Genomic DNA, 111,487 nt, shown 5'->3' with positions numbered 1-111,487 from the left:
TCTGAAGCCGATTCCATCACGCTGTTCTCTTCCTTCAGCGCCCTGGTGTATGGCCTGGTCGCTATCGGCGGCTGGTTAGGCGATAAAGTCCTCGGTACTAAACGAGTCATTATGCTGGGCGCCGTTGTTCTGGCGATTGGCTATGGGCTGGTTGCCTGGTCCGGGCACGATGCAGGTGTGGTTTACATGGGCATGGCTACCATCGCGGTAGGTAACGGCCTCTTCAAGGCGAACCCGTCTTCCCTGCTCTCTACCTGCTACAGCAAAGATGACCCACGTCTGGACGGTGCATTTACCATGTACTACATGTCCATCAACATCGGTTCCTTCTTCTCTATGCTGGCAACCCCATGGCTGGCCGCAAAATTCGGCTGGAGCGTAGCGTTTGCGCTGAGCTTCGTAGGTATGCTGATCACCGTTGTGAACTTCCTGTTCTGCCGTAGCTGGGTTAAAGACTATGGTTCAAAACCAGACTTCGAACCCGTGCACATGGGCAAACTGCTGGCAACCATCGTCGGCATCGTGATCCTGGCCGCTGTCGCCACCTGGCTGCTGCACAACCAGGGCGTTGCACGTGCCGTACTGGGCGTGGTTGCGCTGGGTATCGTGATTATCTTCGCGAAAGAAGCCTTTGCGATGCAGGGTGCGGCACGTCGTAAGATGATTGTGGCGTTCATCCTGATGCTGGAAGCGATCATCTTCTTCGTTCTGTACAGCCAGATGCCAACGTCTCTGAACTTCTTCGCTATCCGCAACGTTGAGCACTCCATCCTTGGTATCGCGTTCGAGCCGGAGCAGTATCAGGCCCTGAACCCGTTCTGGATCATGATTGGTAGCCCGATTCTGGCCGCTATCTATAACAAGATGGGCGACCGTCTGCCTATGCCGCACAAGTTCGCTATCGGTATGGTGCTGTGCTCTGGCGCATTCCTGGTGCTGCCGCTGGGGACGAAATTCGCGACCGACGCGGGTATCGTGTCTGTTAACTGGCTGATCCTGAGCTATGCGCTGCAATCCATCGGTGAACTGATGATCTCCGGTCTGGGCCTGGCGATGGTTGCGCAGCTGGTCCCTCAGCGTCTGATGGGCTTCATCATGGGCAGCTGGTTCCTGACCACCGCTGGCGCGGCTATCATCGCAGGTAAGATTGCGAACCTGATGGCGGTACCAGACAACGTTACCGACCCGCTGGTTTCCCTGAATGTCTACGGCACCGTGTTCATGCAAATTGGTATCGCGACCGCCGTGATTGCCGTGCTGATGCTGCTGACCGCACCTAAACTGAATCGTATGACGCAGGACGACGACAAATCCGCTAAAGCGATCAAAACCGCGAACGCGTAATGTCATCGGGAAACGACTGAACAGAAGCCGCTAATTGATTAGCGGCTTTTTTTTTATCCGAACGCGCACTAACATAGCTGGAACCTCAGCAAAAAGGAGTTACCGATGAAACTGTTCTATAAACCGGGCGCCTGCTCTCTTGCTTCCCATATTACGCTTCGCGAGAGCGGTAAAGATTTCACGCTGGACGGCGTTGACCTGATGAAAAAGCGTCTGGAAAACGGGGATGACTTTTTTGCGATTAACCCAAAAGGCCAGGTTCCGGCCCTGCTGCTGGATGATGGCACCCTGCTGACCGAAGGGGTGGCGATTATGCAATTCCTGGCGGACAACGTACCGGATCGTCAGCTCCTTGCCCCCACCGGCAGCATTGCGCGTTATAAAACGCTGGAGTGGCTGAACTATATTGCCACCGAACTGCACAAAGGCTTTACGCCCCTGTTCCGCCCGGACACGCCGGAAGAGTACAAACCTACCGTGCGCGCGCTGCTGGAGAAAAAGTTGCAGTACGTTAACGACGCGCTGAAAGACGACCAGTGGATCTGTGGCTCGCGTTTCACCATCGCCGATGCCTATCTGTTTACCGTTCTGCGCTGGGCGCGCGCGGTTAAGCTGAACATGGAAGGATTAGACCATGTCGCATCGTATATGACGCGCGTGGCGGAGCGTCCTGCGGTGGCAGCGGCGCTGAAAGCGGAAGGGTTGAATTAACCGAGCGGCCTGGATTGCCGGGTGGCGCTGACGCTTACCCGGCCTATAAATTCCGTAGGCCCGTGCAAGCGCAGCGCCGCCGGGCGTTTTCTAAAGCTGCGTTGCGCTAAAATAGTGCTCCGGCTTCGCGATGCGATCCTGCGCCGCGACGACCTGGAGCTCATATTCCTGCATCGTCTTCGTCGCAATCATGATTTCATAAACGGCTGCGGTGACGTGCTCCAGCGCATCGCGCAGGCTCGCGCCCTGCAATAGCTTCACCAGCAGCAAACCGCTGGTCACATCCCCGACCCCGACAGGCTGACGTGCACCGAAATCCACCAGCGGTCGACTGATATGCCAGGCTTCATCCTTCGTCACCAGCAGCATTTCAAAACGCTCCTGGCTCAACCCTGCGCGTGCCAGGTGCTTAACCAGCACAATCTCTGGCCCCTGGGCGATCAGCTCGCGAGAGGCGCTTACAGCCTCTTCTACGCTGTTGACCGGATGCTCGCACAGGATCTCAAGTTCAATCATGTTGGGGGCAATAATATCGCTGGCGGGCAATGCATGACGGACATGAAACTCCGCAACGCCCGGCGCTACGATGCAGCCTTTTTCCGGATGTCCCATCACCGGATCGCAGAAATATCTCGCCGCGGGGTTTGCCGCTTTCACCTGGCGCACAATGCCGAGGATATGTTCCCCCTGCTCCGCCGAACCCAGATAGCCGCTCAGTACGGCATCGCAGCGTTTAAGCTGGTCGATATCCGCAATCCCCTGAACGATTTCCGTCAGATGCGACGGCGGCATTACGCAGCCGGTCCATTTACCGTACTGGGTGTGATTCGAGAACTGGACGGTATTGAGGGGCCAGACGTTAACGCCGAGGCGGCGCATCGGGAATTCCGCAGCGCTGTTGCCAGCATGTCCAAACACAACGTGGGACTGAATGGCGAGGATGTTCTTCATGTTGTACTTACCAAACCCTGTCAAAACAAAAGGGGCGTGGTTTCCCACGCCCCTGCATACTTTTAATTACTTCCAGCAGACCAGGCAGTAATTTTTCTTACCGCGACGCAGCAGCGTGTAGCGACCATAGAGACGGTCGTTCTCGGTAAAGGTGTATTCCGGATCGGCCTGTTTTTCGCCATTAATGGTGATCGCGTTAGAGGCGATGGTTTTACGCGCCTGACCGCGAGACGGCTGGAGCTCGGAGTCCACCAGCGCCTGCATCAGATCGGCGCCTTTTTCCATCTCAACCATCGGCACGCCATCCTGCGCCAGCTGTTCGAAATCCGCTTCGCTTAAATCGCTCAGGGTCCCGTTGAACAGGCTCGCCGTAATGCGCTTCGCCGCCGCCAGACCTTCTTCGCCGTGAACCAGTTTGGTCACTTCGTCCGCCAGCACGTACTGGGCGCGTGGTGCTTTACCGCTGTTCTTGTCTTCTTCTTCCAGCGCATTGATTTCTTCGATATCCATAAAGGTGAAGAACTTCAGGAAGCGATAAACGTCGGCATCCGCCGTGTTGATCCAGAACTGGTAGAACTTGTACGGGCTGGTTTTCTTCGGATCCAGCCATACCGCGCCGCCTTCGGTCTTACCGAACTTGGTACCGTCGGCTTTGGTGATCAACGGCACGGTCAGACCAAACACCTGGTTCTGGTGGAGGCGACGGGTCAGATCGATACCGGAGGTGATGTTACCCCACTGGTCGGAACCGCCAATTTGCAGAGAGACGCCGTGCAGCTTGTTCAGGCAGGCGAAGTCATACCCCTGCAACAGGTTGTAGGAGAACTCGGTGAAAGAGATACCCTGATCGTCACGGTTAAGACGCTGCTTCACTGCTTCTTTGTTAATCATCTGGTTAACAGAGAAGTGTTTGCCGATGTCACGCAGGAACGTCAGCACGTTCATGCCACCAAACCAGTCGTAGTTGTTCGCCGCAATCGCAGAGTTGTCACCGCAGTCGAAATCCAGGAACGGTGCAACCTGTTTACGGATCTTATCCACCCACTCCTGCACGGTGTCTTCGGTATTCAGCTTACGCTCAGCGGCTTTGAAACTTGGGTCGCCAATCAGACCGGTCGCGCCGCCAACCAGTGCGACAGGCTTATGGCCGGCCATCTGGAAGCGTTTCAGGCATAACAATGGAACAAGATGCCCCAAATGCAAGCTGTCAGCGGTGGGATCGAAGCCGCAATAGAGCGCGATCGGGCCTTGCGCCAGTCGCTCTGCTAACGCTTCCTCGTCCGTCACCTGGGCCACGAGGCCCCGCTCTTGCAATTGTTTAATCAAGTTACTGCTTGCCATCAAATTCTCCATGTATAAACGACTGCACCTTTGCCGGTACACGACTTTTCGCCTGATGCGAAAGGACCATAGAATAAAGCGCCAGCGCGGTGTGCGCTAGCGCTTAAATCAACAAATTTTGGGGATTACGGGGCCAGTCTGTCGATTTTCCAGCCACCGTTGTCGCGCTGGTATAAAAAGCGGTCGTGCAGGCGGTGTTCACCGCCCTGCCAGAATTCCATCTGCTCAATGGGGATGCGGAACCCGCCCCAGAAACTCGGCAGCGGTACTTCACCCTGCTGAAACTTCTGTTTGAGTTCGAGGAATTTACTTTCCAGCACGCCGCGGGCTGAGATTCGGCTGGACTGTTTAGACACCCAGGCGCCGATCTGACTGTCGCGCGGGCGGCTGTGGAAATATTTTACCACTTCGAGCGTAGAGAGGCGCTCCGCCTTGCCGGTGACCATCACCTGGCGCTCCAGCATATGCCACGGGAAGAGCAGGCTAATACGCGGATTATTTTCAAGGTGATGCGCTTTACGACTGCCAAGGTTGGTGTAGAACACCAGCCCTTTCTCGTCATAATGCTTGAGAAGAACGATGCGTTGATACGGCTGACCATTTTCATCAACCGTGGCAACGACCATTGCCGTCGGGTCAGCCAGTTTCGCTTCGCAGGCCTGCTTCAGCCAGCGTTCAAAAAGCACCAGCGGTTCGGCGGGAAGATCCTGGCGGCGCAGACCGCCTTTGGTGTATTCACGGCGCAGATGCGCAATTTGCTGTAGTTCGTCGTTATCTGACATGGCGTTAGCTGAAAGTGAGATTGGGTTGCGCTATTGTGCGCGCCCCCTTCAAAAATCTCAACGCTTCGGATTTTCAAGCTGACAATTGTTCAGCACAATGCGGTCACGCTTGTAGACGGTGGCGCTGTCGCCTTTCGACCAGAAGACGTAGATCCCGTCTGAGTAGCGCGCACCGGTGGCCGACATTCCCTGCTTCAGCGTCAACAACTTATTGTCATAAACGAAGCTGGCTTCCTGACGCGGGTTGTTCAGCTTCACCGTCAGCGGTTTTTCATCACAACGATATTCCAGCGTATCGGTTTGCATACGCTCAACGAACTGGTTATAGACGCTGCATCCGGTCATAAGAAAAGGTACAGCAATGAGAAGAAGTTTTTTCATGGGCAGATTCCGAAGACTATCCTGGTCCTGGAGGGCCTAACCGCCCTCCTGTTTTTCCCTATTTTACGGGTTACGCCTCCCGCTGAATTTCAGTTAACTCTGATTATGGCGCGGGTTTGCAGGGAAAATGGCCCCGAGGACGCTCGCCTCCCGCGCACCGGTTACGGAGGGTAAATTCCCGGGCAGACCGGCAACCGTACGCCAGGCAAGCCAGGCGAAGGCCAGCGCTTCCATATCGTCTCCGCTGATCCCGGCTTCGTCAGTGGTCGTGACTTCGGTGCCCGGCAGCAAGGCGGCGAGGCGTGCCATCACCAGCGGGTTGCGGCTTCCGCCTCCGCATACCAGCAAGCGCTCACACCCGCCGCTCAGCAACACCTGTTCAGAAATCGACACCGCGGTGAGCTCCGTCAGCGTAGCCTGCACATCCTGAGGCGCAAGGCCGGGGAAGCGCGCCAGCTGACGTTCAAGCCAGCCGTAGTTGAAATATTCCCGCCCCGTGCTTTTCGGCGCGGGCAGAGCAAAGAAAGGATCGCTTAACAGGGTTTGCAGCAAGGGAAGGATCACTTTCCCCTGGCTGGCCCACTGCGCGTCTTTGTCGTAGGCTTTACCGCTCTGGCGCCAAATCCAGGCATCCATCAGCATATTACCGGGTCCGGTATCGTACCCCCGCACGGGCTGCCCGGGAATAAGCATCGACAGGTTGGCGATCCCGCCGATGTTCAGGACCATCCTGCGCTCTACCGGGTGCGCCAGCAGCGCCTGATGAAATGCCGGAACCAGCGGCGCCCCCTGCCCGCCGAGGGCCATATCGCGACGACGGAAATCACCCACCACCGTCACGCCGGTTTTTGCCACAATCTGGTTGTTATCGCCAATTTGCATCGTGTGCGGCGCCTCGCCGACAGGTTCATGCCAGACGGTCTGCCCATGGCAACCTATTGCCACGATATCCTGCGGGTGGAGTCTTTCCTGCTGCATCAGGGCCAGTACCGCCTCAGCAAACAGCGCCCCCAGACGCACATCCAGTTGGCCCAGTTGGGAAAGCGTCAGCTGTTGTCCCTGGCAGATGTTCAGGATCTCTTCTTTTAACGAGACAGGAATAGGCCAGGTCAGGCTTGCCTGCTGCGCCACCATATTTTCATCAATGGCGGCCAGAACGACATCCACACCGTCAAGACTGGTACCAGACATCACACCGATATAGCGACCCGATTTCATGCGCTTTCCTTACGTTACATGGGCTAAGTGCAAACACTCCATCATAAATAACGCGGCTTTGCTATGCGGTGATAATATTTTTTAACAATCTCAGACCTGTAGCACAGACGGTTTTTGTTTATGTCCCGTTAAGCCCTGTTGAAGTAAAATTTATCTATTCGGCATGCAAAGATATGAACTGTGGTCAGGAATGCCATATAATTTAGCCATAACGGATGCCCCAACCGGGCGTTTTTTGGTGAACAGGAGAGTCAAATGATTTTACGTGTACTGGGCGTTTCGCTGATTGGTTTAACACTGGCGGGTTGTGTGAATGACAGTTCACTCTCCGGCGACGTATATAGTGCTTCTGAAGCTAAACAGGTACAGAACGTGACATACGGTACTATCGTTAATGCCCGTCCTGTTCAGATTCAAGGTGGCGATGACACGAACGTGGTGGGCGCAATCGGTGGTGCTGTGCTGGGTGGTTTCCTGGGTAATACCATTGGCGGCGGCACCGGACGTTCTCTGGCTACCGCAGCGGGCGCAGTTGCAGGCGGCGTAGCGGGTCAGGGCGTTCAGGGTGCGATGAACAAAACTCAGGGCGTTGAGCTGGAAATCCGTAAAGACGATGGCAGCACCATTATGGTTGTGCAGAAACAGGGTAACACCCGCTTCTCTGCTGGCCAGCGTGTTGTACTGGCAAGCAACGGCAGCCAGGTTACCGTCTCCCCGCGCTAATATCCTGATGGATGTGGTCTGTTCAGACCGCATCCATTTAACAAAATCATCGTTTCCAACAATATATTTGCACAATACATTCACACGGTGAATTATTCATTTCATCTATTTTTGTCCGTGCGCAAAGTATTTTTTATTTCCCTCACTTAGACTCTTCGCAATCTCTTTTCTTTTTTAATTTTTAAATTCTCTATGCTTGCGATCTGTCGATTTGTAAAGAACCGCTTTGTGGCCTTCGCGCTTGGATGCATTGTTATCATTGCCGTATTACAAGCTTTTTTTATAAAACTTGTTGAATGGGTTCCTTCGTTTTCACCTTTGTTTTTCCCTACGCTGACGATATTTCTTCTGGTGTTTCATCTGTTTATTGCCTGTTTTATGGCAATGAAATACTGGTGCGACAGAAGGCGATTATATCTTGTTCCCATTGCCCTGGCCTTTGCCGGCTCAGCGTTATTGATGGTGGGGACTCTGTCCAGCTTCCCGGCCTGGCTTGATCTCTATCAGTTCAACGTGGCGAACTATAATGACGCCATGATTTTCTATATGTTCCGCCACTTTTTAATGGCGGTGCTGATAATCATCTCGGCATTGCTGTATACCCTGCGTACGTCCGCTCTCTCACGAAGCACCCACATCGGTATCGTTGTCGGCGCCTCGCTCTTTACGGGCAGTATGCTTGGGCTGGCATTGTTCTATTCCAGCCATTCAACCCTGCTCACACTGGACCTGGTAGACAATGAAACCCGACAGTTTATGGTTCTCTGGAGCCAGGCGATTAATATTATTTTGATCGTCCTGTGGGTAGTAACGTTAATCACCCTGATGGCCATTACCCGCGTGAGGAATTTGTTTTGGGTCGGCGGCAATTTTTTATGCGTCTGTTATATCGTCACCCTGCTCATGCTATTGTTAGGCGGACACGCTGAAGATATTTCATGGTACCGGGCACGGTTATTCGAAACTGTCGCTACATTAATCATTATCTTCATCTTACTTTCCGATGTATTTAATTTGTATCGTGACTCGCATGTAAAATATCAGGAGTCTTATCAAAACTCGATCCGCGATCCCCTCACCCGTCTGTATAATCGTAGCTATTTCTATGATTCATTAAACCACGCGCTGAGTACAGCAACCCTGGCGCACCCGGTATCGGTGATCGTGAGCGATCTTGACCGTTTCAAACGCATTAACGACTGCTACGGCCATTTGCAGGGGGATAAGGTTTTACAGTTTGTCTCAAACCTGTTGACCGATTCAGTGCGACCGCAGGATATCGCAGCGCGGATCGGCGGCGAAGAATTTGTGCTCATGCTGACAAATACCCCTTCCGATCTTGCGCAACAGGTTGCCGAACGCATACGTCTCAAATTGAGCGGTTTCGACAACGTCAGCAGCGGCGGTTATCTCCCGGAACCGATAACTATCAGTATGGGGGTATTCACCGCCACCTCGCCGGAGACCAGCGCTGAAACCTGTGTGGAAAGCGCGGATAAAGCCATGTACGAGGCAAAAGAGACGGGCCGCAACCGGGTGGTGGTGTTCAGAACATGACAGAGGCCTTGCACCAGCAAGGCCTGTAAACAACGTCAGTCGCGCGACTGTAAATCGTGGATGTTTTGCTCAAGACGGGCGATGAGTCCGATCAGCATTTCCAGCTCAGCGGGGGAAATACCGGCCAGGATCTCCCCTCGCGTTTTACTGATGACGGTCTCCATCTCAGTAATAATCGGGGCCGCTTTTTCCGTCAATTTAATCCGCTTGGCGCGACGATCGCTGGCGCAGGTTTGTCGGGAGATGAGTCCCTTCTCTTCCAGCTGGTCAAGGGTACGCACCAGAGAAGGCTGCTCAATTCCAATCGCTTTTGCCAGTTGGATCTGTGACTGATCGGGCGGGAGCTGATGAATGTTATGCAGCGTAACCCAGTGCGTCTGCGTAAGTTCCAGAGGTTTCAGGCGATGGTCAATCAGAGCACGCCAGATGCGTACCAACCTTGCCAGATCAGAACCTAATGGCGATTCCAATTTCATCTCCTTATAATTAGCTTGCTAAGTGATTATAGTGATTTTAGAATAGTTTGCAGTATTTGTATTGCCAAAACAAATGCAATCACGGTATTCATCATTCCTTAAAGGATGATTTACACTGAATGGTAATGCGCCATCGCATTGAAATCTGCCAATGTGGCCCTCATTCCACCGCAAAGGATCGCTGCTTGTGACGTTGTTTTCCTTCTCCGCAGGGTTGCCCCTCCAGGATTTGATTGTTGGCGCATCGGTCTACTTTCCGCCACTGTTTAAAGCCGTGATGGTCGGTTTTGTAATCTGGCTCATTGCGCATCGTCTGCTGCGCGACTGGATGTATTCTGGTGAAATCTGGCACCCGATGTTAATGGATCTCTCCCTGTTTACCCTCTCCGTCTGTCTTGGCCTTGCCGTGTTAACCGTGTGGTGAGAATAGCATTGAAAACGTTAAAATATTTTTCCACTCTTTTCGTTTTAGCGCTGGCGGTGATGGCCGGCTGGTGGCTCTGGAATTATTACATGCAGTCGCCCTGGACGCGTGACGGCAAGATCCGCGCGGAACAGGTCAGCATCACGCCACAGGTGTCCGGCAGTATCAGCGCGCTGCTGGTGAAGGACAACCAGTACGTTCATGCGGGCGATGTGCTATTCCGCATCGACGAGACCCCTTTCCACATTGCGGTGCTTAATGCCCAGGCGCAGCTCGCAAAAGCTCAATCAGATCTGGCAAAAGCCAATAACGAAGCCGAACGCCGCCGCCATCTGTCGAGAAATTACATCTCTGCGGAGGATCTCGATACCGCCAATATCAATGTAAAAGCCATGCAGGCCAGCCTGAAGGTTGCAGAGGCAACGCTGAAACAGGCCGAGTGGCAACTGACCCAGACCGTGGTCAAAGCCCCGGTGGATGGATGGATCACGAGCCTGTCTACCCGTGTGGGTGATTACGCCACCACAGGCCAGCCGGTCTTCGCCCTGGTCGATAGCCACTCTTTCTATGTTGTAGGTTATTTTGAAGAGACCAAGCTGCGCCATATCCGCGAGGGAGCGCCTGCCCGGATCACGCTTTACAGCGGCGCAGAAACGTTACAGGGTCACGTTAGCAGCATAGGTCGGGCAATATACGATCAGAGCGTGGAAACCGATTCTGGCCTGGTGCCTGACATCAAACCCAACGTCCCGTGGGTGCGCCTGGCTCAGCGGGTGCCTGTTCGCGTCGAGTTTGATCAACTGCCGAAAGACATTACCCTGGTCTCTGGCACAACCTGCACCGTCGCCATCGGATCGCGATGATGAACCTGGGGGCTTTCTCCTGGCGCAATACGCCGTGGATAAAAGCGACACGGCCGCAGTGGCGTTACGCGCTGCGCAACGGCATCGCCATGTGCCTTGCGCTTACGGTTGCCTATTATCTGAATCTGGATGAGCCTTACTGGGCGATGACCTCTGCGGCGGTCGTCAGCTTCCCTACCGTCGGGGGCGTTATCAGCAAAAGCCTCGGGCGCGTGGCGGGTAGCCTGCTGGGGGCAACCGCCGCACTGCTTCTTGCCGGCCATACCCTGAACGATCCCTGGCTCTTTCTGTTAAGCATGTCGGCATGGCTGGGGCTGTGTACCTGGGCCTGCGCCCATTTTACCAATAACGTTGCCTATGCGTTTCAGCTGGCGGGTTACACCGCGGCCATTATCGCCTTTCCGGTCGTCAACGTGCTGGACACCACCGAGCTGTGGGATATCGCCCAGGCACGCGTGTGTGAAGTGATGGTCGGCATTCTGTGCGGGGGCGTCATGATGATGATCCTGCCCAGTACCTCAGATGGCACTACGCTTATCACCGCCCTTAAAACGATGCACGCACGTTTGCTGGAACATGCCAGCCTGCTCTGGCAGCCTGACAGCAGCGATGACATCCGCCTCGCGCACGAAAAGGTCATCGGCCAGATCCTGACCATGAACCTGTTGCGCATCCAGGCTTTCTGGAGCCACTACCGTTTTCGTCGCCAGAACACGCTTCTGAACTATTTACTGCACCAGCAATTGCGGATGACGAGCGCGATCTCAAGCCTTCGCCGGATGTTGCTGAACTGGCCTGCACCGCCAGCCCATACCCGGGAGATTATCGAGGCGCTGCTCGCCGCTCTTGCGCGTCCGGATTCCGATATCTATACCGTGGCCCGCATTATCGCGCCGCTCGCCCCAACGGATGAATATGACTACCGGCACCGCGCCTTCTGGCAGCGTCTGAACTATTTCTGCCGCCTGTATCTGCGCAGCAGCCGCTGGTTAAAAGCCGTCGAAAATGCCACGCCCGTCACCGAATTTTCCGTTCCCGGTAGTCCTGCTCTGGCACGCCATACCGACGCAATGGAGGCGCTGTGGAGCGGTTTTCGTACGTTTTGCGCGTTAACGGCCGTGGGCGCATGGGCCATCACCACGCAATGGGATGCGGGCAGTGCGGCCCTGACGCTTGCGGCAATCAGCTGCGTGCTCTATTCCGTTGCCGCTTCCCCCTTTAATTCCCTGACGCTTCTGCTGCGTACGCTGGTACTGCTGTCACTGTTCAGCTTCGTGGTGAAATTTGGTTTTATGGTGCAGATAACCGACCTCTGGCAATTTCTGCTGTTTCTCTTCCCGCTATTAACCACCATGCAGTTGCTCAAATTGCAAATGCCTAAACTGGCCGGTCTGTGGGGTCAGTTGATTGTTTTTATGGGCTCATTTATCTCTGTAACGAATCCACCGGTTTACGATTACGCTGATTTTCTCAACGACAACCTGGCGAAGATCCTCGGCGTGGGGCTGGCGTGGCTGGCTTTCGCTGTGCTACGCCCGGGCTCGGACGCGCGTAAAAGCCGCAGGCATATTCGGGAGTTGCGCAGGGGTTTTGTCGATCAGCTGAGCCGCAGGCCGCATCTGCGCGAAAGCGAGTATGAATCGCTGGTTTACCATCATGTCAGCCAGCTGAACAACAGCCAGGATTCACTCTCCCGTCGCTGGCTGCTGCGCTGGGGCGTGGTGCTGTTAAACTGTTCGCACGTGGTGTGGCAACTGCGCGCCTGGGAGACGCGTTCCGATCCGCTGTCGCAGGTCCGTGATAACTGTATTTCCATGCTCCGAGATGTGATGAGCGAGCGCGGGGTGCAGCAGCGCCCCCTGAGCGTCACGCTCGCCGAGCTTCAGCGTATTTGCGACGCGCTGGCGCACCATCATCAGCCTGCGGCCCGCGATCTGGCGTCCATTATCTGGCGGCTGCACTGCTCCCTGTCACAGCTTGAACAGGCGCCGCCACCCGGAACGATTGGCGATCAGATCACCCCGCAGGCATAGCGCGCCCCGCCGCCGCCAAGCGGTTTAGGCTGATCGGACATGTTATCGCCGCCCACGTGGACCATCAGCGCCTTGCCTTTGACCTCGTCAAGCTTTTTGAGTCGTGGCGCCACAACCGGATCGGTGGCTTTACCATCGTTATTTACCACCAGCACCGGCAAATCGCCGAGGTGCCCCATCCCTTCCGGGCCTTCATGCTTACCGGAGTTGTGCGGGTCGAGATGCCCCCCTGCGGCTTCCGCAGCTGTTGGTTTCCCCTCTTTCATCGCGGGTTGACAGCTGCCTTTGGCATGAACGTGAAAACCATGTTCGCCGGGTGGAAGAGCCTTGAGATCGGGAGCAAATTCCAGCCCTTTATCGGTTTCGGTGATTTTCACCGTCCCGATGGACTGGCCTACCCCCTGAGAAGTGACGAGATTCATTTCAACGTCCTCGCTGGCTGCATGCGCACCTGCGCAAACAACCAGCGTGACCATTGCCAGAGCAAAACGCTTCATAAGACCTCCACGGGTTATTTTTTGCACCTTAAGTCTATACCAGCGGCGCAGATTTCACCGGAAAGTCAGGTTCAGGCGTGCTCAGGGTACGTCGTAGCCCAGCGCCGCCTTGCGGATGCGGAACCATTGCTGACGCGTCATATCCAGCTCCTCAGCCACAAGCGCAGCGCGGACGCGCTCAATTTTGCCGGAGCCAATAATTGGCAGCGGTTTAGACGGCAGGCACAGGATCCAGGCGTAAACCACCTGCTCGATACTCTCCGCATTCAGTTCGCGCGCCACCGTTTCAAGCTCGTTACGCAGCGGCTGGAATGCCTCATCGTTAAACAGGCGGCCGCCTCCCAGACAGGACCATGCCATTGGACGGATGCGCAGCTGTTGCAGTTGGTCGAGCGTGCCATCCAGCAGCAGCGGCTGATGAACAGGCGAGATCTCCACCTGATTCGTCGCCAGCGTAAACGGCAGGCGAGACTGCAATAGCGCAAACTGTGCCGGGGTGAAGTTAGACACGCCAAAATGGCGCACTTTGCCGCTCTGGTGCAGCGTCAGGAAGGCTTCCGCGACCTCATCCGCATCCATCAACGGATCGGGTCGGTGGATCAGCAGCAGGTCGATACGATCGGTGGCCAGGTTAATCAGTGACTGCTCGGCGCTTTTAACGATATGCGCGCTGTCAGTGATGTAATGCCCAAGCGCATGCTCCGGTTTTGCTGTGGTGGCAATACCGCATTTGGTCACAATCTCCATACGTTCACGCAGCGCCGGCGCACGCTTCAGCGCTTCGCCAAAGGCAGCCTCGCACTGATAGCCGCCATAAATATCAGCGTGATCGACGGTGGTGATCCCGAGATCGAGATGCTCTTCTATAAAGTCCGCCAGCTGGACCGGAGACATATTCCAGTCCATAAGGCGCCAGTAGCCCATAACAAATCGGGAGAACTCCGGGCCCTGCGGGGCAAGGGTAATACGCTGAACCATAACATTTTCCTCAAGGAAGTCATGTCACCAGTATACGCAATTACCCTGCTAAAACAGTGAAGGTTGCTGAGGTTCTTCGCTTTCAACCGCTTTGTTTGCACGAATTTTACGCAGCAGACGCTGTCGACAGAGCCGTAAGACCTCCTGCTTTTGCGCGTCGCTGAAATTTTGCCAGTTAAAACGTTCATCGCGCGTGCGCATGCAGCCACGACAGTATCCTCGTTCATCTACCTGGCAAATACCCCGGCACGGGCTCTGGACAGGGAAAAACTCCAGTTGCTCTGCCACACCTACCTCCAGAACGTCATTATTCCCTACAGTGAAGACCCTAAATGGCTTGCATGCAAGGATGTCCGCCACAAACAGTGCATTAAGGTTTCGCTAATCTTCCCTTCTTATACTCGCCGCATTGATATAACGAATGGTCTGTTCATCATGTGGTTCACTAAAAATTTACACTGTAACGATATAAAATTTACTCTGGGCTGTGCACTTTTCTTCACCGTACTGAATGCACTGTTTATCCAGCGCAGCTGGTCAATCATTGCGCCTGCGCATCTGCACGATGTCCTGTTTGCTGCCAGCGTGCCGCTGGTACTGTTCTGCGGCTGGGTGATTGTCTTCAGCCTGCTGAATATTCCCTTTGTTCGCAAGCCGCTCATGATTGTCCTGACCCTGGGATGCGCCGCCGCAACCTGGTTTATGTATACCTATGGCACGGTTATCGATCAGAACATGATTGTGAACGTGTTCGAAACTAATTCCCAGGAAGCGACTGCCCTGGTGACGCCGCAGATGATCCTGTGGCTGGTCGTTGCGGGTCTGGTTCCATCGATTATTTTAGCCCTGACGCGCATTCGCACCGGAAAATGGTGGTATGCCCTCCTGACGCGTGTCGCCGCTATGCTGGGCGCGCTGCTGGTGATCATCCTGGTCGCGGCGGTGTTTTATAAAGACTATGCTTCTCTGTTCCGCAATAACAAAAGCATCGTCAAAATGGTTACCCCGGCGAATTACGTGAGCGCCGTGGTGAAATACAGCAAAATGCGCTGGTTTGCCGGCGACCAGACGCTGGTCCGCATTGGCGAGGATGCTCATAAAGGCGCGCTGATTTCCAGCCAACGCAAGAAAACCGTGCTGATTGTGGTGGTGGGCGAAGCCTCCCGCGCCGCAAACTACTCGTTAAATGGTTACCCGCGTGAAACCAACCCCGAGCTGAAAAAGCAGGATGTCATCAACTTCCCCCAGGCCTCCTCCTGTGGCACGGAAACCGCCGTTTCCGTCCCCTGCATGTTCTCCGGCATGACGCGGAAAAAATATGACGCGGACCTCGCCCATCACCAGGAAGGTCTGCTCGATGTACTTAACCATGCCGGTTTCAACCTGCTGTGGCGCGACAACGACGGCGGGTGTAAAGGCGCCTGCGACCGCGTGCCGCACACGGACATGACCCAGTGGAAACTGGATCAGTTCTGTAAGGACAAATCCTGTATCGACGACGTCAACCTCTACCGTCTGGACAACGTACTGGATGGAATAAAGCAGGATACGGTTCTGGTTATTCATCTGATGGGCAGCCACGGTCCGGCCTACTACAACCGTTATCCGGACAGCTTTCGCAAGTTCACCCCAACCTGCGATACCAATGAAATTCAGGATTGCGATCATCAGTCGCTGATCAATACCTATGACAACTCGATTTTGTATACCGACAGCGTGGTCAGCCGAACCATCGACGCGCTGAAAGCCCGGCAGGCCAACATGAACACGGCGCTCATTTACCTCTCCGATCACGGTGAATCGCTGGGCGAAAGCGGAATTTACCTGCACGGTACGCCGTATATGCTGGCCCCAGAGCAGCAAACGCATATTCCGTTTATGTTCTGGCTCTCCCCGGATTATGCGAAAAACTTCGGCGTAAACACGGATTGCCTGCGTGACCATGCCGCAAAAGAGGCGGTTTCACAGGACAATTTATTCGCCACCGTTCTGGGCATGATGGACGTGAAATCAGCGGTTTATCAACCGCAGCTGGATATTCTGTCGCAATGTCGTCGCTAAGCGGGCTTGCATTAGACCGAACGGTCTATTAGAGTAAGGGCATGAGCAGACACACTGAACACGATACACGAGAACATTTGCTGGCTACCGGCGAGCGCCTTTGCATGCATCGCGGGTTTACCGGTATGGGGCTGAGCGAGTTGTTAAAAACCGCTGAAGTACCTAAGGGATCGTTTTATCACTATTTTCGATCCAAAGAGGCGTTCGGCGTTGCCATGCTGGAGCGGCACTACGCCAGCTACCATCAGCGCCTGGCAACCCACTTCGCCAGCGGTGAAGGTGACTACCGGGATCGTGTTCTGAACTACTATCAGGAAACGCTGACGCAGTTCTGTCAGCAGGGCATCATCAGCGGCTGCCTGACGGTAAAACTGTCTGCCGAAGTGTGCGATCTCTCCGAAGATATGCGCACCGCCATGGATAAAGGAGCCAGCGGCGTGATTGCCCTGCTGGCTCAGGCGCTGGAGAGCGGGCGCAATGAAAAAACGCTCTCCTTCTCCGGCGATCCGCTCACGCAGGCACAGGTGCTCTATTCCCTCTGGTTAGGCGCCAACCTGCAAGCAAAAATGTCTCGCAGCGCCGTGCCGCTCGAAAGCGCGCTGGCGCATGTGAAAAACTGTATTACCGCGCCTGGCGTGTAGCCGGCGTTTTTATTTCCCCTTTTACTAGTCGACTGGTCTACTCAGGAGCCGTTATGTCCGCTGAAAAGCTGTTTACCCCACTGAAAGTGGGTGCCGTTACTGCCCCAAACCGCGTGTTTATGGCCCCACTTACCCGTCTGCGCAGCATCGAGCCGGGCGATATCCCAACGCCATTGATGGGTGAGTATTACCGTCAGCGCGCCAGCGCGGGCCTGATTATTTCCGAAGCCACGCAGATTTCTGCCCAAGCAAAAGGCTACGCCGGTGCGCCGGGTCTGCACAGCCCGGAACAGATCGCCGCGTGGAAAAAAATCACCGCAGGCGTGCATGCTGAAGATGGTCGTATTGCCGTTCAGCTGTGGCACACCGGTCGTATCTCACACAGCAGCATCCAGCCTGGCGGTCAGGCGCCGGTTTCGGCCTCTGCCCTGAACGCCAATACCCGCACTTCCCTGCGCGATGAAAACGGTAATGCGATCCGCGTCGACACCACCACGCCACGCGCGCTGGAGCTGGACGAGCTCCCGGGTATTGTGAATGATTTCCGTCAGGCCGTCGCCAACGCCCGTGAAGCGGGCTTCGACCTGGTTGAGCTTCACTCTGCGCACGGTTACCTGCTGCATCAGTTCCTGTCCCCGTCTTCCAACCAGCGTACCGACCAGTACGGCGGCAGCGTTGAAAACCGCGCGCGTCTGGTGCTTGAAGTGGTGGATGCTGTCTGTAATGAGTGGAGCGCAGACCGCATTGGTATTCGTGTCTCCCCGATCGGTACTTTCCAGAACGTCGACAACGGTCCGAACGAAGAAGCAGACGCGCTGTATCTGATTGAAGAGCTGGCGAAACGCGGTATCGCCTATCTGCACATGTCCGAGCCGGACTGGGCAGGTGGCAAGCCTTACAGTGAAGCCTTCCGTCAGAAAGTGCGCGAGCGCTTCCACGGCGTGATTATCGGGGCGGGTGCGTATACGGCAGAGAAAGCCGAGGATTTGATAGGTAAAGGCCTGATCGACGCCGTGGCCTTTGGCCGTGACTACATTGCTAACCCGGATCTGGTTGCCCGTTTGCAGAAAAAAGCCGAACTGAACCCGCAGCGTCCTGAAAGCTTCTATGGCGGCGGCGCGGAAGGTTATACCGACTACCCTTCACTGTAATCCCGCTTTGTACATTGATAGCGGCGACCTTTCGCCGCTATACTAAAACATCGTTTCTGTTCAAAAAGATAATCCATTCCACTGGTTAATGAGGAAATTATGCGCCTACTTCACACCATGCTGCGCGTTGGCGACCTGCAACGTTCCATCGATTTCTACACTAACGTTCTGGGCATGAAGCTGCTGCGCACCAGCGAAAATCCGGAATATAAATACTCCCTGGCGTTTGTCGGTTACGGCCCGGAATCTGATGAAGCGGTCATCGAGCTGACCTACAACTGGGGCGTGGACAGCTACGAGCTGGGTACGGCTTACGGCCACATCGCGCTGGAAGTGGATAACGCCGCCGAAGCCTGCGAACGTATCCGCAGCAATGGCGGTAACGTCACCCGTGAAGCCGGTCCGGTTAAAGGCGGTACCACCGTAATTGCGTTTGTGGAAGATCCGGACGGTTATAAAATCGAACTGATCGAAGCCAAAGACGCTGGTCGCGGTCTGGGCAATTGATCCCGCAGGGCGCACTATGCGCCCGTTGTTTTGCTGCATCCCCTCTCAAAATTTGCCATAATGCGCACTGCTTTTTCCCCCTTGTAAGAGACCCTGATGTCCGATAACGCTCAATTTACCGGTCTGTGCGACCGTTTTCGTGGTTTTTATCCCGTTGTCATTGATGTAGAAACAGCCGGATTTAACGCTAAAACCGATGCGCTGCTTGAGATTGCCGCCATCACGCTGAAGATGGATGAACAGGGCTGGCTTGTACCGGACACCACGCTGCATTTCCACGTTGAACCCTTTGAAGGGGCAAACTTACAGCCAGAGGCGCTGGCCTTTAACGGTATCGATCCGACAAACCCGCTGCGCGGGGCGGTAAGCGAATACGAGGCGCTGCACGCCATTTTCAAAATGGTGCGCAAAGGCATGAAAGAGAATGACTGTAGCCGCGCCATCATGGTGGCCCACAATGCCACCTTTGATCACAGCTTCACTATGGCTGCCGCCGAGCGTGCCTCGCTCAAGCGTAATCCATTCCATCCGTTTGTGACCTTCGACACCGCCGCGCTGAGCGGCCTGGCGCTGGGGCAAACCGTGCTCTCTAAAGCCTGCATCACGGCGGGTATTGCGTTTGACGGCACCCAGGCGCATTCCGCGTTATACGACACCGAGCGTACGGCGGAGCTGTTCTGTGAGATCGTCAACCGCTGGAAACGTCTCGGCGGCTGGCCGCTGCCGATGGGCGACGAGGCCGATCTTCAATCGTAGGTTGGGTAATCAACAGCCCCACAGGCAAAAAAAAGCGACCAACATAATGTGGTCGCTTTTTTATATCCGCAGAAAACTTACTCTGCGTCCGGCTCTTCGGTTTTATACTTCGCCGCAGTCTCTTTGATCAGCTGTTGCAGTTCGCCGCGCTGATACATTTCAATCAGGATGTCGCATCCGCCGACCAGTTCACCATCAACCCACAGCTGTGGGAAGGTCGGCCAGTTGGCGTATTTTGGCAGTTCAGCGCGAATGTCCGGGTTTTGCAGGATATCAACGTAAGCAAAACGCTCACCACAGGCGGACAGCGCCTGAACCGCTTGCGCGGAGAAGCCGCAGCTTGGCAGCTTCGGAGAACCTTTCATGTACAGGAGAATCGGGTTTTCAGCGATCTGGCGCTGAATTTTTTCAATAGTGGTGCTCATGTCTTGCTTCCTTTAACTTCTGTTACGGCATCAGTCTGACATTGTAGCGGGTCAGGCCGACATCGGAAAATAACATTTTTGTCACGTCTAATTATTTTATCGCTTATCGCATAAAGTTGCATTGCTAATGTCGTTTATCCCCAGACGCGATGCGGTTTTGCTTAAGGAACGAACAGGAGTGCGTCAGAATGGTGAATTTTTTTGCACTTGCTAACGAAACATAATTTTTGAATGAAAAATGCTATTAACTTCTTCTGATTTTATGGATTAGAATCGACAGGTTTTGTAAATCTCACGCGGGTATGCATTGTGGCCTGCATTTATCAGGGGACTGCCCAGTGGCGCGGATAACTAAAATCTCGATGACGCTCTGTGCTTTACTGTTTACCACACTCTCATTTACGCCAGCGGCGAACGCCTCTGAACAGGCGCGGCATTCTGCTGTACAAAAATCGCATCTGGCAAAAACCACAGAACGTAAGAAAAAAACCACCAGTAAAACAGTAAAGAAGAAAACCACCGCTCAGACCAAAAAGACCGCCTCCAGTAAACCCAAAACTCTCCGTTCCGGCACGCACAAAACCACCCGCACGACCGCCAGCCTGGTGAATGAAAAATGCACCGTGCGCAAAGGCCATAAAACGAAATGCGCAAAAGTGACGAAGCTGGCTGACGTGCATAAAGCGCGTATGCAGAAAGCGCAAAAAACGGCGATGAACAAACTGATGGGGCAAATAGGTAAACCGTATCGCTGGGGTGGCACCTCTCCGCGCACCGGTTTTGACTGTAGTGGGCTGGTTTATTATGCCTATAAAGATCTGGTGAAGTTTCGCATTCCACGCACCGCCAATGAGATGTACCATCTGCGCGACGCCGCGCCTGTAAACCGTGGCGAACTGCAAAATGGCGACCTGGTGTTCTTCCGCACCCAGGGACGCGGTACGGCCGATCACGTTGGGGTGTATGTGGGTAACGGTAAATTTATCCAGTCACCGCGCAGCGGTCAGGACATTCAGATCACCTCTCTCAGCGAAGATTATTGGGTGCGCCACTATGTGGGTGCGCGCCGCGTGATGACGCCAAAAACCATTCGCTAAACCCTGCCCTGCCGCCTCCATGGCAGGGTAAGTTCCTCTTTTGCATACCCTTTCAATTTGCTATTCTGTCCTTGTTGTCTGTAGGGTTATTGGCAACGTATAAAACTATAAGGAGAGAAGCAATGTCGTTCGAATTACCTGCACTACCGTATGCAAAAGACGCCCTGGCCCCGCACATTTCCGCGGAAACCCTGGAGTACCATTACGGCAAGCATCACCAGACCTATGTCACCAACCTGAACAATCTGATCAAGGGCACCGATTTTGAAGGCAAAACGCTGGAAGAGATCGTGCGCAGTTCAGACGGCGGCGTATTCAACAACGCCGCACAGGTGTGGAACCACACCTTCTACTGGCACTGCCTGGCCCCCAATGCAGGCGGAGAACCTACCGGTGAGCTGGCGGCAGCGATTAACGCCGCGTTCGGCAGTTTCGCGGATTTTAAAACGAAGTTTACTGACGCAGCCGTTAAAAACTTTGGCTCCGGCTGGACCTGGCTGGTAAAAGAGGCTGATGGCAAACTGGCTATCGTTTCCACTTCTAATGCGGGTACCCCTCTGACCACCAGCGCCACGCCGCTGATGACCGTGGACGTATGGGAACACGCCTATTACATTGATTACCGTAATGCGCGCCCGAACTACCTGGAACACTTCTGGGCACTGGTTAACTGGGAATTTGTTGCGAAGAACTTCGCCGCGTAAGAGACACGCAGAAGGGGCAGCCCTTCTGCGTTTTTGTTTATTCCGCCGTACACACCGCTTCAGGCTGTTTACGACCAGACATAATCACCAGCAGCAGGCCGAGTGCAGCAATGATCGCCCCCATCACCGGCACAAAGCTGTAACCCAAACCACCTGAGATCACCGCCCCGCCCGCTGCGGCCCCCAGCGCATTGCCCAGGTTAAACGCACCGATATTCACCGACGAAGAGAGCCCCGGCGCTTCGTGCGCAACGCGCATTACGCGCATCTGCAACGGTGGCACCACGGCAAAGGTTGCGGCGCCCCACACCACCATGGCAATCGCGGCACCCACTTCGTTACGCGCCAGCCACGGAATCGCCACCATGATGACAATCAGCAGCGTTAAAAAACCTTTCAGTGTTCCACTGACGGAGCGGTCGGCAAATTTCCCACCAAGATAGTTGCCAATCGAGAACCCGACACCAATCAGCACCAGCATCGCGGTAACAAAGAGTGGCGTTGCGTGGGTAATGTCGTGCAGCACCGGGGAGATATAGGTGTAGAGCGTAAACATCGCCCCGGCCCCCAGTACCGTGGTAAGCAGCGCGGACAACACCTGAGGACGCATCAGCACCGCCAGCTCTTTACGTACTTCCGGACGTTCTCCCGCACTTCCTTTCGGCAGTGAGAAGAACAGCGCAACCATCGCGACCACGCCCAGTCCGGCGGTTGCGAGGAAAGACATACGCCAGCCGATGGCCTCTCCCAGCCAGGTGGCAGCGGGAACGCCGCCGATATTAGCGATGGTGAGGCCCATGAACATAGTGGCTACCGCGCTGGCCTGCTTATGTTTTGGCACCACGCTGGCGGCAACAACCGAGCCCAGTCCGAAGAAGGCGCCATGGTTGAGGCTGGTCAGAATGCGCGAAAGCATCAGAGTGGTGTAATCGGGCGAAATCGCGGAAAGCACATTTCCGAGAGTGAAAATCGCCATCAGGAAAATCAGCGCATTGCGGCGAGCGCGGTGGGAAAGCAGCAGCGTCATCAGCGGCGCGCCCACCATCACGCCAATCGCGTAGGCGCTAATTAACATACCGGCCGCAGGAATTGAGACGTCCACACCCCGGGCGATAACAGGCAATAACCCCATCGGGGAGAATTCAGTGGTGCCAATCCCAAAGGCGCCAATCGCCAGGGCCAGCAGGGGAAAATTGATTTTCATGAAGAGACTCCGGATACCGTGCCATAACCCGGCACAGAACTAAGAAGTCAAAAGCATGACATCAATCACAAAAAATGAGAAGTTAACATTTTGGCAAAAGATTTTTGCCGGAGAGGTAACAATAGCGGCAAGAGAGGGAGAAGGTTCTCCCCCCTCCTGAATCAGTGCAGCGCAGCGGTTAAACCACCCGCAACAATCAGGGCAAGAACAACAATGGTGGTAAACAGCGAAAACTTCAGATCGGTACTCATCAATTTTTCTCCTTTTATTCACCCTACGAAAAGTGAGCTTGCTCATTTTTACACAGTTCAGGTCAAAAATCTTCCAGGATTTAAGCGGATATCCACTTTACCTCTTCCCCTTTTCATCAAGATAGGACAAAATTCCACGCTAAATTTATTAGCGTACCGGCCACTGACCCCCTCCTGACGTCCTGTGTCGTTTTCCCGGCGTGTCGCAACTCATGTTTGCGTGATAAGGGTGAGAGAAGGCAAACGTTTACCTTCAATTTTTTCAGGAGCTTAGGATATGGTCTGGAGTGACATTTAATGGCAACAATTAAAGACGTAGCAAAACGCGCAAACGTTTCCACTACAACCGTATCACATGTTATTAACAAAACGCGTTTCGTCGCTGAAGAGACGCGTAATGCCGTCTGGGCGGCAATCAAAGAGCTGCACTACTCGCCAAGTGCGGTCGCCCGCAGCTTGAAGGTTAATCACACCAAATCGATTGGTCTGCTGGCCACCAGCAGTGAAGCGGCCTACTTTGCTGAAATCATCGAAGCCGTTGAAAAAAACTGCTTCCAGAAAGGCTATACCCTGATTCTGGGCAACGCGTGGAACAACATTGAAAAACAGCGCGCTTACCTGTCAATGATGGCGCAAAAGCGCGTCGACGGCCTGCTGGTAATGTGTTCTGAATACCCCGAGTCGGTCCTTTCTATGCTGGAAGAGTATCGCCACATTCCGATGGTGGTCATGGACTGGGGCGAAGCGCGCGCAGACTTTACCGACTCCGTTATTGATAACGCCTTTGAAGGCGGCTACATGGCGGGGCGTTATCTGGTAGAACGCGGTCATCGTGAAATTGGCGTGATCCCGGGTCCGCTGGAGCGTAACACCGGAGCTGGCCGTCTGGCCGGTTTCATGAAAGCGATGGAAGAGGCGCTGATCACCGTGCCGGAAAACTGGATTGTTCAGGGCGACTTCGAGCCGGAGTCGGGCTATCGCGCCATGCAGCAGATCGTCTCCCAGCCGCATCGCCCTACCGCGGTGTTCTGCGGCGGCGACATCATGGCGATGGGCGCGCTCTGCGCGGCGGATGAACTCGGCCTGCGCGTCCCGCAGGATATCTCGGTGATCGGCTATGACAACGTGCGCAACGCCCGCTTCTTTACCCCGGCGCTGACCACCATTCACCAGCCGAAAGATTCGCTGGGTGAAACGGCCTTCAACATGCTGCTGGACAGGATCGTCAACAAGCGTGAACAGTCCCAGTCCATTGAAGTTCACCCGCGCCTGATTGAACGCCGTTCCGTTGCGGACGGTCCGTTCCGCGACTACCGTCGTTAATCTCATTACGGGGCCAGCTATGCTGGTTCCCGCAACCACTCCCGGTTCAGCGTTTCGCTGTCGCCCAGATAATCCAGCAGCCAGGCCATGGCGGGCGAGACGTCGTTTTGCTGCCACGTCAGACAGCACGCGGCATCCGGGAAGGGGTTTTCCAGCGTCAAGGCCACCCACTCTCCCGCGTCGATGCGCGGGCGCGCAAAATGCACCGGCACCATGCCAACGCACAGCCCCGCGCTCAGACAGGTGGCTGACGACTCCCAGTCCGGTGCGACCACGCGGCGCTGATTATCCAGCAGCCAGGTAATGCGCTTGGGCAGCGAGCGGGAGGTATCTTCCAGCACCAGCGAGGGCCAGTTGCGTAAGGTGTCATCGCTCAGCGGACCTTCCAGCGCCGCCAGCGGGTGATCGCGCGCGACCACGCAGGTCCAGCTCAGCATGCCCATGTCGCGAAACGCGTAGCGCCCCCCAACCGGGATCGCCTGGGTTGCACCAATCGCCATCTCCGCCCTGCCGTCCGCCAGCGCATCCCAGACGCCGTTGAACACTTCCTGCGAAACACGCAGTTCGACGTCGGAAAAATGACGATAGAAATCGACGATCATCTGCCGGGTCCGCTCCGGCTTAACGATGTTATCCACCGCGATAGCGAGATGCCCGCGCCAGCCGTTGGCGATCTGCTGGCACTGCTCACGGGTGATCTGCATTTTTTTGATAACAGACCGCCCTTCCTTCAAAAACCACGCTCCGGCAGGCGTGAGCTCCACGTCGCGATGACGCCGCTCGAACAGCGGCACCGCCAGCCACGCTTCCAGCTGGCGCACCGTATAGCTGATAGCCGAGGGAACGCGATGCAGCTCCTGGGCGGCACCGGTAAAGCTGCCGTTACGCGCCACGGCATCAACCACTTCAAGGGAATAATCTGACCACATATTTAGCCTGCAAAATTTTTGAATGCACCCGCCAAATATTAGCGTTTCACAAGCCGCTTTACACTCCCTACACTCTGCGCCAACGTACACCTGCCTCCTCAGGAGAAAAAACAGTGCAACCCAGGAAAGGATTTTTAGTCTGGCTCGGCGGCTTAAGCGTGCTGGGCTTTTTGGCGACCGATATGTATCTGCCCGCGTTCGCCGCGATGCAGGAAGATTTGCAAACCCCTGCCGCCGCCATCAGCGCCAGTTTAAGTTTGTTCCTCGCCGGCTTTGCTTTTGCGCAATTGCTGTGGGGGCCGCTCTCGGATCGTTTCGGCCGTAAGCCCGTCCTGTTGTTGGGTCTGGCGATTTTTGCCGTAGGCTGTCTGGGCATGCTGTGGGTCCGCGATGCCGCCTGGCTGCTGGCGCTGCGCTTTATTCAGGCGGTCGGTGTCTGCGCCGCAGCGGTGACCTGGCAGGCGCTGGTGACCGATTACTACCCCGCCTCGCGCACTAACCGCATATTCGCCACTATTATGCCGCTGGTCGGCCTGTCGCCGGCGCTTGCCCCGTTACTGGGCAGCTGGATCCTGGCGCATTTCGACTGGCAGGCCATTTTCGCCACGCTCTTTGCTATTACGCTGGTCCTGATGCTGCCTGCTTTCGGGCTTAAACCTGCGCATAAAAAAGAGACGCATCCGGACGCAAAGCCCATCACCTTTACCTCTTTACTGCGGTCGAAAGCCTATCGCGGTAACGTGCTGATTTATGCTGCCTGCTCTGCCAGCTTCTTTGCCTGGCTAACCGGTTCGCCGTTCATTCTGCATGACATGGGCTACAGCCCGGCGGCTATCGGCCTGAGCTATGTACCACAGACCATCGCCTTCCTGGTGGGTGGCTATGGCTGTCGCGCCGCGCTGCAAAAATGGGGAGGCCAACAGATGCTGCCCTGGCTGCTGGTTTTGTATGCGCTAAGCGTGATTGCGACCTGGGCTGTCGGCTTTATTCCCGGCGCCGGGCTTGCAGAAATTTTGATTCCGTTCTGCGTCATGGCGATCGCTAACGGGGCCATCTACCCTATTGTTGTAGCCCAGGCGTTGCGTCCATTTCCGCAGGCGACAGGCCGCGCTGCCGCGCTGCAAAATACCCTGCAACTTGGCCTGTGCTTCCTGGCAAGTCTCGTGGTCTCTGCGTTGATTGCAACCCCGCTGCTCACCACTACCAGCGTGATGCTGGTCACCGTTGCGCTGTCGGGTTTGGGCTATCGCATGCAGTCCTCAGCCCATCGCGAGCAGAGTGAAAACGCGCAGACAGAAACGTCGCACGCCTGATTGCGCGGGAAACTATGTTAAATACCAGTGATTAGGTTGCTAACAATTTTCTGTTGAATCACCAAATTTTGCGGCCTATACTAAATTTGGTTCGATTAAATACGATAAATATTAAGTGTTAACGGGAGCCGGAGCGCTCCCGTTTTACCATGGAAGGCATTTCGGCAAGGGTTATCTCCCTTCCTCTGTTCTACGTCGGATATTAGCCTCGCGGGCATTTACCGTGAGATTTCTCACAAACCAAAAAAGCGTCTACGCTGTTTTAAGGTTCTGATCACAGCAAGGTGATGGAGAAGCTATGAGTTCATCGTGTATAGAAGAAGTCAGCGTTCCGGACGATAACTGGTCCCGGATCGTCAGCGAACTATTGGGACGTGCGGGCATTACGATTAATGGCTCATCCCCCTCCGATCCCCAGATAAAGCATCCCGATTTTTTCAAACGCGTGTTACAGGAGGGGTCGTTAGGGCTGGGTGAAAGCTATATGGACGGCTGGTGGGAGTGTGAGCGGCTGGATATGTTCTTCTCCAGCGTATTACGCGCCGGTCTTGAAAAACAGCTCCCTCGTCATTTCAAAGATACCTTACGCATTGCCTCCGCCCGCCTGTTCAATCTGCAAAGTAAAAAACGGGCGTGGATCGTCGGTAAAGAGCATTACGACCTGGGCAACGATCTGTTCAGCCGTATGCTCGATCCTTTAATGCAGTACTCCTGCGGATACTGGAAAAAAGCGACGACCCTGGAAGAGGCGCAGCAGGACAAGCTGCAACTGATCTGCGATAAATTGCAGTTACAGCCCGGTATGCGTGTGCTGGACATCGGCTGTGGCTGGGGTGGTCTTGCCTGGTTTATGGCGAAAAATTACGGCGTCAGCGTAGTCGGCGTCACGATTTCCGCTGAACAGCAGAAGATGGCGCAGGAACGCTGTCTGGGTCTGGATGTTGATATTCGGCTTCAGGACTACCGCGACCTGAACGAGCAGTTCGATCGCATTGTTTCCGTAGGTATGTTCGAGCACGTGGGGCCGAAGAACTACAAGACTTACTTCGAGGTCGCCGATCGTAACCTGAAGCCTGAGGGAATTTTCCTGCTACACACCATCGGCTCTAAACGCACCGATAACAATGTGGATCCCTGGATCAACAAATATATCTTCCCGAATGGCTGTTTACCCTCTGTTCGCCAGATTGCGAACGCCAGCGAACCGCATTTTATTGTGGAAGACTGGCATAACTTCGGCGCAGATTACGACACCACCCTGATGGCCTGGCATGAACGTTTCCAGGCTGCATGGCCTGAAATCGCCGACAACTATTCGGAACGATTCAAACGGATGTTTAGCTATTATCTGAATGCCTGTGCGGGCGCGTTCCGTGCGCGGGATATACAGCTTTGGCAGGTGGTGTTTAGTCGTGGGATTGAGCACGGTCTGCGTGTGGCTCGCTGAAAAAATAACCCCGGTTAACCGGGGTTATTTTTTATTCTTCTTCCATGGTTTTAATTATCGCCGCCTCTTTCGCCGCCAGTACGCGCTCAACGGTATCCACGACCGCCTGGGTCTGGGGATCAATTTCGATATTTACGCGCTGCCCCAGTTTTTTTGCGCCAAGCGTAGTACGTTGCAGCGTTTCAGGAATTAAATGCACGCAAAAACGCGTTGGCGTCACTTCACCGACGGTCAGACTAATCCCATCGATGCCAATAAATCCTTTATAAAGGATGTATTTCATTAATGACGGATCCTGCACCTTAAACCAGATTTGACGGTTATTTTCCGAGGTCACGATTTTCGCCACTTCTGCGGTGGTCATAATATGGCCCGACATCAGATGCCCGCCAATCTCATCGCTGAATTTCGCCGCGCGTTCAACGTTGACGATATCTCCCACCACCAGTTCACCCAGGTTAGTGATACGCAGCGTCTCTTTCATTAAATCAAAGCTAATCTGGTTACCGTTAATTTCGGTCACCGTCAGGCAGCAGCCGTTATGCGCTATCGACGCCCCGGTTTCAATGCCGTCGAGCATATATTCAGGCAGCTCAACCACGTGAGTGCGGAAATTCGGTTTTTCATCAATGGACACCACTTTGGCAGTGCCCTGCACAATACCAGTAAACATGCTTACAGCTCCTGTTCATTCCGAACGGCGATGACACCGTATAATCCCACCACAATAACAGTTGAAAAAACAGGTTGCCAGTGATGCGCAATTTCTGGCGATTTTTTCACTAGATAATTAGTTAAACCCCGCTACAATAGCTGGCATCCCTCTGTTTTTTCTTCTTGCTGCCAGTAACGGCGGCCTTTTTAGTCTCTCAAATAACTACAATACAAAGGTGTTCACGTGCAGAAGTATATGATCGAAGCGCGTCAGTTATTGGCACTGGCCATACCGGTGATCGTCGCGCAGGTAGCCCAAACCGCAATGGGATTTGTGGATACGGTAATGGCCGGTGGTTACAGCGCCACCGATATGGCCGCCGTGGCGATCGGAACCTCAATCTGGCTTCCGGCCATTCTTTTTGGTCACGGCCTGCTGCTGGCGCTGACGCCGGTTATCGCGCAGCTTAACGGCTCCGGTCGACGCGACCGCGTGGCCCATCAGGTGCGCCAGGGCTTCTGGCTGGCCGGGGGTGTCTCCGTCCTGATTATGATCGTCCTGTGGAACGCCGGGTATATTATTCGCGCCATGCATAATATCGACCCGGCGCTGGCGGATAAGGCGGTCGGTTATCTGCGTGCCCTGCTCTGGGGCGCGCCCGGCTATCTGTTCTTCCAGGTGGCACGTAACCAGTGTGAAGGGCTGGCAAAAACCAAGCCGGGCATGGTGATGGGCTTTATCGGCTTGCTGGTGAACATTCCCGTGAACTATATCTTCATTTACGGTCATTTTGGCATGCCGGAACTCGGCGGCGTGGGCTGCGGCGTGGCAACGGCTGCGGTGTACTGGGTGATGTTCGGCTGTATGCTCACCTACATTAAACATGCGCGATCCATGCGTGACATTCGTAACGACACCTCGTTCAGCGCACCTGACTGGACGCTCATGACCCGTCTCATTCAGCTGGGGTTACCCATTGCGCTGGCGCTGTTCTTCGAAGTGACGCTGTTTGCCGTCGTCGCCCTGCTGGTCTCGCCGTTAGGGATTATTGATGTCGCAGGACACCAGATCGCCCTGAACTTCAGCTCTTTGATGTTCGTCCTGCCGATGTCCCTGGCTGCCGCGGTGACGATTCGCGTGGGCTTCCGTCTGGGGCAAGGCTCGACGCTGGACGCGCAAACGGCAGCCCGCACCGGCCTCGGCGTCGGCGTCTGCATGGCAGTCTGTACCGCGCTCTTTACCGTGCTGTTGCGTGAGCAAATTGCCCTGCTCTATAACGACAACCCGGAGGTAGTGACCCTGGCCTCGCATCTGATGCTGCTGGCGGCCATTTATCAGATCTCTGACTCCATCCAGGTGATTGGCAGCGGCGTGCTGCGTGGGTATAAAGATACGCGTTCCATCTTCTTCATCACCTTTATCGCTTACTGGGTGCTGGGTCTGCCGTGCGGGTACATTCTGGCGCTCACGGATCTGGTGGTGGATCGCATGGGGCCAGCCGGATTCTGGATGGGCTTTATCATCGGCTTAACGTCTGCGGCCATTATGATGATGCTGCGTATGCGCTTCCTGCAACGTCAGCCGTCTGCGGTAATTTTGCAGCGCGCTGCACGTTAATGACACAGTAGCCGCCGGCTGGCGGCTACTTTCTCTTCACTTTGCGCGGTAATGAAGCAATCGCGTGAAATCAGAGAGAAAAATGTATTTTCCCTCTTGCCACCTTGGGGCTGTGCCGCTAATATTCGTCCCCGTTGTCACCGACAACACAATGCGTTCATAGCTCAGTTGGTTAGAGCACCACCTTGACATGGTGGGGGTCGTTGGTTCGAGTCCAATTGAACGCACCATTCTGCGTCTGTAGCTCAGTTGGTTAGAGCACCACCTTGACATGGTGGGGGTCGATGGTTCGAGTCCATTCAGACGCACCAATCTGTTTTCTCGCACATTTCATTCCCGTTCAGCCTCATGCAGAGGCAGCAAACCTTTTAAGCACATCGAAAGTGACCTCCAGCCCGTGCGTGCCGCGAAAGAGCGGAATGGCATAAGCCCCATCAGGTTAGCAAAACGCCCGGCGTTTGCCGGGCGTGAAAACAACGTCAATCAATGATTACGGCTTATGTTCAATCGCCGGGTTGTTGTTGATGGCGATGCGCTGCGGTTTCTCTTCTTCCGGGATATCCTGGTGTAATTCAATCGCCAGCAAGCCGTTTTCCAGCGAAGCGCCGGTTACTTTCACATGCTCCGGCAGACTATAGCTGGCCCGGAAATCGCTGCGGCTGATACCCCGATGGATCCACCCTTCTTCGCCGTTTTCGGTTTTCTCTTCTTCACGTTTACCGCTGATATTCAGCTGACCGCCAACGGTTTCAATTTCCAGTTCGCTCTCTTTCCAGCCCGGCACGCTCAGCGTCAGTTCATAGCGGTTATCACCCACCCGCCGGATATTGTAAGAAGGCGTGGAGGGCAACGGCGTACTGCCGGTTAGCTGGCTAAAAAGGCGATCGATACGGTTAAAACGGTCCGCAAACAGAGAGTCGGAGAGATCGTTCAACATGGGAAAAGCTCTCAGAGTCATCATGTACCTCCTGAACAGTAAAAAAGAATATTCAAAAAGTTCATGTCTTACGGGCAGGTATTCCTTACCCGCTTTCTATATGAGGTTACCGCACAATATTTCAACCTCAGGAGCCTGCAAAATGTAGCTGGAACCTAAAAAACGCAACGGGCCGTTAAGCCCGTTATTCGTTACATCATCGCAGTTCTATCACTCTCGCCCGCTCAGCCTGCTTTCGGTAGTGGTCATATCGCTCCCGGAACCATGCCTGCTGTTCATTACTCATATTGCCGGTCACGGCATCGATATCAACTGGCTGGCCCAGGGCGTACATACGGGCAAAACTGCGTGCCAGAAAATCAAAATTCTTTAATGCGTTAATATCTTGTCGCTTCATTAGCATATCCCTCCAGTCATTGTGATTACTGTTCAAGGTCATATGCTTTTCTGATCTCAGTATCCGCCTGAAAAAGATCGTTTTTTGAGCGATGCGTGCGCATCCATCTGCCAGTGTTCACATTTCAGGAACGACAAAACTCTTCTGCCCTGGTCATAATTTTCCCTCCCTTTTATCAATCATGCAGAAAACATAAACGCCAGCCATGCAGTAAGTTCGCCATGTAGCCGGAAGGTGCGAACGGCATGCTTTAATGCCAGACGCTGTAACAGGTCGCCCAGCGCGTTCAGGTGGGTTTCCACCTGCAAGCGTCTTATCAGTTCGAATAACAGACAAAGAACGTTTACACTGGCGGATTAATACTGATTTCCTGAACAAACGGGTAAATGGGTGAATCCGGGCTTGTTGGCCATATAGAGAAGGGCGCATGTAGGTTGCCGCGGTTGTGTATCGAACTGCGCATTGTTTTCTACAACACGCTGCTCCTGGCCTTTCACGGCTGTTTTCTTTTTCGTCTGCGCTTGCCTGGCGGAGGGGGAGGGTTTTACCTGCCGGGGCAGTTCGGAGGCACCATAACCTGAACAGAATCGCTTCGACTGGCTCAGACTTCCGTCATTGCAGACAAAACGACCATCCGATGTACAGTGTGCTATGCCATCTTTTGAGCCCGAGCAGGGCTGTCTTCCACGGGCGGCATCAGCCTGCATGTTAAAAAGTACACTGACCGTAAGATGGAGAATTCTCCTGATAAAATCAGCTGGTTCTCCTCACTGACGCTGTGCAGGTCAAGCCCGCCGGCGAAGTTACCGTACTTTTTAACCCCCATCACATACAGATAATCGTTAAACCTGGGACCAAACAGTCTTTCCTTTCAGAAATCAGGCAGAATCATATCTAATCAGCCAGGGTCAATTGAATTGACCTTCCCATAAGTTCAGGAAGGGGCGCAACATCCCCTCTTCAAAACGTCTTAATTTTTTCCTTCATTGAATGATTTAACCTTTCTCCTGCTACGCTTATTTTATGGTTCAGAAATGCAGGAACGCTTTCGATGAAAAAAATCGCCATTATCGGCTCAGGTCCAACAGGGATTTATACCTTTTACTCACTTCTTAACAACGCAGCACCGCTTTCGATCACCGTGTTCGAAAAGGCAGACCAACCCGGTGTCGGGATGCCCTACAGCGACGAGGATAATTCCCGGCTGATGCTGGCGAACATCGCCAGTATCGAAATTCCGCCCATTTTTATTACCTATCTCGACTGGCTCAAACAGCAGAGTGCGGCCCATCTTGCCCGCTATAACGTCGATAGTGAGAAACTGCACGACCGGCAATTCCTGCCGCGTATTCTGTTGGGTGAATATTTTCACGATCGGTTTCTTGCCGTCGTTGCTGAGGCGAAAAAGTCTGGCTTTCATGTCGAGGTGCACCCCAACGCAGAAGTCACGGATATTAAGGCTGATGCAGACGGCGTGGCCCTTTCAGTGAACGATGCCCCTTTCTCAAGGCGGTTTGATCTTGCGGTTGTTGCCACCGGCCACGTCTGGCCTGATGAAGATGAAACCACCCGCGCATATTTCCCAAGCCCATGGTCAGGGCTGATGGACGCGGAGATCCGAGCCTGTGAGGTGGGGATCATGGGTACTTCCCTCAGCGGGCTGGACGCTGCAATGGCGGTTGTGATGCAGCATGGCCGGTTTAGCGGGGAGCAGTTCGTTGTCAATAAAGGCAGCGAAGGGCTAAAAATCACGCTGATGTCCCGCACGGGCGTTCTGCCGGAGGCCGACTTTTACTGCCCTATCCCTTATGAACCGCTGTCCGTGTTAACGGAGTCTGTGGCGGAAAGTGAAATCGCCAAAGGCCCGGACGGGCTGCTTGACCGCATCTTTGCGCTGATGGTGAAAGAGCTCGAGCTGGCCGATCCGCGCTGGTGCCAGGCGATATCGCTCGGTACGCTGAATGCCGACACGCTTCGTGATGTCTGGTTTGAGGATCGTAAAAAGCATGGCCCTTTCACCTGGGCCGAAGCGAATCTGAAAGAAGTGGAGCGCAACAAGCGCGAAAAACGCACCGTTGCCTGGCGCTATACCGTGCTTCGTCTGCATGAAGTGGTTCAGGCCATCGTCCCTTCACTCAGTGAGCGTGACAGAGAGCGGTTTAAATCCGGGCTGGAGCGTGTGTTTATCGATAATTATGCCGCCATTCCACCGCAGTCTATCCGCCGTTTACTGGCGCTGCGCGAGGCAGGGATCATTAGCGTGGTCGCACTCGGTGATAATTACGACCTGGATATCGGCAGCGATCAGACCGTCATCACCACGGCAGAAAAGCGTTACCGCTTCGACGTGTTTATTGATGCGCGCGGGCAAAAGCCACTCAGAAACAAGGACATTCCCTTCCCCACCCTGCGTAAACAGCTTGCGGAAACCGGCGATGACGTCCCGGACGTGGGGGAAGACTATACGTTGCTGGCGCCTGCATCACTGCGGGGGCGCATCGCTTTTGGGGCGATCCCCTGGCTGATGCACGATCATCCCTTTGTTCAGGGTTTGTCAGAGTGCGCTGAAATTGGTAAAGCGATGGCGAAAGCGGCTGGAAAACCTGCGACAGGCGTGCGAAGGAAGTTACCATTCATGGAATTTTAACAGAGCTTCCCTGCCCTGCGGGGTCGGGTTACTCGAAGAAGACGTCCGGGTTTTCCGACAGCGACACGAACGATTTAGTGTTCTTGTCCAGGGCAAGGATTTTGCCGCTTTCAATGTCATATACCCAGCCGTGCAGGCGAATGGCGTTGTTGCGCAGGCCTACCGCCACCGACGGATGGGTCTTTATATTGCTCAGCTGCGCAAAGACGTTCTCCTGCACCATCGCATTCACCTTATCGATTGGCTTATCCCAGGTTTTCTTCTCAACCACCGCTTTTGCCGCATCAGAATAGCGCAGCCAGTGGGAAACGGCCGGCATCGGCTCCAGATCGGCGTTGTCAGCAATCGCCTTCATTGCGCCGCAGTTGGAGTGGCCGCAAATAACGATATCGGTCACGCCCAGGGCAACAACAGCATATTCGATGGTCGCAGAGACACCGCCAGGCTCCGGCCCGAACGGTGGCACAATGTTGCCCGCGTTTCGAATGACAAAGAGCTGTCCTGGCTCCTGTTGCGTAACCAGTTCCGGAACCAGACGGCTGTCGGAGCAGGAGATGAACAGCGCTTTGGGATTCTGACTGGACGCTAAACTACGAAAAAGCTCTTTACGTTGCGGGAAAATCTCTTTTTGAAAGCTGAGAAAACCTTCAATGATATGTTGCATAGCCATTTCTCTTTTATCTGTTTTAGTTTAGGTATGATCGCGATCACACTCGTAAAATTTAACCACCGCACCTTAGCGGAGACAAGCAATATATTTCTGGCCCGACCGCTGCACGATCTCATCCGCGTTCGCCGGGATGTTCTGCCCTTCAAAGGCCCCGTACAGGCGCTGGTACGTTTTCCCTGTCAGTCGACCGATCATCGACTCAACGGTGCGGGCAGGCAGCGGCAGCATATTCGGATAACTCCACATAAACGACACGGCGTCCTGACCGGGCGTAACCTGCAAAATATCACCGGCCAGCAGCACGCCGTCGCCTGACTGCCAGTGCAGCACCGTGCCGCCGGCAAAATGCCCGCCCAGCCGCAGAAGAGTCACCAAAGGCATAATCTCCAGGGCGTCCTCCTCCCAGAAGCGTATCGCCGGGCTGTCACGCATCACCCACTGCCGATCGCTGGCGTGCAGGTAGATCGGTGCGTTAAACGCCGCGGCCCACTCCTGCATGGTGGTGTAGTAATGCGGGTGCGAAATCGCGATCGCGCTGATTCCCCCGAGCGCGTCAACTAACGCTCTGGTCGCGGGATCAAGATTGGCGATGCAGTCCCACAGAACATTGCCCTGTGGCGTACGCAGCAGGAGCGCCCGCTGGTTGATGGCAAAAGCGGGAACGGTTTTGATGCTGAACAGCTGCGGCTCCAGCTGTTGCCATTTGTTGGTGTGCGTGGTCGTAAGGCTGTCGAAGTCCGTCCATGCCTGGCCCGTCACCGGGACATACTGGCGCTCATCGTCGCAAATCGGGCAGTTTTTGGGCTGTTCATCGTAAGCGGTACCGCAGGTTTTACAGAGTGTAATCATCGGCTTTCCTCAGCAATAAAGCACTGAGTATGGCAGGGATTATCCATATGTGCTGAGGGGTGCCTGGCCCGCTTTTTTTGACTTATACTGTGCGAGTATCAAAAACTGAATAACGCAGGTGGCACATGGAAATTGATCTCGATAACTTAGTCTTTAACGGGCTGGATGAAGCAGAAGAGCGCAACGCGGAACGTCTCGACGATGCGGATAAAAAAGCCCAGGCGATTGTCGCCGATGACGACTGCGGCGATGCCTGCAAGATCTGAAGAAAAAGCACCGGGCTCCCCGGTGCTTTTTTTTATGAATGCCTTTTGCTACCCGCTATCAGATCTCCGGCGTTTTGCTAAACCCGGTCAGCATCAGGATCAGGCTTTGGGTAGATGACCCCGTCTCAAACTGATAGTGATTTCCCTGACGATCGCCGCCGATATACCACGAAATGTCGGTTTTCCCTTCTGCCAGCGCCTTGCGCACCGCTTTATCCACGTCCACCATCCGGTATTCGCGGGAGTGGTTCAGGTACAGCACCGCATCCGAGCGATAGTTGCAGGACGGTCGTGACTGCCAGCTCACGGTGGCCGGTTCCCAGTCGTTACTCGCCGGATAGAAGAAGATTTGATCCGCGCCGTCAGTTTCCACTTTCCCGCCATAAATTCTCACGCGGTATTTAAACTGGGCAGGATCCTGTCCGGCAGGCAGCGGAGGGATGTTGAACTTCACCAGCGACAATGTTTCGCTGTTTTTCGTGCGTCCACCGTTCTTCCAGTTATCCTGCACCAGTAAGACCTGGGGATCGGGCTGTGAAAGTGCCGGTTCCATGCTGCTGAGCCAGACGTTAGCCTTCGCTTTTGAATAACCATACGGCACGGTGGTGCCGCAATCCATTCCCCGGTTCATGCACAGGTCGGTCATAAATCGCGCGGCATCTTCCGTCCAGCCGTTCATGAAGTCAGCATGCGCCGTATACAGGCTCCCCCACCGCTCTTCACGCTCACTGCCATGCATGATGGGGTCGAGGGAAAGCTGGACTTTACTGGTATCCAGAGAGCTAATTGTCGGGAGCACGTACGCAATATTCATGTTCACCGTCGGGATCTTCACCGGGAAGGCGGACGGACACTGTCCTTTCGTATCGTAGGTGGCGTTAGCCAGGCCGTGGGCGGGCTTCAGGTTGACCCCGTCCCAGCAGTTCGGGAACTGAATGCCGATATTAAACTGCACGGCATCCTTCGCCTTGCGTAAGCCGCAGACTTCACCCGTTCTGGTGGTGTAGCCCTTGCCATTGGCGCATAAAAAGGTGATATGCGGATTTGGCGCGGTGCCATGATGATCGCCCGCCAGCAGCGACAGCCCCGGCGGAAACGGATGAAGCGGCCAGGCGTCAACATTCGATGCCTGATAATAGGTTTTTTGATAGGCGGGTTTGACCACCGTTCCGTCCGGCAATTTTAGCGACGGAGCCCAGTAGGCCGAGCTGTCTGCTTTGTTATCGCAGGTGGTCTTTTCCTGGGTACGCAGAGATTCACGGCTGGAGTAAGCATCCGCGTGCACGTTACCAAAAAAATCGTGCAGCATAGCCTCATTGGGCATGCCGAACATCATAATGGCATCATCGCCGAGGGTGTGGGAATAACTGCATACAACATGCGCCTGTGGACCAGCGTGTACCGCCTGCATGGTAAGCAGAAGTGCGGAGGCAGAAAGCGCGGGGGTTAATACTGTCCGTTTCATTATTATCTCCATTTGTGAAAGGAGATAGTGGTAACAAAACGGCCATCATTTACCGAGGATTAGCCTGGGTATTTTTCCCTTCATCCTCGCTTTACAGACACCACGCACAGCTCATTCCAGTACATTTCGCGCGTCCGGCGCAGTTCAGCGTGACGTTTTATCATGGAACCACTCCGGGTCGATGTTGGCTACGTCCACGCCATACAGGCTGGCGACAGGTAGTATTGACTCAAGAACACGTTGCGCGCTGTTCTCCGCATTCATTGGTCGGGGCGCAAATAACCGCCGTAACGTGCTTATCCATTTTTTCATCGTCATTACCCTTCTCGCTTAACCTGTCCTCAGTTAAACACCCAAATTGCGCCCGGGGGAAATATCAAAATCCACTGTCGATGTGCAGGATCTGCAAATAGCGCCCCGCCGTCTGCTCTCTTCTTTAACACCTTGTTCACTCATGCTTTTTTTCTCATAGCAAAGAACGATTTCTTATTTGGCGATAGCTTTCCCTTATGGGAGCGTAACGGGGTAAAACAAAAACAACGGGATGGCATATGACTATGGCTGCAAAAATGAAAGAGTTTAAAAAACGGGCGCAGGTTCTGGGATTAGTGGCAGCCTGGGGCCTGGTTTCAGCGCAGGCGCAGGCCGATCGGCTGGTGGATATCAAGGCAGCAGGCGTGGTGAAAGTGGCCACGTTTGATGCCAATCCACCCTTTGGCTCGATTGATGCCAAAACGCATGAGATCGTGGGTTACGACGTGGACTTCGCCAAAGCGCTGGCGAAATCGCTCGGCGTCAAGCTTGAACTGGTCGCCACTAATCCGGCTAACCGTATACCGCTGCTACAGTCCGGAAAAGCGGATCTCATCGTGGCGGATATCACCATCACTCCGGAACGCGCACAGGTCATTGATTTCTCGACGCCTTACTTCGTCACCGGCCAGCAGTTTCTGGTTCCGGCAAAATCACCGGACAAGCTTGATGACTATAGCCGGGCACGCATTGGCGCCGTAAAAGGTACGACGGGCGAACAGGCGCTGCACCAGCGTTTTCCGCAGTCCCGCGTCCTCTCTTACGATGACATCCCGCTGGCGCTTACGGCACTGCGCAATGGCAACGTGCAGGCCATTACCCAGGACAGCACCATTCTGGCCGGTCTGCTGGCGCAGGCGCCGGATAAAGCCGACTTCAAAATCCTGCCCGACCTGCTCAGTAAAGAAGAGATTGGCGTGGGGGTGAAAAAGGGTGAAACGGCGCTGCTGAAAGCCGTTAACGATGAGCTGGTAACCCTGGAGAAAAACGGCCAGGCGGCAAAAATCTATGACGTCTGGTTCGGTCCAGGCACCCCAGCTCCACAGCCTCGTAACTTTAAAATAGAAGCCCGGTAATATGCTCTCAGGTTTATTTTCACGCTCCGCGGCCAATGCCGCGGATTTTTCACTTCTGGAACAGGCCAGCGTTGAGTTTCGCCATGTGGACAAACGCTACGGCGATCATCCGGTTTTAACCGACATTAACCTCACCATCATGCCGGGTGAAGTGGTTGCCATTCTCGGCCCTTCGGGTTCCGGAAAATCGACCCTGATTCGGCTTATCAACCAGCTTGAGAGCCTGAGCGGCGGGGAGATTCTGATCGATCACAAGCCGACCGGACAGCTTTCCGGCAGCAGGCTACGTCAGTTACGCAGCCGCGTCGGGTTTGTGTTCCAGCAGTTCAATCTCTATGCCCACCTTACCGCCAGTCAGAACATCACCCTGGCACTGGAGCACGTTCACGGCTGGAAACCCCTGCCCGCCCAGGAGCGCGCGCTGGCGCTGCTGGAGAAGGTCGGCATGCTGGAGAAGGCGCACCGCTTCCCCGCTGAACTTTCCGGCGGACAGCAGCAGCGCGTGGCGATTGCCCGTGCTCTGGCCTCGTCGCCGCAAATCATTCTCTTTGACGAGCCGACGTCGGCACTCGACCCGGAAATGATTGGCGAAGTGCTGTTTGTGATGAAAACCCTCGCCCACAGCGGGATCACTATGATTGTCGTTACCCATGAGATGCAGTTCGCCCGGGAAATTGCCGATCGAATCGTCTTTATCGACGGCGGAAAAATTCTGGAAACCGCGCCCCCGGCGCAATTTTTCAATCAACCGTCGCATCCCCGTGCGAGGCGTTTCCTGCAAAAAGTGCTGGATCCGCTGCATCAGGAGCAACTGTAATGCCCGCTCTGGACTGGCAGGGGGTGCTGGCCGGACAGCCCCTGCACTGGATCCTCTCCGGATTTCTCACCACTCTGTGGGTGACGCTGGCGGGGATTATGCTGGCCAGCCTGCTCGCCTTGTTCTTTATGCTTTTGCGGCTTTCCGGGGGACGTTTCGGGACATTGATCGTCAGCTGCTGGGTATCGCTGTTTCGCAATACGCCGCTGCTGGTACAGCTGCTGTTCTGGTATTTCGCCGCCTGGAACGGGTTGCCGCAGGGGCTGCGTGACGCGGTGAACGCAGACCACAGCTGGTCCATTTTACCCGGTGACGTCTGGTGGTTTACGCCAGAGTTTTTATGCTCCGCCTGGGGGTTAGGCGTCTTTACCTCGGCGTTTTTAATTGAAGAAGTGGAATCGGGGCTGCGTTCCGTACCTGCCGGGCAACGGGAGGCGGCGCTCGCTCAGGGATTTTCCTCATGGCGTCTGTTTCGCTACATTCTTCTGCCACAGGGGCTCGCTAACGCGTGGCAGCCCGTCGTTGGCCAGTACCTTAACCTGATGAAGCTCTCCTCGCTCGCGAGCGGGATTGGCTTCGCCGAACTGACCTACCAGGTCCGCCAGATAGAAAGTTACAACGCCCATGCACTGGAAGCCTTCACCTTCGGTACGGTGCTCTACTTGCTTACCGGGATGGTGACGGGAAGCGTGCTGGTGCGCCTCGGCCCCCATTCAGGGAGGAAAAATCATGATCCCCGGATTTAACGTTATTGTCGAAAACCTGGATTATCTGCTTTGGGGACGTGCGGCTGCGGGAGAACCCGGCGGCGTACTGCTCTCACTGCTGATGGCCGCAGGCGCCGCCGCGCTTGCCCTGCCCGGCGGGATTGTGCTGGCTTGCGTCGCCTGGCGCTATCCCGGCGTGGTGCGCAGTGCGCTGTTTGCATGGGCAGAGTTGATTCGCGGGATCCCCCTGATCTTCGTGATATTCTGGATGTGGTATCTGCTGCCACTGATAACCGGCAGGGATCTCCCGGGCGCGACGACCGTCACGCTGGCGCTGGCCTGGTTTACCGCGGCTGCGGTGATGCATTCGGTGTTAGCCGGACTGAGAGCCCTGCCGTCGGGCCAGAATGAGGCCGCGCTTTCTCAAGGGTTCAGTACGCAGCAAACGCTGTGGCGCGTGCTGCTGCCGCAGGCGCTGAGAAATATTCTGCCGTCGCTGGTGGGGATTTTTATCAGCCTGCTGAAGGATACGTCGCTGGCGTTTATCGTGAACGTTCCTGAACTGACCACGGTGGCGGGACAGATCAACAACCGGGTGCAAATTTACCCGGCGGCCATTTTTATCTTCACGGGTGTGATCTATTACCTGCTCTGCTGCTCGCTTGAGCTGCTCGCGAAGCGCTGGCGAGTTAGCCGGCCAGCGCTTTAACCACCGTTTCCATCGCTTTGGTGGTCAACTCACTGCGCTTAACGCGCTGGTTCGCCAGCGCGGTACGCAGAACGCCCGCAATGACAATATGTTTCGGCTCCTGCCCTAAATCACGCATTTCGAGAACGACCTTGCCTACCACCCGACACATCTCCTGGTAAAGCGCTTCGTCTTTGGTCACATTGCCCATTGCCATCACTCCGTTGCCCTAAACCGTCAGCTTAAATCATTCGTCGGCTGGATACAAAAAAGAAGCCCGGCGTGTAGTTCGCCGGGCTTCGTCTGGAAAATCAGGAGATTAGTTGTTTACCGGGATGACTGCGCCTTTGTATTTGGTGCGGATCCAGTCCTGAATCTCTTTGGAGTGCAGCACGTTCACCAGCGCGACGATATCCTTCTTCTTCTCGTCACCGCGATGAACGGTAATGATGTTGGCGTACGGGTTATTCTCACCGCTTTCAACCGCAATTGGATCGTGCACCGGATCCAGACCGGCATCAATTGCGTAGTTGGCGTTGATCACCACCGCAGCACCTTCGTCGTTGTTGTACATCTGCGGCAGCAGAGATGCCTCAACGTTAGGGGTGAATTGCAGCTTTTTCGGGTTCTCCACGATATCGCTGATGCGCGCGGTCACTTTATCGATGCCTGGCTTCAGCTTGATCACGCCCTCTTTTTCGAAAATGGAGAGAATACGCCCTTCCTCGGAAACCGCATCACGCATGATGATTTTGCCGCCTTCCGGCAGATCCTTCAGCGATTTGTATTTTTTCGAATAGATACCGATCGGCTCAATGTGGATTGCGCCCGCACTGACAAAATCATAATCCTTATCGCCCGCGTGATCTTTCAGGACGCTGTTCAGGTAAGGGATGTGCTGGAAATAGTTGGCGTCAATGTCATGCCCCGCCAGCGCCGTGTTTGGCAGAATGTAGTCCTGGAATGGTTTAATCTCCAGATCGATCCCCTGCTTCGCCAGAATCGGCTTAGCCTGCTCCAGAATTTCCGCGTGCGGGGTGTTGGACGCCCCCACGGTGAGCGTGTCCGCCCAGGAGGCAAAGCTCAGGGCACTCAGGGTTGCGGCGGCGATCAGTGTCAGTGTCTTTTTCATGATGTGGTTCCTGTGTGTATTTATTAGCGTTTATCTAACAGTGAAGTAATGGCATCGCCGCAGAACTGGATAATGAACACGATGATCAGAATGGTCACCGTTGCCACCAGCGTGACGTCACCATGGTTGCGCTGGAATCCTTCCAGATAAGCCAGATTTCCCAAACCGCCGGCACCTATCACCCCTGCCATTGCGCTGTAGCTCACCAGCGCAATCAGCGTCACCGTCATACCTGAAACCAGTGCGGGTGAAGATTCCGGCAATAAAACCCGAAACACTAACGTGCTCAGCCGCGCGCCCATCGAACGCGTGGCCTCAATGACTCCTTTGTCTACTTCTCGCAAGGCAATCTCGACCAGACGGGCGTAGAACGGCGCCGCGCCCACAATCAGGGCGGGCAGCGCAGCGTTAGCGCCGAGAATGGTCCCCACAACGGTCTTGGTGAACGGGATCAGCAGAACGATGAGAATGATGAACGGAATCGAGCGGAACACGTTCACCACAATCGACATCACGCTGTAGACCGTGCGGTTGTGGAATAACCCGCCGCGGGCGGTTAAAAACAGCGCCAGACCGAGCGCGATCCCCAGGACAAACGTCGCCACGCCGGAAAGCGCGGTCATGTAAAGCGTCTCCTGGGTTGCAGCCCAAAGCTGATCCCACTTCAGGTGCGGAAAGAGTTCTTCAGCCATGCTTGATTACCTCGCCTTCAATATCGCTTTGCTTCAGGTCGGCGAGGATATTGTTCAGTTGTTCGTCCGATGCCACCACGTGCACCCAGAGCTGCCCGAAAACACCGTGGGCGGTTTGCGTCATTTTGCCGTGCAGGATGTTAAACGGCAGGCCGTAGCGCAGGGTCAGTTCACCGACGATCGGCCTGTGCGTGCTGTGCCCGGTGAAGGTCAGCCTGATCACCGTGCCTTCCAGATCGTTTGCCAGTTCGGTATTGAAGGTCTCTTCCTCCGCGTACTGGCTCACCTGGCGGACAAACTGCCGGGTGATCGGCTGCTGCGGATGCGTAAACACGCTCAGCACGTCCCCCTCTTCCACCACCTTGCCGTTTTCCATCACCGCCACGCGGTCGCAGATTTTGCGCACCACGTGCATCTCATGCGTAATGAGTACGATGGTCAGGTTAAAGCGACGGTTAATGTCCAGGAGCAGATCGAGGATCTGATCGGTGGTCTGCGGATCCAGCGCCGAGGTGGCTTCGTCACACAGCAGTACGTCCGGATGATTGGCCAGCGCGCGGGCAATGCCCACACGTTGTTTTTGCCCGCCGCTCAGCTGGGATGGGTAGGCATTCTCGCGCCCCTTCAGGCCGACCAGCTCCACCAGCTCGGCAACGCGAGCCTGAATTTGCGCTTTTGGCACACCGGCAATTTGCATTGAAAAGGCGATGTTTTCCTTCACCGTGCGCGACCAAAGCAGATTAAAGTGCTGGAACACCATGCTGATTTTCAGGCGTGCCTGACGCAGCGCTTCTCCCTTCGCGGCGGAGATATCCTGACCGTTAATGGTGACGCTGCCGGCGCTGGGCTTTTCCAGACCGTTCAGCAGACGGATCAGCGTACTTTTCCCGGCCCCGCTGTAACCGATGATCCCGTAAATCTGTCCCTGCTCTATCGTCAGGTTGACGTTATCTACGGCTGTCAGCGCCTGTTTCCCGTTGTCAAAAACCTTCGAAATATTGCTGAGTACAATCATTCTTATTCGTTATCCGTTTCGCATATAGCGGTTTAGCAGTATGGATGTCCAAAAGATAGTAAACAGCCGTTATCAGCTTTTAAATGACCAAAAAAGAATTTCTTATAATGCTCAGGAATAAGCAGCGAACTGGCGGGTGAAAAGCATTTAGATGAATATCAGCAATAATTATCTGCCATTTGCATATCAGGTCTTACTCACCCGACGAAATCGGCTAATTTTGCAGCACTTTATGCGAATATAGCCATCCTCACATCCGGACAACTTTACGTCTTGCTGTCTTTCCATCTGAAAACACAAGGATTATTCCTTTCCGTTCTAAAACTCAGTGAAAGGTTCTTTATTGAGAAAATTTCATGGTTCTATCATCCGGTCATCACCTCTTCACAGGACATGACCATGACGCTTTACCACTCCGTCACCGAACTGATTGGCCGTACGCCGCTCATCCAGCTGCACAAGCTGGACACCGGCCCCTGCTCGCTGTTTCTGAAGCTGGAAAACCAGAATCCCGGCGGCTCGATTAAAGACCGCGTCGCGTTGTCGATGATTAATGAAGCCGAGCGTACGGGCCAGCTACGGCCCGGCGGCACCATTATTGAAGCCACGGCGGGGAACACCGGCCTGGGGCTGGCGTTGATTGCGGCGCAGAAGGGCTACTCGCTGATCCTGGTGGTGCCGGACAAAATGAGCCGCGAGAAGATTTTCCACCTGCGCGCGTTAGGGGCGCAGGTCGTGCTGACCCGTTCAGATGTGAATAAAGGGCATCCGGCCTACTACCAGGATTATGCCCGGCGGCTGGCGAACGAACTGCCAGGCGCGTTTTATATTGATCAGTTCAATAACGCGGCCAATCCGCTGGCGCACCGCACCACTACCGCACCGGAACTGTTTGAACAGCTTGACGGCCAGATCGATGCCATCGTCGTCGGCGTGGGGTCCGGCGGTACGCTGGGTGGCTTACAGGCGTGGTTTGCAGAACATTCGCCGCAGACGGAATTTGTGCTTGCCGATCCGGCCGGGTCGGTGCTGGCGGACCAGGTTGAAAACGGACGCCATCACGATGCCGGATCGTGGCTGGTTGAAGGGATTGGCGAAGACTTTATCCCTCCGCTGGCGCACATCGAAGGGGTTAACCGCGCCTGGCGCATTACCGATCGCGAGGCGTTCACCACCGCCCGCGATCTGCTAAAAACGGAAGGGATCCTGGCAGGCTCCTCCACCGGCACGCTGCTGGCGGCGGCGCTGAAATATTGCCAGGCGCAGACTACGCCAAAACGTGTGGTCACCTTCGCCTGCGACAGCGGCAATAAATACCTCTCGAAGATGTTCAACGACGACTGGATGCGCCAGCAGGGGCTGATTTCGCGTCCGCAGGCAGGCGATCTCTCGGACTATATTGCCCTGCGCCACGATGAAGGCGCGACGGTGACTGCCGCCCCGGACGACACGCTTTCCACCGTGCTGGCCCGCATGCGCCTGTACGACATCTCCCAGCTGCCGGTGCTCGATAACGACAAGGTCGTCGGCATCATTGACGAGTGGGACCTGCTGCGACACATCGGGGGAGATGCCGATCGCTTCTCACTCCCCGTGACGGCAGCCATGACGCGTCAGGTCGAATATCTGGATAAGCAGGCCCCGGAGAGCGCCCTGTACGCCATCTTTGACCGTGGCCTGGTGGCGATTATTTATGACGAAGATCGCTTTCTGGGTCTGATCACACGCAGTGACGTACTCACCGCCTGGCGTAACCGCCTGACAAAATAAAAGGAGCAAAAGATGAAAAACCTGGCCACCCTCAGCGTTCACAGCGGTGAGTATCACGACCCGCACGGCGCCGTGATGCCGCCAATTTACGCCACGTCGACGTTTGCGCAACCGGCACCGGGTGAACATACCGGCTACGAATACTCCCGGAGCGGCAACCCCACCCGCCACGCGCTGGAGACCGCCATCGCCGAACTGGAAGGCGGCACGCGCGGGTACGCTTTCGCGTCAGGGCTGGCAGCCATTTCCACCGTGCTCGAACTGCTGGATAAAGACAGCCATATCGTCGCCATTGACGACGTGTATGGCGGTACGTATCGCCTGATCGAAAACGTGCGCAAGCGCAGCACCGGGTTACAGGTGAGCTGGGTTAAGCCGGACGATGTAGCCGGGCTTGAGGCCGCCATTCGCCCGGACACGCGCATGATCTGGGTGGAAACGCCAACGAACCCGCTGCTGAAACTGGCCGACCTGGAGGCCATCGCGGACATTGCCCGGCGCAATAATGCGATCAGCGTGGCAGATAATACCTTCGCCTCCCCGGTCATTCACCGGCCGCTGGAGGCGGGGTTCGATATAGTGGTCCACTCCGCCACTAAATATCTAAACGGTCATTCAGACGTGGTTGCCGGGCTGGCTGTTGTCGGGGCAAATAAGGATCTCGCGGAGCGTCTGGGCTATCTGCAAAACGCGGTTGGCGGCGTTCTGGATCCGTTCAGCAGTTTCCTGACGCTGCGGGGGATTCGCACCCTCTCACTGCGCGTTGAGAAGCACAGCGCCAACGCACTGGCAATTGCGCAATGGCTGGAGCAGCATCCGCAGGTAGACCGCGTGTTCTATCCCGGGCTGGCGTCACATCCCCAGTATGCGCTGGCCCGCAGACAAATGGCGCTGGCGGGCGGCATGATCTCCGTTGTGATTAAAGGCGATGCGCAACGCGCGACAGAGGTGATCCGTCATCTTACGCTCTTTACCCTGGCGGAAAGTCTGGGCGGTGTGGAGAGTCTGGTGAGCCAGCCCTACAGCATGACCCACGCCTCCATACCACTGGCGCAGCGTCTTGCAAACGGCATTGTGCCGCAGCTTATCCGCCTGTCGGTGGGGATTGAGGATGCGAAGGATCTGATCGCCGACCTTCAGCAGGCGCTGGAAAAGTGAGCAAAAAACGGCGGGCGTTGCGCCTGCCGTCATAAGATGACATTAGACCTTAACGCCTTGATAACAAACTTATGTGAATCTGCACAGATTGTTTTGAAACGCTGTTTCCATTTTCCTTTTTACTGTAAATCAGCGTATAATGCGCGCCAAATCCCTGGTGAATGGTTTCAGCGCTTGGAATACAAAAAACAACGTACAACTTCTCCTCTCCTTCGTTGGGCTGGCACTCAGGCACACTTTCTTCTGCACGCTCATTTGATGTCACCTATTCTTAGTGCGTGTCATATACTCTTTCGCAACACAGGTTTGACTCCGCGGCGGTGCGCCCCCGGAGCGAGATTTCCATATCCTTCCCAACTTAAAGACTAAGACTGTCATGAAAAAGACGAAAATTGTTTGTACTATCGGCCCGAAAACCGAATCCGAAGAGATGCTGAGCAAAATGCTGGATGCCGGCATGAACGTGATGCGTCTGAACTTCTCCCACGGCGACTATGCTGAACACGGTCAGCGTATCCAGAACTTGCGCAACGTGATGAGCAAGACCGGGAAAAAAGCGGCGATCCTGCTCGACACCAAAGGTCCTGAAATCCGCACCATCAAACTGGAAGGCGGTAACGACGTTTCCCTGAAAGCGGGCCAGACCTTCACCTTCACCACCGACAAATCCGTTGTAGGTAACAACGAAATTGTTGCCGTGACCTACGAAGGCTTCACCAGCGACCTGTCCGTTGGCAACACCGTGCTGGTGGATGACGGCCTGATCGGCATGGAAGTGACCGCGATCGAAGGTAACAAGGTTATCTGTAAAGTACTGAACAACGGCGATCTGGGCGAAAACAAAGGCGTTAACCTGCCGGGTGTGTCCATTGCGCTGCCAGCGCTGGCTGAAAAAGACAAACAAGACCTGATCTTCGGCTGCGAACAAGGCGTGGACTTCGTTGCTGCCTCCTTTATCCGTAAACGTTCTGACGTGGTTGAGATCCGTGAGCACCTGAAAGCGCACGGCGGCGAGAACATTCAGATCATCTCCAAGATCGAAAACCAGGAAGGCCTGAACAACTTCGACGAAATCCTCGAAGCGTCTGACGGTATCATGGTAGCGCGTGGCGACCTGGGCGTTGAAATCCCGGTTGAAGAAGTGATCTTCGCGCAGAAGATGATGATCGAGAAATGTGTTCGCGCGCGTAAAGTGGTTATCACCGCAACGCAGATGCTGGACTCCATGATCAAAAACCCACGCCCTACCCGCGCTGAAGCAGGCGACGTAGCAAACGCCATCCTCGACGGTACCGATGCCGTTATGCTGTCTGGCGAATCTGCAAAAGGGAAATACCCTCTGGAAGCGGTCGGCATCATGGCGACCATCTGTGAGCGTACCGACCGCGTGATGAAAAGCCGTCTGGATTACAACAACGACAGCCGTAAACTGCGCATCACCGAAGCCGTGTGCCGTGGTGCGGTAGAAACCGCCGAGAAACTGGAAGCCCCACTGATTGTCGTGGCGACCCAGGGCGGTAAATCTGCGCGTGCCGTGCGTAAATACTTCCCGGATGCGACCATTCTGGCGCTGACCACCAACGAAACCACCGCACGTCAGCTGGTGCTGAGCAAAGGCGTGATCCCACACCTGGTGAAAGAGATTGCCTCTACCGATGATTTCTATCGTCTGGGTAAAGAAGTGGCGCTGGAACTGGTTGATTGTGGCCTGGCCCAGAAAGGCGACGTGGTGGTTATGGTTTCTGGCGCGCTGGTTCCAAGCGGCACCACCAACACGGCATCTGTCCACGTGCTGTAATATTTCACGAACAAATTATTGTTTTGTTAAAAAGCGTCCTTCGGGGCGCTTTTTTTATTCCCGCCTTTAACCAGAACTATTCAAAAAGCAAATCGGGTTTTTCTATTTAATCGCGATTTATCTAAGATGAATCCGATGAAAAATGCCTTTTTTAACATAGCTTTTTCGTCAAAATTGCCGATTTCGTTGCTTCTTTGAGCGAACGATCAAAAATAGGCGTAATCCCATCAAAAAAATATTCTCAACCCAAAAAACTTTGTGTAATACTTGTAACGCTACATGGAGATTAACTCAATCTAGAGGGTATTAATAATGAATCGTACTAAACTGGTACTGGGCGCGGTAATCCTGGGTTCTACTCTGCTGGCAGGTTGCTCCAGCAACGCTAAAATCGATCAGCTGTCTTCTGACGTTCAGACTCTGAACGCTAAAGTTGACCAGCTGAGCAACGACGTGAACGCAATGCGTTCCGACGTTCAGGCTGCTAAAGACGACGCAGCTCGCGCTAACCAGCGTCTGGACAACCAGGCTACTAAATACCGTAAGTAATAGTACCTGTTAATAAAATGGCGCACATTGTGCGCCATTTTTTTTGCCTTCGTCAAACCTCTACTGAAGCGCTTTCTCTCCCTCGCCTTCCGCCACCGCCGCTGAGACACGACTGTTCTGTACCGACAGGACAGAATTGCTGGCTGAAGAACCACTGCCTGCTGACACGGCAACCGGGATCCCCGCTCTGCGCGCCAGGGCCTTGTCGATTTGCGTTTTATCGCTACCTGACTCCGCTGCAAAGGCGGTAAACGCCGCCGAGTGCGTGAACGGCACCGTCTGTGGGTTTTCGCCCTCAGCCTGCGCCAGCGGCCTGTGCACCTCGATATAACGTTTGCCGTCCGGCTCGACGGAGAACTTCACCGGCTCATTGATGATCTGCACCCGCGTGCCGACGCGCACTTGCTCAAACAACGCTTTGATATCGGGCGCGTTCATCCGCATACAACCCGAGCTGACCCGCAGCCCTACGCTGTCCGGCGCGCTGGTGCCGTGAATAAGATATTCCCCATTCCCGATACCCAGACGAAGCGCAAAGCGCCCCAGCGGGTTATTTGGCCCTGCGGGTACCACAGGCGGCAGTTTAATGCCCTGGGCCAGTGAGCGCGCTCTGATGCCCGCTGTGGGGGTCCAGGTAGGGTTAGGGATTTTCTGACTCACACGGGTGGTGCTGACCGGTGTTTCCAGCCCAAGCTGACCAATACCCAGCGGATAGACCTGCACGATATTTTCGCCAGGCGGATAGAAGTAAAGACGCAGCTCCGCCAGATTCACCACAATGCCCTCACGCTCGGTGTCCGGCAGTAGCATCTGGGAAGGGATGGTAATGACCGTTCCTGGCGCAGGGTTCACCGGAGCAATGGTATTATTGGTTTCAAGGATGAGCTGTGCGGCGGTATTAAAGCGACGAGCGATAGACTGAAGTTTATTGTCCCCTTCCTGAATGGTGTATGTCTGGTTTTGCCCAATCAGGCGGCTGCCTGCGGGCGGTAAAGGATAATCAACCGCCCAGGCTGAATTAACAGCACTGAGCGAACCAAGGAGTAATAGAGTTATTAGAGATGCGCGCTTCATGCTGAGATTCCTTATTCACTGACCAAACGTCAGAAAGCTGAAAAACCAGCGAGGTGGAAACCACCTCGCGAAACAGAATGAATGCTGTTCTGTCAGTTTAGCTAAGGATTGCGGCTTTGGCGCGTATGGCGCGGATCATCGCTTCCAGTCCCTGGGATCGGGACGGGGTGAGGTGCTGGGTTAAGGCCATTTTTTCAAACCACGGGCGAACGTCAAAGGCGACAATATCCTGCGCCGACATCTGGTGATAAAGAATAAATACGACGGCAATAAGCCCCTTCACAATGGCGGCATCGCTGTCACCCTGTAATTGAATTACGCCTTCGTCCGTCTGCTGCATCAGGATCCAGACCTGGCTCTGGCAGCCCTGAATGATGTTGTCCGGGTTATGCGCCTCTTCGCTGAGCGGCGGCAGGCGCTGACCCAGCTCGATGATATAAAGGTATTTCTCTTCCCAGTTTGCGCAACGCCCAAAGTTGCGCAGCAATTTATCTCTGTCCGGCAAATCTACCATCTCTCGCCTCTCCGTTAGCCAAGCAGCTGGTGAATACGTTTTAGTCCCGCCACCAGTCTGTCGACCTCTTCCGTTGTGTTGTACATCACCAGCGATGCGCGGCACATAGCCGGTACCTGATAATACGCCATCAGCGGCATCGCGCAGTGATGCCCGGTACGCACGGCGACGCCGTAATTATCAAGGAAACTGCCCACATCATAGGCGTGATGCTTGCCGAGGTTGAAGGCTATCACACCCAGACGGTCAGCAGGGCCATATAAGGTCAGTTCCGGGACGCTGGCCAGCTCCTGCAAGGCATAATGCATCAGCTGCTGTTCGTACTCCTGAATCGCCGCCAGCCCCGTTTCAGTGACGTAGCTAATGGCCGCGCCCAGCCCGATGATCCCGCCCGTGTTGGGCGTACCCGCCTCGAAGCGCCAGGGCGCACGGGCGTAGGTTGTGCCGTCCGTCAGGCTGACGGTGGCGATCATTGACCCGCCCCCTTCCCACGGCGGCATGGCCTGGAGAATGTCCTCTTTCACATACAACACGCCGATGCCCGTCGGGCCATACAGCTTGTGCCCGGAGAAGACGTAGAAATCGCAGTCCAGGGCCTGAACGTCAACCGCATGGTGCATCACCGCCTGGGCGCCATCAATCAACACTTTCGCACCAACCTGATGGGCTTTGTCGACGATCAGCGCCACCGGATTTTCCGTTCCCAGCACGTTTGAAACGTGGGTCACCGCCACCAGCCGCGTTCTGTCGTCCAGCAGGGCGTCCAGCTTTTCCAGCTGGAGCGTGCCGTCTTCATTCAGGGGGATCACCCGCAGTTGCGCCCCCACACGCTCACAGAGCATCTGCCAGGGCACGATGTTGGCGTGGTGCTCCATCTGGGTGATGATGATGTTATCCCCCGCGTGCACCTGCGCATTGCCCCAGCTGTTAGCCACCAGGTTGATCCCTTCGGTGGTGCCGCGCACGAATACCAGCTCTTCCGGCGAACGCGCGTTGAGGAAGGCAGCAACCTGCGTGCGCACGTTTTCCATGCGCTGGGTCGCCTCGGCGCTCAGGGTGTGGATCCCGCGATGTACCGCCGCATAACCGTGGCGGTAAAACTCGGCTTCCGCATCCACCACCTGATTTGGTTTTTGCGCGCTGGCCGCACTGTCGAGATAGGCCAGCGGCAGACCGTTCACTTCACGGGTCAGTACCGGAAAATCTGCCCGGACTTTCTCTACGGGAAATGTCATGCTTCGCCTCCAGGCAGCCGCTGACCGATACGGGCCAGCACCTGCTGTTTAAGTCCGCCATCGGGCAGCGCTTCCGTCAGCTCAGCCGCAAAGGCGTAAATAATCATCTTTTGCGCGGCCTGCTGGTCTATCCCGCGCGAGCGCAGGTAGAACATCTGCTCATCGTCAATACGCCCGACCGTCGCGCCGTGGCTGCATTTCACGTCGTCCGCATAGATTTCCAGCTGTGGTTTGGTGTCCACCTCTGCCAGACGTCCCAGCAAGAGGTTGTTGTTGGTCATCTGCCCGTCAGTTTTGATGGCGTGCTGCGCCACGTTGATCAGGCCGTTAAACACTGCACGACCTTTGTCGCTGACGATGGTTTTGTGCAGCTGACGGCTGTTGCAGTAGCCTTTGTTATGCTCAAGCCAGGTGCGCGTGTCGCACACTTCTGACTTCACCGGCATCGCCAGGCTGTTAATACGCAGCGTAGTGTTCTCACCGTTCAACTGGGTGCTGGTGTTGTGGCGCAGCACCGCGCCGCCAAGCAGGAAGCTGTGGCTGTACGCCGCGGCATCCTGGCCCAGCAGAATATCGTTGTGGGCGAAGTGGTGACTGAGCGGATTTTCAAACGCCAGCTTGATGTGGTGCAGCTGGGCATTGGCCGCCACGTTCATCGTCAGACGCGAACCGGTGAAATGACGGGTGTCGTTAAGACTGACGTAATGCTCGATCACCGTCGCCTCTGCCCCTTCTGCCAGCTCAAGATGGTGGCGATAGTGGGCGGTGTTAATCTCATCACCCTCAACGCCCTGGGTGATATGCATCAGCAGCAGCGGCTTAGCCGGACGCTGGTTACGCTTAACGCGAATATGGGTGACAGATTGCGACAGGCTCTCTGTCAGGTGCAGGAAGACTTCAGGCTGAACGGGCGCAGTCAATGACTGGCGCTCATCGTTAATGGCGATATCGAACCCGCTCTCCTGCACGCTGTCGCTCAGCTCCGTACGGAACTGACCGTCGACAAATACCAGACGCACGGCATCCACGCTCAGCGCCAGCCTGTCGCGCTGATCGGGGCTGACCTGCGCCAGACGGGTGACAAACTCGCCGTTCAGCAGGCCATCCAGCGGGGTATATTTCCAGTTCTCATGTTTACGCGTCGGTAAACCGAGACGCAGCATCTGCTGAAGATGGTGCCGGGCCTGTTCAGAGCGCGCTCCACCCTGCGCTTCAAACAGCCGGTGCCACTGCTGGAGTGCATTACTGCTGTTCGGTAAGCCAGCCATAACCCTGCTCCTCCAGTTGTTTAACCAGCGTAAAGTCACCGGATTTCACAATGCGTCCCTGGTAAAGCACATGGACATAGTCCGGTTTGATGTAGTCAAGTATTCGCTGGTAGTGAGTCACGATGATAAATGAGCGGTTGCCGTCACGCAGGGAGTTCACCCCGTCGGCAACGATCTTCAGGGCATCGATATCCAGCCCTGAATCGGTCTCATCGAGAATGCACAGCGCCGGTTCCAGAACCGCCATTTGCAGAATATCGTTACGTTTCTTCTCACCGCCGGAGAAACCCACGTTTACCGAGCGGGTCAGCAGATCTTCCGGCATTTTCAGCAGCTTGATCTTCTCTTCCATCAGATCCTGGAAGTCAAAGCGATCCAGCGCCTCAAGGCCGCGATACTTGCGCACCGCGTTCAGCGCGGTTTGCAGGAAGAACTGGTTGCTGACGCCCGGAATTTCCACCGGATACTGGAAGGCCATAAAGATGCCCTCGCCGGCACGCTCTTCCGGCGACATCTCCAGCAGATCTTTGCCGTTAAACTCAACGGAGCCGCTGGTGACTTCATAATCTTCGCGTCCTGCCAGCGTCGCTGAAAGCGTACTTTTCCCGGAGCCGTTTGGCCCCATGATGGCGTGAACTTCACCCGGTTTGACGTCAAAATTGAGGCCACGCAGGATCTCTTTCTCTTCCACGCTAACCTGTAAATCTTTAATGCTTAACATGTGCTTTCCTTAACCGACGCTGTGTTCAAGACTAATGGCGAGGAGTTTCTGGGCTTCAACGGCAAATTCCAGCGGCAGTTCAGAGAACACGTCCTTACAGAAGCCGTTAACGATCATTGAAATCGCATCTTCTTCACTGATCCCGCGTTGCAGGCAGTAGAAAAGCTGATCTTCACCAATACGTGACGTAGTTGCCTCATGCTCAAGCTGGGCGCTGTTATTGCGGCATTCCACATACGGGAAGGTATGCGCCCCGCAGTCCGCGCCAATCAGCATGGAGTCGCACTGGGTGAAGTTACGCGCGTTGGTTGCCGTCGGCATGATTTTCACCAGCCCGCGATAGCTGTTCTGGCTGTGACCAGCAGAGATCCCTTTTGAGATGATGGTCGATTTGGTGTTTTTACCGATGTGGATCATCTTGGTGCCGGTATCGGCCTGCTGATGACCGCTGGTCAGCGCCACGGAGTAAAACTCACCGATGGAGTTGTCGCCGCGCAGAATACAGCTCGGGTATTTCCAGGTAATGGCGGAGCCGGTTTCTGACTGCGTCCAGGACATCTTGCTGTTTTCGCCTTCGCACAGCGCACGCTTGGTGACGAAGTTCAGAATACCACCTGTGTTGCCGTCGCCCGGGAACCAGTTCTGTACCGTAGAGTACTTCACTTCCGCATCTTTATGGATGATCACCTCTACCACCGCCGCGTGCAGCTGGTAGCTGTCGCGCACAGGAGCGGAGCACCCTTCGATGTAGCTAACGTAGCTGCCTTCATCGGCCACCAGGATGGTGCGTTCAAACTGGCCGGTTTTTTCCGCATTGATGCGGAAATAGGTCGAGAGCTCCATCGGGCAGCGCACGCCTTTCGGCACGTAGATAAAGGTGCCGTCTGACGCCACCGCCGCATTCAGTGCCGCGAAGAAGTTATCGTTACTCGGCACCACGGTACCAATATACTTTTTCACCAGCTCGGGGTGATCGTGAATGGCTTCCCCGAAGGAGCAGAAAATGATCCCCTGCTCCGCCAGTTTTTCACGGTAGGTGGTTGCCACCGAGACGGAGTCAAAAATGGCGTCTACCGCCACCTCTTTGCCTTCGCGCACGGGCACGCCGAGCTGATTAAACGCTTCTTCAACTTCTTTGCTCAGGAAACTGTTCTCCGCGCCGGTTTGCTGAACCGCGCCGGGTTGCGAGGCGCAGGTGTCATCACAGCTGCCGCAGGAGGGCGCAGAGTAGTAGCTATAATCCTGATAGTTCAGCTTATCGTAATGCGCTTTCAGCCAGTGGGGTTCTTCCATCTCCAGCCACGCGCGGAATGCGCTCAGACGAAACTCCAGCATCCACTCCGGCTCGTTACGTTTCGCCGAAATGGCGCGCACGACCTCTTCGTTGATGCCTTTCGCCAGCTCATCGGTTTGCAGCTGCGTAAAGAAACCCTCTTTATAGTTGAGGTGTCCGCCGCTCCAGGTGTTTACATCACTCGTTGCTTCAGTATTACGAGACATAGTACCGCCTATACCCCAAAGCTTTCGCCGCAGCCGCATTCGTTCTGGGCTTTCGGGTTATGAAATTTGAATAACTGGTTTAAACCTTCCCGAACGTAGTCGACTTCGGTTCCATCGATAAACGGCATCGCCTGTAGCGCGACGTATAACTTTGCACCGTCGGTTTCAAAGACCAGATCGTCCTTTTCAGGTTCGGTTACGGTGTCCAGCACGTAGCCAAATCCCGCGCAGCCAGTCTGCTTAACGCCTAAGCGTACGCCGAGGATGTCGGGATTTTTTGCCACCAGCTCATGAATATGCGCCGCCGCCGCGGGCGTCAGCGTTAAGCCACGCCAGGCAAAATCGGCCGGATTGAAGGTTTCTGAATGCAGTTCCATAGGTCCACCTCATCTGATAAGCCACCAGGGCATAACACCATGTTAGTGATAACGATTATCACTTCAACCCCCTGCGAGCAGGGGCTTTGGGCTAAACCGCCCTTTTTGGCTACTTTCATTAAGCATAGACCCTGTGACGGGATGCAGATGGGATGGTTAGATTTGTTCAATGCATTGATAAATAATGCATTTCATAAGAAAGGCGGTAAGATGACGGGCAATGATAAAAATTGTATTGGAAATACCTATTTTTGAGATAGCTATCTTCCAATAAGAAAGCTGACTCGAAAAGACAAAAAGGCCCTGACGGACCCCTAAACATCAGTGATGGAACGAAACGGCGAAACCCTGTTCACGCCAGTGGTCGAGCTGCTCCTGTTGACGAGGCGTAGGCGCTTTACCGGTCCAGACGAAGATTTTTTGCCCGGGGAAGAGTTCCGGACGGGGAGAATCAATCGGCTCAGCCAGCACGTCGATATGCCATCCCTTGTAGGCAAGACGGGCCGCTTCCAGCCACAAATGCGTACGGTCGTCGCACTCCCACCCGACCAGCAGCGCATCTTTACCTGCTTTTTTTCGCGACTCACCCAGGCTTGCAACGGCAAACTCAATCAGGACACCATCCAGCAGGCTCGCCATGTGACGCACCGTATTCTGGTCCTGGTTCATTCGCTGCCGCACAGGGGTGATGATGTTATCTATCAGAACATCCATCGCATGGTCACGGCGGAACTCGCCGATTTTGGCGCGCAGTTTTGCCGGATTGGCATAGCGCAGAACGGTTAACATCTCTTCCTGAAACGATGCCCAGTTCCCCTGAGTCATCACTTCTGTATTTTCAAGAAGCGCTTTTACTTTACCGACCGAAACACCCGTTTTCATCAGGCGTTTGATCTCTTCGATACGCAGGATATCTTCATCGTCAAACTGACGATGACCCCCTTCGCTTCGCTGCGGCTTCAACAATCCATAACGGCGCTGCCAGGCACGCAGCGTAACGGGGTTGATACCGCATCGTTCGGCCACTTCGCCGATACTGTAATAGGCCATTAACTCCCTCACGCACAATACTTCCATACCTAACCAAACCAACCTTATCAGATTGTACAAATCATTTGTATAACTAACTCCTCGTTCTGAGACAAGTGAATGGCTCAACGAACCACTCACTCGTTAATGTATTGTTGTATAAATTTAGCCGTACGTACAGGTCACTTTTAAGAGTTACGTACAGGTTTTTATAAATCGTACTTTTTCTCGGGCCAAGCAATCGCCGGTATGCCCCCCAGGCGCGGGCTGGCGAAAAGGTGCCCCTGGAACTGAGAAATCCCGGCAGATTCCAGCCACATCCACTCTTCAGCCAACTCTACGCCTACCGCACAGAACAGAATTTCCAGGGACGCGCAGCATTTAATAATTGACTGAATGATCGCCTGACGCGGGCCGCTCTTGTGCACGTTGGCAATCAAATCACGGTTGATCTTGATTCTGTCCGGCTGAAACTGGGCCAGCAGTTGCAGACCGGCGAATCCCGCGCCAAAGTGATCGATGGCCACGCTGATCCCGGCGCTTTTAAGCTGTCTGACCGCGCTGGTGAACTCTTTGAAGCGCGAGATCGCCTCGCTCTCGGTGAACTCGACCACAATTTGCTCCGGCACAAAACCGTTCGCCTCAATTGCCGTCAGTAAAAAATCGACGGCGCCAGGAACATTGACCAGCGTCATCGGCAGCAGATTAATGGACAACGTTTGAGTCTGTAGGCCCAGCGCGCTGGCCATCGACAAAGCCACCTGTTTACTCTTCAGATCCGATTCGTACAGCGCCTCACGCGAGAGGTTGGCAAAATAGCTTTCCGGAGACTCACCGGACGGCGTGCGGATCAGGGCTTCCCAGGAAACTACCTGCTGCATAAACGGATCGACGATAGGTTGAAATGCGAAACTACAGCCCGCGCCCTTTGCCACAACAGTCGGCTGGGAGGATAACGGCGTGTTTTCGGTGACAAACTCCCAGGCGTCAGCCGGAGGCAGCTCAAAGTAGTTGGCTTTTTCAGTGGCCTCAACGAAGGTGCGGAAAAATTGCAGGGCGCGATCGTTATAGGTCAGCTGATAGCGGGTTGTGCCTTTATCGAGTACCTGTTGCAGCACTTCGTCGGTATCGTACTGACGAAGGTCAAAGAGCTCCATACCCACGTTGCCAAAACGTCTTGAAGGCCCGTGATCGCTTAACAATTCGACCACGTTGTGATGCCGTGGGTCACGGCAGATGAGCTCATAGATCTCCTTAACGTTATCAGCGGGACCTTCAAGTAACTGAAAAAAGTGTGTGCCGTTAAACAGCAAAATCCCCGTCACATCGAACTGGCGATTTCTACAATTTGCAGCAGCGACCATGTCTTCCAGCGCTTTCACTGGAACGTCCTCGCAGATATGACTGCGGTAAATGATGGTTGTGAGCATGCTAATCCTGAAGATTGAGGGGGTGACCACGAAAACACGTGGGGAAAACTCTGTTATAGCACATTAATTGCCCAACAAATAATTTACATCTCAACGATTTACACGGCTTTTTTGCGTCATTTACGGGCTTGTACAACTCTGCGACGCCGCTTCGGATTGTACAATATATCTTGTGAATCCCGCAGTAAATCGTATAAGAATAAACATCTGATAAATAATGATTTTATAAAATATATTATAAAATATTTAAAAAATTGTACATTTTAAATGTACAGATTTGAAAATTATGTATACCTTAAATGTAACGTTACTGATTACGAAAATTTACAGGAGCGAAACATGCAGCAGAACGGACACCTCGCAGACTCGGCAACAGCGATTGCGCAGTATTTCGAAAAAGCCGCGCTTCCAACCCAACAGGAAACATTGGGTCAGGTTGTTGTTGAAATCCTTAGCGACGGGCGAAATCTGAATCGCAAATCGCTCTGCACAAAACTGTTGAGTCGCCTTGAAAAGGCCAATGGCCCGGAAGAGGAACATCATTATCACATGCTTCTTGGCCTGCTCTTCGAACGTTAATGTCATGAACAGCAGTGATGCGGACAGACTGATCGACAAGCTTATTGGAGAAGCCGCTCTTTCACTTTTGAAGGAGCGCGGTCCCGTGACGACCGAGGGATTGGTTCAGCGTCTGCGTAACATGCAAGCATATGAAACGGATCCCCAGCGGCGGGAGACATTAGCGCGAGTGATAGCTGAAATCAGCTCTGGCACGGTCGCTTTTAAAGGTCGCAGAACCGCACAAGGACGAATACAGAGAGAGGGATCTCTCAAAAATAACCGAGACAATGTAGTGCCGTTATTTGGAAATGGAAAACCGTCCGATCCTAAAAAGATACATTGACTACAACTTTACAGCTACGGTGAGAACAAATGAGACAAAATATTCAGCTTCAACCCGAATACCACTCCGCCTTTTTAGATAGCGCGTTGTCGGAGTATTTCCGTCACGCAGGCGATCGCTTTGCTGAAGAGTCTGCCATTTTTTCGACTGCGGTTCGTTGTGTTCTCGCTTCCGAAGGTCATTTGACCAACAAAGCGATCATTCTCTGGCTAATCCAGACGCTGGAATCCACCGACGATGTCGTTAAGGCGGATGTGATCCGCAAGACGCTGGAAATTGTCGTCGGTTACACCATGGACGATCTTTAACGCCTCCCCCATCCCTACGGATAGCGTGTCATCGTCAATTCTGACGAACAGACTGACGATGACACACCCTCTCTCCTCTAACGCCCTGTTAATCAAGAACGCTGAATGTGGCATGGATCCTGCTTAGTCCGCTAAGGGACTGGGCTTTCCAGTAAACATTGCTTCATTTCTTAACAGGTCTGTTATTGATGAAAAAAATCGCCAGCGTCTGCCCCTACTGCGGTGCAGGCTGCAAACTAAACCTCGTCGTTAAAAATAACCGGATTATCCGTGCCGAAGCCGCTGATGGCGTAACCAATCAGGGCACGCTTTGCCTGAAAGGGTTCTACGGCTGGGACTTTCTTAACGACACACGGCTGCTTACCCCCCGTCTGACGCAGCCCATGATCCGCTACAGCAAAGGCGAGGCCTTTACCCCTGTTACCTGGGAAGAGGCCATTCGCTATACCGCTCACAGGCTTAAAAGCATCAAAGAACAGTATGGCCCTCGGTCCATTATGACTACGGGTTCCTCACGGGGAACGGGCAATGAGACCAACTATGTGATGCAAAAATTTGCCCGAGCGGTGCTGAATACTAACAACGTCGACTGCTGCGCCCGCGTCTGTCACGGTCCGTCCGTTGCCGGTTTACAGGAGACCCTCGGCAACGGCGCCATGAGCAATTCCATTAACGATATTGAAAACTCAAAATGCCTGCTGGTATTCGGCTATAACTGCGCCGACTCTCACCCCATCGTCGCCCGACGCGTGCTTAAAGCACGTGAAAATGGCGCTAAAATCATCGTCTGCGATCCGCGTCATATTGAAACGGCACGCATTGCCGATCTTCATCTTCAGCTAAAAAATGGCAGTAACATGGCGCTGGTCAATGCCTTTGGCTATGTCCTGCTGGAAGAGGAACTGTACGACAAAAACTACGTTGCCCGCTTTACAGAAGGGCTTGAGGCGTACCGGCTGACGGTAAAAGATTACGCACCCGAGCAGGTTGAACATCTGACGGGGATCCGCGCGCGGGATGTTCGTCAGGCAATGCGCATGTTCGCAGCGGCGCCTTCAGCAACGGTGATGTGGGGAATGGGCGTCACGCAGTTTGGTCAGGCTGTCGATGTGGTGAAAGGTCTCTCCAGCCTGGCGCTGCTGACCGGCAACCTGGGCCGCCCTGCCGTCGGCGTGGGTCCGGTTCGCGGGCAAAATAACGTTCAGGGTGCCTGCGATATGGGCGTTCTGCCCAATATGTTCCCCGGCTACCAGGACGTCACTGACCCGGCGGTCAGACTGAAATTTGCCGATGCGTGGAAAATCAATGTCAACCGGATGGACGATCGCGTCGGGACGCGTATCACCGAAGTGCCGCATCTCGCGCTGGAAGGAAAGATCAAAGCGTATTACATCATGGGGGAAGATCCGCTTCAGACAGAAGCCGATCTGGGTCTAGTCCGCCGCGGCTTTGAGGCGCTCGATTTTGTGGTGGTTCAGGACATCTTTATGACCAAAACGGCAGAGGTGGCTGACGTGCTGCTCCCTGCCACCTCATGGGGAGAGCACGCCGGCGTGTTCACCTGTGCCGATCGCGGCTTCCAGCGTTTCGGCAAAGCCATTGAGGCCAGCGGCAACGTGAAGCGCGACTGGGAGATCATCAGCCTGCTGGCCACGGAGATGGGTTATCCCATGCATTACGAGGATAACCAGCAGATCTGGGACGAAATGCGCGAGCTGTGCCCCCTCTTCTACGGCGTGACCTACGAAAAAATGGGCGAGATGGGTCATGTGCAGTGGCCCTGTCCCACCCTCGATCATCCCGGCACTCCCTACCTGTACAAGGATAATCAGTTCGACACCCCCACTGGCAAAGGCCAGTTATTTGCCGCCCCCTGGCGCGCCCCGGCGGAGATACCGGATGCGGATTACCCGCTGGTACTGTGCACGGTGCGCGAAGTGGGTCACTACTCCTGTCGCTCAATGACCGGGAACTGCGCGGCGCTGCAAAGCCTGGCCGACGAGCCGGGCCGGGTGCAGATCAACCCGGCCGACGCGGATGAACGGGGGATTGCCGAGGGCCAACTGGTCTGGGTACGTTCACGCCGGGGTAAAGTGATCACGCGCGCCAGCATCAGCGAGCGCATCAATGCGGGAGCAATCTATATGACCTACCAGTGGTGGATTGGCGCCTGTAATGAGCTGACGCAGGATAATCTCGACCCGATCTCCAGAACGCCGGAAACGAAGTATTGCGCCGTGCAGCTGGAGGCGATCGAGGACCAGCGCTGGGCGGAGGATTTTGCGGCTTCCGCATACCAGACCATGAAGAAGCGGTTGATCGCTGCGGTTAATGTTTAAATGCATTGCCGGGTAGCTATCGCTGCCCGGCCCGCTATCCGCTGCCGTTTTAGGCTATTTGTTGTGCATAATTATTTTCCAGGTAATCGCGAAGCAGGTTCGGACGGCTCTTTTTCTCCATCAGCCTTCTCAACAGTACGATCAGCTCGTAATCGCTTCGCAGATTAAATTTCTGCATCATCATATATTTATGGGTAAAGACCGTTTTTTCGCTCATCTTCAACGCGTTCGCGGTCTGCACCACCGACAGCCCCCGGTAAAAATTGACCATAATACGAATCTGTTGCCGGGATAATCCTTTATGCTGGCAGTCGAAACAGGTCTTTTTATTCAACGTGTAACCTGGTAATTGCGTCCTGAACCACGCGATAAACAGAACGCCGCTAATACGATCAAGCGACGCCCGGCGCGGAAGAAAAATAATGTCCTGAAAGCAGGAAGGCAGCGCCGAAAAACGCAGCTCATCGTCGACGAGACCTATCACAATTCCTTTTTGCCGGGCCAGTAACTCCGGAAAACAGGTCAGCGTTTCCCCCTGACATAATGAAAGAACAATAATATCGGCCTGGCTGACGTTTTCATTGGTCAGCGCCAGGTGAAATGTGATGGAGCGATGAAAGTTATGCTTAAAAAAATCGTCGAAAAAGCTCTGTAGCCCAGCCTGAAAAAACAGATCCGTTTCCTGAATCAGAATATTTAACATAGTTCACACCAACGTCTTTAAAAAAGGCTTATCACCGGCATTTAGTTGTACTGCATCGTCATTACCACAACCGCGCTGATGCTTCCCGGCGTGGCGCCTCCCGGCATGGATTTTACCGAGGCCAGCATAGCCAATGTCGCGGTTCTGTCCGCGGCAATGGTCTGGGTCATACTGGTGCCTGTTCCTTTAAGCGCGCCGGTTTGGGCATCGCGCATGGCTATCGCCACATGCGTGGCCGAACCGCTGTTCATGAAATAGTCCGCTCCCGCCTCGGGATCGGGGCTGCCGGTGAAAGCGACGGTCACACTCTGCGTTCCCGTTGGGCACTGGGTAAACAGCAGACTGAAAGGCACCGGATCCGATGTTGAGCCCGGCGTCGCCATATTGGTTGCCTGAATATTGCCCAGGTTGACATCGAGGCTGTTACTGCCGCCATTAAATATGCACGGCGACGCAACGATATTTCCCGTCACACCGATGTTGACGCTATCAGCGGAGCATACCTTCCCGCTGAGTAAGGCAAGTAAAAGCAGTGTCCTGCATCTTATTTTCATCTTCTTACCTGCTACTGGTAGGTCAAATTAAGGGTGGCGGAGGCATTCGCTGAACCTGACTCCACGCGGGTTAACGTCTGGTAATACCGGGCCGTTAATGGCAACGTCTCTTGCCCCCCGGCAGACTGCCGCAAGAATAGTCGGCTGTTCATCACCAGCGGTGCACCGTTATAGATAAGCTGCACCCCCACCCCTTTCGCAGTGCCGGCATTTCCCTGCCCGGTTAAGGCCATCACGCTGGTATTGGCGCTGTCCGGGTTCTGTATTCCACTGAGCGAGACCGTAATATTGGTTCCGGCGGCGCAGGTCAGGCCCAGGTTTTGCGTGTTCTGTGCTCCCGCTGGCGTGGTGCCCACCGTGGAGCCGAACGCCGAGGCGGGAATATCCCCTATCGGAAACGTCAGCTGGGCCGTATTCACCGTGCACGCCAGCGCATTGATGGTGCCGGAGGTGAGCTGCGTGGTCAGACCGTCACGGTAGAGGCCATCGCTTCCCTGTAGCGTCACGACGCCGATCGTCCCCGGCGTTAATGCCCCCGATGAGACCGGCCCCGTCACCACCAGCTCAATCCTCCCGCCGTACCAGTCCACATAGGAGGTCTGCGCATTGTACGAGAACGTATTGCTCGGGTTTTCAAAATAGCCGTTGGAAGAAAAGCGTATCCCTATCCCGCTGACGTTCGTGTTGTAAACATGGTTGCCGTAGCTGCTCAACGTGGCGCCGTTGTAGCGCAGGCTGAATCCCAGCATCAGCGGATTAGTACACCCGGTAAGATAGGAGCCTGTGGCTGACGCCGCGCCAGAAAATACCACCGTGCCGACAGGCGCATCGCGCTGCACGTTGATCGTCCCCACGGACAGGGTGGAAAGCTGCGGGGTGATGGTGGTGCAGGTACCGGCACGAGCCATATTTGCCGCCGCGAGCAAACAGAGCAGCAGCATCGCGTTAAGACATTTCATGTTAGCGTTCCTGACGGCAGGTGGCGCGCATATCAGCGATCCCACCGTACGTTGAGTGATTCGGCAGCGTGAAATCAGCGCGGCATTGCTGACTGGATTGACTTCCCCATGTAGCGACTAACGTTCCCTGCTCGCGCATCCCGGTTAAATAGACCTGACCGCGATCGCCGACAATAAAACTGCCGCTGTCATCACCCACAAGGGTGACCACCGCCCCAAACGGAACGGCGCGGTCGTTGTCGGTCAAGGTCATCAGCACCCGGCGACCTGACTTCGGCAGATAATCGGCTCTCACCACCGCTCCCCGCGTCGGCGTCACCGTGCGAGTGTTGATCTCCAGCTCGACATCGTCCGGCATCGTTTCCGGGTCGAGGGTGAGATCGTTTTTCCGGTAGACAGAAAGGTTGCTCACGACCGTATATCCGCGAAAATCTGTCCGTACACCGGGCTGATTGCGGATATCCACGTCGTGGGCGCCAGGGGCTTTGATTAAGACGCTGGTCTCCCCCAGCGGCTGGGAAAGCGTGATGCCATCAGCATGGGCGAGAATGCCGCCTTGCAGCCCGTAATTCAGGCGTTCACTGTTTTTGTCATAACCATAACCTGCCGTGACTTCGCCATAGGTGCCTTTGTAGTCCGCGTTAACATTGCCGGTATAGCCCACACCCTCTGTTCCGTATCCCTGCTGTACGTTCCAGTTCAGGGCACGGTTCTCGAGCGCTACCCCGTTCAGGCCGACGTTATGCGTCGTCCCGTTATTCCCGCTGGCGTTCATGCCATAGTTAGCCCATGTCTGCGACAAAAATTTATCCAGCGGAATGCTGACGTTGAACGCCAGAAGCTGGTCATGGTCAGCGTTTTTTTGGCTGTCGCGGGTTTCTGACGCTGAGCGGACATTTTTGCTGTAAGTCCATGTCAGGCCATAGCTGATGTTGTGCCAGTAGTTGCTATAGCCGACGCTCCACGAAGCCATCGACTTACCGTCATTCCAGTAATCTTCCCGCGCCGCACTGAGGGTAAGCGCGCCCAGGTTGTCCCCCAGCGTCTGGCTCATCGTCAGCTCGGCACGGTTACGTCGCCTGTCCTGAAGCGCGCTGCTGTCGCCGTACGAATCGAGGACGTCCTGCATCCCGTAATAGCCGCGGGTCGAGTAGCGATACCCGGCAATCGAAAAGTTGGTCCCGGTATTGATAAAATTCTTGCTGTATCGGGCCCGCCACGACTGACCGTTTGTTTTCGCGGCATGCTCCGGCGTTGACCAGCCCTGAGTGACGTCTGCGGATACAGCCCCGAGATCGCCCATATTCTTGCCCACCCCCAGAGCCGCCGACTGGTACTTATCTGCCCCCTGGACGCCGCCATAGAGCGTAATACCGTGAGGGAGGCCGTAAATTCCGGTCAATTGCCCGAAGGGGGTTTTCTCCACGCTACGGTTATACGAGCGATACTGCCCGGCGGTAAGGGCATATTTCAGGCGCCCCTCCCGTTGCAGGACCGGCAGCGAAGCGTACGGCAGGGTGAAATGTTGCTCACTACCATCAGCTTCGACGATCGTGACATCAAGATCGCCCGCGCCGCCGGTGGGATACATATCCGCGATCTCAAACGCGCCCGGTGCCACATAGCTTTGGTAGATTTGATAGCCATTCTGACGCACCACGACCTGCGCGTTAGTTCGCGCAATACCGCGCACCACCGGCGCATAGCCTTTCAGGGAATCCGGCAGCATATCGTCGTCGGACGCCAGCTGGACGCCGCGAAACGGCATGCTGTCAAAGACATCGGCAGGCGCGGAACTGTCTCCGAGCGTAAGCTGGGCTTGCAGGGGAATAATCGCGCGCTGCATCAAGGTATATACGTTGTCCCACTTATCCTGGCCGGACGCATCGCGGGACCAGGTGGTGTAGTTGCGTAACCGCCAGGGACCGACGTTGATCCCCGGCCGCAGGTTTGCATACTGGCTGTCGCTGCGGGTGCCTGCCCCGCTTCTTGCCCGGCTGTTTGCCCCGCTCAGGCTGTAGTTGAGCATGGCCGCGGTAATGCCTTCATCCCACATATCCGGCGGAACGTAACCTCTCGCTGGCAGGTCTATAGCCGCCTGTGGAATGCTAATCGCCAGACGCTGGGCGCCAAACTGAAAATCCGCGCTGGCCTGTGGGATCGCCCTGAGATCGGCGCATTCACTTTCCCCGGCGGCGAGCTGCGGGAAAAGCGCCGTTTTCACGCCCCACGCTTTTAACTGCCCGATACTCAGGCACGGCTGCAACGTTTCACTGCCGTTAGCATCCTTCACTGCCATAAAACGAATATCCCGCGTTTCCAGCAGCCGATCGTCAAGAATAATATCAACGTGGTATGTCCCGGGCGCCTGCGAGCCGGATTCAAAGGCAGATAAATCCGCTTTTCCCATTCCGGGATTATCCAGCTCTACCAGTTCCGTATTAAACGTCTCACTGGCATACAGTGTGGGAGAGACACCAGCAAGCGCGAGGGCAATAAATATTGCCAGGCGCGCAGGCTGCATTGTATTCAATGCCATTGTCATGACGAACACCTGATTAACGCGTAAGGATCACAAACTTGCCCGGTGTAATTCGCCAGGGCTGCCATAATCGTTAATGACTTTAAACGTCAGCGTATTGCCACTGGTTCCGTTCGGTAACGGAAAACGGGCTGTGCCTGAAGGCATCACGTACGTGACATCGTCAAGTTTCTTATTACCCAACGTAATTTCATTGAAATTGATAACGTACGGCGTAGGGTTATTAACCTGAAGGGTATTTCCCGCACGACGCCAGGTTAATTTATTGGCTTGCTCCTCGGGGGTAGACGCACGAAGAGTCTCTGGTCGATAAATTAATTTGATGCGCGTTTTGACGGCAATTTGCAGCGAGTTCATCTGCTTTGAGGCTGAAGGAATAGCTTTAATGTTCAGCCAGAATAAACTCTCCTGCCCCTGAGGCAGTGAGCCGGTCATGACAATACGCTCAAGGTTTTTTTGCCCGCCGTCCAGCCGATACAGTGGTGGCGTAATAATAAAAGGCGCTTTACCCGATTGTTCATCCTGAACATCTATCCACGACTGGATTAAATAAGGAACGTTATCAGGATTAGTAATACCTATTGACGCCTCTTTTTTAGTCCCATCAAAAATAATACGGGTGCCGCCAATAATTACTCCTGCACTGACGGATGTTAACGTCAGCGGTAACAGCGCCATAGCCAGGCCCGTTGTCGTGATAAAACGCATTTTTTTTTACCTCATAAAACAAGGGGCCGGGCGGCCCCCCGCCAATTACTACCATTGACTTAGTTGTACACCACTGAGAAGTTTGCGACCGAGTTAGCCGGGCCCGCGGTCACGGATGCCGCGGTGGAGATATACTGCGCGTAGAAGTTCAGCGTATTATCAGCCGTACTGCTGAGCGGGTAAATATAGCTGTTGCTGCCGTGCAGCGGCAGATCGGCTTTATCTGCCGTCATCAGGTTAATCGCCACCCCGGTGGCCGCCCCCGCCACGGACGTATCAATCGCCAGCAGGCTGGCGTTGGTTAAATCCGGCGTGCCGTCAAAACGGACTTTTGCATTGGTGACCGTTACCGGACAGTTTTTCAAAATAATATTGAATTGCGTCGCAGCCGTTCTCGCCCCGGTTGTCGGGAATTCCGTTTTATAATAATCGCCTAATACCACCACCTGATTCTGGGATGCCACATCAACGTCGCAGGCAGAATCCAGAATATTCCCGTTAAAATTAACGGTACCGGCCGCTGCGAATGCATTGGTCATGGTGAGTACAGAACCTGCCGCTAACATTGCCATCATCAATTTTGTATTCATAATTTTATATCCCGTATTACTTTATTTATTACCGACATTCAGTTGCAGAAACAAAAGCCCTTCCGACGAGTCAAAATTTATACAACTCTTTTTCCGCATACAATCAATTTTGAGGTCTAGCTGTAGACCCTCTTTTAACAATTACAAAACATATTCACTCGGAAACACCTTAAGAATAATGGCCAAAGTCTACTTTTAGACCTGAATAAAAAAGGTTTCAATTTCAATTAATTAAGACTCAAAAAAAAGCGAGTCTATAATTAGACTCGCCGCAAACATTCCCTGATCTGCTGGTTTTTAAGATAATTCTTTATGCCGATCAAAAAATGATCGCATCAGTCAGTGAGGTTTCACATGAATACCCGTTTCGCGCCTGAGTCAGATATTGATAAGTCAACAGTGCTCGGCGCTAAGCCTTTTAAGCACATTGAAAAAATAATCGATAATGTTTTGCCGCATGCGGAGAGAAGCATTATTGCCAGAGGAGAAATTATCCATTATTGCTCCGGCGATACCCGTCAATGCTTTTTACTGTTGCATGGCAGCGTGGCGTTGCACCGTCGCGGGGACGGTATCGTCTTAAATTCTGAATCCGCGCCATTTATACTCGGCGTGAGCAGCCAGTTATCGTCTGAACACCTGTACGTCAGAGCGCTGGAAACCTCAGAGGTGGCCAGCGTTTCGCTGGCGTGTTTCAATCATGTTGTCGCACAACAGAATTTATGGGAGCACTTCTCAAACCTGCTGATCTATACCGCATCGCGCGTCTACGAACATTGTGCCCAGATATCGCAAATGTCGGCTTATGACATTATCCGCTTTCAACTGGTTGAGTTGATGCAGGAGCCGGAAGCCATAAGACAAAACATTACCGCCGCGGCCTATATCAAAAGCCGCACCTATCTTTCACGCAGCGGCATTATGCGGATCCTCGCGGAGTTGCGGACGGGGAAATACATCACCATGGAGCGTGGCGTACTAGTAGAGATCCATCACTTACCCCGTAAGTACTGAGGCTGTATTTATCTCTGGAGAAGGTGGAAAAGAAGAGCGACACTATAGAGAGTACAGTCTCTTTCCAGGTTAACGCTATGTCTTCTGACAAACCATCGCATCGCGGCTCTCCCTATGCTCAGGAACTGATTTCTCATATACAGCCGCACTGCGCCACGCATAAAACCGATCCCGGCGAGCAACTAGATCTCCAGGTTCACGGGCAGAGCATGTGTTATTTAATTCTTGATGGCACGGTCGCCATATACAGAAGAAGCGACGACATGATGCTTTCAACGGCGCGCAGTCCCGCCCTATTTGGCCTCGCTAACCTGACGGACATTTATTTTAATGACTACCTCCGAACGGTAACGCCTTGCCTGATTGGTGTGCTCACGACCGATCGGGTGGCTGAAATTATCAAAGAGAAGGCGCTGTGGGGGCTGCTTTCTAATCATCTGATGTTTGTCTATAACCGCCTCTATCACAACGTCATGCCGAAAGGCGCGCCAACCGCGTACGAGATGATTCGCCAGCAGCTCGTGCTGCTGATGCAGGAAGATGACAGCTACCGACGCAGCGTGACGGCGGAAAGGTATATCAGGGATAAAACCCATCTTTCCCGCAGTGGCGTAATGCGGATCCTGGCTGATCTGAAAACGGGTGGGTTCATCGAAATGGAAGAAGGCCGGCTGATTAAAATTAACAAACTGCCTGCCAGATACTGAATGTCAGACACAAAAAAGGCCGCGCTTACGGCCTTTTCTTCACTGCTTAATGGACGTGAACGCCCAACCGCCAGGCAAAGTAGATCTCTTCTTTCAGTTCGTTTGAAGAGAGCGCCAGCAAATCCGTAAATTCCAGCTCAAGCTGTTTCAGCTTTTTCAGGTACTGGGCGGGAGACAGATTGCTTTTATCGCGACGTAAATATTCAATTGCCAGCTGTGTTGGGGTTATTTCAGTATCCATGATGTCCTCGCTTATGTTCAAAACGTGACCAGTATATCACAATCAGGCGGCTAATTTTTGACCAAAAACAAGACATCCGGAAACTTTACACAACGGCCGTCGTCAGCCTGGATGAACAACACAGGCGATCCTGCTCGTCCAGAATATCAATCTGCCACACCTGATGACGGCTTCCGGCATGCAGCGCCCGGCAGACGCCGCGCACGCGCCCGCTGCGAACGGAGCGGATGTGGTTGGCATTGACCTCCAGACCCACCACCTTCTGCTCTCCTTCCGTACACAGGTAGCCCGCCACCGACCCCAGCGTTTCGGCCAGCACGACGGACGCGCCGCCGTGCAACAGGCCAAACGGTTGATGAGTACGGTTGTCTACCGGCATCGTCGCTTCCAGTTCGTTGTCGCCAATGCGCGTGAACTGGATATCCAGCAAACCGACCATGTTCTCCGCGCCCATGGCATTTAAGGCCTCCAGCGTGACCGCACGTTTCCAGATCATCCGATAATCTCCAGTAAAGCCTGCAATGGATGGCGGACGCCGTTACCTTCCACCCGTTTCACCTGGCTGCGGCAGGAGTAGCCCGTCGCCAGACAGCGGTTGCGTGGCAGGCGCTGCATCGCCTGATGCCACGACAGCTCGTAAATGCCGAGCGAATTAGCGTGGTTTTTGACTTCATGGCCGTAGGTTCCGGCCATACCGCAGCAGCCCACGTTAACGCTTTCCAGCTTCGCGCCAAACCGGGCGAAGATAGAAGCCCACTGGGCAGGCGCCGTCGGCAGCGCCGTCACTTCAGTGCAGTGCCCAAACAGATACCAGGCTTCTCCACTCACCTCCTGAGTGGTCGTTTGCGTCAGCACCGCAGGCAGCCACTCGTGCACCAGTAAGACCTGAAAATCACCGCGCTTATCGCCGAGCGTCTGCTTATATTCATCCCGGTAACAGAGCACCAGCGCAGGATCGACGCCCACCATCGGCATGCCGAGCTGCGCCACGCGATTCAGAAAATCTGAAGTTTTCTGCGCGGTTTTCGCAAAGCGGGTGAGGAAGCCTTTAATGTGCTGCGCCTTGCCGTTCGGCGAGAACGGCAGCACCACCGGCTGGTAGCCGATTTTCTCGGCCAGTCGGACAAAATCGGCCACCACCTGCGCATCGTAATAGCTGGTAAACGGATCCTGCACTACCAGCACCACCTTCGCTTTCTGCTCAGGGCTTAATGCTTCCAGTTGTTCCAGGGTCATGTTAGCCGAGCGGTGCCCCACCAGCCGACGCTGGAGTGATGGCACCGACAGCAGCGGCAGGTCCACCATGCCGATATGTTTTTCTGACAGTTTGCGCACCAGCGGCTGGTTGATAAAGAAGTTAAAGGTTTTTGGCGCACGGGCCATCAGCGGCGCGTAACTCTCCACCGTCGCCACCAGATGATCGCGCATCGGGCGCAGATAACGCGTGTGGTACAGCTGGAGGAAGCGGGAACGGAATTCCGGTACGTCAATTTTAATTGGGCACTGGGTTGAACACGCCTTGCACGCCAGGCAGCCGGACATTGCCTCTTTCACCTCATGCGAGAAATCGTATTCGCCTTTGTTCGCATGCCAGCTGTTGCGGGTGCGTTCGATAAGCCCGCGCAGGCTGGCGCGTTTTTCCGGCAGCTCCTGTTCCAGCTTGAGCGGGTCAACGCCGCGGTCGGCCAGCAGGCGCAGCCATTCGCGCACCAGCGTGGCACGCCCTTTCGGGGAATGAATGCGGTTGCTGGTGATTTTCATCGACGGACACATCGGGCTTTTCACATCGAAGTTGAAGCACAGCCCGTTGCCGTTGCACTCCATCGCGCCGCGCCAGGAAGCGCGTACCGCAATCGGAATTTGTCGGTCATAGGTGCCGCGCTTGACGGCGTCCACCTGCAACATCGGCGCATCGATGCCCTCCGGCGGGCAGATTTTTCCCGGGTTGAGGCGGTTATCGGGATCAAAAGCGGCTTTCACCTTACGCAGCTCGGCGTAAAGTTGTTCGCCAAAAAACGCCGGGCTGTACTCGGCGCGGAATCCTTTGCCGTGCTCGCCCCATAACAAGCCGCCGTATTTGGCCGTGAGGGCCACGACCTGGTCGGAGATCTCCTTCATCAGGATCTCCTGCTGCGGGTCGCACATGTCCAGCGCCGGGCGCACGTGCAGCACACCCGCGTCCACGTGCCCGAACATGCCATAGCTCAGACCATGGCTGTCGAGCAGCGCGCGAAACTCCACAATATAATCAGCAAGGTGTTCCGGCGGCACGCAGGTATCTTCCGCAAACGGAATAGGCTTCGCCGCCCCTTTCGCGTTGCCGAGCAGCCCCACCGCTTTTTTACGCATCGCGTAGATTCGCTCGATGCCGGAGAGATCGTTACACAGCTGCCAGCCAATGACGCCGCCTTCCCCCTGGGCAATCAGCTCGTCCAGACGCTGGCAGAGCGTGCTTACCTGGCTCTCAATCAGCTCTGTGTCATCCCCGGCGAACTCGACGATGTTCAGGCCGAGCATCTCTTTATCCGGCACGTCGGTAATCAGTTCGCTCACCGAATGCCAGACGATATCTTCCCGGGCCAGGTTCAGAACTTTTGAATCGACGGTTTCCACCGACAGCGCCCGCGCCTCCACCATAAACGGTGCATTACGCAGCGCGGAGTCAAAGGAGTTGTATTTGACATTCACCAGACGGCGCACCTTTGGCAACCGGGTGATATCCAGACGCGCTTCGGTGATGAAGGCCAGCGTCCCTTCTGACCCGGTCAGTACGCGGGTAAGATCGAACTGGCTCAGATCGTCATTAAAGACATGGCGCAGATCGTAGCCCGTCAGGAAGCGGTTAAGCTTCGGGAATTTGTTGAGGATCAGTTCGCGATTTTCGCGGCAGCGCTCCAGCACGGTACGATAAATCCGTCCGCTGGTGGTGCTCTCTTTTGCCAGCGTTTCGGCCAGCTCGATCGGCATCGGTTGGGTATCGAGGATATCGCCCCCCAGCAGCACCGCCCGCACACCCATAACGTGATCGGAGGTTTTGCCGTAGACCAGCGAGCCCTGCCCCGAGGCATCGGTGTTGATCATCCCGCCAATGGTCGCGCGGTTACTGGTGGAAAGCTCTGGCGCAAAAAAATAGCCGTAAGGTTTCAAAAACTGATTCAGCTGATCTTTGATCACCCCCGCTTCCACTCGCACCCACCCCTCTTCCGGGTTGATCTCAATGATGCGGTTCATATAGCGGGACATATCAATGATGATGCCCTGGTTCAGCGCCTGCCCGTTGGTACCCGTCCCGCCGCCGCGTGGGGTAAAGACCAGGGTGCTGAAACGCTCCTGCGACGCCAGACGGGCGATGAGCGCCACATCGGCGGTAGAGCGCGGGAAAACGACGGCATCGGGAAGAAGCTGGTAAATACTGTTATCGGTCGCCATCGTCAGCCTGTCGGCATAATCGGTGGCGGTGTCACCTGTAAAACCCTGTTGCTCCAGTGCCTGCAAAAAATTAAGCACCAGCTGAACGACGCCCGGTGCCTGAGAAATCTGTGGGATCATTGCTGTCGACCCTAATGAGAATAGTGTGAAATCGTTTGCGTTGTGTCTGGAAAGTTTTATCACATTTTTTTCTTATGTGCTTCGTAGAATTACGGGCAAAATCCGCCTGTCAAAAATCGCTGAAATCACTAATGATTAGAGAGATGCGGTTTATATTCCCATCAGCCTTGCTGGTGTTCATTTAAGGAAAGTTTCGTTTATGGTCAATCTTCGTCAGCCCAGGGATGTCGCGCAGATACTGCTGTCGGTGCTGTTCTTAGCCATTATGATTATTGCGTGTCTGTGGATTGTTCGTCCTTTCGTGCTCGGATTTGCCTGGGCCGCGACCGTCGTCGTCGCAACCTGGCCTTTACTCTTACGTTTGCAGAAACTGCTGTTTGGTCGCCGCGGCCTGGCCGTGCTGGTGATGACGCTGCTGTTGTTCCTGCTGTTTATTATTCCCATTGCACTGCTGGTTAACAGCCTGGTTGACAGTAGCGGCCCGGTTATTCGCGCGGTCACCAGCGGTGATATGACGCTGCCGGATCTCGCGTGGCTGAACAGTATTCCTGTTGTGGGCGCAAAACTGTACAGCGGCTGGCACAGCCTGCTGGAGATGGGCGGTAGCGCCCTGATGGCCAAAGTGCGTCCGTACATCGGCACAACCACCACCTGGTTTGTGGGGCAGGCTGCGCACATTGGTCGCTTCATGATGCACTGTACGTTGATGCTGGTCTTCAGCGCCCTGCTGTACTGGCGCGGCGAGCAGGTTGCGCTGGGGGTGCGTCATTTCGCCACCCGACTGGCAGGTAAACGCGGCGATGCGGCCGTGCTGCTGGCAGCCCAGGCCGTCCGCGCGGTGGCGCTCGGCGTGGTGGTCACAGCGCTGGTGCAGGCTGTACTTGGCGGAATCGGGCTGGCGATTTCCGGCGTACCTTATGCCACCATTTTCACCGTCGTCATGCTGATGACCTGTCTGGCTCAGCTCGGTCCGCTGCTGGTGCTGGTTCCCTGCATTATCTGGCTTTACTGGACGGGGGACACGACCTGGGGCACGGTGCTACTGGTCTGGAGTTGCGTGGTGGGCACCATGGATAACGTGATCCGTCCCCTCCTCATCCGCATGGGCGCTGACCTGCCGCTGATTCTGATCCTGTCCGGGGTGATCGGGGGGTTAATTGCCTTCGGCATGATTGGCCTGTTCATCGGTCCGGTGCTGCTTGCGGTAACCTGGCGTCTCTTCTCCGCCTGGGTGCATGAAGTGCCGCCGCCGGGAACCGACCCTGACGTCATCTTAAGCGAACTTGAAGAACTGGAAGATAAGAACGCGCAGTAAGAACGTAGGCCGGGTGGCGCTAACGCTTACCCGGCCTACACTCTCCACAGCAATACTTAAACGTTGCTAAACTATTTATTCTCTGTGCACTGGTCAGACCCGCCTTTTCCTGCCTAAAACCGTCATTCTCTTCAAGAAATCTTTACCTGCCTTTAACTATTGAGACGAATCCGATCGACTCAAAATCCTGGCATGCCTACTATTAAGACACGGTTATAAATCAACACCTTGATTTATAAGCATGGAAATCCCCTGAGTGAAACAACGAATTGCTGTGTGTAGTCTTTGCCCATCTCCCACGATGGGCTTTTTTTTATCCTTTTTACGCCCGTGTAATGTCACAGCGGCTGAGCATGCGCCATTCCCCCGCCAGCTCCCGCGTCTCCCCGGTTACCAGCACGTTCACCACCTCGCGTATATCCGCCGAGGACGCGCCAACCTGTAGCTCAAATTCCCCTGGCTCGACAATCCGCTTCCCGTCCCGGCGGGTGAAATTAAACATCTCCACCGGCAGGGTAAAGGTCAGCGTGGCGGTTTCTCCCGGTGAAAGCGTAACGCGCTGGAACGCTTTCAGCTCCTGAAGCGGACGCACCTGCGTGGCGACCTTATCGCGTACGTACACCTGTACCACTTCGCTGCCGCTGCGCTCGCCGGTGTTGGTGATATCGACGCTTAACGCCACCTCTCCGTCGATCGGGACGCGGCTTTCCGCCAGGCGGGCCGCGCCCCAGCGAAACTGCGTCCAGCCGAGACCGTAACCGAACGGGTAAAGTGCGCCGAAATGGAACGCAAACGGCGTGCCGCCGCTTTTCAGCTTGTGGTTATAGTAGTACGGCATCGCCCCGGCGTTTTTCGGCACGCTCAGTACCAGCCTGCCCTGCGGCTCCGCGCGGCCGGTTAAGACATCGGCAATCGCCCAGCCCCCTTCCTGCCCCGGCGCCCAGGCCATCATCAGCGCGGCCACCTTCTCTTCCAGCCCCTGAAGGTTATAAGGACGCCCACCCGTCATGACGACAATCACCGGCTTACCGGTTGCCACCAGCGCCTCCAGCAGCTGTTGCTGCACGCCCGGCAGATCCAGCGAATCGGTATCCGAACCTTCCCCCACGGTGCCGCTCTGGAATAGTCCGGCGAGGTCGCCCACGCAGGCCACCACCACGTCACTCTCTTTTGCCGCGCTCACGGCGTCGGGGATCAGATCCGTGCGTTGTGAAACCGGCGATTGCTGCATCGGTTTACCGCCGCTGTCGCCCGGGAACACCGGCGCGCCCGCCATCCGTTTTTCGATAATGTGGCACCCTTTGGCGTAACGTATCTGCGATGCACCAAGGTACTGTTCCAGCGCCGCGCGCGGGGTGGTCACCTGCGAAGTCTCTTCAACCATATCGCTGATAATCAGGTGAACCGGGAAGCTGTAGCCGCTCAGTAACGCCAGTGGATCGTCCGCCGTCGGCCCCACTACCGCTACACGGGGTTTTCCGCCGAGGGGCAAAATGCCGTTATTTTCCAGCAGCGTGATCGATTTTGTTGCCACCTCGCGCGCCACCTGCCGGGTCGCCTCATTCTGCAAATCGATACCGTCTTCGTCGGCGTACGGTTTTTCAAACAGCCCGAGACGGAATTTTTCACTTAGCACGCGCGCCACAATCTCATCCACTTTCGCCATTGAGATGAGCCCACGCTCTACCGCTTCAGCCAGATGACGCGCGCAGTCATCCTTCGGCAGTTCCACGTCCAGCCCGGCGTTAAACGCCAGCGCCGCCGATTGTGCTGGATCGTGAGAAATCCCGTGGTGCTGGTGCAGCAGGCTGACGCCGCCGTAATCCGCCACGATAATGCCGTCGAAGCCCCACTGTTCACGCAGCACGGTGGTGAGCAGGAAATGGTCGCTGTGTCCTGGCTGATTATCAATGTCGTGATAGGCTGGCATCACCGAACCGGCGTTGGCCAGCTTCACCGCCATCTCAAACGGCAGCAGGAAGGTATCGTTTAGCTCGCTGAAACCGAGGTGGACCGGCGCATGGTTGCGCGCCCCTTCGCTGAAGGAGTGGCCGACGTAATGTTTCAGGGTCGCCAGCAGATCGCGCTTATCGCCCTGCACCCCCTTCACGTAGGCCGTCGCCATTACCCCTACCAGCCACGGATCTTCCCCAAAGGTCTCTTCCGTCCGTCCCCAGCGCACATCGCGCGAGACATCCAGCACCGGGGCCAGCCCCTGCTGGCACCCGACAGACCGGGCCTCTTTGCCAATCTGCTCCGCCGCGCGCTGCACCAGCGCCGGGTCCCAGGTGGAACCGTAGTTCAGCGACGACGGGAACAGCGTTGCATCTTTGCACAGCAGCCCCACCAGACACTCCTCATGAAACAGCGCCGGAATGCCGAGCCGGGTCTCCTCCATCATCATGCGTTGCAGACGGTTGGCGGCACGCACGCCGGTTTTTGCATCAACAATGTGCGTGCCGAGCGGACGGGTGATCTGCCCGACGCCGAGCTTCAGTCTTTCGCTGAGGGACGCCTGTTCACTCACGCCAGCGAATTCATCGCTCAGATCGCTGCGCTCGCGGTGGTTGCCGTGTTCATCGAGGATCAGCCAGTACGCGTGCATCTGGGCAAATTTCTCTTCTGGCGTCATACGCGCCAGTAAATCAGCGACACGCTCGTGTACGGGACGTCCCGCGTCCTTGTAGATCGCAGTCATGGTTTACTCCTGTAGTGCGGATTGGGTTGCCGGGCTGAGCTGCCCCGCATCGTTTCGACTATCGCGTTTGCTGGCCAGCTCGCGGGCGATGCTGTCCACCAGCCGGCTGTTAAGTTTGTAGATGGCAAGGAGCGCCACCATGCAGAGGAACAGCACGCAGGGGATCAGGGTGAACAGGGCATTGATGGTTGCAAGAACGTGAGGCGCCTGGTTTGCCTGACCCGGCGCGTAATCCACCATGCCAAGCACCCAACCGACCACCGCCCCACCCAGCGCCAGCCCAAACTTGATGGCAAACAGGGCGGTAGAAAAGACCAGCCCGTCCAGGCGGCGGCCACTACGGTGTTCTTCGTAGTCCACCACATCGGAGAACATGGTCCATTGCAGCGGCGTGGTCAGGTTCTGAATAAAACTAAACACAATATTCAGACCGAATATCAGCCACACCTGCGAAGGCGGAATGAAGAAAATCAGCGCGCCAAAAATAACGAAAGAAATAATGGTCCACTGATAGGCACGCACCCGGTCAAATTTGCCCAGCAGGCGTTCAGATAATAATGCGCCGCTTAAGGAGGCCACCATGCCTGAAACAATAAAGGCAAAAACCAGTTCCGGACGTAACAGAACATAATTAACGTAATACATGGTCGCAGAGCCACGCGTCACGACGGCGGTTAACAGTAAAATATTAAACAGAAAAACAATTCGCCACTGGCTATTGGCGGCCAGCAGTTTTAAATCCGTCAGCATCGAGCCGGAGGTGTCATTGCGCGGCGAGTAACGCTCCCGGGTCATAAAGAAGCAGCAGAAGAATAAAACAATGCCCAGCAGCCCCATCAGGCTCATAGCATAGAAATAGCCTTTTTGCACATTCCCCTGGCCTAATAATGAGACCAGCGGCAGCGCGATGACCGTTACAATCAACCCGCCGATAAACGACAGGCCAAAGCGCCAGGATTGCAGCGAGTGGCGTTCGCGCGGGTCGAGCGTCAGCGCGCCAGGCATGGCACAGTAAGGGACGTTAATCGCGGAATAGATCAGACTCAGGATGGCATAGGTTACGCAGGCATAGACAATTTTTGCCGTCGCCCCGGCATCCGGTACGTAGAAGGTAATCAGGCAGCTCACGCCAAACGGAATGGCAAACCAGAGCAGCCAGGGACGAAAACGACCGTGGCGGGTCTGAGTGCGGTCCACCAGCGCGCCAATGCACGGGTCGACAAACGCATCGATCACGCGCACCACTAAAAACATGGTGCCCATAATGGCCGCAGGCAAACCGAATACGTCCGTATAGAAATAAGCGAGAAATAACGTTGCCGTTTGCCAGACCAGCGCGCTGGCCATATCGCCGAGGCCATAACCTATTTTATCTTTGGTACGTAATACAGAGGAGATTGTCATTGTTATTTGCCTTTTTATCAGGTTAAAACGTATTTCAACCAGTCGCGCATCATCCCGACGGATGTACGCGGTAAGGCTCAAGTATTAGCAACGCCCTGCCCGCTAACAATTGTCTAAATTAACAGATAAATTATGATATTTGGTTTTTTGCTTTATTTGTGATGGTGAGCATATTCGCAGGAAAATAAAAAAGGCGAGGACAGATATCCTCGCCTTTTTCAGGTTGTGCAGGTTTTACTTGTTCAGCTCTGCCAGGCTCAGCCAGGTCTGCACCACGGTATCCGGGTTCAGGGAGAGGCTATCAATCCCCTCATCCATCAGCCAGGCCGCAAAGTCTTCATGGTCAGAAGGACCCTGGCCGCAAATCCCGACATATTTACCCTGTTTCTTCGCCGCGCGGATGGCCATGGAGAGCAGCGCTTTCACCGCCTCGTTACGCTCATCGAACAGCTCAGAGACGACGCCGGAGTCGCGGTCCAGGCCGAGCGCCAGCTGCGTCATATCATTCGAGCCAATGGAGAAGCCGTCGAAGTGCTCCAGGAACTGCTCGGCCAGCAGGGCGTTGGACGGAATTTCACACATCATGATGATCTTCAGCCCGTTCTCGCCGCGCTTCAGCCCCTGACGCGCCAGCTCATCCACCACCGCTTTCGCCTGATCCACGGTACGGACGAACGGGATCATGATTTCCACGTTGGTCAGCCCCATGTCATTGCGCACGCGTTTTACCGCCTCGCACTCCAGCGCGAAGCAGTCGCGGAAGCTTTCCGACACGTAGCGTCCGGCGCCGCGGAAGCCCAGCATCGGGTTCTCTTCTTCCGGCTCGTAGCGTTCACCGCCCACCAGGTTAGCGTATTCGTTGGACTTAAAGTCCGACAGACGCACGATCACGCGTTTCGGGTAGAAGGCCGCGCCGAGCGTGGCGATCCCTTCCGTCAGACGACCCACATAGAACTCTCTCGGCGAGTCGTAACCCTTCATCATCTCGCGGATTTCGTTTTGCAGTTTTGCGTCCTGGTCGTCGAACTCCAGCAGCGCACGCGGATGCACCCCGATCATACGGTTAATAATAAATTCCAGACGCGCCAGGCCCACGCCTTCGTTCGGCAGGCAGGCGAAGTCAAACGCGCGGTCCGGGTTGCCGACGTTCATCATGATCTTCAGCGGCAGGTCCGGCATGGTATCCACGCTGGAACTTTTCACGCTGAAGTCGAGGATATCGGCATACACGTACCCGGTATCGCCTTCAGCGCAGGAGACCGTCACCTTCTGGTCGTCCTTCATGCGTTCGGTCGCGTCACCGCAGCCGACTACCGCTGGGATCCCCAGCTCACGGGCGATAATAGCCGCGTGACAGGTACGGCCGCCGCGGTTGGTGACGATGGCAGCCGCTTTTTTCATGATCGGTTCCCAGTCCGGGTCGGTCATGTCGGTCACCAGCACGTCGCCGGGCTGGATGCGGTTCATCTCGCTGATGTCGTGGATCACTTTCACCGGACCGGCACCGATGCGGTGACCAATTGCGCGGCCTTCCGCGACAATTTTGCCCTGCGCGTGCAGGGTGTAGCGCTCCATGACCTGACCGCGTGAACGTACGGTTTCCGGACGCGCCTGCACGATAAACAGCTTGCCGGTGTGTCCGTCTTTCGCCCACTCGATGTCCATTGGACGGCCATAGTGTTTTTCAATCTGCACCGCCTGCTTCGCCAGCTCTTCCACTTCGGCGTCGGTCAGTGAGAAGCGATCCCGCAGCTCCTGCGGCACATCTTCAATGGTGACCTGCTTGCCATGCTCCTGCGTCGGAGCATAGATCATGCGGATTTTTTTCGAGCCCATGGTGCGACGTACCACTGCCGGACGGTTAGCCGCCAGCGTAGGCTTGTGCACGTAGAATTCGTCAGGGTTCACCGCCCCCTGCACCACCATCTCGCCCAGACCCCACGCGGAGGTGATAAACACCACCTGGTCGAAGCCGGATTCAGTGTCGATAGAGAACATCACGCCGGAAGAGCCTACGTCGGAACGCACCATGCGCTGCACGCCGGCGGAAAGCGCGACGCCGCGGTGGTCATAGCCCTGATGGACGCGATAGGAGATGGCGCGGTCGTTGAACAGGGAAGCAAACACATGCTTCACCGCCACCAGTACCGCCTCGTAACCCTGGACGTTGAGGAAGGTTTCCTGCTGCCCGGCGAAAGAGGCATCCGGCATATCTTCCGCGGTGGCGGAAGAGCGCACGGCAAAGGAGGCCTGCGCGTCGTCAGCGGAGAGCTGGTTGTAGGCGTCATGGATGGCTTTTTCCAGTTCCGGCTGGAAAGGTGTGTCGATGATCCACTGGCGGATTTGCGCGCCGGCTTTGGCAAGCTCGATGACATCATCAATATCCGTTTTATCCAGCAGGTCGTAAATGCGCTGGTTTACACCGCTCTGGTCTAAAAACAGGTTAAACGCATCGGCGGTTGTGGCAAACCCGTTAGGTACGGAGACACCCATACCGGACAGATTTGTAATCATTTCACCCAGGGAGGCATTTTTGCCCCCAACTCTGTCTACATCATTCATGCCGAGTTGGTTATACCAAAGCACCAGCGGTGACGAGCCATTGTTGGACATCGAAACAATCCTTTTGTGATATTTGATCGGAGTAAGAAACACCTGACTACGTATTTATACTGGCATATTTATTTCCGCTAAAAAAACGGTGAATCGTGTAAGCAATTTAAATTTTCAACTTTTCGGACAGATTCCCGGCACTCGCTAACCCGATGATTCCTATAGATTCCGGCAAAAACCATAGAAATAAAGCCGCTATTCGAAAAATGAAATCCACTTTTCAGGAAAATCAAAAACACCATTTCATTTTAAATTCAGATAAGTTCTTTGCTGTGAAATTAACTTTTTTAATTTATGCTTTCAGGCAATTACGTACGCTATTCAGGGTGGATAAAATGGATAATGCTGTCGATCGCCACGTTTTTTATATTTCTGATGGGACGGCGATTACCGCCGAGGTGCTGGGACACGCGGTAATGTCGCAGTTTCCGGTATCGATAAACAGCATCACGTTGCCGTTCGTGGAAAATGAGAGCCGGGCCAAAGCGGTCAAGGACCAGATCGACGCCATTTACCAGCAGACCGGCGTTCGTCCGCTGGTGTTCTATTCCATTGTGATCCCTGAGATCCGCAACATCATTTTGCAAAGCGAGGGCTTCTGTCAGGACATCGTGCAGGCGCTGGTTGCTCCCTTGCAAAGCGAGCTGAAGCTCGACCCGACGCCGATCGCCCACCGTACCCACGGTCTGAACCCCGGCAACCTGACCAAATACGATGCGCGTATTGCCGCCATTGACTACACCCTGGCGCACGACGACGGGATCTCCCTGCGCAATCTCGACCAGGCGCAGGTGATTTTGCTCGGCGTGTCGCGCTGCGGTAAAACCCCCACCAGCCTTTACCTGGCGATGCAGTTTGGCATTCGTGCCGCCAACTACCCCTTTATTGCCGATGATATGGATAACCTGGTGCTGCCCGCCGCGCTCAAGCCGCTCCAGCATAAGCTGTTTGGGCTGACCATCAACCCGGAACGCCTGGCGGCGATCCGCGAAGAACGTCGCGAGAACAGTCGCTACGCCTCGATGCGCCAGTGCCGAATGGAAGTCTCCGAAGTCGAAGCGCTATACCGGAAAAATCAAATTCCCTGGCTGAACAGTACCAACTATTCAGTAGAAGAAATTGCCACCAAGATCCTCGATATCATGGGGCTGAATCGCCGCATGTACTAATATGCTAGTACATTAATCCAGTTTCAGTTATTATCATGCCATCCTCGGGGCGACGTGCCCCGAACTTGAAATCAGCAGGGATTGGTTTAAGGTGATGGCCATCACTTCCCGGTAGTCTGCCGATGAAGCAAAAAATTTCTGAGACATTCCATGAACAAAACCGACGAACTGCGCACCGCGCGCATTGATAGCCTGGTCACACCGGCTGAACTGGCCCGGCTGCATCCCGTATCCGCCGAGGTGGCGGACCATGTGACGGCCTCCCGTCGCCGCATCGAAAAAATTCTCAATGGTGAAGACAAACGTCTTCTGGTGGTGATTGGCCCCTGCTCCATCCACGACCTCGACGCGGCAATGGATTATGCACAACGCCTTCAGACGCTGCGCGGCACGTATCAGGATCGCCTGGAGATCGTGATGCGTACCTACTTTGAAAAGCCGCGTACCGTCGTGGGCTGGAAAGGATTGATTTCCGATCCCGATCTGAACGGTAGCTACCGGGTGAATCACGGTATTACGCTGGCGCGCAAGCTGCTGTTACAGGTTAACGAGCTGGGCGTGCCAACTGCCACCGAATTTCTGGATATGGTGACCGGACAGTTTATTGCCGACCTCATTAGCTGGGGCGCGATTGGCGCACGTACCACCGAAAGCCAGATCCACCGTGAAATGGCGTCGGCGCTCTCCTGTCCGGTGGGCTTCAAAAACGGAACGGACGGCAATACCCGAATTGCCGTAGATGCCATCCGCGCGTCACGCGCCAGCCATATGTTCCTCTCCCCGGATAAAAACGGCCAGATGACCATCTACCAGACCAGCGGCAACCCGTTCGGACATATCATTATGCGTGGCGGTAAAAAACCGAATTACCATGCAGAAGATATTGCCGCCGCCTGCGAAACGCTGGCGGAATTTGACCTGCCGGAGCATCTGGTGGTGGATTTCAGCCACGGCAACTGTCAGAAACAGCACCGCCGCCAGCTGGACGTCTGCGAGGAAGTTTGCCAGCAGATCCGCAGCGGCTCGACCGCCATTGCAGGAATTATGGCGGAGAGTTTTATCAAAGAAGGCACGCAGAAGATCGTCGCCGGACAGCAAATGGTCTACGGCCAGTCGATCACCGACCCGTGCCTGAGCTGGGAAGACAGCGAGCTGCTGCTGGAGATGCTGGCTTCAGCCGTGGACACACGCTTTTAAAATCCTGCCGGGTGACGCTGCGCTTACCCGGCCTACGGTACGTGCCCTTCTCCCTCTCCCCGTGGGAGAGGGGCGGGGTGAGGGCATCAGACCGCACCTCTCCCCCAAATTTGATCCCGTCACACAATTTTCACAAAAACGCTTGCCGTGAATTTGTAGTTTATTGATAATGATTATCATTGTTACATTGATTGTTATTTATAAACATTATGTCACCTACCGATAACAGCGCGGCAACGCCAACAAAAACACACACAGCACCGTCCCCTGCTCCCACCGATCGCCGAATCGACAGCAAAAGCCTGTTGGGTGAGGAGGGACGGGTCATTATCGAGCATGACGGCCAGCACTACCTGCTGCGCCAGACCAATGCCGGAAAACTGATCCTGACTAAATAAACCAGACAACACATTCGCCAGCCACCCAGGTGATCCCCAGGCAGCCAGCGCTTTTCAATTCTTATGGAGAGTTGCTATGCCACACCTGCAATCCGCGTCTTTACGCCCGTCTCTTCTGGCGCTGGCGATTGTCAGCACCCTGCCGGGCGTTACGTTTGCCGCCGCAGACGAGATCACCGTCACCGCCACCGGCAATGCCCGCAGCGCCTTTGAAGCCCCCATGATGGTGAGCGTGATTGACGCCACCGCGCCGGAAAACCAGACCGCCAGCTCCGCCGCCGACCTGCTGCGCAAGGTGCCCGGTCTGATGCTGGACGGCACCGGGCGCACCAACGGTCAGGACGTTAACCTCCGGGGCTATGACCGCCGTGGCGTGCTGATACTGGTGGATGGCGTGCGCCAGGGCACTGATACCGGACACCTGAACAGCACGTTCCTCGATCCGGCGCTGATCAAACGTATTGAAGTAGTACGTGGTCCTTCCGCCTTGCTGTACGGCAGCGGCGCGCTGGGCGGCGTAATTTCGTATGACACCGTCGACGCCAGCGATCTGCTGGATGCAGGTAAAAACAGCGGCTATCGCGTATTTGCTACCGGTGCAACGGGCGATCACAGCATCGGGATGGGTGCCAGCGCCTATGGCCGCACCGATACCCTGGACGGTCTGGTCTCCTGGTCCAGCCGCGATCGCGGCGACATTCGCCAGAGTGACGGCGCGAGGGCGCCAAACGACGAATCCATCAACAATATGCTGGCGAAAGGCAGCTGGAAAATCGATCCGGCGCAGACGCTGAGCGGCTCCCTGCGCTACTACAACAACGACGCGCAGGAGCCGAAAAATCCGCAGACCACGGATGCCAGCAGCAGTAACCCGATGACCGATCGTTCCACCATTCAGCGCGATGCCCAGCTTGGCTACCGCATTGCGCCAGCCGGAAACAACTGGCTGAACGCCGATGCGAAAATTTACTGGTCCGAAGCGCGGATCAACGCCCAGAACATCGACGCCAGCGGCGAGTTCCGTAAGCAGACTACCAAAGGCGGCAAAGTGGAAAACCGCACCCGCCTGTTCAGCGACTCTTTCGCCTCGCACCTGCTGACCTACGGCGGGGAATACTATCGTCAGGAGCAACACCCTGGCGGCGCGACCACCGGCTTCCCGGACGCGAAAATCGACTTCAGCTCCGGCTGGTTGCAGGATGAGATCACTCTGCGCGACCTGCCGGTAACGCTTCTCGGCGGGACGCGTTACGACAACTACCGCGGCAGCAGCGACGGTTACGACGACGTGGATGCGGATAAGTGGTCATCACGCGCCGGGTTAACCGTGAGTCCAGCCGACTGGCTGATGCTGTTCGGCTCTTACGCCCAGGCCTTCCGCGCGCCAACGATGGGCGAGATGTATAACGACTCGAAGCACTTCTCTATCGGCAGCTTCTACACCAACTACTGGGTGCCGAACCCGAACCTGCGTCCGGAAACTAACGAAACCCAGGAGTTCGGTTTTGGGCTACGTTTTGACGATCTGCTGCTCGCCAACGACGCGCTGGAGTTCAAAGCCAGCTACTTCGACACCAAAGCGAAAGATTACATCTCCACTACCGTCGATTTTGCGGCGGCCACCACCATGTCCTATAACGTACCAAATGCCAAAATCTGGGGCTGGGACATGATGGCGACCTACGCGACCAGTCTGTTCAACCTGGACGTGGCCTACAACCGCACACGCGGGAAAGATACCGACACGGGCGAATACATCTCCAGCATCAACCCGGACACCGTCACCAGCAAGCTGGATATCCCCGTGGCGCAAAGCGGCTTCTCCGTGGGCTGGATCGGCACCTTCGTCGAACGTTCAACGCACATCAGCAGCAGCTACAGCGAGCAGCCTGGCTACGCAGTGAATGATTTCTACGTCAGCTATAAAGGTCAGCAGCAGTTCAAAGGCATCACCACCACCCTCGTGCTGGGGAACGCCTTTGACAAAGCCTACTGGTCACCACAAGGCATCCCGCAGGATGGCCGCAACGGCAAGATCTTCGTCAGTTATCAATGGTAATTCCCTTCGGGGCAACGATTCAGAAGGATAAGATTATGGGTCACTACACACGCTGGCTTGAGCTTAAAGAAGAACATCCGGGTAAGTACGCCCGTGATATCGCCGGATTAATGCACATCAGCGAAGCAGAGCTGGCATTTGCGCGCGTTGGACACGACGCCTGGCGGCTGCGCGGTGAAATCCGTGAGATTCTGGCAGCGCTGGAGTCGGTGGGGGAAACCAAATGCATCTGCCGTAACGAATACGCCGTTCACGAACAGGTCGGGGCGTTTACTAACCAGCACCTCGGCGGTCATGCCGGGCTGGTGCTGAATCCGCGCGCGCTGGATCTGCGTTTGTTCCTCAACCAGTGGGCAAGCGCGTTTCACATAAGTGAAACGACCTCCCGCGGCGAACGTCAGAGCATTCAGTTCTTCGATCATCAGGGCGACGCTTTACTGAAGGTCTACACCACGGATCACACCGACGTTGCCGCCTGGGGCGACGTGCTGACCCGTTTTATCATTGCCGATAACCCCACTCTGGCACTGAAGGCTGTCGATGCCCCTGCGCATTCCGACGGTGCTGATGCAGGCTCGGTGGAGAAAGAGTGGCGCGCCATGACCGATGTGCATCAGTTCTTTAGCTTACTGAAGCGCCATAACCTGAGCCGCCAGCAGGCGTTTCGTCTGGTGAGTGACGATCTGGCCTGTAAGGTGGATAACAGCGCGCTGGCACAGCTGCTGGAGACGGCGCGACAAGACGGAAACGAAATCATGATCTTCGTCGGCAACCGCGGCTGCGTGCAGATCTTCACCGGTGTGGTGGAAAAACTGACGCCCATGAAGGGCTGGCTGAACATCTTCAACCCAACCTTTACCCTGCATCTGCTGGAGGAGACTATCGCCGAGACGTGGGTAACGCGCAAGCCTACGGCGGACGGACACGTTACCAGCCTGGAGCTGTTTGCTGCGGACGGCACTCAGATCGCCCAGCTCTACGGGCAGCGTACCGAAGGCGAGCCTGAGCAGAGCCAGTGGCGCCGCCAGATTGACGCCCTGACGCCAGAAGGGCTGGCCGCATGAAAAACTGGTTCGCCCTGCTCTGCGCCCTGCCGCTGGTCGCCGTCGCCGCGCCGGAGAGAATTGTCGCCCTCGGCGGCGACGTGACGGAGATCGTCTACGCCCTCGGCGCGGAGTCTTCTCTGGTTGCGCGCGACAGTACCAGCCAGTGGCCGCAGGCGACAAACGCGCTGCCTGACGTGGGGTATCTTCGCCAGCTGAATGCGGAGGGGATTTTATCCGTACGCCCGACGCTGGTGCTGGCAAGCGACCAGGCGCAGCCCTCTCTGGCGCTGAAACAGGTTGAACAGAGCCACGTCCGGGTGGTTACCGTTCCCGGCACGCCTGACCTGCGCGCGATTGACGAAAAAGTACGGGTGATAGCTCAGGCGACGCATCATGAGGCGCAAGGGGAAACCCTGCGCAACTCGCTGCGTCAGGCGCTGGCGGCACTGCCCTCAACACCGCTCAACAAGCGGGTGCTGTTTATTCTCAGCCACGGCGGAATGACCGCAATGGCGGCCGGGCAACAGACCGGCGCGGATGCGGCAATACGCGCCGCCGGGTTGCAGAACGCCATGCAGGGCTTTACCCGCTATCAGCCGCTTTCCCAGGAGGGGGTGATGGCCAGCCAGCCGGATCTGGTGGTGATTTCGCAGGACGGTCTTAACGCGCTGGGCGGCGAAGAAAATCTGTGGAAACTGCCCGGTCTGGCGCAAACGCCAGCGGGACGAAGCAAGCAGATGCTGGCTATTGATGATATGGCCCTGCTGGGCTTCAGCGTCCGCACGCCGAAAGCCATACAACAGCTGCGTGCCAGAGCGGAGCAACTGCCCTGATGTCCCGGCGCATCACGTTATCGTTATGGCTTCTGGCGGGGTTGCTTACCGTCATGACGTTCATGGCCACCGGTTTTGGGGCGTTACGCCTGCCGGTGAACGTGCTGTGGAGCGGCAGCGATGAGACGCTACGCCAGATCTGGCTTACCATCCGTCTGCCCCGCGTGCTGCTGGCGCTGGTGATTGGCGGGTCGCTGGCGCTCGCCGGCTGCGTCATGCAGGGGCTGTTCCGCAATCCACTGGCCGACCCGGGCCTGCTCGGGATCAGCAGCGGTGCGGCGCTGGCCGTCGCCCTGTGGGTGGTGCTCCCGCTCTCGCTGCCCGCGCTGGTGATGCTTTACGCCCCTATGCTGGCGGCATTTCTTGGGGCTCTGGCAGCCACAGGCGTGATCTTCCTGCTCAGCAAGCAGCGTGACCCCTCTCTGTCACGTCTGTTGCTGGTGGGTATCGCCATCAATGCCCTGTGCGGTGCGGCAGTGGGTGTGCTTTCGTGGGTCAGCAATGACGCCCAGCTGCGTCAGCTTTCACTCTGGGGAATGGGAAGTCTTGGTCAGGCACAGTGGTCAACGCTGCTCGCCGTGACCTCGCTGATGGTGCCTGCCGTTCTGACGATCTGGCGTTGTGCCAGCGCATTAAATTTACTGCAACTGGGTGAAGAGGAAGCGCATTACCTTGGCGTGGACGTTGCCTTTGTACAGCGAATATTACTGTTATGCAGCGCCCTGCTGGTCGCTGCGGCTGTCGCCGTCAGCGGCGTGATTGGCTTTGTCGGACTCGTGGTGCCGCACCTGATGCGCATGTGGCTGGGCGCCGATCACCGGGCAACCCTCCCCGGCACGGTACTCGCGGGCGCTTTACTGCTGCTGGTGGCGGATACGGTCGCGCGCACCCTGGTCGCTCCGGCAGAAATGCCGGTCGGCCTGCTGACCAGTATCCTTGGCGCTCCCTGGTTCTTATGGCTCATTTTTCGTCGTGGAGAACAGCATGGCTGAACGTTATACGGCTGAAAATCTTACTTTTACCCGGTCTGGCCGCACGCTGACAGATAACGTTTCGCTGTCACTGTCGCAGGGAGAGCTGGTTACATTGATCGGCCCCAACGGCGCGGGGAAATCCACGCTGCTGCGGCTGCTGACCGGCTACCTGAAACCCGACAGCGGCGGCTGTTCGCTGGCGGGAAAAGCGCTGGATGAATGGCATCCGCAGACGCTGTCCCGCTATCGGGCGGTGATGCGCCAGCAGTCCCAGCCTGGATTTGACTGGCAGGTGGAGGAGATCGTTGGAATGGGGCGTGCGCCCTGGACGCATCACCCGGAACCGTCAGTTGTGCGTGAGGTGTTGCAGTTGACCGGTTGCCTGCCGCTGGCCGGCAGGCGTTATCATGCCCTCTCGGGGGGCGAGCAGCAGCGCGTCCAGCTCGCCCGCGCGCTGGCGCAGCTGTGGCGTGACGGAACGCCGCGCGGCTGGCTGTTTCTCGACGAACCCACTTCAGCGCTGGATCTCTACCACCAGCAGCATCTGCTGCGCCTGTTGAAATCGCTGACCCGTCAGGGCCATCTTCACGCCTGCGTGGTGCTGCACGATCTCAATCTTGCCGCATTATGGTCGGACCGGATCCTGCTGTTACACAACGGCAGGATTGTTTCTCAGGGCATACCGGAGACGGTTTTGCAGGCCGACGCGCTGGCACACTGGTACGGTGCGCAGGTGCACGTCGGCAGACATCCGGCGCACGCCGCACCGCAGGTTTTTCTCGCCCCTTAGCTTGAGCAGCTCACTTCCAGCCGCTTGCCCCAGTCCGGCGGGCGGCTGACATAGTCATCCTCCCGGTCGGCAAACGGCGTGCGCAGGGCGATATGCAGCCGATGCAGCTCGGTATAATCCCCCTGCTCTGCCTGCTCAATGGCCCGCTGCGCCAGCCAGTTGCGCAACACCATCGCCGGGTTAACCGCCTTCATCCGCGTCTGGCGGGTATCGTCATCAATCTGTTCCTGCTGTAAACGCGTCCGGTAAACGGCAAACCAGTCATCAAACGCCTGACGATCGATGAACTCGTCGCGCAGCGGTGACGCGGCGCTCTGCTGCGCGGTCTGGCTCAGCATACGGAAGGTTCGGGTATAGTCGCTGCCTTCACGCACCATGATGGCAAACAGCCCATTCAACAGCGCGTTATCGCCTTTTTCCTGCGTCATCAGCCCCAGCTTGTTGCGCATTAACACACCATATTCCCGCAGCAGGATCTCCTGATAGCTGTCCAGCGCATCGTTCAGGGCATCGACGTCGATAAACGGCGACAGGCTTTGCGCAAGCCGCTGAAGGTTCCACAGCCCCACCGCAGGCTGGTTGTCGAAACGGTAACGCCCCTGATAGTCCGAATGGTTACAGATGTAACCCGGCTGATAGTCATCAAGGAAGCCGTACGGACCGTAGTCAAACGTCAGCCCTAACAGGGACATGTTGTCGGTATTCATCACCCCGTGGGCAAAGCCGACGGCCTGCCAGCGGGCAATCATTGCGGCAGTGCGCGCGACAATATCACGGAACCAGAGAACATAGCGGTCCGGCTCGTTTTGCAGGTGCGGCCAGTGACGGCGAAGGGCGTAATCGGCAAGCTGGCGGACCTTATCCGGCTCGCGGCGATAGTAGAAGTGTTCAAAATGACCGAAACGCAGATGGCTTTCCGCCACGCGGATCAGCATCGCCCCCTGCTCCATCGTTTCCCGGGCCACCGGCGTGTCGCTGGTGACAATGGACAGCGCGCGTGAGGTGGGGATCCCCAGGGCATGCATCGCCTCGGAAGCCAGACCTTCACGGATGGTTGAACGCAGCACCGCGCGGCCATCCCCCATGCGTGAGTACGGGGTTAGCCCTGCCCCTTTCAGGTGCCAGTCGAGCGTTTCGCCATTCGGCAGAAGCTGTTCACCCAGCAGGATGCCGCGGCCATCGCCGAGCTGTCCCGCCCAGACGCCAAACTGATGTCCGCTGTAGACCTGAGCCAGCGGCTTCATGCCCGGGAGCAGCGTTTCGCCGCCCCAGACGCCGGCGCCTTTTTCTGGCTGAAAAAGCGTCGAAGGGATGCCAAGCGAATCCGCTAATGCATCGTTATGCCAGATAAGACGCGCGTTCTGTAATGGCGTTGGCTTAAGCGCGGTGTAAAAGCCGGGTAATTCATCGTGCCAGTGAGCAGTAAAAGACAGGGTCATAAGTCCTCCTGCTTTAAGTGTAGAGGGTTTCCCTGGACGTAAACACGGGCGAAGAAAGGGGTTATTGCTGAACGAGAGTCGTGACCCGCTCTGCCGGGACGGCAGGCCACAGGCTTCCATGCATTGCACCGAAATTGAAGGGCAGCACGCGTTGTAAGATGCCGTGATCGTCAATTCCCGAGACCATGACCGACTGACAATGCGGCGCGATCTGCCAGAGAATGGCGCGCATAAAAGGCTCAAACGAGAGTGCCGACGCGCGCTGCTGGATAAAGTTTTTATCCAGAATCACCCGTTTGAACAGACCATCATAAACCGGTTTAAGGGACGCAGCCCCTGCACCGAAGTTAGCCAGCACTAAGGGGAAATGGATCGCCATTCTTGCCAGACAGGGATCGTCTTTCCCGTTATTTAAACCTGGATAGTTCTCATTAACAGTAAACTCAAGAAACGGATAACGCTCGAGGATTGAAACAGCGTTCTCATTAGTTAATAAAAACTCAACAATTGCAGGTGTAATATTGATCCATGCAATTAACTGATGCTGAATAAAAAATAGCTTACAGGTATCGAGTAATTGCAGTTTCTCCTGAAACAGCGCTAATTCATCTTCCTGAGAAAGATGTGGGATAACCAGTTCAGTCGGGATCCGTACGTCCGCACCCACGCCAGTAAAGTTAACCAAAATCTCTAAACCTTTAAGCAAACCTGCACTATCACGCGCCGGAAGGAGTAAAAGTTCAGACTGGTAAGCATTATCTAGCGTAATAATCATCGCGCTTGTCCTGCATTAAAGATGAGAGAGAACATCCTGGAGCAATTGCAGGCACAATTCCACTGTCTTGATTTTAATAAGATTAATTTCATTCTTTCCGTATTAATTTTCAGATTTTTCCCTGAATCTAAATTAATTTTATCCTGGTTATTGAATAATAGCCAGTTTTAGATAAAACAGGCACATGCGGACATAAATAATTGGGCAAAAAATTTAACTTTAATCAACCCGCAAGAAAAGCCTGACGTCTATTTTCACCGCCAGGCCCTCCGCACTGCATTTTTATGCAGCGGTTAAATACGTCTGGCCTGCCAGAAATTTTTACGCCAGTAAACATTATCCAGAGAGGAGCGCATCACGCCACGGCTGGTCGAGGCATGAATGAACTGATTATCGGTATCATAGATGCCGACATGAAGGCCGCTTTCACCGGAGCCCGTTTTAAAAAAGACCAGATCGCCGGGCAGGAGCTCGTCTTTATCAATTTCAGTGCCGATTTTCGCCTGCATACGCGTTTCACGCGGAAGCTGGAGGTCAAATTTATCGCGGAAGGTCATCAGTACGAATCCCGAGCAATCCACCCCGCCCCGGCTCATGCCGCCGTAGCGATAAGGTGTGCCGCGCCAGTTGCTGAGCTGATCGTTCAGGCTGGCAATGACCGTAATGGAATCGGAAAGCCGTGGGTTGGGCGGAGGTGCACGATGGCTGCTGCATCCTGCAAGAAAGAGCGCCGCAACAAGGAGAAACCAGAATCGCATTTCAGACGAATCCTCTGCTTTTTTTGTTCTTTCGGTAATTTAGCGTGCATCTATGCAGCTGTGCAAGAAAGGTTATTCCTGCGCCGTGGAAATGAGCATCTTGTGGCCTTCAATATCCAGCCTCCGGAACGACATGTGGTAAGCGCTCGCAAGATTGGCGGCCGTCAGCACGCTGTCGCGCGTTCCGCTGGCAATCAGCTTGCCACGCGCCAGCAACCACACCCGATGCGCGTGGCGCAACGTATGGTTTAAATCATGGCTGCTCATCACGATGGCAATCCCCTTGCGACACAGCGCGCTGAGCAGGGTATCCAGCGCTGCCTGCTGGGCAACGTCCAGCCCACTCATCGGCTCGTCCAGCAGCAGCAACCGCCCGTGAGGATTTCCCGCCGGATGGATCTGAAGGATAACGGCAGCCAGACGCACGCGCTGCCACTCGCCGCCGGAAAGCTGATTTGCCTGCCGGTTGAGCTTATCGTCTAACCCGAGTGCCGCAGCAACCTCGTTGAGCAATCCCACCTGATTTTTATCAGGCAGATGCAGCGTCAGGTAGTGCCAGACGGGCATCGCAAAGGGCGGAACCTGCTGCTGAACCAGATAGCTTCGACGGGAGGCAAGTGTAGCGGGTAGCCAGTCGACGAGCGATTGCCCGAGGAAGGTAATCTCCCCTTCCCCGCTGGTCAGCCCCGCCATACGCGCCAGCAGCGTGCTTTTTCCGGCGCCGTTTGGCCCAACCAGGTGAAGGATTTCACCTGCGTTGACTGCGGCAGTCACAGGCTCAAGACGTCCCTTCCCGGCAACGTCCGTGAGCTGCATCAGCAGCGTCATTATTTCGCCAGCGCCAGCTTGATTGATTCCATCACGATAGGATCTTCAGGCGTCATGTCAGGCGAAAAACGCTGCACGACCTCACCGTCACGGCCAATCAGGAATTTTTCGAAGTTCCACAGAATATCGTCCGGATAGAGCGGCGCGCGGCCTTTACTCGCCATACGCTCATAGAAACCACTCTCTTCAGGCGCAACGGCGGTCGGCGCCGCGGCCACCAGTTTGGCATACAGCGGATGACGATTTTCACCGTTCACGTCAATTTTGCTGAACATCGGGAACGTCACGCCATAGGTTGTGCTGCAAAAGGTCTTAATCTCCTCTTCGCTACCCGGCTCCTGGCCCAGGAACTGGTTGCACGGGAAGCCGAGTACGGTAAAGCCGTCTTTTTCCCAGGCTTTATGAATGTTTTCCAGCTGTTCATACTGCGGCGTAAGGCCACATTTCGACGCCACGTTCACGATGAGCAGCACCTTGCCCTTGTAGCCTTCCAGCGTGGTTTTCTCGCCGTCAATGGTCGTCACTTCGGTATTCAGAATATCAGACTGCATAGCATTCCCTCAGGTTGACTTACAGGTTGTGTTTTAACGTCCAGCTTTTAATAGTAGCCAGATAAAGACCGGCGCGCCCAGCGTTGCGGTCACCACGCCTATGGGTAACTCAGCGGCCGTAAGGGCGAGCCGGGCGATGATATCGGCAATCAGCAGCGTTGCCGCCCCGGCAACCGCCGAGGCCGGGAGCAGGGTTCGGTGGTCCGTAATGCCGCACAGGCGCAGCATATGCGGGATCACCAGCCCAATAAAGCCAATCGCCCCCGCCAGCGCCACGCTTACGCCTACCATCCAGCCAATGGCGATAACCAGCACATTGCGCCAGAATCCAATCGGCATCCCGAGCTGGCGAGCAGACGTTTCGCCCAGCGCGAGAATATTAAGAGGCTGCGCCTGGAACGCCGTCCACAGGATGACCGGGATCAGGAGCACCATCAGCCACCCCTGACGCCAGTCAACACCCCCAAATCCCCCCATCATCCAGTACATTAACTGGCGCAGATCGAAGGAGGTAGAAAAGTAGACGGCCCAGGTCATCAGCGCACTACAGATGATCCCCAACGCTACCCCGGCAAGCAGCAGCCGACTGGTGGATAAGTGGCGGCGGGCAAAGCGCAGAAGGATAAGGGTTATCAACAGCGCGCCAAGGATGGCGCTGAGGCTAATCCCCCAGCCGGAGAGCTCGCCTCCCCCCAGCATCACGGCGGCGATAAGCCCGACGCCTGCGCCATTCGAGACCCCGAGAAGCCCGGGTTCCGCCAGAGGGTTTTCAAATAATGCCTGCATGATCGTGCCGCACAGCGCCAGCGCAGCGCCGACTAAAAGGACAGCCAGCGTCCGCGGCAGGCGGATCTGCCAGACAAAGAGTTGTCCTTCAGGCGTAAACCAGCTTTCCGGCCCCAGCCACCGATCGCCCGCACACAGGCTGACGGTGGTGGCGACAATCAACAGCACCCCGAGCAGACACAGGCGGCGAAGATCGGAGCGGTGCTGGCGGCGGGCAAGATCAAGCATAAACGATAGGTTATCCGGTTGAGATATCATTGATTTTACGGCGGGTTTAGCAAATAGCGCAAAGAAAAAAGGCCGCGTGAGCGGCCTTTTTAGTTAGTTCATATTACTCTGCTTTGGGCGTTGCGTTTTCGACACGGCTTTTTAACTTCTGTCCGGGTCTGAAGGTCACCACGCGGCGGGCTGTAATGGGAATATCTTCCCCCGTCTTCGGGTTACGGCCCGGACGTTGGTTTTTGTCTCGCAAATCAAAATTGCCAAAACCGGAGAGTTTAACCTGCTCACCATTTTCCAGAGCACGACGGATCTCTTCGAAAAACAGCTCTACCAGCTCTTTGGCATCCCGTTTGCTAAGCCCAAGCTTATCAAACAGATATTCTGACATTTCAGCTTTTGTAAGCGCCATAGGTTCAATCCCTCAATGATGCCTGGAATCGCTCTTTTAATGCCTCTACACATTTGGCGACGGTAGCGGCAATCTCCTCTTCTTCGAGTGTACGGCTGGTATCCTGAAGGATAAGGCTAATAGCGAGGCTCTTGAAACCTTCTGCTACGCCCTTGCCGCGGTACACGTCAAATAAGTTTACGCCAACTACCTGATTTACGCCAACTTTCTTACATTCGGCCAAAATATCTGCTGCGGGCACATTTTCAGCGACCACAACCGCGATATCACGGCGGTTTGCCGGGAAGCGGGAGACGTCCTGCGCCTGAGGAATGACGCGGTCTGCAACCGGGTTCCACTCCAGTTCGAATACGATGGTACGGCCATTCAGATCCAGCTTACGTTCCAGTTCCGGGTGAACAACCCCAATGAAACCAACACGTTTGCCGTCTAAATAGATCGCCGCACTCTGACCCGGATGCAGGGCTGGAATCGCTTCTGCGCGGAATTCAATTTCGGATAATTTACCGGTCAGATCGAGAATCGCTTCCAGATCGCCCTTCATATCGTAGAAATCAACCGTCCCTTTTGCCAGGTCCCAGTGCTCTTCAAAGCGGTTACCGCTGATGGCGCCGGCCAGCATGAGATCCTGACGGATGCCTAAATTCGCCTGAGTATCCGGTACAAAGCGCAAACCGCTTTCGAAAATACGCACGCGGTTTTGCTGACGGTTCTGGTTATAAACGATAGTACCCAGCAGTCCCGTCCACAGGGACAGACGCATCGCTGACATCTCGCTGGAAATCGGGCTTGGCAGGATCAGCGCTTCCTGACCCGGGTGGATCAGCTGTTGCAGCTTAGGATCAACGAAGCTGTAGGTGATCACTTCCTGGTAGCCTTTGTCGTTCAGCATGGTTTTCACACGCTTCAGAGACAGATCGGCCTCGCGATGGCTGCCCATCACCAGACCCGCCTGCACCGGCTCGTCAGGGATGTTGTTGTAGCCGTAAACGCGGGCCACTTCTTCCACCAGATCTTCCTCGATCTCCATGTCAAAACGCCAGGACGGCGCAACGGCTTTCCACTCGTCCTGACCCTCAGTAACTTCGCAGCCCAGACGCGTCAGAATGTCGGTCACCTGCGCATCGGCAACGTGGTGACCAATCAGACGATCCAGTTTGCTGCGGCGCAGGGTAATGGTCGCACGCTTCGGCAGCGTCGCTTCGTTGGTCACATCGATAACCGGACCCGCTTCGCCGCCGCAGATGTCGATCAGCAGGCGAGTCGCACGCTCCATCGCTTTGTATTGCAGCGCAGGATCCACGCCACGCTCGTAGCGGTGAGAAGCATCAGTGTGCAGACCGTGACGGCGTGCGCGGCCGGTGATGGAGAGCGGGCTGAAGAACGCGCATTCCAGCAGGACGTTTTGCGTCTCGTCGTTAACGCCAGAGTGCTCGCCGCCGAAGATCCCGCCCATCGCCAGCGCTTTGTTGTGATCGGCAATCACCAGGGTGTCAGCGTTCAGTTTCGCTTCGCTGCCGTCCAGCAGAACCAGGGGTTCTCCCTCTTTCGCCATGCGCACGACGATCCCACCTTCGATACGATCTTTATCAAAGGCGTGCATTGGCTGGCCCAGCTCCAGCAGAACATAGTTGGTGACGTCGACGACCGCATCGATAGAACGGATACCGCAGCGACGCAGTTTCTCTTTCATCCACAGCGGGGTTGGCGCTTTAACGTTAATACCTTTCACCACACGACCGAGGTAGCGTGGGCAGGCCTCAGGCGCGTCTACCTGTATCGGCAGCACGTCACTGATGGTTGCCTCAACCGGAGCGATCTCCGGCACGTTCAGTTCAGTCTGGTTCAGCACGGCCACGTCGCGGGCCACACCGATGATGCCTAAGCAGTCAGCACGGTTTGGCGTTACGCTGATTTCGATGGTGTTGTCATCAAGCTTCAGGTATTCGCGGATATCGGTACCAACTGGCGCATCCTGCGGCAGTTCAATAATGCCGGAGTGATCGTCGGAAATACCCAGTTCGGAGAAGGAGCACAGCATGCCTTCAGACGGCTCACCGCGCAGCTTAGCCGCTTTGATTTTGAAATCGCCCGGCAGCACCGCACCGACGGTCGCCACGGCCACTTTCAGGCCCTGACGGCAGTTTGGCGCACCGCAGACGATATCCAGCAGACGGTCACCGCCCACATTGACTTTTGTTACGCGCAGTTTGTCAGCGTTAGGGTGCTGACCGCACTCAACCACTTCACCCACGACCACGCCGGTGAAGGCGCCAGAAACCGGCTCTACACCGTCAACTTCCAGACCCGCCATGGTGATCTGGTTGGAAAGCGCGTCGCTGTCCAGCGTGGTGTTCACCCATTCGCGTAACCACAGTTCACTGAATTTCATTGTTCTGTCCTGCCCTTATTTAAACTGTTTGAGGAAACGCAGATCGTTTTCGAAGAACGCACGTAAATCGGTTACGCCGTAGCGCAGCATGGTCAGACGCTCCATGCCCATACCGAACGCAAAGCCGGAATACACTTCCGGATCGATACCCACGTTGCGCAGCACGTTTGGATGCACCATGCCGCAGCCCAGCACTTCCAGCCATTTGCCGTTTTTACCCATCACGTCAACTTCCGCAGACGGTTCGGTGAACGGGAAGTAGGACGGGCGGAAGCGAACCTGCAAATCTTCCTCAAAGAAGTTGTTCAGGAAATCGTGCAGCGTGCCTTTCAGGTTGGTAAAGCTGATGTTTTTATCAACAATCAGACCTTCCATCTGGTGGAACATTGGGGTGTGGGTCTGATCGTAGTCGTTACGGTATACGCGACCCGGCGCGATGATGCGGATTGGCGGCTCCTGCTCCTTCATAGTACGGATCTGAACGCCGGAAGTCTGAGTACGCAGCAGACGGGTAGCGTCAAACCAGAAAGTGTCGTGGTCAGCACGTGCCGGATGATGGCCAGGAATGTTCAGGGCATCGAAGTTGTGGTAGTCATCTTCAATTTCCGGGCCAGTCGCCACGGTAAAGCCGAGCTCACCGAAGAAACTTTCAATACGATCGATAGTACGAGTCACCGGATGCAGACCGCCGTTTTCAATACGACGACCCGGCAGAGAAACGTCAATCGTTTCTGCCGCCAGACGCGCATTCAGTACTGCGCTTTCCAGCTCGGCTTTACGCGCGTTCAGCGCCTGCTGTACCTGCTCTTTGGCTTCGTTAATCACTGCACCGGCTGCCGGGCGCTCCTCTGCTGGCAGTTCACGCAGGGTAGTCATCTGAAGGGTCAAATGCCCTTTCTTGCCCAGATATTCGACGCGGACATTGTCTAACGCGGCAACATCTGAGGCCTGGTTAATGGCGGCCGTTGCACTGGCAACCAGCTCTGCGAGATGTGACATGGTTTTCCTCATTATGTCGGTGCAGACACCGAATTGTTGGACGTATTCTCTTAACTTCAGGCACAAAAAAAGCCTCCATCGGGAGGCTTATCTGGCGCTGTTTTTCGTTTCATCTTTCACGCGCTAGCCTCCTGAAGTCAGGTGCTAAAGTAAAAGAAGAAGCGGAAAATAGCAGCATTCATGCTTGCGTTACCTTGTAGGGTAAAAACCGTTAAGACCTTATTGAAAAGCCTGCACGGATAAATGTCAATCTTCTGATGGTGTTAAATGAAAAGAGGAGGCAAAGCCCCCTCTCTCAACTGGCTTATGCCAGTGCTGCTTTCGCTTTTTCGACCAGAGCGGTGAACGCTACTTTGTCGAATACTGCGATGTCAGCCAGGATCTTACGGTCGATTTCAACAGAGGCTTTTTTCAGGCCGTTGATGAATTTGCTGTAAGAAATACCGTTCTGACGTGCTGCTGCGTTGATACGCGCAATCCACAGTTGACGGAACTGACGCTTACGCTGACGACGGTCACGGTAAGCGTACTGACCTGCTTTGATAACAGCCTGGAAGGCAACGCGGTATACGCGTGAACGCGCACCGTAGTAGCCTTTAGCTTGTTTCAAAATTTTCTTGTGACGTGCACGTGCAATTACACCACGTTTTACGCGAGCCATGTGTGCTCTCCTGTATCTATTCTAAGTTAAAAAAGTTAAACGTTAACGACTTATGCGTACGGCAGGCACGCGATGACCAGGCCCAGATCGCCTTTAGAAACCATGGCTTTTGGACGCAGGTGACGTTTACGCTTGGTAGCTTTCTTAGTCAGAATGTGACGCAGGTTAGCGTGCTTGTGCTTAAAACCACCTTTACCGGTTTTTTTGAAGCGCTTAGCAGCACCGCGTACGGTCTTAATTTTTGGCATTTTAATAACTTCCACTTCGCATTGTTAAATAAACGAAACATAGGCGAACAAAACCTATGGGGCCCGAAGGCTCCACAGATTTTGCTGCTTGAAGGCCTTACTGTTTCTTCTTAGGAGCGAGCACCATGATCATCTGGCGGCCTTCGATCTTCGTAGGGAAGGATTCGACTACTGCCAGTTCACTCAGATCGTCACGGACGCGGTTAAGCACTTCCATACCAATCTGTTGGTGGGCCATCTCACGACCGCGGAAACGCAGCGTGATCTTGGCCTTATCGCCATCTTCCAGAAAGCGAATCAGGCTGCGGAGTTTTACCTGATAATCGCCATCGTCGGTACCAGGACGGAATTTAATTTCCTTAACCTGGATAACTTTTTGCTTCTTCTTCTGTTCCTTAGAAGACTTACTCTTTTCATAAAGGAACTTGCCGTAGTCCATGATACGACAAACTGGCGGTTCGGCGTTAGGGCTGATTTCAACTAAATCTACTCCAGCTTCTTCAGCCTTTTCGATCGCTTCTCTCAGACTCACAATCCCCAGCTGCTCGCCTTCCAGACCTGTTAAGCGAACTTCCTGGGCGCGAATCTCGCCATTGATACGATTCGGACGTGCCGTTTGAACTCGTTTTCCGCCTTTAATACCTTATTCCTCCAGTTGTTGAAGACTGCGGCTGCGAATCTCTTGTTGCAGCTTCTCAATCACTTCACTTACGTCCAGGCTCCCCAGGTCTTTACCACGGCGGGTGCGAACGGCAACTTTGCCTGCTTCCACCTCTTTATCACCACAGACCAACATATACGGGACACGACGTAAAGTGTGCTCGCGGATTTTAAAGCCAATCTTCTCATTTCTCAAGTCTGCTTTTACGCGAATGCCCGCATTTTGTAGTTTCTGCGTCAATTCTTTAACGTAATCCGCCTGAGAATCGGTAATGTTCATCACCACTACCTGCACTGGCGCAAGCCAGGTTGGGAAGAAGCCCGCGAACTCTTCGGTCAGGATGCCGATGAAGCGCTCCAGTGAACCGAGAATCGCACGGTGAATCATAACCGGCACCTGACGCTCGTTGTCTTCGCCAACATAAGAGGCGCTTAAACGCTGCGGCAGGGAGAAGTCCAGCTGTACCGTTCCGCACTGCCATGCGCGATCGAGGCAGTCATACAGGGTAAATTCAATTTTCGGACCGTAGAATGCGCCCTCGCCCAGCTGGTATTCGAACGGAATACCGTTCTCTTCCAGCGCGACGGCGAGATCCGCCTCTGCGCGATCCCATGTCTCATCGCTGCCGATACGTTTTTCCGGACGCGTTGAGAGTTTGACCACGATCTTCTCGAAGCCAAAGGTGCTGTACATATCGTAGACCATACGAATACAGGCGTTAACTTCTTCACGGACCTGATCTTCAGTACAGAAGATATGCGCATCATCCTGAGTAAAGCCACGAACACGCATCAGACCGTGCAGCGCACCTGATGGCTCGTTACGGTGGCAGCTACCGAACTCCGCCATACGCAGCGGCAGATCGCGGTAGGATTTCAGACCCTGGTTGAAGATCTGAACGTGGCCCGGACAGTTCATTGGCTTGATGCAGTATTCTCGGTTCTCAGACGAAGTGGTGAACATTGCATCTTTGTAGTTGTCCCAGTGGCCGGTCTTTTCCCACAGCACACGGTCCATCATGAACGGGCCTTTCACTTCCTGATACTGGTACTCTTTCAGCTTGGAGCGCACGAACGTTTCCAGTTCACGGAAGATAGTCCAGCCGTCGTTATGCCAGAACACCATCCCCGGCGCTTCTTCCTGCATATGATACAGGTCAAGCTGCTTACCGATTTTACGGTGGTCACGCTTAGCCGCCTCTTCCAGGCGTTGCAGGTACGCGTTCAGGGCCTTCTTATCGGCCCACGCGGTACCATAAATACGCTGCAACATTTTGTTGTTGCTGTCGCCACGCCAGTAAGCGCCTGCGATTTTCATCAGTTTGAAGTGATGACAGAAGCGCATGTTCGGCACGTGCGGTCCACGGCACATGTCGACGTATTCCTGGTGATGGTACAAGCCAGGCTTGTCATCATGAGCGATGTTTTCATCAAGAATCGAGACTTTGTAGCTCTCGCCGCGCTTCACGAAGGTTTCACGCGCTTCGTGCCAGCTGACTTTCTTCTTAATGACGTCATAGTTGGTTTCGGCGAGCTCGTGCATTCGTTTCTCGAGCGCGTCGATATCTTCCTGAGTCAGGGTGTGGTCAAGGTCAACGTCGTAGTAGAAACCGTTGTCGATAACCGGGCCGATTGCCATTTTGGTGTTTGGCCACAGCTGCTTGATAGCATGGCCTAACAGGTGCGCACAGGAGTGACGAATGATCTCCAGACCTTCTTCGTCTTTCGCGGTGATGATCGCAAGCGTTGCATCGCTTTCAATCAGATCGGACGCGTCTACCAGCTCGCCGTTTACGCGACCTGCGATGGTTGCTTTTGCGAGTCCAGGACCGATATCCAGGGCAACATCCATTGGGCTAACAGCATGGTCGAAATGGCGTTGGCTGCCATCAGGAAGAGTAATTACAGGCATTTTATATCCTTATTTGCAGTGATGCCCCACACATAAGAGCATATACAAAGAAAATAATCGTGATTAAACAGTAGATTACGAAACCATCTGACCAACAATCGTCAAATTGGTTCGTCATCATGCACCTGCCGATTCAGATAAATGCGAATTTACGGCAAGCAGGGTAATGGTAACACTATTGAAAGGGCGAATGCACCTTCTGCGACCGTTTGAACCGTTCATCCTTTTGTCTGCGTTCATGAACTTTTGCTGACGGAGGCTCGCAATCCGAAAGTGCTGAGCTATTCTTGACTTGGTCCTTAAACATCGAAGGGGTATCACATGAATGTATCCAGCAGAACCGTTGTGATATTGAATCTACTTTCCGCTGCTTGCCTGGTATTGATTCTGGCTGACAGATTCCATTGGTTTTAAGCCGAACCGGTGTTCCAGCATAACCTGTTGTCCAGGGTTGAGCGCTTTCTGGCGCAGATTTTGGTAGACTAAGGGTATCAACTGACAAGGATTAGGTTATGCCAACAAAAAGATTTGCCGTGAAGCACTGGAAAATGGTCGTGGTGTTAATTGCTATTTGCGGCGCGATGTTGCTGCTGCGCTGGGCCGCAATGATCTGGGGCTAATATTTTGTCAGCGAAAACGTGCCGTGAATTTACTGAATAAATCTTAACTATCTTTACGATAATTTATGGCCCAAAACCGGTACGTCATAATCCGGTTTTCGACAGGCTGTGACAGCGTATATATTCCGTCACACGTGGCAGTTGAAATATCAGGACCACTCACCCGCCACCAGCTTGTGTACATCAAATGCATCATTCATTGACTGGCCGGTAGACTGAGAGCCAGGGGCAATGTTGGAGCCTGCTTCTACATCCGAGGCTTTAGCGATCCCGATTGGGCTGTTAACGTCACTGGCAGGTTGCGTCATATTATCAGCAGCAAATACGCCAAATGAAAGTGCGGAAAGCACCATCGCTGCTGTAGCGGTTTTGATTTTTTTCATAATTTTATTCTCATACTTATTTAATGCGATATGCCTGAGGCGAGTTTTTCGCCTGTGCCGTAAGTGTAGATCTGGATCACATTCTTGCCTAGTCAAATTATTTATCAATTCGTGTCAAATAAACTGAATAAGCCCTGGTCGGCTAATTATGGAGAAATTATGAAGATGAAACCAGACCCATTATTTTAAAACGCCGTTTAATATAAATAAGCACAGTTTCAGAAAATAAAAAACGGGCCGAGAATAATCCCGGCCCGACGATATTACATTTTATAACCTAAAGAAATCGTGGTTCGGCGATCGGTATGTTCCGGCGCAGAATCAGGTGGGGATGAGTTCCAGGTTACGTTGTACGCCACCTTGAGTCCAAAGTGTTCGTTGATGGCCACATTCAACGCACTTTCTGAGTTCAGCGTTGTATCTTCAGCACCAAACACCGACACACCCTGGGTGAATTTTGCGTTGTCCGTCATCTGCCATGCATAGGTGCCCGATGCATAACCCAGCGGCTGGGTTTCATCTTCGCCGTTGGTGTACTCGTCGTACCGGACACCCGGACCGAATTCAAAACGCAGGCTGTGCACCGGCCCATTGAGGAACTGACGACCATAACCCGCAGTTACGACATCACGCTGGCGATAGCCGTTGTAGCGGTCAGTCAGCCAACTCGCCTGCCCGAACAGGTAGTCATAATCGGTCATGTTGTATCGGCTACGTCCGCCTACCGCGTATTTCTCTGATGAGCGTTGATCGTTAGCAGAGGTGTTGCTGGCATTTCCCCACAGCGACCAGGCCGTGGTGTTGCCGTACCAGGTCAGGGTGCTGTCTGCGGTCAGGGAGGAGCTTTTCGTATTACCGGATTGCGCCAGATACCCGGCATTCACGTTACCTTCAAAGGGTTTTTTGGCGGTGGAGGGATCGTCCATGACAGTAAAAACGGTATCATCGGCGGTTGCATTCAGTGACGCAAATACGCCACCCGCCAGCATCAGTGCTGCGGGTACTGTCTTCAAAAGCTTCATTTTATTTAAGGAGTCCGTACAACATAAAAAGAGACCGTCACGGTCTCGGAAACTTTCTTGCGGATCAATGACAAGGCGACCATAGAAAGGTAACAAATTATAAAAAGCCGCAAATAACATAGCAATATTTTCTTCTTTCATTTTTTGAATAAGAACGATCCCAAAACGTGTTTTATTTTATATGCCCGGCGCAGGTTATTTGTCAGCATTCATATTTAAAATCATACTGTTATTTACGTTGCCTTCCTGCCAAACGGTGCCAGGCTTAAAAGAACCCATGATAAAAGGAGGTCATGATGGCTTCGATTTATACGCTGACACTCTCCCCTTCCCTCGACTCCGCGACCATGACGCCGCAAATCTACCCGGAAGGTAAGCTGCGCTGTAGCGCGCCGGTGTTTGAGCCGGGCGGCGGCGGCATCAACGTAGCGCGCGCTATTACCCATCTCGGCGGAAAAGCCACCGCCATCTTCCCCGCTGGCGGCGCCACGGGAGAACATCTGGTTGCGTTGCTGGCAGATGAACAGGTGGCCGTAGACACCGTCGATGCTAAAGACTGGACCCGGCAGAACCTGCATGTCCATGTTGAATCCAGCGGCGAGCAATATCGTTTTGTGATGCCGGGGGCGAAATTAAGCGATGATGAGTTTCGTCAACTGGAAGAGAAAGTGCTGACCATTGAAAGCGGCTCATTACTGGTGATCAGCGGTAGCCTGCCGCCGGGCGTCAAAACAGAAAAACTGACGGCGCTGGTTCAGGCGGCGCTCCAGCGCGGCATCCGCTGCATTGTCGATAGCTCGGGCGAAGCCCTGAAGGCGGCGTTAGAACCCGGACAACTTGAACTCGTTAAACCTAACCAGAAAGAGCTCAGTGCCCTGGTTAATCGAGAACTCAGCCAGCCTGATGACGTTCGTACTGCCGCAGAAGAGCTGGTACGTACGGGCAAAGCGCATCGCGTTGTGGTCTCTCTCGGTCCTCAGGGTGCGCTGGCCGTCGACAAGACGGGCTTTGTACAGGTTGTGCCACCGCCGATGAAAAGCCAGAGCACCGTGGGTGCCGGTGACAGTATGGTTGGCGCGATGGTGCTGAAGCTAGCGCAGGGCGCTTCGCTTCTGGAGATGGCACGCTATGGCGTCGCGGCAGGGAGTGCAGCCACCATAAACCAGGGAACGCGTCTGTGTTCGCTTGCGGATACCCAGAAAATTGTCGATTACCTGTCGAGAAGCTGAACCTGCTTCCCCTTCCCATGGAGGGGGAAGTCGCTAAACAGGGCATATCGACTATGCTAAGAAAACTTTCAGGATAACAACGAGGTGAATTATGAGCAGTGGTGATATCACCCGCTACGTCGTAACCGTGAATATTCATGAGGCGTCGCTGACCGAACTGAATGAACTCAACAACGCGTTCACGCGCGCCAATTTTCTGCTCACGCTGACGGACGATGAGGGCAATATTCACGATCTCGGCTCACTGGCATTTGGCCTGATAAGCCCGCTGAGTCAGGAAGAGGTGAAGGCGCTGGCCAGTAGTCTGGTGGAAAGCGTGACTGACAAAGCCACGGAAATTGATGTGGATAGCTGGGAAAACTGGCATAAAAAAGAACAATAAGTGCCCTGTACAAAATTAAACCGCTCAGTTGTGCGTTAGTTCCTGTTTTTTTATAGCCGTTTTGCGCTAACTTTATGATCTGGCAGACAACATGGGAGAGACATCATGTGGCAGGCTATCAGTCATCTTTTAAGTGAGCAGCTGGGTGAAGGTGAAATTGAACTGCGTAACGAACTGCCAGGCGGAGAGATCCATGCCGCATGGCATTTACGTTACGCCGGGCGCGATCTTTTCGTTAAATGTGATGAGCGTGAATTGCTCCCCATTTTTACTGCCGAAGCCGATCAGCTTGAGCTGTTATCGCGCAGTAAAACAGTCACCGTTCCGCAGGTATTAGCTGTCGGCAGCGATCGTGACTATAGCTTTCTGGTGATGAACTATCTTCCCGCGCGCCCTCTGGATGCGCACAACGCCTTTATTCTCGGGCAACAGATCGCCCGTTTGCACCAGTGGAGCGATCAACCTCAGTTCGGGCTCGATTTTGATAACGACCTCTCCACTACCCCACAGCCAAACGCATGGCAGCGCCGTTGGTCGACCTTTTTCGCCGAGCAGCGCATCGGCTGGCAGCTGGAGCTGGCCGCTGAAAAGGGATTAGCGTTCGGCAACATCGACGCGATTGTTGAACATATTCAGCAGCGTCTGGCTTCGCATCAGCCTCAGGCTTCCCTTCTGCACGGAGATTTATGGTCAAACAACTGTGCACTTGGGCCTGATGGTCCCTATATATTTGACCCGGCCTGCTACTGGGGCGACAGAGAATGTGACCTCGCAATGCTGCCGTTGCACCCTGAACAGCCGCCGCAAATTTATGATGGCTATCAGTCTGTCTCGCCGTTACCTGCGGGTTTCCTTGATCGTCAGCCGGTTTATCAGCTGTACACCTTGATAAACCGGGCTATTTTGTTTGGCGGGAGTCATCTGGTGAATGCCCAGCGGGCGCTGGACCGCATTCTGGCGGCATAGCGGGAGGGGGCGGCTTCACGCCCCTTCCCTTAGGATTTACAGGAAGCCAAGCAGCGTAAAGAAGAAATACCCGGCCACAATGATAATGACCGGCAGGATGTAGAGCGGGAAAAACTGCACAAAAATGGTATGCCGCGGAACGACAATGCGCGATTCGATCTGCTCGCGGCTCATCCCGTCAGGGCCTTTCGCCTTCTCAAGGATCAGCTGGTCTTCCACCCCTTCGCGCAAAAAGCGGGTCTGGCGACTCATGCGCGCGCCGGAGGCCTGTAACGCCATCGCGATAAATATCAACGCATAGATTATCCAGAAACCGACATTCAGCTGGTGGTGAAAATCCGGCGTGGGCGAGTTGAACCAGAAAACGTTCAGGAACGGGGTATTAAACCGCATCATCTCAATCATGACGTGCGCAAAATCAAGCATGACGGCATTGATGCCCGGCTGTTTTTCGCTGTGATCGTACATAAATTTGAGTACGGAGATCAGCGTTGAAATCAGAGCGGGAATGAAAATAACCCAACCAGCAATACGTTTTAAGACCGCGATGCGTCCAGCTTGTTGATACGTCATTAGTTCCTCTTCATAAAGACGCGTTATTTGTGCCTAAGTCTACCTGCTGTCGGTCATTTTCGCCCGCTCTTTGAATGCAATATGCTAAATTGCTTGTGCTTAGCACCGTTTGTCTTACCCCCAAGATAAGGAGATGTTGTAATGTCGACCCCGCGCCAGATACTTGCCGCTATTTTTGACATGGATGGATTGCTGATTGATTCCGAACCCCTGTGGGATCGGGCTGAACTGGACGTGATGGCCAGCCTCGGCGTCGATATCAGTCGTCGTAACGAGCTTCCCGATACCCTGGGGCTGCGCATCGATATGGTGGTTGACCTCTGGTATGCCCACCAGCCATGGGTTGGCCCGGATCGCGACGAAGTAACGGCGCGCATTATCAACCGCGCTATCTCTCTCGTAGAAGAGTATAAGCCGCTGTTACCGGGCGTACGCGACGCTATCGCCCTGTGCAAGGCGCAAGGGCTGAAAGTGGGGCTGGCCTCCGCCTCACCGCTGCATATGCTGGAAAAAGTGCTGACGATGTTCGGGCTGCGCGACAGCTTCGACGCGCTGGCCTCGGCCGAAAAGCTTCCTTACAGCAAGCCACATCCGCAGGTATATATGGACTGCGCCGCGAAACTGGGGCTGGATCCACTTACCTGTGTGGCGCTGGAAGATTCGGTTAACGGCATGGTGGCGTCCAAAGCCGCACGTATGCGCTCCATCGTTGTGCCGGCTGAAGAAGGCCGACACGATCCCCGTTTTGCCCTCGCAGACGTCAGGCTGACGTCTCTTGAAGAATTGACTGCCCGCCATCTGCGCGGGGAGTAACGCTCTTTCAGGCAGCTTCGGCTGCCTGTCTCGCCAAATCAAAACAACGTTTTACTTTATTTGCTTTTCTCATTCCAGACTCCTATTCTTACGTGCAGAATGACAATAACCTGACTTCTGAGGCGCGTATGATACTGGATGCTTTTACTCTGGCAGGAAAAGTGGCGATGGTGACCGGGTGCGATACCGGTCTGGGGCAAGGTATGGCCATTGCCCTCGCCCAGGCAGGATGCGATATCGTGGGGGTTAACCGCAAGGTTCCTGACGAAACGGCAGCGCGCGTTACGTCGCTGGGACGACACTTTATCGCGATTCGCACCGATCTTGGCAAGCAGGAGAGTATTCAGAGCGTGGTGGATACCGCAGTCGCTGAGATGGGCCGCATCGATATTCTGGTTAACAATGCCGGCACCATCCGCCGTGCCGATGCGCTGGAATTTAGCGAGAAGGACTGGGACGAGGTCATCGATCTCAATCTGAAATCGGTCTTTTTCCTCTCTCAGGCAGTGGCGAAACAGTTTATCGCGCAGGGTCAGGGCGGCAAGATTATTAACATTGCCTCCATGCTCTCCTTCCAGGGCGGCATCCGGGTGCCCTCCTATACGGCGTCCAAAAGCGGCGTGCTGGGCCTCACCCGCCTGCTGGCGAACGAATGGGCAACGCTGGGCATTAATGTGAATGCTATTGCGCCGGGTTATATGGCGACCAATAACACCCGGCAGCTTCGCGATGATGAGCAGCGCAGCCAGGCGATCCTCGACCGTATTCCGGCGGGTCGCTGGGGTCTGCCGGAGGATTTACAGGGTCCGGTGGTGTTCCTGGCCTCATCGGCCTCTGATTACGTTAACGGTCATACCCTCGCCGTAGACGGTGGCTGGCTTGCGCGCTAACCGTGCGTTTGTGACAAAGAGTTACACCGTCACCTCTTTCACACACTGTATAAAAACCCTATACTGTATGAATCGACAGTTTACCGGGTTTTATCATGACGGCGGAAGGCCACCTGCTTTTTTCACTTGCCTGTGCAGTGTTTGCCAAAAACGCTGAACTGACCCCTGTGCTGGCACAGGGGGACTGGTGGCATATTGTCCCTTCCGCCGTGCTGACCTGCCTTCTGCCGGACATAGATCATCCAAAGTCATTCCTTGGCCAGCGGCTGAAGTGGATTTCAAAACCCATCGCCAGAGCCTTTGGTCATCGCGGATTTACCCACAGCCTGCTGGCCGTATTTGGCCTGCTTACACTCTTCTATTTGAAGGTTCCGGAGAGCTGGATCGTCCCGGCGGATGCCATTCAGGGCATGGTGCTCGGCTACTTAAGCCATATCCTCGCCGATATGCTGACGCCAGCGGGTGTACCGCTGCTCTGGCCCTGCCGCTGGCGTTTCCGTCTGCCAATCCTCGTGCCGCAAAAAGGCAACCAGCTGGAGCGCGTTCTGTGTATGGCGCTGTTTGCGTATGCCGTGTGGATGCCGCAGACATTGCCCGAAAATGGTGCAGTGCGCTGGTCATCGCAAATGATCAACTCGCTACAATTTCAGTTCAATCGTTTTATTAATCACCAGATTGAACATTAAACCGGCAATATAATCACTTTTGTCATAAACCATTCCATATGGATATAAGCGCGACATCACACTTCTGATAACCTTGCGCCAACAGGTTCGGTAAAAACCGACCGTATAATAAATCAGGAGAACGGGGATGAATTTTCCACTCATCGCGAACATTGTTGTGTTCGTCGTATTGCTATTGCTTCTCGCCCAGGCTCGCCACAAACAGTGGAGCCTGGCGAAAAAGGTACTGGTCGGTCTGGTCATGGGCGTGGTGTTTGGCCTGGCCTTACACGCCATTTACGGCTCCGATAGCCCGGTACTGAAAGATTCTATTCAGTGGTTCAACATTGTCGGTAACGGCTATGTACAGCTGCTGCAAATGATCGTTATGCCGCTGGTATTCGCCTCTATTCTGAGCGCCGTAGCCCGCCTGCATAATGCCTCTCAACTGGGTAAAATCAGTTTCCTGACCATTGGTACCCTGCTCTTCACCACGCTGATTGCGGCGCTGGTGGGTGTGCTGGTAACCAATCTGTTTGGCCTGACTGCTGAAGGTCTGGTGCAGGGTAGCGCTGAAACCGCGCGTCTGACGGCGATTGAGACCAACTACGTGGGTAAAGTGGCCGATCTGACCGTTCCGCAGATGGTGCTCTCCTTCATTCCGAAGAACCCGTTCGCTGACCTGACCGGTGCAAGCCCAACCTCCATTATCAGCGTGGTGATCTTCGCGGCATTCCTGGGCGTGGCTGCGCTCAAGCTGCTGAAGGACGATGCGCCGAAAGGCGAGCGCGTTCTGACAGCCATCGATACCCTGCAAAGCTGGGTGATGAAGCTGGTGCGTCTGGTCATGCAGCTGACGCCGTACGGTGTCCTGGCGCTGATGACCAAAGTCGTGGCAGGCTCTAACCTGCAAGACATCATCAAGCTTGGCAGCTTTGTGATCGCCTCTTATCTGGGGCTGGGCATTATGTTTGTGGTGCACGGTATCCTGCTGGGCGTGAACGGCGTTAGCCCGCTGAAATATTTCCGCAAAGTCTGGCCGGTGCTGACCTTCGCCTTCACCAGCCGTTCCAGCGCGGCATCTATCCCGCTGAACGTGGAAGCACAGACCCGTCGTCTGGGCGTACCGGAGTCTATCGCCAGCTTCTCGGCCTCCTTTGGCGCCACCATCGGGCAGAACGGCTGTGCGGGTCTCTACCCGGCGATGCTGGCCGTGATGGTTGCCCCAACCGTGGGG

General features: G+C 55.0%; 116 protein-coding genes, 2 tRNA genes, 1 other RNA gene and 1 other annotated feature (2 of these 120 cut by a window edge). Of the genes, 56 read left to right on the top strand and 63 right to left on the bottom strand.

Going from position 1 to position 111,487, the window contains the following annotated elements; genetic code table 11:
- Both dtpA and gstA read left to right on the top strand, forming a co-directional pair.
- On the top strand, positions 1–1,344 hold the 3' portion of the coding sequence (gene dtpA / locus ACWKXX_RS05290; protein WP_003857596.1) for a dipeptide/tripeptide permease DtpA. Its footprint begins 165 nt before the window's first position; the window shows 1,344 of its 1,509 coding nt (coding positions 166–1,509); its start codon lies off the left edge, out of view; its stop codon occupies positions 1,342–1,344.
- A gap of 105 nt (positions 1,345–1,449) precedes the next feature.
- Positions 1,450–2,055, top strand: a complete 606-nt coding sequence (gstA, locus tag ACWKXX_RS05285; RefSeq protein ID WP_003857598.1) for a glutathione transferase GstA — start codon at positions 1,450–1,452, stop codon at positions 2,053–2,055.
- A gap of 90 nt (positions 2,056–2,145) precedes the next feature.
- Here the strand turns inward: gstA and pdxY are convergent, their stop codons facing one another.
- The 5 genes from pdxY to anmK all read right to left on the bottom strand — a co-directional run bounded on the left by pdxY (position 2,146) and on the right by anmK (position 6,728).
- Positions 2,146–3,006, bottom strand: a complete 861-nt coding sequence (gene pdxY / locus ACWKXX_RS05280) for a pyridoxal kinase PdxY (protein WP_045349002.1) — start codon at positions 3,004–3,006, stop codon at positions 2,146–2,148.
- Positions 3,007–3,072: 66 nt separating this feature from the next.
- Positions 3,073–4,347: a tyrosine--tRNA ligase gene (tyrS, locus tag ACWKXX_RS05275; protein ID WP_017384594.1), complete on the bottom strand. Its 1,275-nt coding sequence runs from the start codon at positions 4,345–4,347 to the stop codon at positions 3,073–3,075.
- Positions 4,348–4,472: 125 nt separating this feature from the next.
- Entirely contained in the window at positions 4,473–5,129 is a 657-nt protein-coding gene (pdxH, locus tag ACWKXX_RS05270; protein ID WP_003857601.1) for a pyridoxamine 5'-phosphate oxidase, read from the bottom strand.
- Positions 5,130–5,186: 57 nt separating this feature from the next.
- The gene (gene mliC, locus ACWKXX_RS05265; protein WP_431309508.1) at positions 5,187–5,510 is read right to left on the bottom strand and encodes a C-type lysozyme inhibitor; all 324 of its coding nucleotides are present in this window, start codon (positions 5,508–5,510) and stop codon (positions 5,187–5,189) included.
- Between the two features lie 93 nt (positions 5,511–5,603).
- On the bottom strand, positions 5,604–6,728 hold the full coding sequence (gene anmK, locus ACWKXX_RS05260) for an anhydro-N-acetylmuramic acid kinase (RefSeq protein WP_015570673.1): 1,125 nt from the start codon (positions 6,726–6,728) through the stop codon (positions 5,604–5,606).
- A gap of 255 nt (positions 6,729–6,983) precedes the next feature.
- Between anmK and slyB the strand changes: the two genes are divergently transcribed.
- A complete protein-coding gene (gene slyB / locus ACWKXX_RS05255) occupies positions 6,984–7,451 on the top strand; it encodes an outer membrane lipoprotein SlyB (RefSeq protein WP_003857604.1) in 468 nt (155 codons plus the stop codon).
- A gap of 192 nt (positions 7,452–7,643) precedes the next feature.
- Positions 7,644–9,008: a sensor domain-containing diguanylate cyclase gene (locus ACWKXX_RS05250; RefSeq protein WP_023303565.1), complete on the top strand. Its 1,365-nt coding sequence runs from the start codon at positions 7,644–7,646 to the stop codon at positions 9,006–9,008.
- Positions 9,009–9,043: 35 nt separating this feature from the next.
- Here the strand turns inward: ACWKXX_RS05250 and slyA are convergent, their stop codons facing one another.
- Positions 9,044–9,484 (bottom strand): transcriptional regulator SlyA, encoded by a 441-nt coding sequence (slyA, locus tag ACWKXX_RS05245; protein WP_006808997.1) that lies wholly within the window; start codon positions 9,482–9,484, stop codon positions 9,044–9,046.
- Positions 9,485–9,671: 187 nt separating this feature from the next.
- On the opposite strand from slyA, the gene ACWKXX_RS05240 reads away from it, so the two are divergent.
- Genes ACWKXX_RS05240 through ACWKXX_RS05230 form a run of 3 tightly spaced genes read left to right on the top strand, consistent with a single transcriptional unit; the run spans position 9,672 to position 12,804 of the window.
- Positions 9,672–9,908 carry a DUF1656 domain-containing protein gene (locus ACWKXX_RS05240; RefSeq protein WP_003857607.1) on the top strand — a complete coding sequence of 79 codons (237 nt, stop codon included), beginning with the start codon at positions 9,672–9,674 and terminating at the stop codon, positions 9,906–9,908.
- A 2-nt stretch (positions 9,909–9,910) separates the two neighbouring features.
- Positions 9,911–10,771: an efflux RND transporter periplasmic adaptor subunit gene (locus tag ACWKXX_RS05235; protein WP_026080710.1), complete on the top strand. Its 861-nt coding sequence runs from the start codon at positions 9,911–9,913 to the stop codon at positions 10,769–10,771.
- Positions 10,771–12,804: an FUSC family protein gene (locus tag ACWKXX_RS05230; RefSeq protein ID WP_261666476.1), complete on the top strand. Its 2,034-nt coding sequence runs from the start codon at positions 10,771–10,773 to the stop codon at positions 12,802–12,804. Before ACWKXX_RS05235 ends, ACWKXX_RS05230 begins: the two co-directional genes overlap by 1 nt.
- Here ACWKXX_RS05230 and sodC read toward each other — a convergent pair.
- The 3 genes from sodC to ACWKXX_RS05215 all read right to left on the bottom strand — a co-directional run bounded on the left by sodC (position 12,783) and on the right by ACWKXX_RS05215 (position 14,567).
- Positions 12,783–13,301, bottom strand: coding sequence for a superoxide dismutase [Cu-Zn] SodC (sodC, locus tag ACWKXX_RS05225; protein WP_015570677.1), 519 nt, complete (start codon positions 13,299–13,301; stop codon positions 12,783–12,785). The genes ACWKXX_RS05230 and sodC overlap by 22 nt on opposite strands.
- A gap of 81 nt (positions 13,302–13,382) precedes the next feature.
- Positions 13,383–14,279 (bottom strand): aldo/keto reductase, encoded by an 897-nt coding sequence (locus ACWKXX_RS05220; protein WP_017693550.1) that lies wholly within the window; start codon positions 14,277–14,279, stop codon positions 13,383–13,385.
- A 48-nt stretch (positions 14,280–14,327) separates the two neighbouring features.
- A complete protein-coding gene (locus tag ACWKXX_RS05215; RefSeq protein ID WP_017384600.1) occupies positions 14,328–14,567 on the bottom strand; it encodes a DUF1289 domain-containing protein in 240 nt (79 codons plus the stop codon).
- A gap of 147 nt (positions 14,568–14,714) precedes the next feature.
- On the opposite strand from ACWKXX_RS05215, the gene eptA reads away from it, so the two are divergent.
- The 5 genes from eptA to rnt all read left to right on the top strand — a co-directional run bounded on the left by eptA (position 14,715) and on the right by rnt (position 19,395).
- Positions 14,715–16,340 (top strand): phosphoethanolamine transferase EptA, encoded by a 1,626-nt coding sequence (gene eptA, locus ACWKXX_RS05210; protein WP_261666277.1) that lies wholly within the window; start codon positions 14,715–14,717, stop codon positions 16,338–16,340.
- Between the two features lie 41 nt (positions 16,341–16,381).
- Entirely contained in the window at positions 16,382–16,981 is a 600-nt protein-coding gene (locus ACWKXX_RS05205; protein WP_017384602.1) for a TetR/AcrR family transcriptional regulator, read from the top strand.
- A 53-nt stretch (positions 16,982–17,034) separates the two neighbouring features.
- Complete coding sequence (nemA, locus tag ACWKXX_RS05200; protein WP_017384603.1) at positions 17,035–18,132, top strand: alkene reductase; 1,098 nt, start codon at positions 17,035–17,037, stop codon at positions 18,130–18,132.
- 99 nt (positions 18,133–18,231) lie between these two features.
- Positions 18,232–18,639 (top strand): lactoylglutathione lyase, encoded by a 408-nt coding sequence (gene gloA / locus ACWKXX_RS05195; RefSeq protein WP_003857623.1) that lies wholly within the window; start codon positions 18,232–18,234, stop codon positions 18,637–18,639.
- A 96-nt stretch (positions 18,640–18,735) separates the two neighbouring features.
- The gene (gene rnt / locus ACWKXX_RS05190; RefSeq protein ID WP_003857625.1) at positions 18,736–19,395 is read left to right on the top strand and encodes a ribonuclease T; all 660 of its coding nucleotides are present in this window, start codon (positions 18,736–18,738) and stop codon (positions 19,393–19,395) included.
- 77 nt (positions 19,396–19,472) lie between these two features.
- Here rnt and grxD read toward each other — a convergent pair whose 3' ends face one another.
- Positions 19,473–19,820: a monothiol glutaredoxin 4 gene (grxD, locus tag ACWKXX_RS05185; RefSeq protein ID WP_003832760.1), complete on the bottom strand. Its 348-nt coding sequence runs from the start codon at positions 19,818–19,820 to the stop codon at positions 19,473–19,475.
- Between the two features lie 338 nt (positions 19,821–20,158).
- Here grxD and ACWKXX_RS05180 point away from each other — a divergent pair, with 338 nt between their 5' ends.
- Both ACWKXX_RS05180 and sodB read left to right on the top strand, forming a co-directional pair.
- The gene (locus tag ACWKXX_RS05180; RefSeq protein WP_017384605.1) at positions 20,159–20,917 is read left to right on the top strand and encodes a C40 family peptidase; all 759 of its coding nucleotides are present in this window, start codon (positions 20,159–20,161) and stop codon (positions 20,915–20,917) included.
- A 122-nt stretch (positions 20,918–21,039) separates the two neighbouring features.
- Positions 21,040–21,621 (top strand): superoxide dismutase [Fe], encoded by a 582-nt coding sequence (sodB, locus tag ACWKXX_RS05175; RefSeq protein WP_023296387.1) that lies wholly within the window; start codon positions 21,040–21,042, stop codon positions 21,619–21,621.
- Positions 21,622–21,658: 37 nt separating this feature from the next.
- On the opposite strand, the gene ACWKXX_RS05170 is transcribed toward sodB, so the two are convergent.
- Together ACWKXX_RS05170 and cydH are read right to left on the bottom strand one after the other, a co-directional pair.
- Entirely contained in the window at positions 21,659–22,825 is a 1,167-nt protein-coding gene (locus ACWKXX_RS05170) for an MFS transporter (protein ID WP_045329736.1), read from the bottom strand.
- Between the two features lie 161 nt (positions 22,826–22,986).
- Positions 22,987–23,076 carry a cytochrome bd-I oxidase subunit CydH gene (gene cydH / locus ACWKXX_RS05165; protein ID WP_003857632.1) on the bottom strand — a complete coding sequence of 30 codons (90 nt, stop codon included), beginning with the start codon at positions 23,074–23,076 and terminating at the stop codon, positions 22,987–22,989.
- A gap of 297 nt (positions 23,077–23,373) precedes the next feature.
- Here cydH and purR point away from each other — a divergent pair, with 297 nt between their 5' ends.
- On the top strand, positions 23,374–24,399 hold the full coding sequence (gene purR, locus ACWKXX_RS05160) for an HTH-type transcriptional repressor PurR (protein WP_003857634.1): 1,026 nt from the start codon (positions 23,374–23,376) through the stop codon (positions 24,397–24,399).
- A 17-nt stretch (positions 24,400–24,416) separates the two neighbouring features.
- Here the strand turns inward: purR and punR are convergent, their stop codons facing one another.
- On the bottom strand, positions 24,417–25,328 hold the full coding sequence (punR, locus tag ACWKXX_RS05155; RefSeq protein ID WP_003857638.1) for a DNA-binding transcriptional activator PunR: 912 nt from the start codon (positions 25,326–25,328) through the stop codon (positions 24,417–24,419).
- A gap of 113 nt (positions 25,329–25,441) precedes the next feature.
- Between punR and punC the strand changes: the two genes are divergently transcribed.
- Together punC and cfa are read left to right on the top strand one after the other, a co-directional pair.
- Positions 25,442–26,641, top strand: a complete 1,200-nt coding sequence (gene punC / locus ACWKXX_RS05150) for a purine nucleoside transporter PunC (protein WP_261666278.1) — start codon at positions 25,442–25,444, stop codon at positions 26,639–26,641.
- 298 nt (positions 26,642–26,939) lie between these two features.
- A complete protein-coding gene (gene cfa, locus ACWKXX_RS05145; RefSeq protein WP_017384609.1) occupies positions 26,940–28,088 on the top strand; it encodes a cyclopropane fatty acyl phospholipid synthase in 1,149 nt (382 codons plus the stop codon).
- A 31-nt stretch (positions 28,089–28,119) separates the two neighbouring features.
- Here the strand turns inward: cfa and ACWKXX_RS05140 are convergent, their stop codons facing one another.
- Positions 28,120–28,761 carry a riboflavin synthase gene (locus tag ACWKXX_RS05140; protein WP_015570688.1) on the bottom strand — a complete coding sequence of 214 codons (642 nt, stop codon included), beginning with the start codon at positions 28,759–28,761 and terminating at the stop codon, positions 28,120–28,122.
- A 225-nt stretch (positions 28,762–28,986) separates the two neighbouring features.
- Here ACWKXX_RS05140 and mdtK point away from each other — a divergent pair, with 225 nt between their 5' ends.
- The 3 genes from mdtK (at position 28,987) to ACWKXX_RS05125 (ending at position 30,671) form a co-directional block, all read left to right on the top strand.
- Entirely contained in the window at positions 28,987–30,360 is a 1,374-nt protein-coding gene (mdtK, locus tag ACWKXX_RS05135; protein WP_017384611.1) for an MdtK family multidrug efflux MATE transporter, read from the top strand.
- Positions 30,361–30,513: 153 nt separating this feature from the next.
- Positions 30,514–30,590 (top strand) — tRNA-Val (locus tag ACWKXX_RS05130).
- A 4-nt stretch (positions 30,591–30,594) separates the two neighbouring features.
- Positions 30,595–30,671 (top strand) — tRNA-Val (locus tag ACWKXX_RS05125).
- A gap of 179 nt (positions 30,672–30,850) precedes the next feature.
- Here ACWKXX_RS05125 and ACWKXX_RS05120 read toward each other — a convergent pair.
- The 3 genes from ACWKXX_RS05120 to ACWKXX_RS05110 all read right to left on the bottom strand — a co-directional run bounded on the left by ACWKXX_RS05120 (position 30,851) and on the right by ACWKXX_RS05110 (position 31,996).
- Complete coding sequence (locus ACWKXX_RS05120; protein ID WP_026080712.1) at positions 30,851–31,321, bottom strand: Hsp20 family protein; 471 nt, start codon at positions 31,319–31,321, stop codon at positions 30,851–30,853.
- A 172-nt stretch (positions 31,322–31,493) separates the two neighbouring features.
- On the bottom strand, positions 31,494–31,694 hold the full coding sequence (gene glgS, locus ACWKXX_RS05115; RefSeq protein WP_026080713.1) for a cell surface composition regulator GlgS: 201 nt from the start codon (positions 31,692–31,694) through the stop codon (positions 31,494–31,496).
- A 179-nt stretch (positions 31,695–31,873) separates the two neighbouring features.
- On the bottom strand, positions 31,874–31,996 hold the full coding sequence (locus tag ACWKXX_RS05110; RefSeq protein WP_254909560.1) for a hypothetical protein: 123 nt from the start codon (positions 31,994–31,996) through the stop codon (positions 31,874–31,876).
- 749 nt (positions 31,997–32,745) lie between these two features.
- Between ACWKXX_RS05110 and ACWKXX_RS05105 the strand changes: the two genes are divergently transcribed.
- A complete protein-coding gene (locus tag ACWKXX_RS05105) occupies positions 32,746–34,341 on the top strand; it encodes an FAD-NAD(P)-binding protein (RefSeq protein ID WP_109937621.1) in 1,596 nt (531 codons plus the stop codon).
- 28 nt (positions 34,342–34,369) lie between these two features.
- On the opposite strand, the gene ACWKXX_RS05100 is transcribed toward ACWKXX_RS05105, so the two are convergent.
- Complete coding sequence (locus tag ACWKXX_RS05100; protein WP_015570694.1) at positions 34,370–35,005, bottom strand: carbonic anhydrase; 636 nt, start codon at positions 35,003–35,005, stop codon at positions 34,370–34,372.
- 72 nt (positions 35,006–35,077) lie between these two features.
- Positions 35,078–35,860: an MBL fold metallo-hydrolase gene (locus ACWKXX_RS05095; protein ID WP_045338778.1), complete on the bottom strand. Its 783-nt coding sequence runs from the start codon at positions 35,858–35,860 to the stop codon at positions 35,078–35,080.
- A 125-nt stretch (positions 35,861–35,985) separates the two neighbouring features.
- Here ACWKXX_RS05095 and ACWKXX_RS05090 point away from each other — a divergent pair, with 125 nt between their 5' ends.
- Positions 35,986–36,126, top strand: coding sequence for a hypothetical protein (locus ACWKXX_RS05090; protein ID WP_003857665.1), 141 nt, complete (start codon positions 35,986–35,988; stop codon positions 36,124–36,126).
- A gap of 58 nt (positions 36,127–36,184) precedes the next feature.
- Here ACWKXX_RS05090 and ACWKXX_RS05085 read toward each other — a convergent pair whose 3' ends face one another.
- Together ACWKXX_RS05085 and ACWKXX_RS05080 are read right to left on the bottom strand one after the other, a co-directional pair.
- Positions 36,185–37,591, bottom strand: a complete 1,407-nt coding sequence (locus ACWKXX_RS05085) for a DUF1996 domain-containing protein (protein WP_257438650.1) — start codon at positions 37,589–37,591, stop codon at positions 36,185–36,187.
- Positions 37,592–37,735: 144 nt separating this feature from the next.
- The gene (locus tag ACWKXX_RS05080) at positions 37,736–37,903 is read right to left on the bottom strand and encodes a hypothetical protein (RefSeq protein ID WP_032619795.1); all 168 of its coding nucleotides are present in this window, start codon (positions 37,901–37,903) and stop codon (positions 37,736–37,738) included.
- A 245-nt stretch (positions 37,904–38,148) separates the two neighbouring features.
- Between ACWKXX_RS05080 and ACWKXX_RS05075 the strand changes: the two genes are divergently transcribed.
- From ACWKXX_RS05075 to ACWKXX_RS05060, 4 genes are read left to right on the top strand one after another with little or no spacing between them, the layout of a single operon-like run.
- Positions 38,149–38,979: an ABC transporter substrate-binding protein gene (locus tag ACWKXX_RS05075; protein ID WP_261666477.1), complete on the top strand. Its 831-nt coding sequence runs from the start codon at positions 38,149–38,151 to the stop codon at positions 38,977–38,979.
- Between the two features lies 1 nt (position 38,980).
- Positions 38,981–39,796: an amino acid ABC transporter ATP-binding protein gene (locus tag ACWKXX_RS05070; RefSeq protein ID WP_017384620.1), complete on the top strand. Its 816-nt coding sequence runs from the start codon at positions 38,981–38,983 to the stop codon at positions 39,794–39,796.
- Positions 39,796–40,542 (top strand): amino acid ABC transporter permease, encoded by a 747-nt coding sequence (locus tag ACWKXX_RS05065; protein WP_023303553.1) that lies wholly within the window; start codon positions 39,796–39,798, stop codon positions 40,540–40,542. Before ACWKXX_RS05070 ends, ACWKXX_RS05065 begins: the two co-directional genes overlap by 1 nt.
- On the top strand, positions 40,526–41,212 hold the full coding sequence (locus tag ACWKXX_RS05060; RefSeq protein WP_015570700.1) for an amino acid ABC transporter permease: 687 nt from the start codon (positions 40,526–40,528) through the stop codon (positions 41,210–41,212). The genes ACWKXX_RS05065 and ACWKXX_RS05060 overlap by 17 nt, the downstream gene beginning before the upstream one ends.
- On the opposite strand, the gene fumD is transcribed toward ACWKXX_RS05060, so the two are convergent.
- The 4 genes from fumD to ACWKXX_RS05040 all read right to left on the bottom strand — a co-directional run bounded on the left by fumD (position 41,193) and on the right by ACWKXX_RS05040 (position 44,030).
- Positions 41,193–41,402 carry a fumarate hydratase FumD gene (gene fumD, locus ACWKXX_RS05055; RefSeq protein ID WP_003857676.1) on the bottom strand — a complete coding sequence of 70 codons (210 nt, stop codon included), beginning with the start codon at positions 41,400–41,402 and terminating at the stop codon, positions 41,193–41,195. The two genes, ACWKXX_RS05060 and fumD, sit on opposite strands and share 20 nt — an antisense overlap.
- A 108-nt stretch (positions 41,403–41,510) precedes the next feature.
- Positions 41,511–42,323 (bottom strand): MetQ/NlpA family ABC transporter substrate-binding protein, encoded by an 813-nt coding sequence (locus ACWKXX_RS05050; RefSeq protein WP_003857677.1) that lies wholly within the window; start codon positions 42,321–42,323, stop codon positions 41,511–41,513.
- Between the two features lie 23 nt (positions 42,324–42,346).
- The gene (locus ACWKXX_RS05045; protein WP_017384621.1) at positions 42,347–43,015 is read right to left on the bottom strand and encodes a methionine ABC transporter permease; all 669 of its coding nucleotides are present in this window, start codon (positions 43,013–43,015) and stop codon (positions 42,347–42,349) included.
- A complete protein-coding gene (locus tag ACWKXX_RS05040) occupies positions 43,008–44,030 on the bottom strand; it encodes a methionine ABC transporter ATP-binding protein (RefSeq protein ID WP_017384622.1) in 1,023 nt (340 codons plus the stop codon). Before ACWKXX_RS05040 ends, ACWKXX_RS05045 begins: the two co-directional genes overlap by 8 nt.
- Positions 44,031–44,429: 399 nt before the next feature.
- Between ACWKXX_RS05040 and ACWKXX_RS05035 the strand changes: the two genes are divergently transcribed.
- The 5 genes from ACWKXX_RS05035 to lpp all read left to right on the top strand — a co-directional run bounded on the left by ACWKXX_RS05035 (position 44,430) and on the right by lpp (position 49,305).
- Complete coding sequence (locus tag ACWKXX_RS05035) at positions 44,430–45,800, top strand: pyridoxal-phosphate dependent enzyme (protein ID WP_017384623.1); 1,371 nt, start codon at positions 44,430–44,432, stop codon at positions 45,798–45,800.
- A 12-nt stretch (positions 45,801–45,812) separates the two neighbouring features.
- A complete protein-coding gene (locus ACWKXX_RS05030) occupies positions 45,813–46,958 on the top strand; it encodes a trans-sulfuration enzyme family protein (protein WP_047726935.1) in 1,146 nt (381 codons plus the stop codon).
- A 36-nt stretch (positions 46,959–46,994) separates the two neighbouring features.
- Complete coding sequence (ynhH, locus tag ACWKXX_RS05025) at positions 46,995–47,327, top strand: protein YnhH (protein WP_418235933.1); 333 nt, start codon at positions 46,995–46,997, stop codon at positions 47,325–47,327.
- Between the two features lie 7 nt (positions 47,328–47,334).
- Positions 47,335–48,756 (top strand): pyruvate kinase PykF, encoded by a 1,422-nt coding sequence (gene pykF, locus ACWKXX_RS05020; protein ID WP_015570703.1) that lies wholly within the window; start codon positions 47,335–47,337, stop codon positions 48,754–48,756.
- A gap of 312 nt (positions 48,757–49,068) precedes the next feature.
- Positions 49,069–49,305 carry a murein lipoprotein Lpp gene (gene lpp, locus ACWKXX_RS05015; RefSeq protein ID WP_001082307.1) on the top strand — a complete coding sequence of 79 codons (237 nt, stop codon included), beginning with the start codon at positions 49,069–49,071 and terminating at the stop codon, positions 49,303–49,305.
- 60 nt (positions 49,306–49,365) lie between these two features.
- Here the strand turns inward: lpp and ldtE are convergent, their stop codons facing one another.
- The 9 genes from ldtE to ACWKXX_RS04970 form a co-directional block, all read right to left on the bottom strand.
- Positions 49,366–50,379, bottom strand: a complete 1,014-nt coding sequence (gene ldtE, locus ACWKXX_RS05010; protein WP_032648093.1) for a L,D-transpeptidase LdtE — start codon at positions 50,377–50,379, stop codon at positions 49,366–49,368.
- Positions 50,380–50,476: 97 nt separating this feature from the next.
- Positions 50,477–50,893 (bottom strand): cysteine desulfuration protein SufE, encoded by a 417-nt coding sequence (gene sufE / locus ACWKXX_RS05005; protein ID WP_261666279.1) that lies wholly within the window; start codon positions 50,891–50,893, stop codon positions 50,477–50,479.
- Between the two features lie 14 nt (positions 50,894–50,907).
- Positions 50,908–52,128, bottom strand: a complete 1,221-nt coding sequence (gene sufS, locus ACWKXX_RS05000; RefSeq protein WP_032619799.1) for a cysteine desulfurase SufS — start codon at positions 52,126–52,128, stop codon at positions 50,908–50,910.
- On the bottom strand, positions 52,125–53,396 hold the full coding sequence (gene sufD, locus ACWKXX_RS04995; RefSeq protein WP_163313754.1) for a Fe-S cluster assembly protein SufD: 1,272 nt from the start codon (positions 53,394–53,396) through the stop codon (positions 52,125–52,127). The genes sufS and sufD overlap by 4 nt, the downstream gene beginning before the upstream one ends.
- Positions 53,371–54,117 (bottom strand): Fe-S cluster assembly ATPase SufC, encoded by a 747-nt coding sequence (gene sufC / locus ACWKXX_RS04990; RefSeq protein WP_003857736.1) that lies wholly within the window; start codon positions 54,115–54,117, stop codon positions 53,371–53,373. The genes sufD and sufC overlap by 26 nt, the downstream gene beginning before the upstream one ends.
- Before the next feature lie 9 nt (positions 54,118–54,126).
- Positions 54,127–55,617 carry a Fe-S cluster assembly protein SufB gene (sufB, locus tag ACWKXX_RS04985; RefSeq protein WP_003857739.1) on the bottom strand — a complete coding sequence of 497 codons (1,491 nt, stop codon included), beginning with the start codon at positions 55,615–55,617 and terminating at the stop codon, positions 54,127–54,129.
- 8 nt (positions 55,618–55,625) lie between these two features.
- On the bottom strand, positions 55,626–55,994 hold the full coding sequence (gene sufA, locus ACWKXX_RS04980; protein ID WP_003857741.1) for a Fe-S cluster assembly scaffold SufA: 369 nt from the start codon (positions 55,992–55,994) through the stop codon (positions 55,626–55,628).
- Positions 55,995–56,315: 321 nt separating this feature from the next.
- Positions 56,316–57,044, bottom strand: coding sequence for a MerR family transcriptional regulator (locus ACWKXX_RS04975; RefSeq protein ID WP_047051440.1), 729 nt, complete (start codon positions 57,042–57,044; stop codon positions 56,316–56,318).
- Positions 57,045–57,232: 188 nt separating this feature from the next.
- Positions 57,233–58,453, bottom strand: coding sequence for a diguanylate phosphodiesterase (locus tag ACWKXX_RS04970; RefSeq protein WP_261666281.1), 1,221 nt, complete (start codon positions 58,451–58,453; stop codon positions 57,233–57,235).
- A gap of 339 nt (positions 58,454–58,792) precedes the next feature.
- Between ACWKXX_RS04970 and ycgZ the strand changes: the two genes are divergently transcribed.
- From ycgZ to fdhF, 4 genes are all read left to right on the top strand, one after another.
- Positions 58,793–59,032 carry a regulatory protein YcgZ gene (gene ycgZ, locus ACWKXX_RS04965; protein WP_017384632.1) on the top strand — a complete coding sequence of 80 codons (240 nt, stop codon included), beginning with the start codon at positions 58,793–58,795 and terminating at the stop codon, positions 59,030–59,032.
- Between the two features lie 4 nt (positions 59,033–59,036).
- On the top strand, positions 59,037–59,357 hold the full coding sequence (locus ACWKXX_RS04960) for a hypothetical protein (protein ID WP_032648090.1): 321 nt from the start codon (positions 59,037–59,039) through the stop codon (positions 59,355–59,357).
- A 29-nt stretch (positions 59,358–59,386) separates the two neighbouring features.
- Positions 59,387–59,665: a biofilm/acid-resistance regulator YmgB/AriR gene (locus ACWKXX_RS04955; protein ID WP_003857748.1), complete on the top strand. Its 279-nt coding sequence runs from the start codon at positions 59,387–59,389 to the stop codon at positions 59,663–59,665.
- Positions 59,666–59,853: 188 nt separating this feature from the next.
- Positions 59,854–62,004, top strand: coding sequence for a formate dehydrogenase subunit alpha (fdhF, locus tag ACWKXX_RS04950; protein ID WP_454540764.1), 2,151 nt, complete (start codon positions 59,854–59,856; stop codon positions 62,002–62,004).
- A 49-nt stretch (positions 62,005–62,053) separates the two neighbouring features.
- On the opposite strand, the gene ACWKXX_RS04945 is transcribed toward fdhF, so the two are convergent.
- The 6 genes from ACWKXX_RS04945 to ACWKXX_RS04920 are packed head-to-tail and all read right to left on the bottom strand — an operon-like array spanning position 62,054 to position 68,060.
- On the bottom strand, positions 62,054–62,707 hold the full coding sequence (locus ACWKXX_RS04945) for a helix-turn-helix transcriptional regulator (protein WP_032103715.1): 654 nt from the start codon (positions 62,705–62,707) through the stop codon (positions 62,054–62,056).
- 41 nt (positions 62,708–62,748) lie between these two features.
- Positions 62,749–63,261, bottom strand: coding sequence for a fimbrial protein (locus tag ACWKXX_RS04940; RefSeq protein WP_026094315.1), 513 nt, complete (start codon positions 63,259–63,261; stop codon positions 62,749–62,751).
- Positions 63,262–63,272: 11 nt separating this feature from the next.
- Positions 63,273–64,220 carry a fimbrial protein gene (locus tag ACWKXX_RS04935; protein ID WP_023296361.1) on the bottom strand — a complete coding sequence of 316 codons (948 nt, stop codon included), beginning with the start codon at positions 64,218–64,220 and terminating at the stop codon, positions 63,273–63,275.
- 1 nt (position 64,221) lies between these two features.
- Positions 64,222–66,765, bottom strand: a complete 2,544-nt coding sequence (locus ACWKXX_RS04930) for a fimbria/pilus outer membrane usher protein (RefSeq protein WP_023303537.1) — start codon at positions 66,763–66,765, stop codon at positions 64,222–64,224.
- A gap of 27 nt (positions 66,766–66,792) precedes the next feature.
- On the bottom strand, positions 66,793–67,470 hold the full coding sequence (locus tag ACWKXX_RS04925; RefSeq protein ID WP_023303536.1) for a fimbrial biogenesis chaperone: 678 nt from the start codon (positions 67,468–67,470) through the stop codon (positions 66,793–66,795).
- 59 nt (positions 67,471–67,529) lie between these two features.
- The gene (locus tag ACWKXX_RS04920; RefSeq protein WP_015570717.1) at positions 67,530–68,060 is read right to left on the bottom strand and encodes a fimbrial protein; all 531 of its coding nucleotides are present in this window, start codon (positions 68,058–68,060) and stop codon (positions 67,530–67,532) included.
- A 354-nt stretch (positions 68,061–68,414) separates the two neighbouring features.
- On the opposite strand from ACWKXX_RS04920, the gene ACWKXX_RS04915 reads away from it, so the two are divergent.
- Positions 68,415–69,074, top strand: coding sequence for a winged helix-turn-helix transcriptional regulator (locus ACWKXX_RS04915; RefSeq protein WP_015570718.1), 660 nt, complete (start codon positions 68,415–68,417; stop codon positions 69,072–69,074).
- A 77-nt stretch (positions 69,075–69,151) separates the two neighbouring features.
- Positions 69,152–69,781: a helix-turn-helix domain-containing protein gene (locus tag ACWKXX_RS04910; RefSeq protein WP_261666479.1), complete on the top strand. Its 630-nt coding sequence runs from the start codon at positions 69,152–69,154 to the stop codon at positions 69,779–69,781.
- Between the two features lie 46 nt (positions 69,782–69,827).
- Here ACWKXX_RS04910 and ACWKXX_RS04905 read toward each other — a convergent pair whose 3' ends face one another.
- The 3 genes from ACWKXX_RS04905 to ydiJ form a co-directional block, all read right to left on the bottom strand.
- Positions 69,828–70,022, bottom strand: a complete 195-nt coding sequence (locus ACWKXX_RS04905; protein ID WP_003857766.1) for a YdiH family protein — start codon at positions 70,020–70,022, stop codon at positions 69,828–69,830.
- An 85-nt stretch (positions 70,023–70,107) separates the two neighbouring features.
- Positions 70,108–70,518 (bottom strand): 1,4-dihydroxy-2-naphthoyl-CoA hydrolase, encoded by a 411-nt coding sequence (gene menI, locus ACWKXX_RS04900; protein ID WP_023296356.1) that lies wholly within the window; start codon positions 70,516–70,518, stop codon positions 70,108–70,110.
- Positions 70,515–73,571: a D-2-hydroxyglutarate dehydrogenase YdiJ gene (gene ydiJ, locus ACWKXX_RS04895; protein ID WP_261666282.1), complete on the bottom strand. Its 3,057-nt coding sequence runs from the start codon at positions 73,569–73,571 to the stop codon at positions 70,515–70,517. Before ydiJ ends, menI begins: the two co-directional genes overlap by 4 nt.
- Before the next feature lie 199 nt (positions 73,572–73,770).
- On the opposite strand from ydiJ, the gene ydiK reads away from it, so the two are divergent.
- Both ydiK and rprA read left to right on the top strand, forming a co-directional pair.
- Entirely contained in the window at positions 73,771–74,886 is a 1,116-nt protein-coding gene (gene ydiK, locus ACWKXX_RS04890; RefSeq protein ID WP_015570721.1) for an AI-2E family transporter YdiK, read from the top strand.
- Between the two features lie 209 nt (positions 74,887–75,095).
- An RNA gene (gene rprA / locus ACWKXX_RS04885) (antisense sRNA RprA) lies at positions 75,096–75,203 on the top strand.
- 5 nt (positions 75,204–75,208) lie between these two features.
- Here the strand turns inward: rprA and ACWKXX_RS04880 are convergent.
- The 3 genes from ACWKXX_RS04880 to ppsA all read right to left on the bottom strand — a co-directional run bounded on the left by ACWKXX_RS04880 (position 75,209) and on the right by ppsA (position 81,601).
- The gene (locus ACWKXX_RS04880; protein WP_261666283.1) at positions 75,209–77,584 is read right to left on the bottom strand and encodes a glycoside hydrolase family 3 N-terminal domain-containing protein; all 2,376 of its coding nucleotides are present in this window, start codon (positions 77,582–77,584) and stop codon (positions 75,209–75,211) included.
- A 3-nt stretch (positions 77,585–77,587) separates the two neighbouring features.
- Complete coding sequence (locus tag ACWKXX_RS04875; RefSeq protein WP_261666284.1) at positions 77,588–78,988, bottom strand: MFS transporter; 1,401 nt, start codon at positions 78,986–78,988, stop codon at positions 77,588–77,590.
- Between the two features lie 234 nt (positions 78,989–79,222).
- Positions 79,223–81,601, bottom strand: a complete 2,379-nt coding sequence (gene ppsA / locus ACWKXX_RS04870; protein ID WP_261666285.1) for a phosphoenolpyruvate synthase — start codon at positions 81,599–81,601, stop codon at positions 79,223–79,225.
- 335 nt (positions 81,602–81,936) lie between these two features.
- On the opposite strand from ppsA, the gene ppsR reads away from it, so the two are divergent.
- From ppsR to ACWKXX_RS04830, 8 genes are all read left to right on the top strand, one after another.
- The gene (gene ppsR / locus ACWKXX_RS04865) at positions 81,937–82,770 is read left to right on the top strand and encodes a posphoenolpyruvate synthetase regulatory kinase/phosphorylase PpsR (protein ID WP_017384644.1); all 834 of its coding nucleotides are present in this window, start codon (positions 81,937–81,939) and stop codon (positions 82,768–82,770) included.
- A gap of 150 nt (positions 82,771–82,920) precedes the next feature.
- Positions 82,921–83,967, top strand: a complete 1,047-nt coding sequence (gene aroH, locus ACWKXX_RS04860) for a 3-deoxy-7-phosphoheptulonate synthase AroH (RefSeq protein ID WP_032670070.1) — start codon at positions 82,921–82,923, stop codon at positions 83,965–83,967.
- A 209-nt stretch (positions 83,968–84,176) separates the two neighbouring features.
- A complete protein-coding gene (hemP, locus tag ACWKXX_RS04855; RefSeq protein ID WP_015570723.1) occupies positions 84,177–84,365 on the top strand; it encodes a hemin uptake protein HemP in 189 nt (62 codons plus the stop codon).
- A gap of 76 nt (positions 84,366–84,441) precedes the next feature.
- Complete coding sequence (locus ACWKXX_RS04850) at positions 84,442–86,424, top strand: TonB-dependent hemoglobin/transferrin/lactoferrin family receptor (protein ID WP_063404475.1); 1,983 nt, start codon at positions 84,442–84,444, stop codon at positions 86,422–86,424.
- Between the two features lie 35 nt (positions 86,425–86,459).
- The gene (gene chuS, locus ACWKXX_RS04845) at positions 86,460–87,488 is read left to right on the top strand and encodes a hematinate-forming heme oxygenase ChuS (protein WP_023296351.1); all 1,029 of its coding nucleotides are present in this window, start codon (positions 86,460–86,462) and stop codon (positions 87,486–87,488) included.
- A complete protein-coding gene (locus ACWKXX_RS04840) occupies positions 87,485–88,303 on the top strand; it encodes a heme/hemin ABC transporter substrate-binding protein (RefSeq protein WP_032104821.1) in 819 nt (272 codons plus the stop codon). The genes chuS and ACWKXX_RS04840 overlap by 4 nt, the downstream gene beginning before the upstream one ends.
- Positions 88,303–89,295, top strand: a complete 993-nt coding sequence (locus ACWKXX_RS04835) for a FecCD family ABC transporter permease (protein ID WP_045141497.1) — start codon at positions 88,303–88,305, stop codon at positions 89,293–89,295. Before ACWKXX_RS04840 ends, ACWKXX_RS04835 begins: the two co-directional genes overlap by 1 nt.
- Positions 89,288–90,067 carry a heme ABC transporter ATP-binding protein gene (locus ACWKXX_RS04830; protein ID WP_261666286.1) on the top strand — a complete coding sequence of 260 codons (780 nt, stop codon included), beginning with the start codon at positions 89,288–89,290 and terminating at the stop codon, positions 90,065–90,067. Before ACWKXX_RS04835 ends, ACWKXX_RS04830 begins: the two co-directional genes overlap by 8 nt.
- Here the strand turns inward: ACWKXX_RS04830 and selO are convergent.
- The 14 genes from selO to thrS form a co-directional block, all read right to left on the bottom strand.
- Entirely contained in the window at positions 90,064–91,506 is a 1,443-nt protein-coding gene (gene selO, locus ACWKXX_RS04825; protein WP_032653291.1) for a protein adenylyltransferase SelO, read from the bottom strand. The two genes, ACWKXX_RS04830 and selO, sit on opposite strands and share 4 nt — an antisense overlap.
- A gap of 61 nt (positions 91,507–91,567) precedes the next feature.
- Entirely contained in the window at positions 91,568–92,281 is a 714-nt protein-coding gene (locus ACWKXX_RS04820) for an EAL domain-containing protein (RefSeq protein WP_261666287.1), read from the bottom strand.
- A gap of 293 nt (positions 92,282–92,574) precedes the next feature.
- Positions 92,575–93,039 (bottom strand): NlpC/P60 family protein, encoded by a 465-nt coding sequence (locus ACWKXX_RS04815; protein ID WP_015570730.1) that lies wholly within the window; start codon positions 93,037–93,039, stop codon positions 92,575–92,577.
- 72 nt (positions 93,040–93,111) lie between these two features.
- A complete protein-coding gene (gene btuD, locus ACWKXX_RS04810) occupies positions 93,112–93,867 on the bottom strand; it encodes a vitamin B12 ABC transporter ATP-binding protein BtuD (protein ID WP_032104826.1) in 756 nt (251 codons plus the stop codon).
- A complete protein-coding gene (locus tag ACWKXX_RS04805; protein WP_017384653.1) occupies positions 93,867–94,418 on the bottom strand; it encodes a glutathione peroxidase in 552 nt (183 codons plus the stop codon). The genes btuD and ACWKXX_RS04805 overlap by 1 nt, the downstream gene beginning before the upstream one ends.
- Positions 94,419–94,451: 33 nt before the next feature.
- Positions 94,452–95,432, bottom strand: coding sequence for a vitamin B12 ABC transporter permease BtuC (gene btuC / locus ACWKXX_RS04800; protein ID WP_023303523.1), 981 nt, complete (start codon positions 95,430–95,432; stop codon positions 94,452–94,454).
- Positions 95,433–95,535: 103 nt separating this feature from the next.
- Positions 95,536–95,835 carry an integration host factor subunit alpha gene (gene ihfA / locus ACWKXX_RS04795; RefSeq protein WP_003857805.1) on the bottom strand — a complete coding sequence of 100 codons (300 nt, stop codon included), beginning with the start codon at positions 95,833–95,835 and terminating at the stop codon, positions 95,536–95,538.
- A 4-nt stretch (positions 95,836–95,839) separates the two neighbouring features.
- A complete protein-coding gene (pheT, locus tag ACWKXX_RS04790; protein ID WP_261666288.1) occupies positions 95,840–98,227 on the bottom strand; it encodes a phenylalanine--tRNA ligase subunit beta in 2,388 nt (795 codons plus the stop codon).
- 15 nt (positions 98,228–98,242) lie between these two features.
- The gene (gene pheS / locus ACWKXX_RS04785; protein WP_003857809.1) at positions 98,243–99,226 is read right to left on the bottom strand and encodes a phenylalanine--tRNA ligase subunit alpha; all 984 of its coding nucleotides are present in this window, start codon (positions 99,224–99,226) and stop codon (positions 98,243–98,245) included.
- A 62-nt stretch (positions 99,227–99,288) separates the two neighbouring features.
- Positions 99,289–99,413: a sequence feature (Phe leader region), on the bottom strand.
- A complete protein-coding gene (gene pheM, locus ACWKXX_RS04780) occupies positions 99,364–99,408 on the bottom strand; it encodes a pheST operon leader peptide PheM (RefSeq protein WP_001386830.1) in 45 nt (14 codons plus the stop codon). Its footprint overlaps the feature before it by 45 nt.
- A 117-nt stretch (positions 99,414–99,530) precedes the next feature.
- Entirely contained in the window at positions 99,531–99,887 is a 357-nt protein-coding gene (gene rplT, locus ACWKXX_RS04775) for a 50S ribosomal protein L20 (RefSeq protein WP_000124850.1), read from the bottom strand.
- A gap of 50 nt (positions 99,888–99,937) precedes the next feature.
- Complete coding sequence (gene rpmI, locus ACWKXX_RS04770; RefSeq protein WP_001124225.1) at positions 99,938–100,135, bottom strand: 50S ribosomal protein L35; 198 nt, start codon at positions 100,133–100,135, stop codon at positions 99,938–99,940.
- A gap of 97 nt (positions 100,136–100,232) precedes the next feature.
- A complete protein-coding gene (infC, locus tag ACWKXX_RS04765) occupies positions 100,233–100,775 on the bottom strand; it encodes a translation initiation factor IF-3 (protein ID WP_023616141.1) in 543 nt (180 codons plus the stop codon).
- Positions 100,776–100,778: 3 nt separating this feature from the next.
- Positions 100,779–102,707 carry a threonine--tRNA ligase gene (thrS, locus tag ACWKXX_RS04760; protein WP_003857814.1) on the bottom strand — a complete coding sequence of 643 codons (1,929 nt, stop codon included), beginning with the start codon at positions 102,705–102,707 and terminating at the stop codon, positions 100,779–100,781.
- Positions 102,708–103,028: 321 nt separating this feature from the next.
- On the opposite strand from thrS, the gene yncL reads away from it, so the two are divergent.
- Both yncL and yniD read left to right on the top strand, forming a co-directional pair.
- The gene (yncL, locus tag ACWKXX_RS04755; RefSeq protein WP_071842885.1) at positions 103,029–103,121 is read left to right on the top strand and encodes a stress response membrane protein YncL; all 93 of its coding nucleotides are present in this window, start codon (positions 103,029–103,031) and stop codon (positions 103,119–103,121) included.
- A 98-nt stretch (positions 103,122–103,219) separates the two neighbouring features.
- Positions 103,220–103,327, top strand: a complete 108-nt coding sequence (yniD, locus tag ACWKXX_RS04750; RefSeq protein WP_003857815.1) for a small membrane protein YniD — start codon at positions 103,220–103,222, stop codon at positions 103,325–103,327.
- Between the two features lie 149 nt (positions 103,328–103,476).
- On the opposite strand, the gene ACWKXX_RS04745 is transcribed toward yniD, so the two are convergent.
- Both ACWKXX_RS04745 and ACWKXX_RS04740 read right to left on the bottom strand, forming a co-directional pair.
- The gene (locus ACWKXX_RS04745) at positions 103,477–103,710 is read right to left on the bottom strand and encodes a YdgH/BhsA/McbA family protein (RefSeq protein ID WP_015570736.1); all 234 of its coding nucleotides are present in this window, start codon (positions 103,708–103,710) and stop codon (positions 103,477–103,479) included.
- Between the two features lie 263 nt (positions 103,711–103,973).
- Positions 103,974–104,732, bottom strand: a complete 759-nt coding sequence (locus ACWKXX_RS04740; RefSeq protein WP_026080717.1) for a DUF481 domain-containing protein — start codon at positions 104,730–104,732, stop codon at positions 103,974–103,976.
- A gap of 296 nt (positions 104,733–105,028) precedes the next feature.
- Here ACWKXX_RS04740 and pfkB point away from each other — a divergent pair, with 296 nt between their 5' ends.
- The 3 genes from pfkB to ACWKXX_RS04725 all read left to right on the top strand — a co-directional run bounded on the left by pfkB (position 105,029) and on the right by ACWKXX_RS04725 (position 107,309).
- Positions 105,029–105,961 carry a 6-phosphofructokinase II gene (pfkB, locus tag ACWKXX_RS04735; protein WP_261666480.1) on the top strand — a complete coding sequence of 311 codons (933 nt, stop codon included), beginning with the start codon at positions 105,029–105,031 and terminating at the stop codon, positions 105,959–105,961.
- 91 nt (positions 105,962–106,052) lie between these two features.
- The gene (gene ghoS, locus ACWKXX_RS04730; RefSeq protein WP_003857822.1) at positions 106,053–106,343 is read left to right on the top strand and encodes a type V toxin-antitoxin system endoribonuclease antitoxin GhoS; all 291 of its coding nucleotides are present in this window, start codon (positions 106,053–106,055) and stop codon (positions 106,341–106,343) included.
- A 105-nt stretch (positions 106,344–106,448) separates the two neighbouring features.
- Positions 106,449–107,309: a fructosamine kinase family protein gene (locus tag ACWKXX_RS04725; protein WP_015570740.1), complete on the top strand. Its 861-nt coding sequence runs from the start codon at positions 106,449–106,451 to the stop codon at positions 107,307–107,309.
- Positions 107,310–107,345: 36 nt separating this feature from the next.
- Here ACWKXX_RS04725 and ACWKXX_RS04720 read toward each other — a convergent pair whose 3' ends face one another.
- Positions 107,346–107,882, bottom strand: a complete 537-nt coding sequence (locus ACWKXX_RS04720) for a YniB family protein (RefSeq protein WP_015570741.1) — start codon at positions 107,880–107,882, stop codon at positions 107,346–107,348.
- A 141-nt stretch (positions 107,883–108,023) separates the two neighbouring features.
- Between ACWKXX_RS04720 and hxpB the strand changes: the two genes are divergently transcribed.
- From hxpB to tcyP, 4 genes are all read left to right on the top strand, one after another.
- Positions 108,024–108,695, top strand: a complete 672-nt coding sequence (gene hxpB, locus ACWKXX_RS04715; RefSeq protein WP_003857825.1) for a hexitol phosphatase HxpB — start codon at positions 108,024–108,026, stop codon at positions 108,693–108,695.
- Positions 108,696–108,823: 128 nt separating this feature from the next.
- Complete coding sequence (kduD, locus tag ACWKXX_RS04710; protein WP_180249310.1) at positions 108,824–109,585, top strand: 2-dehydro-3-deoxy-D-gluconate 5-dehydrogenase KduD; 762 nt, start codon at positions 108,824–108,826, stop codon at positions 109,583–109,585.
- Positions 109,586–109,680: 95 nt separating this feature from the next.
- The gene (locus tag ACWKXX_RS04705) at positions 109,681–110,271 is read left to right on the top strand and encodes a metal-dependent hydrolase (RefSeq protein ID WP_015570742.1); all 591 of its coding nucleotides are present in this window, start codon (positions 109,681–109,683) and stop codon (positions 110,269–110,271) included.
- 127 nt (positions 110,272–110,398) lie between these two features.
- Positions 110,399–111,487: the 5' portion of a cystine/sulfocysteine:cation symporter gene (tcyP, locus tag ACWKXX_RS04700; RefSeq protein WP_015570743.1), read on the top strand. Its footprint extends 303 nt past the window's final position; the window shows 1,089 of its 1,392 coding nt (coding positions 1–1,089); its start codon is at positions 110,399–110,401; its stop codon lies off the right edge, out of view.

It is taken from the genome of Enterobacter sp. UPMP2061 (assembly GCF_053709615.1).
Note: the sequence above shows the minus strand (reverse complement) of the source record. Positions and strands in the feature narration are given on the sequence as shown.

Coding starts and splice junctions, on each gene's coding strand:
- gstA (WP_003857598.1), top strand. CDS start 1,450: ATGAAACTGTTCTATAAACCGGGCGCCTGCTCTCTTGCTTCCCATATT.
- pdxY (WP_045349002.1), bottom strand. CDS start 3,006: ATGAAGAACATCCTCGCCATTCAGTCCCACGTTGTGTTTGGACATGCT.
- tyrS (WP_017384594.1), bottom strand. CDS start 4,347: ATGGCAAGCAGTAACTTGATTAAACAATTGCAAGAGCGGGGCCTCGTG.
- pdxH (WP_003857601.1), bottom strand. CDS start 5,129: ATGTCAGATAACGACGAACTACAGCAAATTGCGCATCTGCGCCGTGAA.
- mliC (WP_431309508.1), bottom strand. CDS start 5,510: ATGAAAAAACTTCTTCTCATTGCTGTACCTTTTCTTATGACCGGATGC.
- anmK (WP_015570673.1), bottom strand. CDS start 6,728: ATGAAATCGGGTCGCTATATCGGTGTGATGTCTGGTACCAGTCTTGAC.
- slyB (WP_003857604.1), top strand. CDS start 6,984: ATGATTTTACGTGTACTGGGCGTTTCGCTGATTGGTTTAACACTGGCG.
- ACWKXX_RS05250 (WP_023303565.1), top strand. CDS start 7,644: ATGCTTGCGATCTGTCGATTTGTAAAGAACCGCTTTGTGGCCTTCGCG.
- slyA (WP_006808997.1), bottom strand. CDS start 9,484: ATGAAATTGGAATCGCCATTAGGTTCTGATCTGGCAAGGTTGGTACGC.
- ACWKXX_RS05230 (WP_261666476.1), top strand. CDS start 10,771: ATGAACCTGGGGGCTTTCTCCTGGCGCAATACGCCGTGGATAAAAGCG.
- sodC (WP_015570677.1), bottom strand. CDS start 13,301: ATGAAGCGTTTTGCTCTGGCAATGGTCACGCTGGTTGTTTGCGCAGGT.
- ACWKXX_RS05220 (WP_017693550.1), bottom strand. CDS start 14,279: ATGGTTCAGCGTATTACCCTTGCCCCGCAGGGCCCGGAGTTCTCCCGA.
- eptA (WP_261666277.1), top strand. CDS start 14,715: ATGTGGTTCACTAAAAATTTACACTGTAACGATATAAAATTTACTCTG.
- ACWKXX_RS05205 (WP_017384602.1), top strand. CDS start 16,382: ATGAGCAGACACACTGAACACGATACACGAGAACATTTGCTGGCTACC.
- nemA (WP_017384603.1), top strand. CDS start 17,035: ATGTCCGCTGAAAAGCTGTTTACCCCACTGAAAGTGGGTGCCGTTACT.
- gloA (WP_003857623.1), top strand. CDS start 18,232: ATGCGCCTACTTCACACCATGCTGCGCGTTGGCGACCTGCAACGTTCC.
- rnt (WP_003857625.1), top strand. CDS start 18,736: ATGTCCGATAACGCTCAATTTACCGGTCTGTGCGACCGTTTTCGTGGT.
- grxD (WP_003832760.1), bottom strand. CDS start 19,820: ATGAGCACCACTATTGAAAAAATTCAGCGCCAGATCGCTGAAAACCCG.
- sodB (WP_023296387.1), top strand. CDS start 21,040: ATGTCGTTCGAATTACCTGCACTACCGTATGCAAAAGACGCCCTGGCC.
- ACWKXX_RS05170 (WP_045329736.1), bottom strand. CDS start 22,825: ATGAAAATCAATTTTCCCCTGCTGGCCCTGGCGATTGGCGCCTTTGGG.
- cydH (WP_003857632.1), bottom strand. CDS start 23,076: ATGAGTACCGATCTGAAGTTTTCGCTGTTTACCACCATTGTTGTTCTT.
- purR (WP_003857634.1), top strand. CDS start 23,374: ATGGCAACAATTAAAGACGTAGCAAAACGCGCAAACGTTTCCACTACA.
- punR (WP_003857638.1), bottom strand. CDS start 25,328: ATGTGGTCAGATTATTCCCTTGAAGTGGTTGATGCCGTGGCGCGTAAC.
- cfa (WP_017384609.1), top strand. CDS start 26,940: ATGAGTTCATCGTGTATAGAAGAAGTCAGCGTTCCGGACGATAACTGG.
- ACWKXX_RS05140 (WP_015570688.1), bottom strand. CDS start 28,761: ATGTTTACTGGTATTGTGCAGGGCACTGCCAAAGTGGTGTCCATTGAT.
- ACWKXX_RS05120 (WP_026080712.1), bottom strand. CDS start 31,321: ATGATGACTCTGAGAGCTTTTCCCATGTTGAACGATCTCTCCGACTCT.
- glgS (WP_026080713.1), bottom strand. CDS start 31,694: ATGAAGCGACAAGATATTAACGCATTAAAGAATTTTGATTTTCTGGCA.
- ACWKXX_RS05105 (WP_109937621.1), top strand. CDS start 32,746: ATGAAAAAAATCGCCATTATCGGCTCAGGTCCAACAGGGATTTATACC.
- ACWKXX_RS05100 (WP_015570694.1), bottom strand. CDS start 35,005: ATGCAACATATCATTGAAGGTTTTCTCAGCTTTCAAAAAGAGATTTTC.
- ACWKXX_RS05095 (WP_045338778.1), bottom strand. CDS start 35,860: ATGATTACACTCTGTAAAACCTGCGGTACCGCTTACGATGAACAGCCC.
- ACWKXX_RS05090 (WP_003857665.1), top strand. CDS start 35,986: ATGGAAATTGATCTCGATAACTTAGTCTTTAACGGGCTGGATGAAGCA.
- ACWKXX_RS05085 (WP_257438650.1), bottom strand. CDS start 37,591: ATGAAACGGACAGTATTAACCCCCGCGCTTTCTGCCTCCGCACTTCTG.
- ACWKXX_RS05080 (WP_032619795.1), bottom strand. CDS start 37,903: ATGAAAAAATGGATAAGCACGTTACGGCGGTTATTTGCGCCCCGACCA.
- ACWKXX_RS05075 (WP_261666477.1), top strand. CDS start 38,149: ATGGCTGCAAAAATGAAAGAGTTTAAAAAACGGGCGCAGGTTCTGGGA.
- ACWKXX_RS05070 (WP_017384620.1), top strand. CDS start 38,981: ATGCTCTCAGGTTTATTTTCACGCTCCGCGGCCAATGCCGCGGATTTT.
- ACWKXX_RS05065 (WP_023303553.1), top strand. CDS start 39,796: ATGCCCGCTCTGGACTGGCAGGGGGTGCTGGCCGGACAGCCCCTGCAC.
- ACWKXX_RS05060 (WP_015570700.1), top strand. CDS start 40,526: ATGATCCCCGGATTTAACGTTATTGTCGAAAACCTGGATTATCTGCTT.
- fumD (WP_003857676.1), bottom strand. CDS start 41,402: ATGGGCAATGTGACCAAAGACGAAGCGCTTTACCAGGAGATGTGTCGG.
- ACWKXX_RS05050 (WP_003857677.1), bottom strand. CDS start 42,323: ATGAAAAAGACACTGACACTGATCGCCGCCGCAACCCTGAGTGCCCTG.
- ACWKXX_RS05045 (WP_017384621.1), bottom strand. CDS start 43,015: ATGGCTGAAGAACTCTTTCCGCACCTGAAGTGGGATCAGCTTTGGGCT.
- ACWKXX_RS05040 (WP_017384622.1), bottom strand. CDS start 44,030: ATGATTGTACTCAGCAATATTTCGAAGGTTTTTGACAACGGGAAACAG.
- ACWKXX_RS05035 (WP_017384623.1), top strand. CDS start 44,430: ATGACGCTTTACCACTCCGTCACCGAACTGATTGGCCGTACGCCGCTC.
- ACWKXX_RS05030 (WP_047726935.1), top strand. CDS start 45,813: ATGAAAAACCTGGCCACCCTCAGCGTTCACAGCGGTGAGTATCACGAC.
- ynhH (WP_418235933.1), top strand. CDS start 46,995: ATGACATTAGACCTTAACGCCTTGATAACAAACTTATGTGAATCTGCA.
- pykF (WP_015570703.1), top strand. CDS start 47,335: ATGAAAAAGACGAAAATTGTTTGTACTATCGGCCCGAAAACCGAATCC.
- lpp (WP_001082307.1), top strand. CDS start 49,069: ATGAATCGTACTAAACTGGTACTGGGCGCGGTAATCCTGGGTTCTACT.
- ldtE (WP_032648093.1), bottom strand. CDS start 50,379: ATGAAGCGCGCATCTCTAATAACTCTATTACTCCTTGGTTCGCTCAGT.
- sufE (WP_261666279.1), bottom strand. CDS start 50,893: ATGGTAGATTTGCCGGACAGAGATAAATTGCTGCGCAACTTTGGGCGT.
- sufS (WP_032619799.1), bottom strand. CDS start 52,128: ATGACATTTCCCGTAGAGAAAGTCCGGGCAGATTTTCCGGTACTGACC.
- sufD (WP_163313754.1), bottom strand. CDS start 53,396: ATGGCTGGCTTACCGAACAGCAGTAATGCACTCCAGCAGTGGCACCGG.
- sufC (WP_003857736.1), bottom strand. CDS start 54,117: ATGTTAAGCATTAAAGATTTACAGGTTAGCGTGGAAGAGAAAGAGATC.
- sufB (WP_003857739.1), bottom strand. CDS start 55,617: ATGTCTCGTAATACTGAAGCAACGAGTGATGTAAACACCTGGAGCGGC.
- sufA (WP_003857741.1), bottom strand. CDS start 55,994: ATGGAACTGCATTCAGAAACCTTCAATCCGGCCGATTTTGCCTGGCGT.
- ACWKXX_RS04975 (WP_047051440.1), bottom strand. CDS start 57,044: ATGGCCTATTACAGTATCGGCGAAGTGGCCGAACGATGCGGTATCAAC.
- ACWKXX_RS04970 (WP_261666281.1), bottom strand. CDS start 58,453: ATGCTCACAACCATCATTTACCGCAGTCATATCTGCGAGGACGTTCCA.
- ycgZ (WP_017384632.1), top strand. CDS start 58,793: ATGCAGCAGAACGGACACCTCGCAGACTCGGCAACAGCGATTGCGCAG.
- ACWKXX_RS04960 (WP_032648090.1), top strand. CDS start 59,037: ATGAACAGCAGTGATGCGGACAGACTGATCGACAAGCTTATTGGAGAA.
- ACWKXX_RS04955 (WP_003857748.1), top strand. CDS start 59,387: ATGAGACAAAATATTCAGCTTCAACCCGAATACCACTCCGCCTTTTTA.
- fdhF (WP_454540764.1), top strand. CDS start 59,854: ATGAAAAAAATCGCCAGCGTCTGCCCCTACTGCGGTGCAGGCTGCAAA.
- ACWKXX_RS04945 (WP_032103715.1), bottom strand. CDS start 62,707: ATGTTAAATATTCTGATTCAGGAAACGGATCTGTTTTTTCAGGCTGGG.
- ACWKXX_RS04940 (WP_026094315.1), bottom strand. CDS start 63,261: ATGAAAATAAGATGCAGGACACTGCTTTTACTTGCCTTACTCAGCGGG.
- ACWKXX_RS04935 (WP_023296361.1), bottom strand. CDS start 64,220: ATGAAATGTCTTAACGCGATGCTGCTGCTCTGTTTGCTCGCGGCGGCA.
- ACWKXX_RS04930 (WP_023303537.1), bottom strand. CDS start 66,765: ATGACAATGGCATTGAATACAATGCAGCCTGCGCGCCTGGCAATATTT.
- ACWKXX_RS04925 (WP_023303536.1), bottom strand. CDS start 67,470: ATGCGTTTTATCACGACAACGGGCCTGGCTATGGCGCTGTTACCGCTG.
- ACWKXX_RS04920 (WP_015570717.1), bottom strand. CDS start 68,060: ATGAATACAAAATTGATGATGGCAATGTTAGCGGCAGGTTCTGTACTC.
- ACWKXX_RS04915 (WP_015570718.1), top strand. CDS start 68,415: ATGAATACCCGTTTCGCGCCTGAGTCAGATATTGATAAGTCAACAGTG.
- ACWKXX_RS04910 (WP_261666479.1), top strand. CDS start 69,152: ATGTCTTCTGACAAACCATCGCATCGCGGCTCTCCCTATGCTCAGGAA.
- ACWKXX_RS04905 (WP_003857766.1), bottom strand. CDS start 70,022: ATGGATACTGAAATAACCCCAACACAGCTGGCAATTGAATATTTACGT.
- menI (WP_023296356.1), bottom strand. CDS start 70,518: ATGATCTGGAAACGTGCGGTCACGCTGGAGGCCTTAAATGCCATGGGC.
- ydiJ (WP_261666282.1), bottom strand. CDS start 73,571: ATGATCCCACAGATTTCTCAGGCACCGGGCGTCGTTCAGCTGGTGCTT.
- ydiK (WP_015570721.1), top strand. CDS start 73,771: ATGGTCAATCTTCGTCAGCCCAGGGATGTCGCGCAGATACTGCTGTCG.
- ACWKXX_RS04880 (WP_261666283.1), bottom strand. CDS start 77,584: ATGACTGCGATCTACAAGGACGCGGGACGTCCCGTACACGAGCGTGTC.
- ACWKXX_RS04875 (WP_261666284.1), bottom strand. CDS start 78,988: ATGACAATCTCCTCTGTATTACGTACCAAAGATAAAATAGGTTATGGC.
- ppsA (WP_261666285.1), bottom strand. CDS start 81,601: ATGTCCAACAATGGCTCGTCACCGCTGGTGCTTTGGTATAACCAACTC.
- ppsR (WP_017384644.1), top strand. CDS start 81,937: ATGGATAATGCTGTCGATCGCCACGTTTTTTATATTTCTGATGGGACG.
- aroH (WP_032670070.1), top strand. CDS start 82,921: ATGAACAAAACCGACGAACTGCGCACCGCGCGCATTGATAGCCTGGTC.
- hemP (WP_015570723.1), top strand. CDS start 84,177: ATGTCACCTACCGATAACAGCGCGGCAACGCCAACAAAAACACACACA.
- ACWKXX_RS04850 (WP_063404475.1), top strand. CDS start 84,442: ATGCCACACCTGCAATCCGCGTCTTTACGCCCGTCTCTTCTGGCGCTG.
- chuS (WP_023296351.1), top strand. CDS start 86,460: ATGGGTCACTACACACGCTGGCTTGAGCTTAAAGAAGAACATCCGGGT.
- ACWKXX_RS04840 (WP_032104821.1), top strand. CDS start 87,485: ATGAAAAACTGGTTCGCCCTGCTCTGCGCCCTGCCGCTGGTCGCCGTC.
- ACWKXX_RS04835 (WP_045141497.1), top strand. CDS start 88,303: ATGTCCCGGCGCATCACGTTATCGTTATGGCTTCTGGCGGGGTTGCTT.
- ACWKXX_RS04830 (WP_261666286.1), top strand. CDS start 89,288: ATGGCTGAACGTTATACGGCTGAAAATCTTACTTTTACCCGGTCTGGC.
- selO (WP_032653291.1), bottom strand. CDS start 91,506: ATGACCCTGTCTTTTACTGCTCACTGGCACGATGAATTACCCGGCTTT.
- ACWKXX_RS04820 (WP_261666287.1), bottom strand. CDS start 92,281: ATGATTATTACGCTAGATAATGCTTACCAGTCTGAACTTTTACTCCTT.
- ACWKXX_RS04815 (WP_015570730.1), bottom strand. CDS start 93,039: ATGCGATTCTGGTTTCTCCTTGTTGCGGCGCTCTTTCTTGCAGGATGC.
- btuD (WP_032104826.1), bottom strand. CDS start 93,867: ATGACGCTGCTGATGCAGCTCACGGACGTTGCCGGGAAGGGACGTCTT.
- ACWKXX_RS04805 (WP_017384653.1), bottom strand. CDS start 94,418: ATGCAGTCTGATATTCTGAATACCGAAGTGACGACCATTGACGGCGAG.
- btuC (WP_023303523.1), bottom strand. CDS start 95,432: ATGCTTGATCTTGCCCGCCGCCAGCACCGCTCCGATCTTCGCCGCCTG.
- ihfA (WP_003857805.1), bottom strand. CDS start 95,835: ATGGCGCTTACAAAAGCTGAAATGTCAGAATATCTGTTTGATAAGCTT.
- pheT (WP_261666288.1), bottom strand. CDS start 98,227: ATGAAATTCAGTGAACTGTGGTTACGCGAATGGGTGAACACCACGCTG.
- pheS (WP_003857809.1), bottom strand. CDS start 99,226: ATGTCACATCTCGCAGAGCTGGTTGCCAGTGCAACGGCCGCCATTAAC.
- rplT (WP_000124850.1), bottom strand. CDS start 99,887: ATGGCTCGCGTAAAACGTGGTGTAATTGCACGTGCACGTCACAAGAAA.
- rpmI (WP_001124225.1), bottom strand. CDS start 100,135: ATGCCAAAAATTAAGACCGTACGCGGTGCTGCTAAGCGCTTCAAAAAA.
- thrS (WP_003857814.1), bottom strand. CDS start 102,707: ATGCCTGTAATTACTCTTCCTGATGGCAGCCAACGCCATTTCGACCAT.
- yncL (WP_071842885.1), top strand. CDS start 103,029: ATGAATGTATCCAGCAGAACCGTTGTGATATTGAATCTACTTTCCGCT.
- yniD (WP_003857815.1), top strand. CDS start 103,220: ATGCCAACAAAAAGATTTGCCGTGAAGCACTGGAAAATGGTCGTGGTG.
- ACWKXX_RS04745 (WP_015570736.1), bottom strand. CDS start 103,710: ATGAAAAAAATCAAAACCGCTACAGCAGCGATGGTGCTTTCCGCACTT.
- ACWKXX_RS04740 (WP_026080717.1), bottom strand. CDS start 104,732: ATGAAGCTTTTGAAGACAGTACCCGCAGCACTGATGCTGGCGGGTGGC.
- pfkB (WP_261666480.1), top strand. CDS start 105,029: ATGGCTTCGATTTATACGCTGACACTCTCCCCTTCCCTCGACTCCGCG.
- ghoS (WP_003857822.1), top strand. CDS start 106,053: ATGAGCAGTGGTGATATCACCCGCTACGTCGTAACCGTGAATATTCAT.
- ACWKXX_RS04725 (WP_015570740.1), top strand. CDS start 106,449: ATGTGGCAGGCTATCAGTCATCTTTTAAGTGAGCAGCTGGGTGAAGGT.
- ACWKXX_RS04720 (WP_015570741.1), bottom strand. CDS start 107,882: ATGACGTATCAACAAGCTGGACGCATCGCGGTCTTAAAACGTATTGCT.
- hxpB (WP_003857825.1), top strand. CDS start 108,024: ATGTCGACCCCGCGCCAGATACTTGCCGCTATTTTTGACATGGATGGA.
- kduD (WP_180249310.1), top strand. CDS start 108,824: ATGATACTGGATGCTTTTACTCTGGCAGGAAAAGTGGCGATGGTGACC.
- ACWKXX_RS04705 (WP_015570742.1), top strand. CDS start 109,681: ATGACGGCGGAAGGCCACCTGCTTTTTTCACTTGCCTGTGCAGTGTTT.